This window comes from Filimonas lacunae, assembly GCF_002355595.1.
Taxonomy (GTDB): Bacteria; Bacteroidota; Bacteroidia; order Chitinophagales; family Chitinophagaceae; genus Filimonas; species Filimonas lacunae.
The window spans coordinates 2,768,229-2,883,571 of sequence record NZ_AP017422.1 but is presented as its reverse complement, the minus strand read 5'-3'; the positions used below and the strand labels follow the sequence as shown (position 1 = coordinate 2,883,571).

General features: G+C 44.5%; 102 protein-coding genes (2 of these 102 cut by a window edge). 46 read left to right on the top strand and 56 right to left on the bottom strand.

Annotated features, from left to right (window positions below):
* Positions 1–1,172: the 5' portion of an L-glutamate gamma-semialdehyde dehydrogenase gene (gene pruA / locus FLA_RS11430; protein WP_076380624.1), read on the bottom strand. Its footprint begins 463 nt before the window's first position; only the first 1,172 of its 1,635 coding nucleotides appear in the window; it begins with the start codon at positions 1,170–1,172; its stop codon lies off the left edge, out of view.
* 45 nt (positions 1,173–1,217) lie between these two features.
* Between pruA and FLA_RS11425 the strand changes: the two genes are divergently transcribed.
* Positions 1,218–2,207: a hypothetical protein gene (locus FLA_RS11425; protein WP_076380623.1), complete on the top strand. Its 990-nt coding sequence runs from the start codon at positions 1,218–1,220 to the stop codon at positions 2,205–2,207.
* 8 nt (positions 2,208–2,215) lie between these two features.
* On the opposite strand, the gene prfB is transcribed toward FLA_RS11425, so the two are convergent.
* The 4 genes from prfB to FLA_RS11405 form a co-directional block, all read right to left on the bottom strand.
* A protein-coding gene (gene prfB / locus FLA_RS11420) for a peptide chain release factor 2 (protein WP_197705886.1) occupies positions 2,216–3,308 on the bottom strand; the annotation gives its coding sequence in 2 pieces (ribosomal slippage) (positions 2,216–3,259 and positions 3,261–3,308; 1,092 coding nt in all).
* A 176-nt stretch (positions 3,309–3,484) separates the two neighbouring features.
* On the bottom strand, positions 3,485–5,941 hold the full coding sequence (locus tag FLA_RS11415; RefSeq protein WP_076380622.1) for an outer membrane beta-barrel family protein: 2,457 nt from the start codon (positions 5,939–5,941) through the stop codon (positions 3,485–3,487).
* 263 nt (positions 5,942–6,204) lie between these two features.
* A complete protein-coding gene (locus tag FLA_RS11410) occupies positions 6,205–7,392 on the bottom strand; it encodes a prolipoprotein diacylglyceryl transferase (RefSeq protein WP_076380621.1) in 1,188 nt (395 codons plus the stop codon).
* Between the two features lie 149 nt (positions 7,393–7,541).
* Complete coding sequence (locus FLA_RS11405) at positions 7,542–7,928, bottom strand: BrxA/BrxB family bacilliredoxin (protein WP_317047814.1); 387 nt, start codon at positions 7,926–7,928, stop codon at positions 7,542–7,544.
* A gap of 263 nt (positions 7,929–8,191) precedes the next feature.
* On the opposite strand from FLA_RS11405, the gene FLA_RS11400 reads away from it, so the two are divergent.
* The 6 genes from FLA_RS11400 to FLA_RS11375 all read left to right on the top strand — a co-directional run bounded on the left by FLA_RS11400 (position 8,192) and on the right by FLA_RS11375 (position 12,771).
* A complete protein-coding gene (locus FLA_RS11400) occupies positions 8,192–8,614 on the top strand; it encodes an Hsp20/alpha crystallin family protein (RefSeq protein ID WP_076380618.1) in 423 nt (140 codons plus the stop codon).
* Between the two features lie 163 nt (positions 8,615–8,777).
* Positions 8,778–9,827, top strand: coding sequence for an IS481 family transposase (locus FLA_RS11395; RefSeq protein ID WP_076383033.1), 1,050 nt, complete (start codon positions 8,778–8,780; stop codon positions 9,825–9,827).
* Between the two features lie 128 nt (positions 9,828–9,955).
* Complete coding sequence (locus FLA_RS11390; protein ID WP_076380581.1) at positions 9,956–10,813, top strand: TraB/GumN family protein; 858 nt, start codon at positions 9,956–9,958, stop codon at positions 10,811–10,813.
* 9 nt (positions 10,814–10,822) lie between these two features.
* Positions 10,823–11,320 (top strand): RNA polymerase sigma factor, encoded by a 498-nt coding sequence (locus FLA_RS11385; protein WP_076380580.1) that lies wholly within the window; start codon positions 10,823–10,825, stop codon positions 11,318–11,320.
* 6 nt (positions 11,321–11,326) lie between these two features.
* The gene (locus FLA_RS11380) at positions 11,327–11,977 is read left to right on the top strand and encodes a hypothetical protein (RefSeq protein WP_076380579.1); all 651 of its coding nucleotides are present in this window, start codon (positions 11,327–11,329) and stop codon (positions 11,975–11,977) included.
* A gap of 41 nt (positions 11,978–12,018) precedes the next feature.
* The gene (locus tag FLA_RS11375; protein WP_076380578.1) at positions 12,019–12,771 is read left to right on the top strand and encodes a tetratricopeptide repeat protein; all 753 of its coding nucleotides are present in this window, start codon (positions 12,019–12,021) and stop codon (positions 12,769–12,771) included.
* A gap of 82 nt (positions 12,772–12,853) precedes the next feature.
* Here the strand turns inward: FLA_RS11375 and FLA_RS11370 are convergent, their stop codons facing one another.
* From FLA_RS11370 to thrS, 5 genes are all read right to left on the bottom strand, one after another.
* Positions 12,854–14,281 (bottom strand): type III PLP-dependent enzyme domain-containing protein, encoded by a 1,428-nt coding sequence (locus FLA_RS11370; RefSeq protein WP_076380577.1) that lies wholly within the window; start codon positions 14,279–14,281, stop codon positions 12,854–12,856.
* Between the two features lie 132 nt (positions 14,282–14,413).
* Positions 14,414–14,758 (bottom strand): 50S ribosomal protein L20, encoded by a 345-nt coding sequence (gene rplT, locus FLA_RS11365; protein ID WP_076380576.1) that lies wholly within the window; start codon positions 14,756–14,758, stop codon positions 14,414–14,416.
* 69 nt (positions 14,759–14,827) lie between these two features.
* Positions 14,828–15,025 carry a 50S ribosomal protein L35 gene (gene rpmI / locus FLA_RS11360; RefSeq protein WP_076380575.1) on the bottom strand — a complete coding sequence of 66 codons (198 nt, stop codon included), beginning with the start codon at positions 15,023–15,025 and terminating at the stop codon, positions 14,828–14,830.
* 207 nt (positions 15,026–15,232) lie between these two features.
* A complete protein-coding gene (gene infC, locus FLA_RS11355; RefSeq protein ID WP_076380574.1) occupies positions 15,233–15,826 on the bottom strand; it encodes a translation initiation factor IF-3 in 594 nt (197 codons plus the stop codon).
* 47 nt (positions 15,827–15,873) lie between these two features.
* Positions 15,874–17,805, bottom strand: coding sequence for a threonine--tRNA ligase (gene thrS / locus FLA_RS11350; RefSeq protein WP_076380573.1), 1,932 nt, complete (start codon positions 17,803–17,805; stop codon positions 15,874–15,876).
* An 83-nt stretch (positions 17,806–17,888) separates the two neighbouring features.
* On the opposite strand from thrS, the gene FLA_RS11345 reads away from it, so the two are divergent.
* Positions 17,889–18,935, top strand: a complete 1,047-nt coding sequence (locus FLA_RS11345; RefSeq protein ID WP_144264098.1) for a hypothetical protein — start codon at positions 17,889–17,891, stop codon at positions 18,933–18,935.
* Positions 18,936–19,033: 98 nt separating this feature from the next.
* Here FLA_RS11345 and FLA_RS11340 read toward each other — a convergent pair whose 3' ends face one another.
* The 3 genes from FLA_RS11340 to FLA_RS11330 form a co-directional block, all read right to left on the bottom strand.
* Positions 19,034–19,888, bottom strand: a complete 855-nt coding sequence (locus FLA_RS11340) for a hypothetical protein (protein WP_096510930.1) — start codon at positions 19,886–19,888, stop codon at positions 19,034–19,036.
* An 84-nt stretch (positions 19,889–19,972) separates the two neighbouring features.
* A complete protein-coding gene (locus FLA_RS11335) occupies positions 19,973–20,584 on the bottom strand; it encodes a DUF3347 domain-containing protein (protein WP_076380570.1) in 612 nt (203 codons plus the stop codon).
* A 23-nt stretch (positions 20,585–20,607) separates the two neighbouring features.
* Positions 20,608–21,555, bottom strand: a complete 948-nt coding sequence (locus tag FLA_RS11330; protein ID WP_084206358.1) for a DUF475 domain-containing protein — start codon at positions 21,553–21,555, stop codon at positions 20,608–20,610.
* 94 nt (positions 21,556–21,649) lie between these two features.
* Between FLA_RS11330 and FLA_RS11325 the strand changes: the two genes are divergently transcribed.
* Complete coding sequence (locus FLA_RS11325) at positions 21,650–23,596, top strand: ABC-F family ATP-binding cassette domain-containing protein (RefSeq protein WP_076380569.1); 1,947 nt, start codon at positions 21,650–21,652, stop codon at positions 23,594–23,596.
* 142 nt (positions 23,597–23,738) lie between these two features.
* On the opposite strand, the gene FLA_RS11320 is transcribed toward FLA_RS11325, so the two are convergent.
* From FLA_RS11320 to hutI, 3 genes are read right to left on the bottom strand one after another with little or no spacing between them, the layout of a single operon-like run.
* On the bottom strand, positions 23,739–24,806 hold the full coding sequence (locus tag FLA_RS11320; RefSeq protein WP_076380568.1) for a formimidoylglutamase: 1,068 nt from the start codon (positions 24,804–24,806) through the stop codon (positions 23,739–23,741).
* Positions 24,807–24,826: 20 nt separating this feature from the next.
* Complete coding sequence (locus tag FLA_RS11315; protein WP_076380567.1) at positions 24,827–26,845, bottom strand: site-specific recombinase; 2,019 nt, start codon at positions 26,843–26,845, stop codon at positions 24,827–24,829.
* A complete protein-coding gene (hutI, locus tag FLA_RS11310; RefSeq protein ID WP_076380566.1) occupies positions 26,836–28,074 on the bottom strand; it encodes an imidazolonepropionase in 1,239 nt (412 codons plus the stop codon). Before hutI ends, FLA_RS11315 begins: the two co-directional genes overlap by 10 nt.
* A 74-nt stretch (positions 28,075–28,148) precedes the next feature.
* On the opposite strand from hutI, the gene FLA_RS11305 reads away from it, so the two are divergent.
* Positions 28,149–30,401 carry a patatin-like phospholipase family protein gene (locus FLA_RS11305; RefSeq protein ID WP_076380565.1) on the top strand — a complete coding sequence of 751 codons (2,253 nt, stop codon included), beginning with the start codon at positions 28,149–28,151 and terminating at the stop codon, positions 30,399–30,401.
* 26 nt (positions 30,402–30,427) lie between these two features.
* On the opposite strand, the gene FLA_RS11300 is transcribed toward FLA_RS11305, so the two are convergent.
* The gene (locus FLA_RS11300; RefSeq protein WP_076380564.1) at positions 30,428–33,079 is read right to left on the bottom strand and encodes a S8 family peptidase; all 2,652 of its coding nucleotides are present in this window, start codon (positions 33,077–33,079) and stop codon (positions 30,428–30,430) included.
* A 93-nt stretch (positions 33,080–33,172) separates the two neighbouring features.
* Between FLA_RS11300 and FLA_RS11295 the strand changes: the two genes are divergently transcribed.
* A complete protein-coding gene (locus FLA_RS11295; RefSeq protein ID WP_076380563.1) occupies positions 33,173–33,982 on the top strand; it encodes a M57 family metalloprotease in 810 nt (269 codons plus the stop codon).
* Between the two features lie 127 nt (positions 33,983–34,109).
* Here FLA_RS11295 and FLA_RS11290 read toward each other — a convergent pair whose 3' ends face one another.
* Positions 34,110–35,354: a DEAD/DEAH box helicase gene (locus FLA_RS11290; RefSeq protein WP_076380562.1), complete on the bottom strand. Its 1,245-nt coding sequence runs from the start codon at positions 35,352–35,354 to the stop codon at positions 34,110–34,112.
* Positions 35,355–35,434: 80 nt separating this feature from the next.
* Here FLA_RS11290 and FLA_RS11285 point away from each other — a divergent pair, with 80 nt between their 5' ends.
* Positions 35,435–36,091: a tetratricopeptide repeat protein gene (locus tag FLA_RS11285; protein WP_076380561.1), complete on the top strand. Its 657-nt coding sequence runs from the start codon at positions 35,435–35,437 to the stop codon at positions 36,089–36,091.
* Positions 36,092–36,102: 11 nt separating this feature from the next.
* Here FLA_RS11285 and FLA_RS11280 read toward each other — a convergent pair whose 3' ends face one another.
* Both FLA_RS11280 and FLA_RS11275 read right to left on the bottom strand, forming a co-directional pair.
* Positions 36,103–36,675, bottom strand: a complete 573-nt coding sequence (locus FLA_RS11280; RefSeq protein ID WP_076380560.1) for an NUDIX hydrolase — start codon at positions 36,673–36,675, stop codon at positions 36,103–36,105.
* Positions 36,676–37,167: 492 nt separating this feature from the next.
* Entirely contained in the window at positions 37,168–37,506 is a 339-nt protein-coding gene (locus FLA_RS11275) for a winged helix-turn-helix transcriptional regulator (RefSeq protein ID WP_076380559.1), read from the bottom strand.
* Positions 37,507–37,667: 161 nt separating this feature from the next.
* On the opposite strand from FLA_RS11275, the gene FLA_RS11270 reads away from it, so the two are divergent.
* The 4 genes from FLA_RS11270 to FLA_RS11255 all read left to right on the top strand — a co-directional run bounded on the left by FLA_RS11270 (position 37,668) and on the right by FLA_RS11255 (position 41,086).
* On the top strand, positions 37,668–38,465 hold the full coding sequence (locus tag FLA_RS11270) for an SDR family oxidoreductase (protein ID WP_076380558.1): 798 nt from the start codon (positions 37,668–37,670) through the stop codon (positions 38,463–38,465).
* A gap of 199 nt (positions 38,466–38,664) precedes the next feature.
* A complete protein-coding gene (locus tag FLA_RS11265) occupies positions 38,665–39,090 on the top strand; it encodes a helix-turn-helix domain-containing protein (RefSeq protein WP_231940426.1) in 426 nt (141 codons plus the stop codon).
* Positions 39,091–39,144: 54 nt separating this feature from the next.
* Positions 39,145–39,573 (top strand): VOC family protein, encoded by a 429-nt coding sequence (locus FLA_RS11260; protein WP_076380557.1) that lies wholly within the window; start codon positions 39,145–39,147, stop codon positions 39,571–39,573.
* 67 nt (positions 39,574–39,640) lie between these two features.
* On the top strand, positions 39,641–41,086 hold the full coding sequence (locus FLA_RS11255) for an SDR family oxidoreductase (protein ID WP_076380617.1): 1,446 nt from the start codon (positions 39,641–39,643) through the stop codon (positions 41,084–41,086).
* Between the two features lie 51 nt (positions 41,087–41,137).
* Here the strand turns inward: FLA_RS11255 and FLA_RS11250 are convergent, their stop codons facing one another.
* The 5 genes from FLA_RS11250 to FLA_RS11230 all read right to left on the bottom strand — a co-directional run bounded on the left by FLA_RS11250 (position 41,138) and on the right by FLA_RS11230 (position 45,094).
* A complete protein-coding gene (locus FLA_RS11250; protein WP_076380556.1) occupies positions 41,138–42,160 on the bottom strand; it encodes an ABC transporter permease in 1,023 nt (340 codons plus the stop codon).
* Positions 42,102–43,130, bottom strand: a complete 1,029-nt coding sequence (locus FLA_RS11245) for an ABC transporter ATP-binding protein (RefSeq protein WP_231940425.1) — start codon at positions 43,128–43,130, stop codon at positions 42,102–42,104. The genes FLA_RS11250 and FLA_RS11245 overlap by 59 nt, the downstream gene beginning before the upstream one ends.
* Positions 43,131–43,176: 46 nt before the next feature.
* Positions 43,177–44,034, bottom strand: coding sequence for a COG1470 family protein (locus FLA_RS11240; RefSeq protein ID WP_076380555.1), 858 nt, complete (start codon positions 44,032–44,034; stop codon positions 43,177–43,179).
* Positions 44,035–44,239: 205 nt separating this feature from the next.
* Positions 44,240–44,530, bottom strand: coding sequence for a hypothetical protein (locus tag FLA_RS11235; RefSeq protein WP_076380554.1), 291 nt, complete (start codon positions 44,528–44,530; stop codon positions 44,240–44,242).
* A gap of 93 nt (positions 44,531–44,623) precedes the next feature.
* Positions 44,624–45,094 carry an Hsp20/alpha crystallin family protein gene (locus FLA_RS11230; protein WP_076380553.1) on the bottom strand — a complete coding sequence of 157 codons (471 nt, stop codon included), beginning with the start codon at positions 45,092–45,094 and terminating at the stop codon, positions 44,624–44,626.
* 294 nt (positions 45,095–45,388) lie between these two features.
* Here FLA_RS11230 and FLA_RS11225 point away from each other — a divergent pair, with 294 nt between their 5' ends.
* The 4 genes from FLA_RS11225 (at position 45,389) to FLA_RS11210 (ending at position 49,695) form a co-directional block, all read left to right on the top strand.
* Positions 45,389–46,165 (top strand): SDR family oxidoreductase, encoded by a 777-nt coding sequence (locus FLA_RS11225; protein WP_076380615.1) that lies wholly within the window; start codon positions 45,389–45,391, stop codon positions 46,163–46,165.
* A gap of 103 nt (positions 46,166–46,268) precedes the next feature.
* A complete protein-coding gene (locus FLA_RS11220; protein WP_096510928.1) occupies positions 46,269–46,592 on the top strand; it encodes a hypothetical protein in 324 nt (107 codons plus the stop codon).
* A gap of 4 nt (positions 46,593–46,596) precedes the next feature.
* Positions 46,597–47,394, top strand: a complete 798-nt coding sequence (locus FLA_RS11215; protein WP_076380551.1) for a helix-turn-helix domain-containing protein — start codon at positions 46,597–46,599, stop codon at positions 47,392–47,394.
* Positions 47,395–47,787: 393 nt separating this feature from the next.
* Positions 47,788–49,695, top strand: coding sequence for a PAS domain-containing sensor histidine kinase (locus FLA_RS11210; RefSeq protein WP_076380550.1), 1,908 nt, complete (start codon positions 47,788–47,790; stop codon positions 49,693–49,695).
* A gap of 6 nt (positions 49,696–49,701) precedes the next feature.
* Here FLA_RS11210 and FLA_RS31475 read toward each other — a convergent pair whose 3' ends face one another.
* Positions 49,702–49,908, bottom strand: coding sequence for a hypothetical protein (locus tag FLA_RS31475; protein WP_084206357.1), 207 nt, complete (start codon positions 49,906–49,908; stop codon positions 49,702–49,704).
* Between FLA_RS31475 and FLA_RS11200 the strand changes: the two genes are divergently transcribed.
* Positions 49,907–50,446, top strand: a complete 540-nt coding sequence (locus FLA_RS11200; protein WP_084206356.1) for a Crp/Fnr family transcriptional regulator — start codon at positions 49,907–49,909, stop codon at positions 50,444–50,446. The two genes, FLA_RS31475 and FLA_RS11200, sit on opposite strands and share 2 nt — an antisense overlap.
* Positions 50,447–50,540: 94 nt before the next feature.
* On the opposite strand, the gene FLA_RS11195 is transcribed toward FLA_RS11200, so the two are convergent.
* A complete protein-coding gene (locus tag FLA_RS11195; RefSeq protein ID WP_076380548.1) occupies positions 50,541–51,968 on the bottom strand; it encodes an amidase in 1,428 nt (475 codons plus the stop codon).
* Positions 51,969–52,451: 483 nt separating this feature from the next.
* Here FLA_RS11195 and FLA_RS11185 point away from each other — a divergent pair, with 483 nt between their 5' ends.
* Positions 52,452–53,621, top strand: coding sequence for a cation:proton antiporter (locus FLA_RS11185; protein WP_076380547.1), 1,170 nt, complete (start codon positions 52,452–52,454; stop codon positions 53,619–53,621).
* A gap of 156 nt (positions 53,622–53,777) precedes the next feature.
* Positions 53,778–54,179, top strand: a complete 402-nt coding sequence (locus tag FLA_RS11180) for a (R)-mandelonitrile lyase (protein WP_076380546.1) — start codon at positions 53,778–53,780, stop codon at positions 54,177–54,179.
* Between the two features lie 112 nt (positions 54,180–54,291).
* Here FLA_RS11180 and FLA_RS11175 read toward each other — a convergent pair whose 3' ends face one another.
* Positions 54,292–55,323 carry a zinc-dependent alcohol dehydrogenase family protein gene (locus tag FLA_RS11175; protein WP_197705885.1) on the bottom strand — a complete coding sequence of 344 codons (1,032 nt, stop codon included), beginning with the start codon at positions 55,321–55,323 and terminating at the stop codon, positions 54,292–54,294.
* Between the two features lie 130 nt (positions 55,324–55,453).
* Between FLA_RS11175 and FLA_RS11170 the strand changes: the two genes are divergently transcribed.
* Positions 55,454–56,872 carry an aminotransferase-like domain-containing protein gene (locus tag FLA_RS11170; RefSeq protein ID WP_159445144.1) on the top strand — a complete coding sequence of 473 codons (1,419 nt, stop codon included), beginning with the start codon at positions 55,454–55,456 and terminating at the stop codon, positions 56,870–56,872.
* 128 nt (positions 56,873–57,000) lie between these two features.
* Here FLA_RS11170 and FLA_RS11165 read toward each other — a convergent pair whose 3' ends face one another.
* The 4 genes from FLA_RS11165 to FLA_RS11150 form a co-directional block, all read right to left on the bottom strand.
* The gene (locus FLA_RS11165) at positions 57,001–57,108 is read right to left on the bottom strand and encodes a PQQ-dependent sugar dehydrogenase (protein WP_231940424.1); all 108 of its coding nucleotides are present in this window, start codon (positions 57,106–57,108) and stop codon (positions 57,001–57,003) included.
* A 117-nt stretch (positions 57,109–57,225) separates the two neighbouring features.
* Positions 57,226–58,080: a helix-turn-helix domain-containing protein gene (locus FLA_RS11160; RefSeq protein ID WP_076380543.1), complete on the bottom strand. Its 855-nt coding sequence runs from the start codon at positions 58,078–58,080 to the stop codon at positions 57,226–57,228.
* A 46-nt stretch (positions 58,081–58,126) separates the two neighbouring features.
* On the bottom strand, positions 58,127–58,729 hold the full coding sequence (locus FLA_RS11155) for a DapH/DapD/GlmU-related protein (RefSeq protein WP_084206355.1): 603 nt from the start codon (positions 58,727–58,729) through the stop codon (positions 58,127–58,129).
* A 660-nt stretch (positions 58,730–59,389) separates the two neighbouring features.
* On the bottom strand, positions 59,390–59,896 hold the full coding sequence (locus tag FLA_RS11150; protein WP_076380542.1) for a hypothetical protein: 507 nt from the start codon (positions 59,894–59,896) through the stop codon (positions 59,390–59,392).
* 297 nt (positions 59,897–60,193) lie between these two features.
* On the opposite strand from FLA_RS11150, the gene FLA_RS11145 reads away from it, so the two are divergent.
* From FLA_RS11145 to FLA_RS11125, 5 genes are all read left to right on the top strand, one after another.
* A complete protein-coding gene (locus FLA_RS11145; protein WP_144264096.1) occupies positions 60,194–60,541 on the top strand; it encodes a long-chain fatty acid--CoA ligase in 348 nt (115 codons plus the stop codon).
* A gap of 230 nt (positions 60,542–60,771) precedes the next feature.
* The gene (locus tag FLA_RS11140) at positions 60,772–62,169 is read left to right on the top strand and encodes an ATP-binding protein (RefSeq protein WP_076380540.1); all 1,398 of its coding nucleotides are present in this window, start codon (positions 60,772–60,774) and stop codon (positions 62,167–62,169) included.
* Positions 62,170–62,189: 20 nt separating this feature from the next.
* Positions 62,190–63,854, top strand: coding sequence for an FAD-dependent oxidoreductase (locus tag FLA_RS11135; RefSeq protein ID WP_076380539.1), 1,665 nt, complete (start codon positions 62,190–62,192; stop codon positions 63,852–63,854).
* Positions 63,855–63,861: 7 nt separating this feature from the next.
* Positions 63,862–64,125: a UBP-type zinc finger domain-containing protein gene (locus FLA_RS11130; RefSeq protein ID WP_076380538.1), complete on the top strand. Its 264-nt coding sequence runs from the start codon at positions 63,862–63,864 to the stop codon at positions 64,123–64,125.
* A gap of 56 nt (positions 64,126–64,181) precedes the next feature.
* Complete coding sequence (locus FLA_RS11125; protein WP_076380537.1) at positions 64,182–64,715, top strand: hypothetical protein; 534 nt, start codon at positions 64,182–64,184, stop codon at positions 64,713–64,715.
* Between the two features lie 77 nt (positions 64,716–64,792).
* On the opposite strand, the gene hutU is transcribed toward FLA_RS11125, so the two are convergent.
* From hutU to FLA_RS11070, 11 genes are all read right to left on the bottom strand, one after another.
* Positions 64,793–66,460, bottom strand: a complete 1,668-nt coding sequence (gene hutU / locus FLA_RS11120) for a urocanate hydratase (RefSeq protein WP_076380536.1) — start codon at positions 66,458–66,460, stop codon at positions 64,793–64,795.
* A gap of 20 nt (positions 66,461–66,480) precedes the next feature.
* Positions 66,481–68,040, bottom strand: coding sequence for a histidine ammonia-lyase (gene hutH / locus FLA_RS11115; RefSeq protein WP_076380535.1), 1,560 nt, complete (start codon positions 68,038–68,040; stop codon positions 66,481–66,483).
* A gap of 22 nt (positions 68,041–68,062) precedes the next feature.
* On the bottom strand, positions 68,063–68,542 hold the full coding sequence (locus FLA_RS11110) for a MarR family winged helix-turn-helix transcriptional regulator (protein ID WP_076380534.1): 480 nt from the start codon (positions 68,540–68,542) through the stop codon (positions 68,063–68,065).
* A gap of 107 nt (positions 68,543–68,649) precedes the next feature.
* Positions 68,650–70,056 carry a sensor histidine kinase gene (locus tag FLA_RS11105; protein ID WP_076380533.1) on the bottom strand — a complete coding sequence of 469 codons (1,407 nt, stop codon included), beginning with the start codon at positions 70,054–70,056 and terminating at the stop codon, positions 68,650–68,652.
* A gap of 131 nt (positions 70,057–70,187) precedes the next feature.
* A complete protein-coding gene (locus FLA_RS11100; RefSeq protein WP_084206354.1) occupies positions 70,188–71,312 on the bottom strand; it encodes a cytochrome-c peroxidase in 1,125 nt (374 codons plus the stop codon).
* 24 nt (positions 71,313–71,336) lie between these two features.
* A complete protein-coding gene (locus tag FLA_RS11095; protein WP_076380532.1) occupies positions 71,337–72,881 on the bottom strand; it encodes a DUF6850 family outer membrane beta-barrel protein in 1,545 nt (514 codons plus the stop codon).
* 19 nt (positions 72,882–72,900) lie between these two features.
* Positions 72,901–74,274: a DUF4876 domain-containing protein gene (locus FLA_RS11090; protein ID WP_076380531.1), complete on the bottom strand. Its 1,374-nt coding sequence runs from the start codon at positions 74,272–74,274 to the stop codon at positions 72,901–72,903.
* 3 nt (positions 74,275–74,277) lie between these two features.
* Entirely contained in the window at positions 74,278–77,361 is a 3,084-nt protein-coding gene (locus tag FLA_RS11085) for a TonB-dependent receptor (protein ID WP_076380530.1), read from the bottom strand.
* Positions 77,362–77,403: 42 nt separating this feature from the next.
* Complete coding sequence (locus tag FLA_RS11080; protein WP_076380529.1) at positions 77,404–78,411, bottom strand: FecR family protein; 1,008 nt, start codon at positions 78,409–78,411, stop codon at positions 77,404–77,406.
* Between the two features lie 74 nt (positions 78,412–78,485).
* Positions 78,486–79,076 (bottom strand): RNA polymerase sigma-70 factor, encoded by a 591-nt coding sequence (locus FLA_RS11075; protein ID WP_076380528.1) that lies wholly within the window; start codon positions 79,074–79,076, stop codon positions 78,486–78,488.
* 90 nt (positions 79,077–79,166) lie between these two features.
* Positions 79,167–79,715 (bottom strand): GNAT family N-acetyltransferase, encoded by a 549-nt coding sequence (locus tag FLA_RS11070; protein ID WP_076380527.1) that lies wholly within the window; start codon positions 79,713–79,715, stop codon positions 79,167–79,169.
* Between the two features lie 77 nt (positions 79,716–79,792).
* On the opposite strand from FLA_RS11070, the gene FLA_RS11065 reads away from it, so the two are divergent.
* A complete protein-coding gene (locus FLA_RS11065; RefSeq protein WP_076380526.1) occupies positions 79,793–80,332 on the top strand; it encodes a GNAT family N-acetyltransferase in 540 nt (179 codons plus the stop codon).
* Positions 80,333–80,339: 7 nt separating this feature from the next.
* Positions 80,340–81,575, top strand: a complete 1,236-nt coding sequence (locus tag FLA_RS11060) for a dicarboxylate/amino acid:cation symporter (RefSeq protein ID WP_076380525.1) — start codon at positions 80,340–80,342, stop codon at positions 81,573–81,575.
* On the opposite strand, the gene FLA_RS11055 is transcribed toward FLA_RS11060, so the two are convergent.
* The gene (locus tag FLA_RS11055; RefSeq protein WP_076380524.1) at positions 81,559–83,733 is read right to left on the bottom strand and encodes a T9SS type B sorting domain-containing protein; all 2,175 of its coding nucleotides are present in this window, start codon (positions 83,731–83,733) and stop codon (positions 81,559–81,561) included. The two genes, FLA_RS11060 and FLA_RS11055, sit on opposite strands and share 17 nt — an antisense overlap.
* 125 nt (positions 83,734–83,858) lie before the next feature.
* Between FLA_RS11055 and FLA_RS11050 the strand changes: the two genes are divergently transcribed.
* The 12 genes from FLA_RS11050 (at position 83,859) to FLA_RS10995 (ending at position 96,213) form a co-directional block, all read left to right on the top strand.
* A complete protein-coding gene (locus FLA_RS11050) occupies positions 83,859–84,488 on the top strand; it encodes a class I SAM-dependent methyltransferase (protein WP_076380523.1) in 630 nt (209 codons plus the stop codon).
* A 3-nt stretch (positions 84,489–84,491) separates the two neighbouring features.
* Positions 84,492–85,370 carry an MBL fold metallo-hydrolase gene (locus FLA_RS11045; protein WP_076380522.1) on the top strand — a complete coding sequence of 293 codons (879 nt, stop codon included), beginning with the start codon at positions 84,492–84,494 and terminating at the stop codon, positions 85,368–85,370.
* A gap of 96 nt (positions 85,371–85,466) precedes the next feature.
* On the top strand, positions 85,467–86,738 hold the full coding sequence (locus tag FLA_RS11040; protein WP_076380521.1) for a dihydroorotase: 1,272 nt from the start codon (positions 85,467–85,469) through the stop codon (positions 86,736–86,738).
* Between the two features lies 1 nt (position 86,739).
* The gene (locus FLA_RS11035) at positions 86,740–87,312 is read left to right on the top strand and encodes a DUF4199 domain-containing protein (protein WP_076380520.1); all 573 of its coding nucleotides are present in this window, start codon (positions 86,740–86,742) and stop codon (positions 87,310–87,312) included.
* Positions 87,313–88,257, top strand: coding sequence for a glycosyltransferase family 2 protein (locus FLA_RS11030; RefSeq protein ID WP_076380519.1), 945 nt, complete (start codon positions 87,313–87,315; stop codon positions 88,255–88,257).
* Positions 88,257–89,411 carry a glycosyltransferase gene (locus tag FLA_RS11025; protein ID WP_076380518.1) on the top strand — a complete coding sequence of 385 codons (1,155 nt, stop codon included), beginning with the start codon at positions 88,257–88,259 and terminating at the stop codon, positions 89,409–89,411. Before FLA_RS11030 ends, FLA_RS11025 begins: the two co-directional genes overlap by 1 nt.
* A 22-nt stretch (positions 89,412–89,433) precedes the next feature.
* Positions 89,434–90,012: a D-sedoheptulose-7-phosphate isomerase gene (locus tag FLA_RS11020; RefSeq protein WP_076380517.1), complete on the top strand. Its 579-nt coding sequence runs from the start codon at positions 89,434–89,436 to the stop codon at positions 90,010–90,012.
* Positions 90,012–90,710 (top strand): sugar phosphate nucleotidyltransferase, encoded by a 699-nt coding sequence (locus FLA_RS11015; RefSeq protein WP_076380516.1) that lies wholly within the window; start codon positions 90,012–90,014, stop codon positions 90,708–90,710. The genes FLA_RS11020 and FLA_RS11015 overlap by 1 nt, the downstream gene beginning before the upstream one ends.
* A gap of 21 nt (positions 90,711–90,731) precedes the next feature.
* A complete protein-coding gene (locus FLA_RS11010) occupies positions 90,732–91,286 on the top strand; it encodes a D-glycero-alpha-D-manno-heptose-1,7-bisphosphate 7-phosphatase (RefSeq protein WP_076380515.1) in 555 nt (184 codons plus the stop codon).
* A gap of 62 nt (positions 91,287–91,348) precedes the next feature.
* Positions 91,349–92,425 (top strand): hypothetical protein, encoded by a 1,077-nt coding sequence (locus FLA_RS11005; protein ID WP_144264094.1) that lies wholly within the window; start codon positions 91,349–91,351, stop codon positions 92,423–92,425.
* A 267-nt stretch (positions 92,426–92,692) separates the two neighbouring features.
* Positions 92,693–95,590 (top strand): TonB-dependent receptor, encoded by a 2,898-nt coding sequence (locus FLA_RS11000; protein WP_076380612.1) that lies wholly within the window; start codon positions 92,693–92,695, stop codon positions 95,588–95,590.
* A 44-nt stretch (positions 95,591–95,634) separates the two neighbouring features.
* The gene (locus tag FLA_RS10995) at positions 95,635–96,213 is read left to right on the top strand and encodes a hypothetical protein (RefSeq protein ID WP_076380513.1); all 579 of its coding nucleotides are present in this window, start codon (positions 95,635–95,637) and stop codon (positions 96,211–96,213) included.
* A gap of 145 nt (positions 96,214–96,358) precedes the next feature.
* Here the strand turns inward: FLA_RS10995 and FLA_RS10990 are convergent, their stop codons facing one another.
* From FLA_RS10990 to FLA_RS10940, 12 genes are all read right to left on the bottom strand, one after another.
* Entirely contained in the window at positions 96,359–96,850 is a 492-nt protein-coding gene (locus tag FLA_RS10990; protein ID WP_076380512.1) for a hypothetical protein, read from the bottom strand.
* 20 nt (positions 96,851–96,870) lie between these two features.
* Positions 96,871–97,314, bottom strand: a complete 444-nt coding sequence (locus FLA_RS10985; protein WP_076380511.1) for a hypothetical protein — start codon at positions 97,312–97,314, stop codon at positions 96,871–96,873.
* Between the two features lie 4 nt (positions 97,315–97,318).
* Entirely contained in the window at positions 97,319–101,878 is a 4,560-nt protein-coding gene (locus FLA_RS10980; RefSeq protein WP_076380510.1) for a DUF6531 domain-containing protein, read from the bottom strand.
* A gap of 36 nt (positions 101,879–101,914) precedes the next feature.
* Complete coding sequence (locus tag FLA_RS10975; protein ID WP_076380509.1) at positions 101,915–102,181, bottom strand: immunity 17 family protein; 267 nt, start codon at positions 102,179–102,181, stop codon at positions 101,915–101,917.
* A 20-nt stretch (positions 102,182–102,201) separates the two neighbouring features.
* Complete coding sequence (locus tag FLA_RS10970) at positions 102,202–103,557, bottom strand: hypothetical protein (protein WP_076380508.1); 1,356 nt, start codon at positions 103,555–103,557, stop codon at positions 102,202–102,204.
* 9 nt (positions 103,558–103,566) lie between these two features.
* Positions 103,567–105,720 carry a phage baseplate assembly protein V gene (locus tag FLA_RS10965; protein ID WP_084206352.1) on the bottom strand — a complete coding sequence of 718 codons (2,154 nt, stop codon included), beginning with the start codon at positions 105,718–105,720 and terminating at the stop codon, positions 103,567–103,569.
* Positions 105,721–105,860: 140 nt separating this feature from the next.
* Positions 105,861–106,256 (bottom strand): type VI secretion system tube protein TssD, encoded by a 396-nt coding sequence (gene tssD, locus FLA_RS10960; RefSeq protein ID WP_076380506.1) that lies wholly within the window; start codon positions 106,254–106,256, stop codon positions 105,861–105,863.
* Between the two features lie 212 nt (positions 106,257–106,468).
* Positions 106,469–106,828: a hypothetical protein gene (locus tag FLA_RS10955; RefSeq protein ID WP_144264093.1), complete on the bottom strand. Its 360-nt coding sequence runs from the start codon at positions 106,826–106,828 to the stop codon at positions 106,469–106,471.
* Positions 106,829–107,000: 172 nt separating this feature from the next.
* Positions 107,001–107,147, bottom strand: a complete 147-nt coding sequence (locus FLA_RS31470) for a hypothetical protein (protein WP_159445142.1) — start codon at positions 107,145–107,147, stop codon at positions 107,001–107,003.
* Positions 107,148–107,301: 154 nt separating this feature from the next.
* The gene (gene lepA / locus FLA_RS10950) at positions 107,302–109,086 is read right to left on the bottom strand and encodes a translation elongation factor 4 (protein WP_076380504.1); all 1,785 of its coding nucleotides are present in this window, start codon (positions 109,084–109,086) and stop codon (positions 107,302–107,304) included.
* Between the two features lie 166 nt (positions 109,087–109,252).
* Positions 109,253–110,017 carry a triose-phosphate isomerase gene (gene tpiA / locus FLA_RS10945; RefSeq protein ID WP_076380503.1) on the bottom strand — a complete coding sequence of 255 codons (765 nt, stop codon included), beginning with the start codon at positions 110,015–110,017 and terminating at the stop codon, positions 109,253–109,255.
* Positions 110,018–110,062: 45 nt separating this feature from the next.
* Positions 110,063–111,232 (bottom strand): putative sugar nucleotidyl transferase, encoded by a 1,170-nt coding sequence (locus FLA_RS10940; protein WP_076380502.1) that lies wholly within the window; start codon positions 111,230–111,232, stop codon positions 110,063–110,065.
* A 140-nt stretch (positions 111,233–111,372) separates the two neighbouring features.
* Here FLA_RS10940 and FLA_RS10935 point away from each other — a divergent pair, with 140 nt between their 5' ends.
* The 3 genes from FLA_RS10935 to FLA_RS10925 all read left to right on the top strand — a co-directional run.
* Positions 111,373–112,536, top strand: coding sequence for a serine hydrolase domain-containing protein (locus tag FLA_RS10935; RefSeq protein ID WP_076380501.1), 1,164 nt, complete (start codon positions 111,373–111,375; stop codon positions 112,534–112,536).
* Positions 112,537–112,577: 41 nt separating this feature from the next.
* On the top strand, positions 112,578–114,080 hold the full coding sequence (locus tag FLA_RS10930) for a bifunctional ADP-dependent NAD(P)H-hydrate dehydratase/NAD(P)H-hydrate epimerase (protein ID WP_076380500.1): 1,503 nt from the start codon (positions 112,578–112,580) through the stop codon (positions 114,078–114,080).
* 239 nt (positions 114,081–114,319) lie between these two features.
* On the top strand, positions 114,320–115,343 hold the 5' portion of the coding sequence (locus FLA_RS10925) for a sodium-translocating pyrophosphatase (RefSeq protein WP_076380499.1). It continues 1,163 nt past the right edge of the window; only the first 1,024 of its 2,187 coding nucleotides appear in the window; the start codon lies at positions 114,320–114,322; its stop codon lies beyond the right edge, outside the window.

The following is a 115,343-nucleotide window of genomic DNA, read 5'->3' as shown; positions in this document are numbered from 1 at the left end:
GCCTTTTTATCATCCTTAGCCCTGTCTATATAACCGGTGATTTTATGAAAACTCTTTTCATCGATCACCGCATTAATAAAGTTGCCAAAGTTTTCCACTGTCCCCATTTTCATGGAATTAACAGTAGCAATCAGCTTGCTCTTAACAGCCGCCGCCAGGTTAGAAGGAATATAAGCCCTGGAAGCTGCTGAACATTTTTGTCCCTGAAACTCAAAAGCTCCTCTGGCCAATGCAGTAACCACCACATCTACATCAGCACTTTTATGCACCAGCACAAAATCCTTTCCACCGGTTTCACCTACAATGCGCGGATAGGTTCTGTATTTAGAGATGTTTTTACCAATAGTTTCCCAGATAGTATTAAACACGCCGGTAGAACCAGTAAAATGCACCCCTGCAAAATCCGGGTGCGTAAAACAGGCTTTACCCAAAGCCGGACCATTTACATATACCAGGTTAATAACCCCATCCGGCAACCCAGCTTCTTTTAAAATGCGCATAAACATTTGCGCAGAATACACTTGTGTATCTGCCGGCTTCCATACCACTACGTTACCACACATAGCAGCACTGGTAGGCAGGTTTCCACCTATAGCCGTAAAATTGAACGGGGTAATAGCCAGCACAAAACCCTCCAGCGGGCGCCATTCCATACGGTTGTGGATGCCCGGAGAAGAAGCTGGTTGTTGACGGTATATCTCACTTAAATAGTGAACATTAAAACGGAGAAAATCTATCAGTTCACAGGCGCTGTCAATTTCAGCCTGGTAAGCATTCTTGCTTTGTCCCAGCATGGTAGTACCATTGATATAAGCACGGTACTTGGTAGCCAGCAAATCGGCTGCTTTTAAAAAGATGTGCGCTCTTTCTTCCCAGGGCATGTTGGCCCATGCTTCCTTTGCCTTCAATGCAGCATCAATAGCCTGTTGCACGTTTTTGTCATCGCCCATATGAAAATGCCCCAGTACATGACTGGTTTCGTGCGGGGGACGAATCGCTATTTTTTTGCCGGTTTTCACCGCTCTGCCACCAATGTACATAGGAATGTCCAAAGGCTTTTTCTTCAATTCCACCAATGCTTTTTTTAACGAAGCACGTTCCGGAGAACCTGGTGCATAACTTTGCACCGGCTCATTAGCAGGCAGCGGGTAATTAAAATATCCCAGATTCATAGCTAAAAATTTTGCACAAACCTAAGAAATAAAGTTTCTTGCACTATGCGTTATTTCTGCAGGTTCTGGTTAACGGTATTGCGGTTGGCTGTTTCTATCATCAACAGCCGCAGAAAAGAAACAGCCCGGGCAAACAAATTGTTGGCCCAGGTAGAAGAAAAGCTGGGCGGCACCTTTGCACCCGCCACCCGTAAAAAAATAGCAGTCAGCTATGGCATCTACAATCCCATGATCTGCGATGTGTTTACCCGCTTACACGGACGACTCACCAATAATGCCGAAAAAGAAAAGCTCATTCACTACTTTATATGCAGTTCCCTGTTCGATGATTTTACCGATTACGACACTATCACCCTTGAACAGTTAAACGCTATTTCCTTTCACCCTGGTGAATATCAGCCCACCACTTTCGACGAAAAAGCCTTTCTGCAATCACATCTGTTGCTCCGCAACTACGTAAAGGACAAAACCACTTACCTGGATATTAACAAAGCATTGTATAAAGCACAGCTGGCTTCTAAAAAACAGTACCAGAGCCAGCTACCGCAGGAGGACATTCAACAGATCACCTTTACCAAAGGTGGCTATTCCGTGCTGCTATGCCGTCACTACCTGGATATAAACGCTACCAAAGTGGAAGAAGAATGCTGGTATCGCATAGGAACTATTATTCAACTCACCAACGACCTGTTCGACATTTATAAAGACCTGCAGGACCAGATTACCACCCTGCCCAACAGCATGACCAACGCATATGCCTTTGAACAGTTTTTTATGCAACAGGTAACACAAATGAAGGCATATATCCAACAACTCCCCTATTCAAAAGGCCTCAAACAACAATTTGCATTATCCATGGCTGGCATCTACGCCTTTGGTTTTATTGCCATTCAGCAGCTAAAAAACATACAAGGAAACCTGTTACAGCTACCCGATTTACAAACAATTCCCCGCAAAGCACTGATTGTAGATATGGAGAAAAAGAAAAACCTGAACCAATGGTTCAGGTTTACCTACAAATATGGAAGATTATAAAAATCTGTTTACGCTTCCTCTTCTTTGGCCGACATCAGGTAAGCTTTAATAAAACCATCCAACTCACCATCCATTACAGGCTGCACGTTACCTACCTCATAATCTGTACGGTGATCTTTGATCATTTTATATGGATGGAAAACATAACTGCGTATCTGACTGCCCCATTCAATCTTCTTTTTACTGGCATTGGTAACATTTTTCGCTTCTTCCCTTCTGCGCAGCTCTTCCTCGTACAACCGGCTCTTCAGCATTTTCAGCGCCAGTTCACGGTTTTCACCCTGTGTACGTGCCTGCTGACATTCCACTATAATCCCGCTGGGCAAGTGTTTTAAGCGCACCGCAGTTTCTACCTTGTTTACGTTCTGACCACCTTTACCACCACTTCGGTAAAATTCCCATTCCAGATCGGCTGGGTTCACCTCAATTTCAATACTGTCGTCAATCAACGGGTACACAAACACCGAAGCAAAAGAAGTATGTCTGCGTGCATTGCTGTCAAACGGCGAAATACGCACCAGGCGGTGCACACCACTTTCCGCTTTTAAAAAGCCATAGGCAAACGGACCGTCAAACTGCAAGGTAGCAGCCTTAATACCAGCGCCATCCCCTTCCTGGTAATCCAGTTCGGTAACCTTCCAGCCTTGCTTGTCGCCATACATACGGTACATACGCAACAGCATTTCTGCCCAGTCCTGGCTTTCGGTACCACCCGCCCCCGGGTTAATCTGCAGCACAGCTGGCAGTTCATCCTCAGGCTGGTTAAGCGTACTTTTAAACTCAGTGTCTTCAATGTCCTTTAAAGCCTGCTCGTAAGCAACACGTGTTTCTTCTTCTGTAGCATCACCGCCCTTCCAGAAATCAAACAATACAGCAAAGTCTTCCACGGCAGTTTCTACCTGCCGGAATAGCTTTAACCAATATTCATTAACCTTAATTTCCTTCATAATGGCCGTGGCACGCTGATTATCGTCCCAAAAGCCCGGCGAAAGTGAAAGCTGTCTGTCGTTATCTATTTTACCAATACGATTATCAACGTCAAAGAAACCTCCTCAGGACACTAACACGGTCCCTCATATCCTTAATTTGTTCAATTGTCATAGGGCAGCAATATAGTGAAAAAAAAGAAGCCCCAATAGACATTGGGGCCGTTACTATATAATGCACATGAGAAACACTTATGTCGAATTTTGTTATCTATGTTATTGAGTGCCTAAGTTGCACATCTTGCCTTACATATAAATAGGAAATATGGATGAATGGTAACAAAAAAAATGTTAATTCTCCTCTTTCACCCTGTTTTGCTCATCCCCTGCGCCCCCTCTCTTACGTTGCTGCGCAGTAGCACCCTGCCCCTTACTAAAACGGTAAGTAAAGCTCAGGTTCACAACCCTGTTATCCCACTGATTATAGATAGTGATATCCACATTCTGATATTTACTACTACCCCTGAATGCCTGTACGTTTAAAAAGTCACGAACGTTTAAGCGAAGCGTACCTTTTTTCTTTAAAATCTGTTTGCTGATAGCAAAATTGGCCGCTCCCATCGCACGCATGTCCAGCACTCCTTCTATATGGCGGCTCTCAATCCAGCCACTCAGCTCCATGCTCCAGGTACCACTCAATTGAAACTGGTTACTCATATTCGCCGTCATCGAAGGGCCACCCACTGCTATATATTCGTTATTCAGCAAACCGCTAAACCTTCTGTAATTCCCCTGTACATACAGGTTGGTCTTCCACCATTTGGTTACCGGAAAACCCGCACTCACACTGGCAGTAAACGTATATGAGCTGGCAATGTTACGCTTGGTCTGGTAAGAAGTAGTAATGCTATCTACCTGCTCCAGCACATCCAGTATAATATCATTTGTTCTGCTATAACCTACGCTGCTGGTTAAAAAACCATTCCAGGTATGGTTCAGTTCAATGTTATGGCTAAACTGCGGACGCAGATTGGGGTTACCTACCTGGTAAGTATATTTATCCAGGAAGTAATAGAAAGGGTTCATGTTCTCATAATCCGGCCTTTCAATCCTCCTGCCATAGCTTAATCCCAGCTGATTTTTAGCATTCGGATTAAAGCCCACAAACACCGTAGGAAACAGTTGCGTATAGTGCCTGTCAAAGGTTTCGCCTGTAGTAACCTGGTTACCGTTGGCATTCGTATTCTCAGCCCGTACGCCCAACTGGCTGCTCCATTTGTCGCTCCACTTCTTCGACAGATTTACATAAGCCGCATTAATATTCTCTTTGTACAGAAAGTGATTGCTTCTGCCCATATCAGCATCCCACTTACCTGTACCATTGTTTAAAATATCATACAATGCATTATTATCTGTTTTCACATAGCTGCTCTTAGCGCCCGCTTCCAGTTTAGCGTTGCCAGGCAAAGGATGCGTATAATCCACCTTCACACTATATATTTTTATATCAGAAGGAAGCCTGCCCTTCATATATTCATCCGCCCTTGTCTTACCCCAACTGTTATTGTAAAATGTATTACGAAAGGTTTGCTTGTCTTCCGATTGATATTGAATATAATCAATGTCAGCAGTCAGCTCCCTTCCGGTAGAATCAAATACATGTCTCAGATTCAAATTACCACCAAGGCTGTTAAAATTATTCTTATAAGTATTATCCGCTACCGTAATGCTGTCGATAGTACCATCAGGTCTGGATATTTGTGTAGTATTATGGTTCGTATTCACCCGGGGATTAAACATGCCATTCACCACTACACCAATCGTAGTTTTATTCGTAACCGCATAATCCGCACCTACCTTAAAGTTATGGTTCTGCCCGTTTTTAATCATCTTCGTTTGCTGGTCAAAGTTTGATACCAGCTCTTTCGTATCCTGATCACGAAACTTGCGGGTAAGACGCAGGTCCTGCATATTCTTGTTCCAATAATGACTATAGTTAGCAAACACATTCACCTTGCCTGTGCGATAGTTCACGCTCGCACTATTACTTGTTTTAGGATATAAACCCATGCCACCACCAATAGTAACCGAACCATTCAAACCTACTATTCGAGACTTCTTAGTTCGTATATTAATCACACCCGAGTTGCCCGCAGCATCATACTTCGCCGGAGGGTTAGGCATAATTTCAATTTGTTCCAGGTTAGTAGAAGGCATGTTCTTTAAAATATTAGCTAGTTCCGCAGCACTTAAATAAGTAGGTTTACCATCCACCAGAATCAACACCCCACCCTTCCCTTTCAAACTCACATTGCCATCTTTATCCACAGAAATGCCCGGCGATTTTTCCAGCACATCCAAAGCACTTAAACCTGCATTCGAAGCAGACGCCTCTACATTGATAATGGTTTTATCCAGGTGCTGTTCTACAAATGGTTTTTTACTGGTTACGGTAACCCCATTAAGCGCCGCCCCGGCAGCAACTAACTCAATTACCGGCATATGAAAAGCAGCCCCTTTCATTTCAAAAGCAGCGGAATATTGCTTCTGAAACCCCAGCGCTTCTATTGCCAGCAAATAATGGCCATTAACAAGCACAGGTAAAGTGAAGGCCCCGTTTTTAGCCGATACAGCCGCTTTTACAATGCTCGAATCTTTGGCTTTTAATAAGTATACCGAAGCAGCTTCTACCGGCGCCTGGTTGCTGATAACGCTTCCTGAAACAATTGTGGGTGATTGCGCGTAGGCACCTGCTAAAAAAGTATTTACTGTTAGTGCAATCAGGAATATTTGGATTTTGGTTTTCATTTTCTCACGTTTAGTACTTGCTCATGATTATTACATTTCAAAAGTAGGTACTATGCAAAACACAGTACAATACTTTACTTCGAACGGCCATATTTACTGATAAATGGCGAATCGTATTTCCGTAGTAGTACGTTTCAGTCTAAAATCCGTTACACTACGTCTTGCTTTTAGGGATAAACGGCAAGCAGAAGGGATGAGTGCAATACATAAAAAAAGGCCGCACCTTCCGGTACAGCCTTCCTGTATATTTAAATAGTAAACCGTTATGCTGCAGCCTGTTTCTTAGGCGGAGCATTGAAAAATTTACTGTTTTGCAATTTAGGAGCCAGTAAAAACAGGGCAATTCCGGCAATCATTAATAAGCTGGAAATAATCTCTGCCTGTGTAGGATTAAAGCCAAGAACATGTTGCTTGGTATTTACCCTTATCTTCTCAATCATAAAACGCTCCAGGCCATTCACAAACAGGTATAAAGCGAATACCCTGCCCGCAACCTTTAGTTTCTTACGGAAATACCATAACAAACCAAACAGCGCCAGACTCATAATAATCTCATATAATGGCGTAGGATATACCGGCTGTGGCAGATGGGTGCAATAATCATCCCAGGTACAATTCAGTAAAGGCACGCCCTCTTTATTCACGTTATGCGCATAATCATAAGCCCATGCCCAATCAGGTATCCAGGAAAAAGGTTTGGGTTTCAGGTTTACAATACCCCAATCGCCATCACCAGACACCTGGCAACCTACGCGACCTAAGCCATAGGATAACATCAAAACAGGACCAAATGCATCTGCAGCATGAATAATGTTCACCTGGTGCTTTCGTAAATACCATACAATAGCAATAGTGGCAAAGATTAAACCTCCGTAAAAGGTAAGTCCGCTGGGTGAAAACAGGTTACCCCACACATCCTGAACAAACCTGTCCCAGTTTTCAAAGTTATCAAACAACTTAGCGCCTATAAAACCTGCCACAAAAGCAATGATAGTAATATCACCCACCCTGTCGCTTGGCCATATGCGTATATTGGTTTCCTGTGGCTGAGGTAGTTTAGCCTTGTTTTTATCGTACCATTTCAGGCCGGCAAAAAACAAACCTAACCCCAAACCTGCCAGTATACTACCCTGGCCGGAGAAAATATAAGCTTGCGGATCTTTTAACCCGTTAGCATCAAACAATACTCCTAATATCTTGTAGCCGAAAACAAAACCCAGCAAAAAGTTAACCAGCAACTCACCGGCAGAAGCAGGCTTGCCCACTATCACTTTAGTGTCTTCATAACTCAATAGCCCTTCCTTCTCCTTACGCTTTAATTCTTTCATTAAAACCCAGGCAGAAATAAAGAATGCGATCGCCACAAAAAAACCAAAGGAGTTGACAATTTTGAGGGCGGGTATACTTATTCCAAAAAGCTCTTTAAACAGGTAATATAGATTAGGATACATCCGTAACTGATTTCAGTGCGTTGCAATGTTAGAAAAAATGTTTTACATATCGCATTGAAAATAAAAATCCCCCTGAGGAATCAGGGGGAAATATTTACTAACCCATCCATGATGAAAGCTAAAAGCTTACATGAAGGCTCTTTCAGCTGCTAACAATAGGTGTTGAAAGCAGCTATTAAATTATGTGCAATTGCCTGTGCTGGTCTTCCTTCAATCTGGTGACGCTCGATAAAGTGTACCAGTTGACCATCTTTAAACAACGCAATAGCGGGTGAAGATGGTGGGTAGGGCAATAAATGTTCTCTGATCTTCTTGATGGCATCAACATCAAATCCTGCAAAACTGGTAGTCAGGTTATCAGGACGCTTTTCTGTATTGTTTACTGCCATCAATACACCTGGTCTTGCACTGCCTGCGCTACAACCGCAAACAGAATTGATCATTACCAATGTGGTACCTGCTCCAGTTAGTGTTTTCTCCACTTCTTCGGGAGTTACTAATTCATTGAAGCCATTATCTGTTAACTCTGCCTTCATTGGCAGTACTATTTCTGCTGGATACATCTCGCTTATTCCTCCTTTTCCTTGTTAGGATAACAAAATTACGTGAAAACATCAATCCGTGAAAACCTTTTTTATGACATTTTGACCCTTAAACACATCTTTAACAGACAATTAGTCATATACACGTGGCAAAAATTGCCATTTTGGTCAAAAAAACACCTGAAAAACGGCATGGAACAACATTTGAACTATACCCTTCAGATCACAAAATTAAAAAAACAAAAAAAGGAATAATTATGACACTGGTAAAACACAACTACAGAAACCTGGGAAATCTATTTGATGAGTTCTTTACTTCTTTCCCTGCTAACAACAACAATGCTTTCAACAACAATGTACCTCCGGTTAACATTCATGAAAGCACAGATGCTTACACTTTACAACTGGTAGCGCCTGGTTTACAGAAGAGCGACTTTAAAGTGAACGTAGAGAAAGGTTTATTAACTATCAGCTATGAAAAGAAAACCGAGCAGGAGCAGAAAGAACAAAAAACACACCGCCGTGAATTTAACGTGTCCAGCTTCAAAAGAAGCTTCACTGTAGATGAATTGATTAATGTAGATGGCATTCAGGCCAGATACGAAAATGGAATACTGGAACTGCAGCTTCCTAAAAAAGAAGTAGTGAAAGTAACTCCAAAAGAAATTGCAATTAACTAATAGAGTTTTTGGTTAGATAAGGATAGTTTCATAAGAGTTGGTTTTGGTTAGAAACCCTGTGTGTTTACACAGGGTTTTTTATGTGTAGAAGTTAAGATTTGATCTGACAAATGGGATTAATTTTAAGTAACCACACTTTTAACCAATCCCAAAATGTCAGACCATGAAATCTGAAACTAAGTTAATCAAAACCAAGTTAGGACTCCTCAATTTAGCGGCTCATTTAGGCAATGTATCTCAAGCTTGCAAGGTAATGGGCTACAGTCGCGACAGCTTCTACAGAATTAAAGAGCTGTACGATACCGGAGGAGAAAATGCCCTTCACGAAATCAGCCGAAAGAAACCTATTATCAAGAATCGCGTTGAGCCAGCCATCGAAGAAGCAGTGGTTACTATGGCCTTCGAGAATCCTGCCTGGGGGCAGCAGCGGACCAGTAATGAACTGCGCAAGAAGGGTATTTTTATTTCAGGCGGTGGTGTTCGTAGTGTTTGGCAACGCCATGATCTGGAAGTATTTGATAAGCGCCTGAAAGCATTAGAAGCCCGTGTGGCTCAGGATGGTCTGATACTTACCGAAGCTCAGATGATAGCAATGGAGCGCAAAAAAGAAAAGCGGGAATCCCAGGGTGAAATAGAAACTATGCATCCAGGTTACCTCGGTTCCCAGGATACTTACTACGTGGGCACAATTAAGGGCGTGGGCAGGATCTATCAGCAAACCTTCATTGATACCTATAGTCGTGTGGCCTTTGCCAAGCTCTATGACGGCAAAACAGCCCTTACAGCAGCAGATACGCTGAATGATCGGGTATTGCCTTTCTTTGAATCACATCAGATCCCACTTCTTCGAATTCTTACAGACCGTGGCACTGAGTACAAAGGCAAACCAGAGCACCACGAATATGAACTATACCTGCAAATCGAGGGTATTGATCACACCAAAACCCAGGTGCGGCATCCACAGACGAACGGTATCTGTGAAAGGCTTCACAGGACTATGCAAGAAGAATTTTACGCGGTCACATTCCGGAAAAAACTGTACGACAGCATCGACGATCTGCAAAATGATCTGGATGCTTGGATGGAGTACTACAACAACGAAAGACCACATAGTGGCAGATATTGCTTTGGTAAAACTCCTATGCAGACATTTATCGAATCACTACCTTTAGCAAAACAAAAGCTGCTGAATGACCTATATTCAGCAGCTTAATATCTTTGTTTTAATCCTCGTTTGTCAGATCAAATACTATCTAATACATTTTATTTTTACCACCAGGTGTAATATTTGCACGCATCCCGGTACTAATAATCCGGGTAATTTATTCTAAGCATCAATTTATGAAATACCTTATTCCAGTATTCGTTTTCTTTTTATCTACCATGTGCCTGGCACAGAAACCCGTAGAAAAAACTTTGCTGTGGGAAATAAAAGGAAACGGACTCACCAGCTCCTCCTGGTTATATGGCACCTATCATATGGCCTGTGCAGATGAACTGAAAGTAGATTCCGCCATAACACATGCCTTTGCCGCAACTCAACAATTGTATTTAGAGCTGGACCTGAGCGATCCCACCCTTCAGTTACAATCACTCAAGTGGATGGGTATGGCTAACAAACAACGCCTGCAGGATCTGCTATCCCCTGCTGACTTTGATTCGGTTTGCGTGCTGTTCAAACAAAAAACAGGGTATGCCTTACGCCCTATGCAAAATACCAAACCTATAATACTGTCTTCCCTGTTATACCCCGCCCTCATGAAATGCACACCCGAAGGCTGGGAGCAGATATTCCTGAAAATGGCTAAAGAACGGAACGTACCCGTAAAAGGTCTGGAAACTGTAGCGTTTCAAATGAGCATCTTCGATTCTATTCCTTATAAAGATCAGGCCATCAGCTTTATGCAATCCCTGTATCATTTCGATAGTGTACAAAAAGCCAGTAGTAAACTGGTAGAGATGTATCAATCGAAAGACCTGGATAAAATGCAATCAGAAATTACAGAAGATCCCGACCTCGGCAAGTACGCATCCCTCTTACTATATCAACGTAACCAAAATTGGGTTCCCATTATAGAGGAACAGGCACGACAACAACCCACCTTTTTTGCAGTAGGCGCAGGACACTTAGGAGGCAACAGCGGTGTTATTGCCCTGTTACGACAAAAGGGCTATACCGTTACTCCTGTTTTTTACTAACTACTACTTATGCAAGCCTCCGCATCGTTTATTGCATTATTAACCGAACATCGCAACATTATATATAAGGTATGTAACCTGTATATGGATGATAAAGAACAGCGGGAAGATTTGTTCCAGGAAATTACCCTGCAAGCCTGGAAAAGCTTTTCCCATTTTCGCGGCGATGCAAAATTTGGCACCTGGTTGTATCGTGTAGCCCTGAACACAGCTATCACTTACTTTAAAAAAGAGCAACGCCGGGCCCCGGTAATGCTGGCAGACAATTTTCCTGATATAGCAGATAGCCACGATCCGGCCGATGAACAATTAATGGCCATGTACAAAGCCATTGCTACACTCTCTAAAATAGACAAAGCACTCATTATGCTTTACCTGGAAGATTATAGCTACCAGGAAATCGGCGAAATGTTGGGCATTACCGCCAACAACGTAGCAGTAAAAATGAACCGCGTCAAAATCCGTTTAAAGGAAGAAAGTAAAAAACATTATGAACCTGCTCAATAAGCTTTTATGGAACTGGATGATTTAAAATATCGTTTAAAAGAGAAGCTGGAGCAGCCGGCAACAGCCGATGTTTCGGCCCAGGACATTGCAGGACTGATGAAACGTCAAACAAAATCCGTACTGGATAAGCTTACCCGTAGCTTGTGGATAGAGATTATTTGCTCCCTGCTTTGTTTAATAGCATTTAGCATTGTCGCCCTCACCAGTAAGCAATTTGTATTACGCGTTTACTTTGGCTCTGTAATCGCCTTTGCCGCTGCACTATGCATGGTTCAATATTATCTGGTAGCCAAAATCAAACGGTATGGCAATACGCCCTTGCCTGTAAAAAACAATCTCAACGTTATTTATACTATTGTCAAAAACTACGAAACACGTTGTTATTGGATTTCTATGGCGTTGCTTCCCCTGTGCCTTTTCTTCTCGCTATGTCTCCATTATATAGCCTATGCACAGTTGCACGAAGGCGCTGCTCCTCCTATTTACCTGACCTGGCGCCCCTGGATAAAAATGCTGTCCTCACTCATTGTATTAAGCATAGCTGCACACTATCTTACCAAATGGTACTTCCGTAAATTGTACGGCAACTATCTCAAAGAATTACTAACATACATCGACGAATTACAATCACCTGAAGAAAAAGCAGCGCTGGCCTGATCACAAATAGTCAAAAATCATTTTATTTACATAAAAAATATATGTTCTTTGGTGAACTGTTTGGTAGTTATTATTACCTCATCCCTATCCTTCAAATCATTTGCATTATTCACGCCCTGCGAACCGACCGTAAAAACTGGATCTTCGCGCTGTTTTTCTTACCTGTAATCGGCTGTATCATTTACCTGGTGCAGGAAATATTACCCGCCTATTCATCCGGCGTATCCAATGGTAATGCACGCAGGTCTCTATTTCCCAACTTTCGCATCAAGGAACTGGAAAAGCGCCTGAAGTTAGCCAATACCGACGCCAACAGATTGGCCCTGGCCGATGAATATACACTGCAACAGCAATACGATAAAGCTATAGCCCTTACACTATCCTGCCTGACAGGCCTGTATGCCAACGACCCCGACCTGTTACTTCGCATGGCAAGGTTGTACACTTTAAATAGTCAGTACACCGAAGGGCTGGCTTACTTTACTAAAGCTTTACCCCTGCAAAACAACCGTTTTAACAGGCCGGAAGATGAAATCATGTACGCCCGCACACTGGATGGCACCGGCGAAAACAGCCGGGCAGAAGAAGAATATAAAAGAGTGATCAGGGTGCATCACTCTATGGAAGCTATGTATTACTATGGTATGCTGCTCAAGAAACAAGGCCGCACAACAGAAGCCCGCACCCAGTTTCAGGCCGTGCAAAAGGAGAAAGATTTACATCCCAAATACGTGCGCCGAATGAACTATAAGTGGATTCGCTTTTCACGAATAGAGCTGCGATCACTCAAGTAATAGCTGTCACAGGTAACAATAAAAAGAGGGAGCATGTATTACCATACTCCCTCTTTCACTTATAAACTTATCCCTGTAACTACTACATGTAGCCCAGGATCTTTAACATGCTTTGAGCACTTTGTTCTTTTGCATACACCCAATCTACCAGCTTACCGTTTTTATCATGACCAACGATAATGTGTTTAGGCGAAGGAATTAAACAGTGCTTGATACCACCATAACCACTGATCTGATCCTGGTAAGCACCCGTATGGAAGAAGCCTACATACAACGGTTCTTTATTGGGCGAGTCCCCTTTATTATTGGCATGCTCCAGCTTAGGCAGGAACACCTCATTAATATGCTCTTCCGAATCATAGTAATCATGGCTATCGCAGGTAATACCTCCTAATACCACCCTTTGGTAGTCGTTATCCCATTTATTCACAGGCAACATCAGAAACTTCTCACCAATACCCCAGGTATCCGGTAAAGTAGTAATGAAAGAAGAGTCGATCATATACCAGATCTCACGATCATTCTGTTGCTTCTGGGCAATTACACTGTAAATATGCGCCATACTCTCCCCTACGGTAAAAGAACCGAATTCGGTGTAGATATTAGGCATAGGCACACCCGCCTTTTTACAGGTCTTCTTAATATTTCCTACAATTTCATTGATCATGAACTGATAGTCATATTCAAAGCCCAGCGAATGCTTAATTGGAAAACCACCTCCAATGTTGATGGAATCCAGTTCCGGACATATTTTCTTTAACTGGCAGTAAAGGTTGATGATCTTGTTCAGCTCACTCCAGTAATATATATCGTCTTTAATACCCTTATTCAAAAAGATATGCAGCATTTTCAGTTGAAACTTATTTTCATAACCTTCAATATTATCTACATAAAATTCCAGGATATCACGTGCACGAATGCCCAAACGGGATGTATAGAAGGGGAAGTTAGGTTCTTCCTCTGCAGCTACACGTATACCCAGTTTAAAGGGGTGCTTTACGCTTCTTTTATAGGCATCCAGCTCTTCTTTATTATCCAGTACGGGAATCACATTTTTGAATCCGGTATTAATCAGCTTAGCAATACGGCTGGTATACTGCTTTTGCTTAAAACCATTGCAGATAATAAAGGTATCCTTGGTTATTTTTCTGCGGGCATATAGCCTGTTAATGATTTCAATATCATACGCAAAGGATGTTTCCAGGTGTATCTCATGTTTTAATGCCTCTTCTACCACAAATGAAAAGTGGGAGCTTTTGGTACAGTAACAGTAAAAATACTTCCCTTCATACTTATGCTTTTTCATCGCATTGGCAAACATGTCTTTGGCCTTGTTAATCTGCATCCCTATTTTAGGCAGATAGGTAAGCTTCATGGGCGTGCCATACTTTTCTATCAGCGCTTTCAGGTTCAGACCATTGAATTCAAGATAGCCATCACTGTTTGCATTAAAACCCTCCTGAGGGAAATGAAAGGTTTGTTTCACCAGGTCGGTGTACGTATTGTTCATCCTGCTGCTTCGTTGTACTTTTTAAGTAAAAGGATTTCCTGTAACGGTGCAAAAATAGTTTTTTGACAATATATCCATACAAAAAAAACCGGAAGCATACACCTCCGGTCTTTTTTTACTGCTATGAAGCAATTATTTTACAGAATCGATCAGCGCTTTGAAGCTGGTTGGCTCATTCATAGCCAGGTCAGCAAGCACTTTACGGTTCAGTTCAATACCTTTTTTGTTCAGCTTGTCAATGAACTTGCTGTAGGTTAAACCTTCTGCTCTTACTGCAGCGTTGATACGGGCGATCCACAGCTGACGGTATTCGCGTTTTTTCAGTTTACGGCCTACATAGCTGTAGGTCATACCCTTTTCTACAATGTTTTTGGCAACGGTGTAAACGTTTTTACGTTTGCCATAGAAGCCTTTAGCTTGCTTAAGAATTCTCTTCCTTCTTGCCCTTGATGCTACCGCATTTACTGAACGTGGCATATATTAAATCAGTTTGAAGTATTAAATGGATAATGTTAAGTCAGGTAAAACAGATAATCTGTTTACTGCTTATTTCAGACGTAATAAACGCATTACGAAATCTTTGTTAGGAGCGCCTACTACGCCTTTAACGCGCATTGCTCTTTTACGTTTAGTAGACTTCTTAGTTAAGATGTGACGTTTGAAGGGCTTTTGGTAAGAGATTTCTCCTGTTGCTGTAACCTTAAAACGCTTTTTAGCGCTTGAATTGGTTTTTACCTTTGGCATAAAATAATAATCTGGTAAGATTACACCCTGCTGGCGTTCCCGAACAGACGGGACTCTTGTAGAGCCATATGGGTAATGTTTCCCTATTTGGGGTTGCAAAGGTAGCAAAAAACACCTGAGATTTCCAAATTTTCAGCAAAGAGAAGTAAATAGAATAGAAAAAGCGCCTGAAAACGGGCGCTTTTTCTATATATAAGATAGCTAAAATTATGCTTTGGCAGGTGTAACCGGCTTCTTTTGGCTCTTAGGCGCAAACATTACCAGCATCCTTTTCCCTTCCATCTTGGGCATACCTTCCAGTACGCCGGCTTCTGTAAGTCTTTCTGCAAATTTCAGCAGTAACAGCTCGCCCCTGTCTTTAAACATAATAGCGCGGCCTTTAAACTGTACATAAGCCTTTACCTTGTTGCCATCCTTCAGGAACTTTTCGGCGTGTTTCGCTTTGAAATCGAAATCGTGATCATCCGTACCAGGCGTAAAGCGAATTTCTTTTACTTCGCTCTGCTTGGCATTCGCCTTCATTTCCTTTTCCTTACGCTTTTTCTCGTACAGGAATTTTTTATAATCGATCACTTTACATACGGGAGGATCGGCATTTGGTGAAATTTCTACCAGGTCAAGCTCCTGCTGTTGCGCAATTTTACGCGCTTCTTCCAGCGGATACACACCTACAGTAACATTGTCACCTACCAGGCGCACCTGAGGTACCCTGATTCTTTCGTTAATGCGATGTTCAGGCTCTGGTTGCCTGTTAAACCGGGGATTCATTCTGCCCCCTCCCCCTCTATTTGGTAAAGCCATTCATTGTTGTTTAGTAAAAAATGATTTTCAACCTAAAAATAATCCTTTTATGCTTTTCTTTCAGCAATTTCCTCTACAATAGTGTTAATAAACTCCTGCACGGTTACGCTGCCGGTATCTCCAACACCCTGTCTGCGAACAGATAAACGTCCTTCTTCCACCTCTTTTTCGCCTATAATCAGCATGTACGGAACACGGCTTAATTCGGTGTCACGGATCTTTTTACCAATCTTTTCGCTACGGTCGTCAATATCTACTCTAACACGCGCTTTGCGTAATTGTTTTTTTACTTCCTCTGCATAAGGCAGAAATTTGTCGCTGATAGGTAGAATTTTTACCTGTTGTGGTGCTAACCAAACCGGGAATTTGCCAGCATAATGTTCCAGCAGGAAGCCGATAAACCTTTCATGGGTACCCAGCGGCGCCCTGTGAATGATCAATGGCGCTTCTGCGGTATTATCCTTAGTGGCATATTCCAGTTTAAAACGGCGACCCTGGGCAAAATCCACCTGGTTGGTAGCCAGGGTAAATTCACGGCCAATTGCACTCCAGATTTGAACATCAATTTTCGGACCATAGAACGCGCCCTCGTCCGGAACTTCCACAAAAGGAGTTCCCATTTCTGTCAGCACCTCACGCACCATCTGCTCTGTTTCTAACCACAGCTCAGGCTCGTTAATGTATTTCTGACCCAGTTTGGATGGCTCGTGCAGCGATAAACGCATTACATATTTATCAATACCAAACAGGGCAAAATATTTCAGGTACATCGCGTTCACGGCCTTAAACTCCTGCGCAAACTGCTCTTTGGTACAGTAAATATGCGCATCGTTCATATGCAGGCAACGTACACGCATCAGGCCAAACAGCTCACCACTCTGCTCATAACGATAGCAGGTGCCGTATTCAGCCAAACGCAACGGAAGGTCTTTATAACTTCTTGGCTCTGCCGCAAATATTTTGTGGTGGTGCGGACAGTTCATGGCCTTCAGGTAGTATTTGGTACCGTCCATTTCCATGGCAGGATACATACTATCTGCATAATAAGGCAGGTGACCGCTGGTTAAGTACATGCTTTCTTTAGCCAGGTGCGGCGTAACCACACGCTTATACTCCGCATCTTCTTCTGTTTCTTTCGCCAGCTTCTCCAGCTCTTCTATAATAATAGTACCATTAGGCATCCATAAAGGCAAACCCGGACCCACATCATCGTCCATGGTATAAATACCCAGTTCTTTACCCAGTTTGCGGTGGTCGCGTTTTTTAGCTTCCTCCAGCATCAGAATGTACTCATCCAACTCTTTCTGTGTAGGGAAGGTTACACCATATATACGGGTAAGTTGCTTATTCTTTTCATCCCCCTTCCAGTAAGCACCGGCTATACTGGTTAACTTAATCGCTTTGATAGTACCGGTAGCAGGAATGTGTGGTCCGCGACATAAATCGGTAAACTGTCCCTGGGTATAGAAACTGATCTTCCCGTCTTCCAGGTTCTTTAACAGGTCCAGCTTGTACTCATCCCCTTTCTCTGTAAAGTAAGCCACCGCTTCTGCTTTAGGCATTTCTTTACGGATGTAGGCGTTGTTTTGCTTCGCCAGCTCTGTCATTTTCTTTTCCAGTACCGCCAGATCGTCTTCGCTCATCTTACGATCGCCCAGGTCTATATCATAGTAGAAGCCTTTATCCAAAGCAGGTCCTACCCAGAATTTAGCGCCAGGGAACAAACTTTCCACCGCTTCGGCCATCAGGTGAGCAGAGGAATGCCAGAACGTAGACTTGCCATCCGTGTCGTCCCACGTCAGAAACTTCACGCTTGCGTCTTCGGTAAGGGGCCTTGTGGCGTCCCATACCTGGCCATTGACATTCGCGGCCAAAACTTTTCTGGCCAGGCCTTCGCTGATGGACCTGGCGATGTCTAATGCACTACTGCCACTTTCATATTGGCGTACTGCTCCGTCCGGGAAAGTAATATTTATCATAAAATGGGACACAAAAATAGAGTTTTTATTGTTTTAACGCTTCTTTGCTGTTGTGTGCTATATTGCATTATTACTTTTGTCTTATGAGGTACATGGTTTTACTGCTATTTGTGCTTGCTTTGCCCGCTTTTGTCACTTCTCAAGACCTCACTGGCATATGGAAGGGAACCTTTGTAGAAGGCATTGGAGCACTTAAACAGCAATATAAATATGAGGTTCAGATAAAACAGCAGCCTAACAAAGCATTATCAGGAGTAACCTATTCCTACCTGAACGTAGTGTTCTATGGCAAAGCCAGCTTACAGGGCATTTACATGGATAAAGCACACAATGTATTGATCAAGGAAAACAAAATGCTGGAGGTAAAGTCAATGGGTGGCATGGCTACGGCTTGCGCTATGACCTGTTACCTCACCTGGCGCAAAGAAGGTAACGAAGAAATAATGGAGGGCACCTACACATCAGAAAACGTGATTGACAAAAAGCCCTGCGGCGCCGGCAAGGTGTATTTAAAAAAAGTAACCGAATCTGATTTTTATAAAGAAGACTTTTTACTGGATGGCAGCAAGAATAAAAAGCCCGGCATGCGCATAAAACCCGGAGCCGAAGCCAACCTGCTACCTTCAGACAATGCACGAACCGGCAAAAAGCCCACCACCGCTCCTAAAATTATACGTGACAGTGCACATGTTATCCTACCTGCCGACAAAGACAAACTGACCTTAATGGATACGGTTTCTGCCCCTGTAGCAGTTCCGGAACAAGTGCCCGTACCAAGCATTTTAAAAGAGCGGGAAAGCAAACTGGAAAGAACTATCAAGGTAAATTTACCTGACATTACTGTTAAACTATATGACAACGGGGATATCGACAATGATACGGTTACCGTATACCATAATAATCGCCCCGTATTATTCAAGCGCCGTTTAGACAAAAACGCGCTGGAAATAAATATACACGCTACCAGGCAGGATAAACTTCACGAGCTGGTAATGGTAGCAGACAATTTAGGTTCTGTACCGCCTAACACCGCGTTAATGGTGATCACCTGCGGCGATAAGCGTTACGAACTCTCCCTCTCCTCCGATTTTAAGAAAAGCGCTAAGATCATTATAGAATACGAACCATAGTCTCTTCCTGGCCGGGAGAGTGACATATAAAAAAACGGTTGCATTGGCAATGCAACCGTTTTTTTATATGTCAATTTTCTAATTAAACTGTAGCTGTTTTATAATTCTGCCTGAGTTCCCCTATCCTCTTCACCTGTTTTATCAGCAACAATTTCATCTGCTGGCTTTTCCTCCATAGTCATTTGCACAAGTTTGTCTTTGCCCTTATATAGCTGCCATAGTATGTAAAGCCCACCGAGAGGAATACCAAACGCCCATTCTGAGTTCAGATAACCTCCATAATTAAAGCCAAATCCTAATAAAATTTGAAAATCTAACAACTCAATATGAACTCCCCCAAACGCAGTATATAATACAGCAGGAACGTTTAAACAAACAATAGCAAGATATTTTAACCACTTTTTCCGGAATCCGCTTCTCTTCACTCTTATAATCATGTAAATATTAAAAAGAGGAACACAAAGTGCAATCAGGCCAAAGAGCCAGAAGGAATTCATAGAAGGAATAGCTGATTTCACATCCAGCTGCCGTACGCTCAGTATTTTTTTAGAGCTATCGTCAAATACTAAATCTATCACTCCAAATTCTTTTTTATTAGCAATTTGCAGCAATACTTTAGTCGTATTTGGCAGGGTGCTTCCCTCCCCGCTTGAAGTCCATCTTTTCTCAGCCGACATAAAAGTAAAGTCCAATTGGCTGCCATATTCACCGGTGATAACAGCACGCATATTTTGTATGCCTTCCTTTAGTTTGCCTGCATCTAAGTTCATCTCCTTCATTGCAGGATGTTCTAAAGCCATCAAACTCACACATTTGTCATAGTCCTGATCCATCAGGCTTTGCATAAACTCTTTGGAAGTTGTGCGATAACTCAACGTTGTAGTGGTAAACGTGCAGCTACTCAATAATACAATAGTCAGCAGAATTAAAACCGGAAGCAGTAATCTTCTCATACGTTGTAGGGTTGTAAGGTAAAGGGATAAGAAAAGCGTCTCTAATATTATCAGAGACGCCGTATATAATGATATTAGAGCGAACTATTTCTGCCGGAAGTCAATAGAATCCTGAACAGCGCCACACTCCACCATAGTACCCTTATACTTGGGATGCTTTTTACCCAGGTAAGGATTTTCCACCTGGTTAGTGCCACTTATCCAGCTGGCTTCTTCACTATCGTTAAAAGCCATCGGGCAGCTCACATGGTAAATAACGGTCTGATCATAATGTACCGTTCTTACCAGGTTATACAGGCTTTCCGATAAAGTATAAAACGCACGTCTTTTTTCTTCAATCCCAGGTGCACCTATTATAGTATTGCTTTCTGCAGCGATACTTTCCGCAAAAGTTTTAGCGGTTTCCTTAATGGTAGTATCCCCTTTCAACTCACTAAAAGGCACTTTTTCTGTACTGGCGGCTAATACAGCTGCCGCTTTCATTACACTGGCAGTATCCCACTCCACAAACGCATTTTTCAGGCTGTAGTAGTTTTCCAGCATGGTGTTAAAACCATGGTTAAATGCATCACTGTTTTTGCTAATGGCCAATGCCTGTTGCTTAGGCGCTTCGGGTGTGCTATCTTTTTTACGCAGCACCAGCCACGCTGCTATAGCTACTACCACCACTACTATTACAATCGATACCTTTTTCATCCGATCATGTTTTAAATAAAAGATTAGTTGCTTTCGTCTTCTGTTACCTTATGCTTTTTGGGAAAGTTAAACAGAATAGATGTTATCATAGGTATAAAAAATATACCAACTGTTAACAGGGAAGTCACCACGTCTGCTTTATGGCTCGCCAAAAACACGCTCAAAGGCGTGCTTTCGTGAAAATGCTCGTACAAAGAAAGCGCCAGCTTTACTCCCAGAATGGCTATAACAATAAATGCAGCAGTTTCCAGGAAATGAAACTTTTCCATCAGTTTCACAAACGACTGGGCCACAAAACGCATGGCTAATATGCCTATAAACACGCCAATGCACACCAATAATATATTAGGCGTAAAGGCCACAGCAGCAAATACATTGTCTATCGAAAAGGCCAGGTCCATAATCTCCACCAGGATAATCGTACTCCAGAATGGACCTATTTTTCCGGAAAAATATTTCAAAAACCTGCCCTCCGCCTTTTTCAACGCCTCATCATGGTTTTCTTTCGGGCGGGAAAAAATAGTATACAACAGGTATATTATATAAATGCCCGATACGGCACAAATAACACCGAATAAGGTAGCATTCAGGGTTTCATCAAAACGGATAGCTACCACCAGGCCGGCCAGGGTAAGCACTTTAAACAGCGCCGAGCCCTTATCTCCTATTTTCCAACTGTCTTTATAATGGTCTACCGCCAGCCACAGCAGGTACAAGCCTCCCAATGGCTTCAACCACCAGATACGTATCAATATGGCGGCAAACAGCATGGCAATACCCCGGAAAATATACGCGCCCCAAATACCATATTTCAGCGCTTTACTCCTGTCTTTTTCGGGTAAATCCATCACCATCGTGGCCAGAACGGCCGCATTATCTACCGAAAGCAGACTTTCTATAATTATCAGATTTCCAATAATTGCCAGGGACGGCAAGGGATGATCTAAAATATCCTGTATCAAATGCTGCATGATTCTCTCTGAATTTGGCCTGTCTTTATAGGTCCGAAAGGTAAATTAAATAAAGAAGAATTAGATTTGCCGGAATTTTTTATTTTAATAAGGTATGTTAATAGGTTTTAATAACGTCACGTTCGAGTTTGGTGCCCGCGTAATAGTATCAGAAGCCACCTGGCACATTCATCCGGGAGAAAGAATTGGTTTAATCGGCTATAACGGAACCGGCAAGTCCACTATGTTGAAACTGATTGTAGGGCAATACCTGCCTTCTGTTGGTACAGTAGAAAAAGGACGCGGTGTTACTATTGGCTACCTGCACCAGGATCTGCTGAGCTTCGACACCAACGATTCTATATTGGAAGTGGCCATGGGCGCATTCGAGCGCGTAAAGCAACTGGAAAAAGAAATTGAAGAACTGGGCATTGAGCTGGAAAGAACCAGCGATGAAAAGTTACTGGAAAAATACACCGATAAACTGCACGAGCTCGAAGTGCTGGGTGGTTACACCATTCACCACCGCACCGAAGAAGTACTGCAAGGCTTAGGCTTCAGCAATGCTGATGTAAACCGCCCGTATAAAGAGTTCAGCGGTGGCTGGCGTATGCGCGTGCTGCTGGCGAAAATGATATTACAGGCACCGGACGTACTGTTGTTGGATGAACCTACCAACCACCTGGACTTACCTTCTATCGAATGGCTGGAAAAATACCTCACCCACTACCAGGGCAGTGTGGTAATTGTGAGCCACGATAAGTTTTTCCTCAACCGCATGGTAAACAAAATTGTAGACCTGTACCAGCAGGAACTGCATATTTACAGCGGCAACTACGAATATTACGAGAAAGAGAAAGAGATACGCGTTGAAATGCAACAGCGGGCTTATGAAAACCAGCAGGATTACATACGCCAGCAAGAGCGCTTTATCGAACGCTTTAAGGCTAAAGCCAGCAAGGCTGCCGCTGCTCAAAGCGCCATGAAACGCCTGGATAAAATTGACCGCATTGAACAGGTAGAGATTGAAAGGCCTAACCTGCGCATTAACTTCCAGATAGACAAACAGCCGGGTAAAGTGCTGGTAGATTTAAAAGGAGTAAGCAAGCAGTTTGGCGAAAATACCATTATCAGCGGCGCAGTTGCAGAAATTGAACGTGGCGATAAAATTGCCCTGATCGGTGCCAACGGTAAAGGTAAATCTACCGTGTTGCGCATTATTGCCGGCACAGAATCTTATTCCGGCGAAAGAGTATGGGGCCACAACGTAGAAGAAAGCTTTTACGCCCAGCACCAGCTGGAAGCGCTGGATTTAAACAATACCATTTTAGAAGAAATGCAAACCGCCCGCAGTGGCAAAACCGACCTGGAACTACGTTCCTTATTGGGTTGTTTCCTGTTTGGCGGCGATGATATAGACAAACGTATTAAAGTACTGAGCGGTGGCGAAAAAGCCCGCGTGGCACTGGCTAAGGTAATTGTAAGTAAAGCCAACTTCCTGATGTTGGATGAACCTACCAACCACCTGGATATGCACAGTGTGGAACTGCTGGCCGATGCCTTAAACAAATACGAGGGCAGCCTGATATTTGTAAGCCACGACCGTTTCTTTATTTCCCGCACTGCCAATAAAATATGGGAAATCATTGATCACGAGATCAAAGAGTTCAAAGGCACCTACACCGAGTACATGGAGTGGAAGGAAAGAATGGCCAAACAGCAGCGCAACAACAAAGACAAAGAAGCGCCCGCCAAAGAAGCTCCTAAACAGGAAGCGCAACCGGCAAAAGCTGCCCCACAACCAAAGGCTGCTTTAGACCAGGACCAGAAAAAAGAACTGCAACGCCTGCAAAAGCAATTCAGCAAAGCCGAGCAAGACCTGGCACGCGTTCAGGAAGAAGCCAAAAAGCTGGAAGCTGAAATGGGTAACCCGGATAATTACTCCGACAAAACCAAATTCACTGCACTGGAACAACAATACAAAGCCGTACAGCAAAAGCTGGCTACCGCAAATAAGGAATATGAAACCTTGTTTGAAAAGGTAATGAGCATGGAAAGCTAGTTTGACAGATACTGCATACAATAAAAACCGGGTATACGCATTACAGTATACCCGGTTTTTTATTGCTTTTTATCGCACCAGCTTATTTACAACAGGCTACAATTTTATTTCCACCACATAAGCCAGCCAGCATAAAAGTATTTTAATCTTTACCGTTCAATACCGCCTGGTGGCTTTTTACAAAGTCGGTAACCAGGTAACTGATCAGCTTGCCGGTGCTATCATCTCTTCTGCCATCGGCCAGTTGGGTAGCACCTTCACAAATGTGCAGGTAGGCCACTTTGGTATCCATAGCTGTATAGTGTACATATTGTCTTGCCTGCAGGGGTTTTATACCTGTGGGAGTAATAGCGCTGCTCAGTACTTGTTCAATGCTGTCCATGTCCAGCTCAATGCCGCAGAAAGTACCTTCTGTAAAGGCGGCGGCATGTGCTATAGCCTGCAAAAAGTTATGCTTTTCGTGCAGGAAAATATCTTCAAACGTAATCACATCCATGAATGGGTTGTTGACCATATCCATCCATGTGTTCTGGGTAAGATAGTTTTCGTGTAAACCAATGATGCAATATTTTTCCAGGAAGTTGTCTTCTTCTGCATAGCGGAAGGCATTGCCGCTGTGGCGTCCTTCGCTAGGGCGGTAATCGGCATGTGCATCCAGGTTAATAGCGTTGATTTGCGCAATAGGTATCATACCGGCTTTATACAAACCTTTGGCAGCGCCTTTGATACATGGATAAGCATTGTTATGGCCACCACCTATTACAATAGGAATTTTACCACATTGCGTAATCAGCTTTACAATATTTTCTACCTCATCATCTATGGTTCTTACCGCATGCCGGTATGCTTCAATCTTTTCATCCGGCGTAAGCGCGTTGGTTTCTATTACTTCGCTCATGTCCGAAAAATCAAAATGCCCCAGCACCAGCACTTCCAGCCCTTGCAAAAAATCGTTGCTTTGTACATTCAAAAATGCTCTTAAAAAAGGTAACCAGGCAGTGTCGGCCCCACCCGCTCCCATATTGGCTTTCACTCCTATGTCTTCCGGAATGCCCACAATAATATAGTCGGCATCGGTTTGCAGTAAAGAAGCTTCTATATTGGAAAAATCGTTTAACACCTGAACGCATTCGCCCAGCTTGGTTTCGAATTTCCGGATTCGTGTAACAGCTAAAATGTCTTCTTTTGTGTATAGCTTCAAGTGTTTCATAACATTATTTTAGGTATGGATCAAGCCTCCGTTATGCCACCGTTTTTCCGGGGCCGGATAAAATCGAATGGATATTTCTTAAAATAGCGCCACAATATCCTGATAAATTCCGGATAATCCCTCAATCGTATTCCGCGCGATTTTACGGCTACAATAAACGCCAGCGCAAAACTTACCAGGAAGTTAAAAAACCCTATCGCCAGCACTCCCGCTATTACCTGGGTAAGCAACTGCCACGGTATATTTTGCAACCCCAGGCCGTAAGCCCCCATCGCCACATTACCTGCTGAAATGGTGATATGCCGGATATCGAAAGGAATACCAAACAACTTCACCACCACACTGCTCATACCCAGAAAAAAGCCCAGTACAATATTCCCCGTTAAACTACCCGCATGATGCTCTATATAATGTGCCAGCCGCCGCAAGCGGTCGCCCGGAATGGTCAGGCGCATTACCGGGTGCATTTGCATACGTTCGGCCACACGGCTGTATTGTATCTTGTTTTGTATAAAACCGGCAATCAACCCGCTCACAAACAAAAACACACCCGTGTTGCAGGCATATAATAAAGAAAGACTTTTCCAGGGATGCTGGTCTATCAGTAGTTTCATGGCCTGTGGTCCTTCCACCAGCTTATGGGCAAAGCAGAGATCATACAACCAGGCTATTAAATAAGTAACCGGAAACACCACTACCAGGTTACCAAAGAAAGAAGCAAACTGGCTGCGGGTTACCCGCGCCACAGTAATAGCTAAACTATACAGGTTGGGTTGTTCGTTCTTGCGCACGTCCAGCGAGCCGGCAACAGCACTGGCAGTAAAAGCAGGCTGCTTCGTGGCCAGCGTAGCTTTGGTTTCTTCAATAGCTACAAAACCCAGGCTATAGTTTACACTATAAGCAGCCCCCAACCATAAAGGCAACATATGCACTTTGCCCAACAGGGTTTTAAACAGCACCATTAAGCACACGATCAATCCACCCCACATAGCACTTACCATCATTTTAGCATATTCCAGCCGGGTGGTAGTAATGTACTTATCCCCTTTGGTGCCCTTATGCTCTGCTATCTGGTACGCGATATGTCCAAAAGTGCGCGAGAACAATTCACGAATACTGTTCTTTCTTTTCTCGTAATGCACTTCCAGCCTGAAAAAATCAACCAGTTTATCAGTAGTAAAGTTTTTATTGTTTTCCAGCACATCTGCCAGAATTTTCATCCGGGCAAGATTGTAACGCATAGAAAGCGTTAGATAGCTTAATGAAAGGCTGGCCCCTTTAATGGCCTGTAATTCCTGTATACGCTGCACCGTATCCATACACTCATCCACCAGGCCATTCAAAGTGTCTATACCCGGAAAAGCATAGGTATCAGGTATGTGAAACTCCTCCTTGGTTTGCAGCTGGTTAATGATATGATTTTGCCGGATAAATACATTATTGGCCTGCATTTCTTCCGGTAAAAATCTTACCACTTCCGGGTCCAGCGAAAAATTAGCCACCCGGTACGAAAGCACCAGTAAAGCCTGCCGTAACTGTTGCGGTAAACTGGTATGTTGTTGATGCAAAGAAATATTCAGCTGATCAAAAAAAGCTTTCCAGGTATTGCGGTCAATCGCTTCTACCCATATGTAATCATTCTTTTTATAAAAGATGCGGTTAAGGATATAGATCAACTCATCTTCCTGCTGCAGAGAGGGCAACAGTTTATGGCTCAGGCGCGAACCCAGCTCCTGCACAAAGCCGCGCGACAACAACATCCCGCTTTCTGTAAGCGCCGGAACAAAGTTGGTATGCCCCAATTGTGCCATCACTGCTACCCGTAAATTTTGCAACAGGTGCGGCTTTTCCTGTAATTGCTTTATCACCAGTTGCAGTCGGGTTTCGGCATTATCCTTACCCTTGCGGGGGCGTACCTTATTAAACAGGTCTATTAAAAAGTCCAATCCCTGCTCGCGGGCAAGTATGTGCAGGTGAAAGTCGTTTTCAACCGACTCTATGTACAAATCCCTTCTTTGCTGTTTTTTGTTTATTCCCATACACTTCCTCTCACTATTACTTTTTCAACCAGGTTATCTCCGAAAGAGTAAGGAAGGTAAGCAATAGAGGGAATAGGTTTGGTAATAATAAGGTTGGCCAGTTTACCGGTAGTGATACTGCCCACCTCCTGCTGCACCTGCATGGCATAAGCACCGTTGATGGTGGCGGCATTAATAGCTTCCTCGGGTAGCATTTTCATTTGAATACAACTCATTGCTACCACCAGGTTCATGTTTCCGCTGGGGCTGGAGCCGGGATTATAATCACTGGCCAGCGCAATGGCGCATCCTGCATTAATCAGCTGCCGCGCCGGTTGAAAGGCCATACGTAGAAAAAAGGCGGCGGTAGGCAATAAAGTACCAATCGTATTACTATTGGCCAGCACCTGTATCGCTTCTTCATCCATTGTTTCCAGGTGGTCTACGCTAACAGCACCCAGTTTCACGCCGGTTTGCACCCCCCCCGACAGGCTTAACTGGTTGGCATGTATTTTAGGTAATAACCCATGTTTCAAACCAGCCTGCCCAATACGCCAGGTTTGCTCCGCCGAAAAAAAGCCGTTTTCACAAAACACATCTACATAATCTGCCAGCTTTTCTTTTTCAATAGCCGGTAACATTTCATCAATCACCAGGTTAATATAGCCTTCGGTATTGTTTTTATATTCCTCCGGAATCGCATGCGCCCCCAGGAAAGTGGCTTTTACCGGAATAGGCGCTTTTTGCTTTAACCGTTGAATTACCCGCAACATTTTTAATTCATCGTTCAACGTTAATCCGTAACCGCTTTTTATTTCAATAGCGGTTGTTCCCTGGTGCACCAGTTTGTGCAACCGTTGCCATGCCATCTCCAACAAATCATCTTCGCTGGTAGTGCGCAGCCTGCGGGCCGAGTTGAGTATCCCACCGCCTTTAGCTGCTATTTCTGCATAGCTCAGTCCTTTTATCTTATCCACAAATTCATCTTCCCGGGTAGCGGCAAACACAATATGTGTGTGGCTATCGCACCAGCCCGGTAAAACACTGCCCCCCTTCGCATCAATAACCGTTTCGTTATCCGCCGCTTCCCATTGCGGCATGCTGCCTGTAGCCACTATCCGCCCGTCCCTGATGCGCAAAAAGGCGTTTTGCCTCACAGGCAACTGCGCCAGCGCCCCCCCTTGTAACAGGGGGTATTCTTCCCGAACATTTATCAGCTTATCAATGTTAATTATCACGGCATTACTCATGCGACAATATTACAAAAGCATTTACTGCCCCGGATCAATTTTTACATTAAAATTCAGTAGCTTAGGATTCCTTTATGCACGACAACCGACTGATACTTTTTATTATCCTATGTGTACCTTTTTTTGCTGTTGCCCAGCCCGCACGTCACACAAGACCTCACATAGGCGTAACCCTTAGCGGCGGAGGCGCCAAAGGGCTTGCTCATATCGGCATTTTGAAAGCCATCGACTCAGCCGGTTTAAAAATCGATTATGTTACAGGCACCAGCATGGGCAGTATTATCGGCGCTTTATATGCCTCTGGTTATACAGCCGACAGCCTGGAAAAAATTGCCCGCACCACCAACTGGGATTTAATGATGTCCAACGCAGCATCCCTGCATTCCATGGGCATGGAAGAAAAAGAAGAGTACGATAAATATGCCATAGAACTACCCTGGGTAAACAGCGGCTTCCGCCTGCCCAGCGGTATGCTGGAATCGGAAGAGCTATGGCTCAAATTCAGTGAGTTCTTTTTCCCCGTGTATAAGATGAAGGACTTTATGAAGTTTCCTAAAAAGTTCCGCTGTATTGCCACTGACGTATCCAGCGGGCAGGCAGTGGTGCTGGACCGCGGCGAAATAGTAAGCGCCGTGCGCAGCAGCATGGCCATCCCTTCAGTGTTCACTGCCGTAGAATACCAGGGCCGTAAACTGGTAGATGGTGGCATTGTACGCAACTTCCCGGTACATGACGCTATTGACATGGGAGCAGATTTTGTTATTGGCAGCAACGTATCCGGTGGCTTATTACCGGCAGAAAAGATCAATAACGTATTCCAGATATTACTACAGATTGCCTTTTTCAGAGAAGATGAAAACACCAACAAAGAAAAACAACTTTGCCAGGTGCTGGTGAATCATCAACTGGAAAACTACACTATGGGCAGCTTTAGCTCCAGCGATGAAATTATCAATGAAGGTATTGAAGCAGGCCGCAAAATGTATCCCACGTTTAAAAAACTGGCCGATTCGCTGGATCGTCTTTATGGCAAAGACACAGTACCGCCTACTCCGCTGCCACAGGTGAATGAAGTAAAGATTACGGACTATGCCATTGAGGGCTTACACCGCACCAATCGTTACTTTTTCTTAAGCCTGATGCAGTTTGCGCGCAATAAATGGTACTCCGCTCAAAGCCTGAACGATCATATCCGGGTCGCTTTTGGCACCCGATATTATAAGAAGATCATTTACCGCCTGGAGCCATTGACCGATTCCACTGCCAAAATCATTTTTACAGCCGAGGAGCACCCCCTCACCTTTGCCAAACTGGGCATTCACTATAATACCTTTAGCGGTATCAGCTTAATAGGCAACCTTACCTCGCGCGACTTCTTTGTTCCTTATTCCCGTTCACGCAGCCTGGTTACGGTGAACATTGGTGAAAACATGCGCCTGCGTGCAGAGCATTTGCAGTATTTAGACCGTCTTGACCGTATATCCATCAACAGCCTGTTGCAACTGGAACAGGTAGGTTTTAATACCTACAATAACACCAGCGAAAGAGATGGTGTATACCAGCAATTGTACTTTAAGGCAGAGGCCAATTTCTCTGCTTCTTTTACCCGTAACATGTCGCTGGGTGTAGGACATCGTTTTGAAGCCTTCCATTACACACCGGGCATATCTACCAATAACCTGGAAGTAAAAGGCAGCAACCAGCAACACAATACCTATGCCTTCTATAAATACAACTCCTTAAGCAACGGTGTATACCCGCATAAAGGCGTAAAAATTAACCTGGAAGTAGGTGGAGTGTATGGTACATCGCCAGAGGTTGACTTTTATCGCACCGGTAAAGCCGTAACAGCAGACTCCCTGGGTTTTAATTATGGCGCGTTTACCCGCGCTACATTTACCTTTGTACATTATGTACCGGTTACCAAACGCGTTACCCTTATTGAGTATCTGCAGGCCGGTGTAAACTTTAACGATAAACAAGGCCCGTTAAATGCTTATTATGTAGGCGGCCTTAGCACCGAATTCCGAAACCAGATATTATTCGCCGGCTTAAATGAAGGCACCACCTACAGCAGCAGTGTGGCCAATTTTCAACTGGCACTACGCTACCAGATGTACACCAATATCTTTATTACCGGCAGGGCCAACCTGCTTTATCGCGATGTTATCACCTCCAACTCCCGCATAGGAAAAGCCAGCTATTTAAGTGGGTATGCCCTTACTTTCGGCTATAACTTCCTGTTAGGGCCACTGGAAATAAGTGCTATGTATTCAGAACAGTCGAAAAAAGTAATACCGTACGTAAACCTTGGGATACCTTTTTAGCGCAGTGGTATCCCCTTCCCCCTTTATTATTGAATAACGATCTTTTTGGTGGTAAGCATTTTGCCCTCGCTGTTGTAAATAACCAGCACATACACGCCCGCAGGCAAATGTGCCACCGGAAGCTGTTCCAGCGTATTGGCAATTGTTTGCTGCCACACTTTTGCGCCATTGATGCTATAGAGACTTGCTACTTTATTAAAAGGGTCCTGCGACAGTAATTGTAATAATTGGCCGGTGCGAACCGGGTTAGGATACACAATGTATTCGTCCTCCTTCCAATAATACAAACTGGCCACCTCACTGGTAATATAGCTACCAGATGTGGTGGTAAGTGTAGCTCGGTAATTATTAGGGCCACTTACCAGGCTACTGTCCGTTATGGTATATATTTTATCATCGCTAACGGTATAACTCTTTAATACCTTCCAGCCGTTTCCCACCTGCTTTTCTATACTAATTGCTTTTACATTATATAAGCTGCCTAATTGTGCAGTGATAAGGCCTGTATTATCGCCCTGGTAATCGGCCAGTAAGCCATAAAAATAACAGGCCACCCCCTGCTGCTGGTAATTAATAGAGTAACTAATGCCCCCTGGTTGCCCGTCCCCATTTACCGGGGCTACCGCGTAATAGGCATAAGCAGCATCGGGAAGATATACTACCAGGCTGGTATCTGTGATATGCCCCTGTAACAGCTCCAGGTATTTATCCTTTAACTGGTAAAGTTGATAACTTACTGCACCAGGCAAAGAAGGCCAGTACAACATAAGTGAATCTGTGCAGTTAAAACCTACGGCCGGATATTGTTGATAGGAAATGGAGAACGTATCGGAAAGATACCGGGTACCTGCAATCGTTAACCGGGCCAGTGCCGTTGTAAAAGTATCCGGAGCATACCATTTATAGTAAGGTGCCTGTAACGGCACCTGTGCTTCCAGCACCTGCCAGTGCACACCTTTATCGTAGCTGATATCCAGTTGCCCGGTGGTTTGTGCGCCATGATATTCCCATTTTAATATATTGGTGCTGGCAGGTATGCAGTTATCTGTATGCCTGGGAGCCAGCCAGGTAAATGTCTCTGCCGTGTCAAATTGGTAAGCGATATAAAAAGGCTGTATACCTTTTACCGTACGGCCTTTTACACGTATTTGCCAGCTACCGGCTGGCGGGTTATCCAGCGTAACCTGTTCCAGCGTATTGATGCTATCCCTGCCCCTCACAGCGGGCAATTGTAATGAATCAATAGAAGCCGCCGTGTTCAACACCCAGGGCTGCCAAACGGTGTTGGTTGCCGGTTGATACAATTCTAAGTCTACATCATTTACCAGTGCAGTTGCCGCATTAGGTGTTGCAGCAACATCATTCCATACCAGGGTAATTTTGGCACTACTGCTATTGCCGGGTATAGTAAGTGGCAGGGTTACGGTTTGCCCCTGCTGTATACTGCCTTGCATCCATTGACCATTCACCAGGGCTTGCATAGCCTTATATACATTGGCCACACCATAACCCGAAGTAAAGTCAGGCCCTTTCTGCAACACATCACTGGCACTGTTTACCAGCATAGCCTTCACCAAAGCACTGGCAGGTAAAGCATTGCTATGCTGCTGCCGGTAAGCATGCTGCAACAACACAGCCGCACCACTTACCAGGGCTGCTGCTTCCGAACTTCCATTCTGGCCATAAGCCACCAGTTCGGGCTTTACACGTCCATCATAAGCCGGCCCGCGCGAACTCAATGCCGAAACATTATACAATGAATCGATAGCCCCCACTGTAATAATGTTCTTAGCCATTTTAAAACTGCCGGTGAGGTTAGAATAGCCGGGTATGCCATCATACCTGCCCCCCACCGCTTTATCCGTTCCTATGTTGCCCGTAGAAAACACATGCACCAGCGCTGTATCTTTTATCATGCTGGCATCATAAGCAGCCGCATCACTGCCATAATAATTTTCAATATCCACACCATAAGAATGATTTTGTACGCTGATACCATATAAGCTATATGCATTGGTATCGGGCAGCAGCACATCAAAACTGGAGGAAGATAAGGTTACCGCTTTAGCAACACCCCTTCCGGTATAGTAGGTATTACCTGCACCACCTATTAAAGTAGCCATAGTGCTGGCATGTGTGGCGGTAGTGTTACTAGCTATTGCAGTAGGCTTTATACGATGGCGGATATCAATATCAGTAGTATCAAACAAGTTCTCTTTAACAGACACGGTGATCCCTTCTCCGGTAACGGATGGAAACATGGCATGCGTGGTATTGATCGTATTATAGGTATGATTAAAATCACTTATAGCCAGTTCTGTATGTGGCCGCGTGGTGCGTGCATCTGCAAATACCAGGTAAGGTAAAGGCATAATATGTTTGTAAAAAATGCGTGTGCTGGTAGCTATTAAATACAGGCTCGTTTCTTTCCAGTACCCTTTCACCTGTATGGTGTTCCTGTTTTCGTGTAAAAAAAGTTCAAATGCAGCGGTATCAGATACCGTGATAGTATAAATACGACGCTCTGCCACAGCACTATCTTTCAGCGATTTTGTAATAGCAGGCGAAAGCCTGTGATGCAGTGCAGGTGTTATAGGTTCTTTCAGCTGGTTATTTTCCTGGGTGAACGCAACGGTTGAAAGAAAAAATATATGTATAAGCAGCAAATATTTTTTCATTTATAAAATTTGTTATTAAAAGTAAATAAATAATTAACATATTAATTGCATTTATGACATCCACATTTTATTTTAGATGAAATTTACATACATATGAGAAAACACTTCCTCCTCGCGCTGGCTATTGGCGCATTTGCTACTTCCTGTCAAAAACACGACGCTAACATCAACACCGAACCAGCACCTATCAGTGCAGAAACACTGGTAAAAATCAAGAACCTGGGTTTTGGAACGGACGGCGTTCGTAAAGTGAATGATGGTTACCTGGTAGAAGGAGACATTGTACTTACTGAAGAACTGCTGAATGGCAACAACTCTGCAAAGTTGCTACGTATAGCAGGCACAGAACAGTACAGAACTACCAACGTGGTGTCTGCCCCCCGGAACATTACTGTTAAAGTAAGCAACCTGGGAAGCGCTTTTATTGCAGGTACCGACACAGCTATTGCCCGGTATAACCGCCTTGGCCTTAGCATTACCTTCTCCCGCATTACCTCTGGCACAGCCGCTATTACCATTACCGGCTTTAACCAGGGTCCAAGCGGTGGGTACATTACACTTGGTTCGTCTGGTTTTCCAACCAGCTCAGGTGCGCCTTACAGCAGCATCCTGATGAACACCAATTCAGCCGCTTATGGCAGCAACCCCAACGTATTATATGTGGGTTCTGTAATACAGCACGAAATTGGTCACTGTATCGGTTTCCGTCACACCGATTACTATAACAGGGCTTACAGCTGCGGCGGCAGTGCAGTAAACGAAGGCGCATCCAATGTAGGCGCTATTCTTATTCCAGGCACCCCTTCAACAGCCAACGCCAATTCCTGGATGCTGGCCTGTTCAAACGGTGGCAACCGCACCTTCAACAGCTATGATATCATAGCATTGAACTACCTGTATTAATCAGTAATAAGTAAAAATGGAATTGTAACCGTCCGGAGTTCTTGACCGGCACGGTGCGGAAGACATATGTTTTATTGTCAACTGCTTACCCCCGGTATAAGCCGGGGGTATTCTAATATATATATAATTATTTCTTTTTCTTTTTACGTTTGGCTTTGGCAGCCGCTTCGTTGTCTTTTTCTATCAGCAGTTTCCAGTTATCATTAGGCACTTCATCAGAGAAGCTGATCGTTTCCTTATACGCTGCATTATCAATCTGCATTTCATGTATAGGCTTGCCCAGGTACTTTTGTATATCGTTCAGTAACGGCTTTTCTTCCGTGCTGCAAAAAGAAATAGCCTGCCCCTTCTGTACACCACGACCGGTACGCCCAACACGGTGCACATAGTTTTCCGGCTCATCCGGTAAATCATAGTTCACCACCCAGTCTACATTAGGAATGTCAATGCCCCTTGCATTCACATCTGTAGTGATCAGCATTTTCACATCCCCTTTCTTAAACTCATTCATTACCTGCAAACGGTCGCCCTGCTCTTTACCTCCGTGCATGGTTAAAGTGGCAATCTCAACCCTTTCCATAGCAGCTGCCACACGCTCTGCTCGTACTTTGGTGCGCACAAATACCAGCATTTTTTTATCGGGAAATTCTTTCACCAGGCGTTCCAGGAAAAAACGTTTGTCATCCATTTCAATATAGGTCACAGCATGACTTACATTTCTGGAAACCGGGTCTTGCGGCGATATCTGAATACGGATAGGATTACGAACCAGGGAGTAAGCAATCTCTTTAATATCCGCATCAATGGTGGCCGAAAAGAATAAAGTCTGGTGCGGATGCGTGATATGTCGCAGTACATCGCGAATATCCCGGATAAAGCCAAGGTCCAGCATATGATCGGCTTCGTCCAGCACCAATGTTTTTAAACGGCTCAAGTCAATCTTTTCCTGGTGAATCAAATCAAACATACGACCCGGAGTAGCAATTAATACATCCACGCCCTTCTCCAGCAATTTAATCTGCTGCTCCTGCTCTACCCCGCCAAATACGCCCACAATGTTTAAACGCAGGTTTTTACCAATATCCCGGAACACAGAGGCTATCTGCACCGCCAGTTCACGTGTTGGCACCATCACCAGGCATTTCACCTGGTATTTACGCATGTGTTCAATATTGTTCTGGTACAGTAAATGCAACAAAGGAATTGCAAAAGCCGCCGTTTTACCGGTACCCGTTTGGGCAATAGCCAGCACATCATCTCCTTTTAAAATGGGGGGAATGGCTTTAAACTGTATGTCCGTAGGACGCTTAAAGCCTAATTCAGCCAAACGCTCTTTAATTTCATCAGAAATGTGGTATTGCTCAAACTTCATGCGGCAAAGGTAATTTTTTGCCGGTGCATTTCCTTTTTTACCGGGGAAAGGAAATAGCTTTACCCAAAACAACCCTAATTATGAGCAATTCCGGCTTTACTGAAGGCGATATCTTTTACACAGTCATCGACAACAATTACCATATTTTTAAACTGCTGGTGCAGGAATATGCCACCTGGCATGTGATGCATTTTGCGCCTGTTACACAATTACCCAACGCAGAGCAGGTAGACGATCTGGAAATTTACGGTTACCACGCCCCCATCAGCGCCACAGGTTTCAATAACCCGGTTTTACTGGCCCACCAGCCTGTAATAGCCGCCGATTTAATCGGTTATCATACTTACCTGCAGGAAACCCTTCGCCCCGAAGACTATATCCCCATTGCTCAACGGTATTACAGCACTGCCTACGAATTCACCAACCAGCAGCTGCACCACGAGGCCATTGACGCCTATTCCAAAGCCATAGACCTGCTACCCTACTTTTACGAGGCTATTGACAATCGTGCTTTCTGTAAAATGGATCTGGGTTTATGGGACGAAGCCATTGAAGATTTTACGCTTTCCCTCACACAAAACCCCGAAAGTATGCTTGCGGAGTTTTCTATAGGAGAATGTTACTATAAAAAAGGCGAATATGTGAAAGCACTGCCCTATTTTGAAAGGGCGCACCAGCTTAATCCACAGCATCCGGCACCCGACACATATATCCAGGCACTAAAGGCACTGTTATAACATCGCCTTTGCTAGTTCATAGGATAAAAGCTTTCCAGCTGTTTAAATCGGATTTTAGAAGTATCTACGGGATTGGTGTATCCATATTCCTCAAAGCTGGCCGCCCAAACTTTCTGTGGCTGCGTTAACACCTGACGCACAATCAAAGCCGATGCGGGATAAGGAATCAGGCGAATAGCCTGCTCACGTGGAAACCATTTACAGGTGGTATCTGCCACTCCTTTGCCGTTGACATACCCTGTAACCTCTACCACAAAGTAAGGACGCACAAAAGTTCTGTATTTATCCGGAAAAATATAACTGAACATCCCTCCCAGCCTGAACCGCTGAAAAGTAACACCTATCTCTGCTGCCGTTTTATCCAGGTATTGTTTAATAGAAACCGGCCCCTGTAAGGTACCTATACTGGGTACCTCATAAGCCTTTCTATTAGCATCGTAAGCCAGTAATACTTCGTTTTTCTTATTTACAATTACCGCTTTCGGAAAAATAAGGCTAATGCTATCCGCTTTAGTTTGGGCAGTTAGCAAAATGGGCTGTGCTACAAAAAAGAAGAGGACAACGTATATTAAAATGGTGCGCATTCCCTGGTTTATTTGAGGATAAACTTACGCCTATGGCAGGTCAATTCCACAGCAAAAATGGACGAACGGACGTAAAATATGGGCTAACGTGCTTTAAAATTTACCTTACGGAAAAAATATTCGTACGGATATGTTTTTCGTCCGTACAAACGGAACCTCTGCATGGCCGTACCGAAGTCCTGTTTGCACAAACGGAAAAACTATCCGTCCATACAAGGTTAGCGTCTGTGCATACAGGGGTTCCGTTTGGCCATACACAACTTGCGTTCGTACAAACCAGTATTGCGTATGACCAAACAGAAATTCCGTCCGTGCAAACAGAACCACTGTCCGTGCCTACGGAAAATATATTTGAACAAACCAGTTGTTTGCATGACCATGCAACACTTAGGTTCTACACAACCCAACTTCCGTCCGTACAAACCCAGCTTCCGTCCGTACGAATATTTTTTCCGTAACACTTCCCCAAAAGGTTAGCAGCACTCACTCCGGTTATTTATGTTTGGCTATAGCATTGTGCATTTGCGCTCCCCATTCTGTCATAGCCATCAGGATGGGAATAACCGATTTACCCATATCGCTTAGTTCATATTCAACACGCGGTGGTTTTTCGTTATAACTATGCCGGATAATCAATCCGTCATCCTCTAATTCTTTCAATTGTTCGGTCAATATCTTACGCGATATATCCGGTATTTGAACCACCAGCTTTCCAAATCTTACCGCTCCATTTACCAGTCGGCCCAGGATAATAGGTTTCCACTTCCCGCCAATATAAGTCATCGTATACACGATTGGACAGGTGGAAGTATGTTCTTTAAATTTCTTCATTGGTTACATGAATGTTACCACTTTTTGGTTTTTAGTTACCTGAACGTTACCACCAATTCGTGTTGTGAGAATACAGGAAAACAACTGTTTCAGTTACTTTACGAAACTAATGTAAATCCATTTTTTGGCAAATAACAAAGCATCAGTAAAAAGTAAGTAACATGGAAAGTAAACAAACAATTGAAGCGGTATTACAAGGTAAAATTGCCCTGGTAACAGGCGGAACAAAAGGAATTGGTAAAGCTATTGTCAAAAGACTGGAACAGGCAGGTGCTACTGTTATTGTTACAGCCCGAAACCAACCGAACGAACCGGATGCAACCTACTCGTTTATTGCAGCAGATCTATCCCGGGCCGAAGAAGTAAATAAAGTAGCTAATGCCATTCATGAGCAATTCGGACGAATAGATATACTGATTAATAACATGGGGGCCAACACTTTCCCAGGTGGCGGATTCAACACACTTACAGATGAACACTGGAACCAGGCACTGCAAGTGAACCTGCTGTCTTCTGTGCGTTTAGACAAGGCTTTACTGCCTAAAATGCTGGAGCAAAAAAGTGGTGTGATCATTCATATATCTTCTACCAGCGGCCAGTTCCCTATCTGGGAGTCTACGATGGCTTATAGTGTTGCAAAATCAGCGTTAAACACCTATAGTAAAGCATTGGCTACAGAGGTCGCCAGTAAAGGAGTAAGAGTAGTAACTGTATCACCAGGTTTAAATAAAACAGAAGCTATGACAACCTTTTTGGAAGATTATGCCCAACAAGCCCATATCACTGTGGAGGAAATGACCAGCAAACTTTTTGAAAGGGTTGGTGGTGTACCAATAGGAAGAATGGCAGAACCAGAAGAAACAGCAGAACTCGTTTACTTTCTTGTTTCGCCCGCCGCCTCTTATATCACCGGCGCGAACCTCATTATTGATGGAGGCAATTTTCCGGTAGTGAAATAAACCCTTCGTTAACACAAACTGTAACGAAAAAGCTGCCTCCCGTGTTTGTATAAACAAGGGGGCAGCTTATAATAAAGTCTTCCTCCAATTCCTTCTTCTTTCTTATGAGAAAATACCAGAAAGCTACTAAAAAACTGTACCGTTGCCTTGATTATTTATATCAGTTATTGAAGGAAATGTTTTTTTTGTAAATTACCACATGGCAAGAAAGGAAATAATACCGCCGGTTTACCTCTACAGAAGAATTGTACAGGCAAAGCTATTTATAGATAATAATTTCCAGGAAATGCTGAACCTTGACAATATCGCCGGTGAAGCAAGGTTTTCCAAGTTTCACTTTATCCGGCTTTTCAAAACCATTTATGGCAAAACACCGCATCAGTACCTTATCAGTGTTAGAATTGATGCAGCACGGCTATTGCTGGAACAAGCCCAGCCCATCAAAGAAGTTTGTTTTGCAGTAGGCTTTGACAGCGTCAGTTCGTTTTCTATACTTTTCAAACGCCAGACCAGCTTTGCCCCTTCCCATTACCAGCAGCGCTGTATAGAAAGAAAGAAAAGGATGCTGCAACAACCACTCTCCTTTATCCCGAATTGCTTTTTAGAGCAACACCTGGCAAAATAGCAATTTTCAATACATCCCATCTGATGGCATAGCTGACATTTGAAAAAAAAAGCGATGATCACCAAATTAAATCATGTCAGCATCTTTGTGCTGGATCAGGATAGTGCCTATGAGTTTTATGTAAATAAACTCGGCTTTAAAGTACATACAGATGCCCCTATGGGGCCCGGCATGCGCTGGCTTACGGTATGCCCGCCAGAGCAGCCCGATCTGGAAATTTCATTAATGGCCATTCAGGAGGGTATGATGTTCAGTAAAGAATCTGCCTTACAAATGCAAAACCTGGTACGCAATGGCACGTTCGGCTTCGGTGTATTTGAATGCAATAACCTACTGGCCACTTATGAAGAACTGAAGGCTAAAGGTGTGGAGTTTAAAAAAGAACCAACAAAGGAATTTTATGGGTATGAAGCCCTATTCAAAGACGACTCAGGCAACTGGTTTTCTTTAGGAGAGAAAAGCACCAATAACAAACCGGATTAACATATATATAAAGTTGCTGTTCACCTTCCTGCATGAACAAAACCGGTTGCCTTTTGTAATAGAAACAATGAACATTCTGTTAACAGGCGCTACCGGTTATATCGGCCGCAGACTATTGCCCGTGCTTTTAGAGCAGGGGCATTCCGTATATTGTATTACCCGCGACAAATCCAGGCTTAACAGTGATATTTATAATAGTACCCGGCTGTACGCTATAGAAGCAGACCTGCTGCAACCTATTCCGCCTCACCTGGTTCCTGTAAACATTGATGCGGCTTATTACCTGGTGCATTCTATGAGCACACAGGGCAACTTTTCGGAAGAGGAAAAACGCTCCGCTACTCATTTTACAGAAGCGCTGCAAAGTACTGCTGTACAACAAATCATTTACCTCGGTGGCATTGCCAATGCAGCACAGCTATCCAAACACCTGCAATCCCGAAAACAGGTAGAAACGATACTGCAAAACGGCCGCGCCCCCGTTACCGTATTAAGGGCAGGAATTGTAGTAGGTTCAGGCAGTGCTTCCTTTGAAATTATTCGCGATCTGGCAGAAAAATTACCTGTCATGATTGCTCCCAGGTGGCTTAACACGCACACCCAACCCATTGCCATCAGAAACGTAGTGGAATTTCTCACCGGTGTTCTGCTGAAAGAAGCCACTTTTGGTAATACGTACGACTTATATGGCCCTGACAGGCTTACCTATAAAGACCTGCTGGAAATATATGCAGAAGAGCGCGGGCTGAAAAGATATATATTTACCGTACCGGTTTTAACACCGCGCCTTTCATCCTACTGGCTTTATTTTGTAACATCTACTTCTTATCTGCTGGCGCGTAACCTGGTAGATAGCATGAAAGTAGAAACACTGGCCAGACCCAATAACCTGGCAGAACAACTCCATATCCGCCCCATTGATTACCGGAATGCTATACGGATGGCATTTGACAAAATTGAGCAGAACATGGTGTTATCTACCTGGAAAGATGCACTGGTATCCACACCGCGCTTTCATTACCACGCCTATCCTATGCAGGCGCCTGCATACGGTTGTTTTAAAGACCGGAGAGAAATGCAGGCAACCAATACAGACAATGCACTTAATAAAATATTTGCCATAGGTGGCACTTCCGGATGGTATTACGCCGATTGGCTTTGGGAATTCAGAGGATTTTTAGACAAAGTTTTCGGCGGCGTAGGCCTGAAACGAGGCCGAAAAAACAGCACACAATTATACATTGGCGATAGTCTTGATTTCTGGCGGGTATTGTATGCCAGCCGCGCTGAAAAAAGACTATTGCTATACGCCGAAATGAGATTGCCCGGCGAAGCCTGGCTGGAATTCAGCATATCAGATACCGGTATGGTGCTGCAGGAAGCCACTTTCAGGCCTGTTGGTTTATTGGGCCGACTGTATTGGCTGATGATGCTGCCATTTCATTTCTTTATTTTCAGAGGCATGCTTAAAAAGATTGCAACAGCAGATACAGACACCATGCAAGCCAGCTAAAATAAGCGGGGCTACTTCCCCCGCTCCTAACGTTTTATACCATCTAGTTTTCTAACTTCTTATTTCACGACGCATAAACAGGTAATAAGAAACAGCAAAGCATACCACTGTTGCAGCCAGCAGGCCACTTACCTGCGGCCACACTATTAACAGGCTTTCTTTAAAAGGCAGCGGCGAAGGAATAGCTCCTGCCATTTGCTCCATGGTGAGTGGTCCCAGGCTTCTTACAGAAGGCATTAACAGCGTAGTGGTGGCATCGGCATATAACTGCCCAGGCGCCACTCGCAGTATATTCAATATCATTTCATTGTAACCTGCAATTTCATCACGGGACAGGAACGATGGATCTGGTAAAAACGATCTTACTGCCAGATTTACCACAATGGGATAAAAAACAGTAAAAAACAACCAGATGCCAATAGCCGTAAGCGCTGATGTAGCTGCCTGTTTAAAAGCTACGGATAGAAGGATAGAGAGCCCTAACCAAAAAGATACATACACTATTGTAAACAGGATAAAGGCTCCTATCCTAAGCAGTTCCTGCGGTTCTATCCGTACACCGGTTATCAGCAGTCCCCCTCCCACCATTAACAATGAAAGGGAAACAAACAGCGTAGTAATTACAATAAGCGAGCTTACAAATTTTGCCAGCAGCAGGTTATCCCTATATACAGGCTGTGCCATTAACCGGATAAGCGTACCGTTGTTTTTTTCCGCGTTTATAGCATCAAACCCTACACTTATACCTAGCAAAGGCCCCAGAAAACTAAGAAATACATGAAACGGCGGAATAGCATTATCCGTTGTAGTAAGCAGCTTCAGATACAGGAACAAATGATCCGGATCGGCAGCACGGCTTACCGCAGGTTTGATATTGCGCAGAGATACGTACATAGATGTGATGAACGTAAGAACAATTAACGCAATCAAAACAACAAAACGCCAGCTTCGGATATGGTCGGCCACCTCTTTATGCACCATTACCCGAAATGGCGATGCCTGCTGCCTGTTACTGCTATTGCTTTTTATGCCTTTTAAAGAAAGATTTTTGAAAGAAACTGCGAGACTTCTCATCGGTTGTATCTCCCGTTAAATTGTTTTCAAAATATTTTTGATAAATATCGTCCAGGCCGTACTCCTTCTTGTGCACACCGGTGATACCATATCCTTTTTCTACCATCCGCCGCACAAGAGCTGGTGTAATATCCCTGCTGCAGGTAAAAGAAAGCTGCTTGTCTGTTATCAGCACCTGCTTTACAGCGTCCAGGTGCTTTAACTCAGCATCCAGTACTGTAGCATCTGCTACCACTTCTTCCAAAGTGATGGTAGTGGTATAACCTTCCCGGTTAAACAGGTTGCCCGACAGGGTGTCAATATTGCCTTCCGCCAGCATTTTTCCGTTTACAAAAATGCCTACCCTGTCACAAACCTGCTGCACATGGTGCAGGTGGTGAGACGACAATAACACCGTAAGCCCCTGTTGCAGGCTCAGTTGTTTAATCAGTTGCAAAAAGTCTCTGATACCGGTAGGGTCTATACCCAGCGTAGGCTCGTCCAGGATAATTACATCGGGTTGTTTAATCAGCACATCCGCCAATCCCAGCCGCTGCTTCATACCGCGCGAGTAAGCTGCTGTTTTTTTATACATATCGTTGCCTAAACCTACCTGCTCCATCACTTCCCTGGCGCGACTTTCCACCTCATTTTCCGGCACACCGTTCAGCCTGCCTATATACACCAGGTTTTCCAAAGCACTCATGCCGTCATAAAACCCAACACTATCGGGCATATAACCCACTTTCTTTTTAACGGCAATAGGCTGGGTAGTGGCATTATAGCCACACACCCGCACGTGGCCTGCAGTAGGTTCGGTAAGTCCCAGCATCATTAATATGGTGGTTGTTTTTCCCGCACCATTAGGGCCCAGCAAACCAAATATCTCACCTTTATGAATGCGCAGGCTCAGGTTATCTACTGCCTTCAGCGAACCGTAGCATTTAGTAACACTATCCAGTTCTATGATAACATCGTTCATCTGTTCCATCTTCTTGTTTGAATCTGTTGAAACAAAAATGTGTACCATAGCCCGGTTAGCGCCTGCCGTATTTGCGCACCAGGTAATAAACCAATCCGGCAGCTATCAATATTACCAGCACACCTATCCAGCCCGACAGCAGTGAAGTATTCACTACCATACGAAATACCGCCTGAGCGTTGCTATTGGTATTTCTTGTGGTAAAAGTGGCGGCATAATCGCCCGCAATGGTTTTATCAGGCACCTGTACTTTAGCAATAATATCGGCTGTTTTACCGGCATCCAGTTGCTGCACTTTAGCAGGTTCAAAAGTGCATTCCCAGTTAGTGGGAAGCTGAGAAGAGAACTCAATATCCTTTAAAGGAAGTGAACCGGAATTCTTTACCACCAAATGAATTTCTTTACGGCTACCCGAAGTAACTTCATCTGTCAGTCGCCCGGTAGGCGTTGTCAGCTCCAGGCTGTAAGTGCCTTTCACAACAGCTTCCAGGGTAAGTAACAGGCTTTCGTTTGCAGATACAGCTTTTACAGGAATTTTATACTTATCTGGTTTGGTTCCCGCAGGTGCATTTATTTCAATGGAAATATCCTGCGATTTACCAGCCTCCATATTTACGGAGGTTACCTGGCTCCCCTCTACACGATAAGTGATCAGCCATCCGGCAGGCAACGCTGTCTGTAAATCATAAATGCCCGCTTTGCCCGATCCGTTGCGAAGTGTAGTGGTATACCGGAACACCTCACTGGTAGCGGCTTCAATGTTGATAAGCCTTGCAGTAAAAGACGATGGCCCGGAAGTCGGGGCTGTTTGTGCAAACAATAAGCGGTACTGAAAAAGGGATAAAGCAGTAAGCGCAAAAACAATAACATAACGCGGGTTGCGTAAACGGGTAATGAGTGATTTAGTAAACATAATCCTTACAACTAAAATTTATATATGATAATTGCTTCAAACGATGTCTAATGTGAATATGGCAGCCATACATTTTCTTGAAATGGCGCGCTAATTTATTACAAAACAGAAAAATGAAAAATGAATTTATCCTCTTATTTAGATTTTTTTAACAAACAGTATTCAACCTGTTGCGGCAAAAAAATGAAGAACCCTACTTCACCTATCAGGTTTCAGTAAATGTGTAATACTTAAAAACTTCCTTAGTAATAGTAGCGCAGTTCTCGGCAAGTTCGCGCAGGTTACAATGGATTATTTTTAAATTTTTAGGTAAACTATCTTGCAGCTCCACCAGGTCCATATGAAGCAAACCAGCATCATCTGCACTATACTCACCTTTCAATTTACTGAATAACGAATACGCAAACACAGCATCGCAACCTATGTTAAACGTACCCAGCTTTTGTATCCCATCGGGCGTTGTTAAATTACTAATGATATAAAAAGCACGTTCCATAGGTCTATGGCATTGTAGTTTGTAACTGTATACACCATCTTGGTAAAAAAACAGGTGGAATACAGTATTCCACCTGTTTGTACAGCAACAGGATTATTGAATTTCAATAGTCTTGCTCACTTCTTTTGCCTTTTCATTTTTAGGTAAATGAATGTGCAAAATACCATCCTTATAACCGGCCTGTATGCCGTTAACATCTACAGAGTCATCCAGCGTAAAGGTTCTGGTAAAAGAATGGCGTTGGTATTCGGTACGTCTCCATTCGTTTTTTTCCTGTTGTTCGGTTCGTTCTTCCTGTTGTTCATAACCAATGGTAAGCAGGTTGCCGTTTACATTCACTTTAAATGCGTCTTTCCGGCAGCCGGGTGCTATTACTTCAATATCATATCCTTGATTATTTTCCCGTACATTAACCGGCACCACCTCGTTATGCAAGGGTTTACCCACAGTAAAAAAGTGGTCATCAAAAAAGCGGTGTAAACTGTTTTGGAAGATGTTATCAACAACATTTCCAAAAGTGGCTGGTACATTACCATTCTGTCTTTTTGCAATTGTAGTTGTCATAAAAAACCTCCTGTTTTTTTAAAAAAACTATATCAGACAAAATGCCAATTGAAACAAATAAGAAAAAATGACATTTTTCCCGGTCAATTTTTCAGCCCATATATTCCTCCCTGAAAATACGTCATTTTACCGGGCCGTATTGAACTTATGAATCCCTTTCATTGAACTTTTCAGATAACCAATCCTGAACCTTTCAGGTAAACAGCATGCCACATTGTTACAGATTTTTGCACTATAACAGGGAGGTTGTCTGTTGGATCTGCTATTCAGATGCCCCCGAAAAACTATCAGATTATGCAATTAAAAAACAGCACCGTCCTCATTACAGGAGGCTCTAACGGAATAGGTTTAGAATTTGCCAAACAATTAATGCAACAAGGCGCAACAGTGATCATAACTGGCCGTGATATGGCAAAATTGCAGAAGACCAGGCAGCAGTTTCCCTACCTCCATGTCATTCAAAGCAATGTGAATAATCCGAAAGATATAGAAGAGATGTATGAAATAGTTACCAGGCAGTTTCCTCATCTGAAAATTATCATCAACAACGCCGGTATTATGCGTACAGTAAAATTGATGGATGACAGTGTAACCATTGAAAATGTAACCGATGAAATTGAAACAAATTTCTCCGGTACGGTTCGGATGATTCACCAGTTTTTGCCACATTTAATGCAACAACAATCCGCTGCCATTATAAACATCACTTCGGGTTTAGCCTTTATCCCCTTCACCATTTCGCCTTTATACTGTGGCACCAAGGCTGCCGTTCATGTGTATTCGCAAGCATTACGATTACAACTAAAAAATTCCAGTGTAAAAGTATTTGAAGTGGCGCCGCCGAAAACCGACAATCCTTTGCAAACAGCCTTTGTGGAACAGGAGAATGACGGCAGAACGATGAAAGTGAGCGACCTGGTAGCTGCTTCTATCAAAGGGATATTAAAAGATCAGTATGAAATAAGGCCGGGCTTAGCCAATGTGATGAAATGGATGAGCCGCATAGCACCGGGCTTCTTTACAAAAATGATTAACAGAAACCTTGAAAAGCGACTGAATAAACAGCATTAACCAACTATCCCTTGAAGGTTCAACATCCTATTTTATGGCTAAGTTCAAATCCTTTTTCATTATTTCCTGTATCATAATTCTATTGATCCTTACCTCCTGTAACATGCCAAAACGAATATATCTGAATAATAAAACCGGCAAAGCAATTACCTTAGTTGTTGACAGTGATTTCAGCGCCAATGAAGGAACGAGGCTGGCTGCGTTTATCCATGCGCTTCATAATAAACGCATGGAACCCGGACATATAACCATCCCTTTCGGATCAGGAAAATGGTCAAAGGACGACGAGACAGACCTCAATACCTTACTTCTACACATGAACATTGTTAAAGCTGGAACCGCCGGTAGTTTTCGCTTACCAGCAAACCGGAAAGTGGGCCGGGGTATTTTTATACAGGAATTGATTGTTACTGTAAAAGAGCCATAAAACTATGTCTGAAAAAAGCAACTCCTCTCATATGCACTTTGTGGGCAAAGAAATTTCGCCCGAACATTTTATTTCCGAACACACTTTCGTGTACATTATCAAAGGCGTTATGAACGCCTACGACGGCAGCAAACACCATATACTGAAAGGCGGCGATTGTTGCATTGCCCGAAAGAACCGCCTGGCCCGTTATAACAAGGAGAAAGTGAATGATGAACTCGAAAAAGTGTTTGTGTTTTTCGATGAAGCTTTTCTCAAACGTTTCCAGGAAAGATACCAGCCAAAGATCGTGGCATTCCATTCCAAAGAAACCATTATTCACATTCATACCCATAAATTGCTGCCAGTTTATATTCAATCGCTGCTGCCACATTATCATCGCCTCATAATCGCCGAGCCTTTTACTGATATTAAGCGGGAAGAATTGCTGTTGATACTTCTGCAGACTCAGCCCCAACTGGCGGGGCTATTGTTTAATTACGGCGTTCCGCAGAAGATAAATATGGAAGAATTCATGAACCGTAATTTCACATTTAATGTAAGTATGGAACGATTTGCATATTTAACCGGCCGAAGTTTATCCGCCTTTAAACGGGATTTTAAAGCAACTTTCGGCGACACGCCCAGCCGCTGGCTGGTACAAAAAAGGCTGCACGAGGCCTATTTTCTCATTACTAAAAAGAAGCAAAAGCCCAGCGACATTTATCTTGATCTGGGCTTTGAAACGCTGCAACATTTTTCATTTGCTTTTAAAAAACAGTTTGCTATTACTCCTACGGAACTTGGGAAAATAAGCGGGTAGATTAAATATTTCAGCTTTAAAGTCTCTTCACAGGCCAATTTCTATTTTATGGGGAATAATTACCCCTATACCATGCCTGCTGGGTGTTCCCTCCCAGCTCCTTTTGTTACAGATAATATAACTTTGCCTGAAACGGCTTCCTGCATACTTATGATTTGCTACACCCCTTGCAACTTTGCTTTGCCCTATTTTGATAAGTTATCAGGCTGCTGCTTAGTGAAATGTTGGCACTCCGATTGTTATCACTGTTTCACATCTTTATCAGCTTTAACACCCCAATCAATCATGAACAATTTTCAATGCCGTTTTTTCATACAATTGCAGCTATAAAACGTCCGGCTGTTCTATGCTTTTACTCTTTTTAGAATCATTAAGCTATTAAAAAACGACAAAGTGGAAACAAATTACCTCGATGCTATCAGTAAGCTGTCTGTTTTTTCAATTTTGGATTTAACTCCTGAGTGTATAAAAATTGTTTCCGGGTCGGGTCATGTTCAATATATTAATCCTGCCGGATTACACTACCTGGAAGTAGAAAGCAAAGAATTGGTTATTGGATCATTGGTGTATGACTTTATAGCTACCGATGATGTAGAAAGCTGGCAGCAACACCATACCGCAGTTTGTGCCGGAGAAACAAGAACCTGGAACTATAAAGTTACCGGTGCTAAAGGCACTCTCAGGCATCTGCAAACATACGCCTCGCCGCTAGTGCTGCCCGATGGCATATCTATGCAAATTGCCATTACCAAAGATATCACCGATCAGAAAGGCGCCGAAGCCAGTGCCAGAGAAAGTGAATTAAAATTTAGTACACTGGCTAACAGCATACAAAACCTTGCGTGGATGGCCGATGCCAATGGCTGGGTATACTGGTATAACCAAAAGTGGACAGAATATACCGGGCTTTCTACTCAAGACATGGAAGGCTGGGGCTGGCAAAAAGTACACCATCCTGATTACCTGGAATATGCCACGCGCTTTTCAGAACAAGCATGGAAAACGAATCAGCCCTTTGAAATTATCCATCCCCTTCGCGCCAAAGACGGCAGTTACCGTTGGTTTATATCGCGCGGAACCCCTATCTGCAATGAAAAAGGAGAAATAGAGCAGTGGATGGGAACGCTTACTGATATTGATGATCAAAAGCGTGGAGAAGAGAGATTCAGAGCGCTGGCAGATAATGCACCATTATGGATATGGCTGACTGATAAGTCGGCACGTGTAGACTACTCTAATACGGCCATGCTGGACTGGTTCGGTTTTAATCATTTTTCAGAAATTGACCGGCGCATCTGGCAAAACAGCGTTCATCCGGACGATCAGTATCTGCTGGCACAAGTAGTACAAAAAGCCTACGAAAACCAGGAAGGCTACCATATAGAATGCAGGCTACTGAACCCCCAAACCAGCAGTTATGAATGGTTCCTGTTTACGGCTGCGCCGCGTTTTATTAACGGCTTTTTTGATGGCTTTGTAGGAACCGCTAATAACATTGACGTACAGAAACGATCGTTTGAAGCTTTGGAAACCCGCGTTCAGCAAAGAACGAGAGAATTGAATAATGCAAACGATGCACTTCAACGTTCTAACCAGGAACTGATACAGTTTGCCCACACTATAAGCCACGACCTGAAGGAACCTATTCGCAAAGTGGGCATTTATGCAGATATGCTGCAAGCAGACATCCGTAAATCTGATACCAGCCGTATAGATAGCCATCTGCAAAAGATAGACCGTGCATTAAAGCGAATGAACAGCTTTATTGATGGGGTTTTAAGCTATTCTTCCCTGTCAGCAGAAGCACATGAACGCGAAGCGGTAGACCTGAATAGTACCCTGTCTGAAATAAAAGAAGACCTGGAAGTAGCCCTGATAGCCAAACAGGCCAGCCTTCAGGCAAAAGATACCTTACCTGTTATTCATGGAGCACCCGTATTAATCTATCAGCTTTTTTACAACATTATCGGAAACGCCATAAAGTTTTCACGCCCCGGTGTGCCGCCGCACATTGCCATTACCTGCAGCCAGCTTAGTAAGCAGGAAATAAGTGAGCGAAACCTGCAACCGGATAAAGCGTATTGGACCATCTGCATAAAAGACAATGGCATTGGTTTTAGCATTGCCGATGCACAAAAAATATTCGGATTGCATACACGGCTTCAATCCAGAGAAGAATACGAAGGTACAGGACTTGGGCTAGCCCTTTGCGCACGTATAGCAGCACGACATGACGGAAGCATTGAAGCAGAAGGCGTACCTGGTGAAGGTGCCTTGTTTAAGGTAATTTTACCGGAATAAACAGCTTTATAGTTTACCAGGCTTCACGGCGTCTTTTACATTCACGCGATAAGGATATGGCCATACCCCTGCTATGTATTTGCCGTACACCTTTACTTTGGCAGTAGCCGTTAGTTTGCCCAGATCGATGTGGAATTGTATATTTAAGTTTTGTATGTCTGAAATTTTCGAAAAATATTTACGCGCATCTGTTGAAATATCCAATGAAGACATGGATGCTATTTTGAATGCCAGTACAACAAAAAACATTCGAAAATGGCAATCCCTGCTGCACGACGGAGAAGTATGGAAATCGATGTGCTTTATATCAAGCGGATGTTTCCGGCTGTATCGTTTTGATAAAAACGGGGTTGACCACACGGTTCGTTTTGGTATTGATAGTTGGTGGATATCAGACCAGGAAAGTTATAACAATAAGACGCCTTCGCAGTATAATATTGAAGCGCTGGCATCAAGCACGGTTCTTATCTGGACAAAAAGCGACTGGGAAAATTTACTTGAAACAATACCACCTCTTAAACTATTCTACGACAAACTTACTGCGCGAGCGTATGAAAAAAGCCTGCAACGCATTTACTCACTCATCAGCAGTTCGGCCGAAGAACGTTACCTGGAATTTCAACAAACCTATCCCCAAACCTTTAATAAAGTGCCTTTACATATGGTAGCATCTTACCTGGGCATTTCGCGGGAAACCCTTAGCCGCGTTAGAAAAGATTTTACCAAACGGCGAAATCACTCTTCTGAGTAACTGGCACTGTATCCTTCACAATTGCCCACTTTGCTAATAAGGCAGCAAGTAAGTACAGTCACCGTGCACTATGCATACTTACTGCTGCTATTCATTACAAAGCCGGATGCAGGCCACTCACCGTACTAACACTTTCCAGCAACGTGGCAATATGCAGAATAGTAGATTCGGCAAACCAGTTGCCCACAATCTGTACATTTATCGGCAACCCTTCTCTGCTGGTACCAAACCGCATAGAAATACCTGGTAAACCAGTTACGTTCAGTGGAACGGTGGCTCCCTGCAAATAGGTCGCATCTACTTTTTGCCCGTTAATAACAAACTCCTCCACACCATGTTTTTGCGCCGGAACAGGCAGTACATGTGTTATTAAAGCATCATATTTTTCAAAATACGCTGCATAACCGTCCCTGATACGTTCTGCGGCTTGCTCTGCTTCTATATAATCCTTCACAGACGTGTCGGGCAAAGAAAGCATCGTTTTGGCCATTGTATACATCTCATCCACAGAGCGTCCTTCCGTAGCTGCACGAAACGCTGGTTTCATTTCCATCACGTGCAGCCGGTTAAAAACGTCCAGCGCAAAATCACGTTCCAGCGCAGGAATACTTACCTGCTCAACTAAAAGTCCGATACCCTTAAGCGCGTCTGCCGCAGCCTTAACAGTGGCCACTACTTCCCCAGCCACCGGGCCAAAACCCGGGCCTGTCATCCAGCCAATGCGCAACGAACGCTCAGGCAATGCTCCTATACTATTTTGCCGGGCTGCCGCACTCGTTGAAAAGCTGTCGAACCCATCCAAACCGGCTAATTGCGAAAAGGCAAGAGCAAGATCACGAATGCTGCGCGCCATTGGCCCTATGTGCCAGAAACGGCGGGGAGCTCTCGGCCAGATACCGGTCATTGGAATACGTCCGTGTGTTGCTTTTAACGATACAATACCTGTTTGCGCAGCAGGACCACGTACAGAAATGGCTAAATCTGTTCCTAACCCAATAGGCGACATACCCGCCGCAATAGCAGCAGATTCGCCACCGCTTGATCCACCCGAAGTGCGGGTTACATCCCATGGATTGCTGGTTTTTCCTGTAAGCAGATTATCGCTTTCAATCCAATAGGAAAATTCGGGAAGATTGGTTTTAGCAAGCAGAATACCACCAGCTGCCTTCATACGCGCCACGCCGGTAGCATCATGGTCGGGAATGCGCCCTTTAAAAATAGGCGAACCGCGCTGGGTTAAAACATGGGCAGTGTCGATAGAATCCTTTACGGTAAACGGCACGCCGTGCAGTACGCCTAATGTGTCCCCTCGCATTACAGCGTGCTCCGCTTCTTTCGCTGCTGCCAGTGCACTGTTGTTAATAGTAACAATAGCATTAATGGCGGGATTCACCTCCTCCATGCGGTTAAGATGCGCTTTCATCACTTCTACAGGAGATATTTCTTTAGTGCGGATTAATGCGGCTAAAGCGCTGGCATCCCTGTAATAGATAGGCTCTTCGTTGCTTGTTTGCAATGTCATCTGTTTTATTTTACTGTTGCATTTTCCATAAATGCATGATGCAAAGCTCAACCACAAAGCAACATTGAAACGAAGCAATATGACACAATCAAAGCGTGACATTTGTCACAGCTTATAGTAAAAATCGTCAGGGAAGATGACAGCGCACGATAGGCATCAGTTTCCTTTTTCAGCTTGTCGGCAGCGAATTAGCAGAATCAATGATTTCTTATTTTTGCTTTAGCAAGTCGGCATATATCTTTTGCACTTGCTCCAGTCCACCAGATACGTTGTTATTATAAATGCCCGCATTGGTAATGTGTAGATGGTGGTAACACAAAAGATTTCCATGACGATTTTTCCGTCCTGTAAAAGTGCTGGTGAAAAAATGACAACCAGCTACGTCATTTTTTCGCCCTTTTTGCATTTGGCATTTTCTCTGATGTGCCCTCCTGCAAAACAGTTTCACTCATTTTTTGAAAGACGAAATAAGTGTGTTGCGTTATGAACAATATACTATTCTCCGTAAGCATTTTATGCCTGGCTATTTTATTACTTATTTTTTTACTTAAAAAGTTACACCAGCCTTACCTGGTGGCCTATATCCTTGCCGGAATTGTACTGGGTCCTTATGTGTCTGGTATATTTCATTCTGCAGAAAACATCTCTACATTAGGCGAAATGGGCATTATTTTCCTGATGTTTTTCCTGGGCCTTGAAATAGAAGTGCCCGACAATAAAAGCATTTTATGGAAGGCCTGCATTGCGCAGCTTATAAAAACAGCCCTGAGCCTGTTATGTGCTTTCTTTATCACTAAATGGTTTGGGTGGCATACCGGCAACTTTATACTCCTTGCTGTTATCCTCACCTTTAACAGCACAGCCGTAGTAAGTGAGTTTTTAAGAAGAAATGGCGAGCTTTCATCTGATATAGGCAAAACAGTATTAAATATATTATTGCTGCAGGATATTATGCTGGCACCGGTGTTCACCTGCTTTCAATGGATGGAAAAGGGAAACACTTCATTTGCCCATCTTCTGCCTGCCATAGCAGGTTGTGTGCTGATTTTCTTTTTACTGCGTGCGGTAAGAAACAGAAACCTGTTTCAGCTCACCTTTCTTAAAGAAATAAAAAAAGACCATGAACTACAGGTTTTTGCCGGTGGTTTTGTTTGCCTGGGTTTTGCACTACTAGCGGCCTCCATGGGTTTAACAGGCGCCATAGGCAGCTTTATTGCCGGTATATATCTGAGCAGAACCGATGTTTTCAACTGGCTGGAAAGCGCGCTCAGGCCATTTAAAATATTCTTTGTAGCCCTGTTCTTTGTTTCTATCGGCTTAATGCTCGATATCCACTATATAAAAGCCCACTATTCATTCATTATTGCTGTTACGGTATTGGTAATGATCATTAACAGCCTCCTGTCTGCCATCGTTTTTAAATGGCTTCGTTTTACCTGGAAAGATAGTTTTCAGGCAGGGGCGCTGCTGGCACAAACCGGCGAATTTGGCCTGCTTGCCTGCACCGTAGCATTTCAGTTAAACATCATTGACATTGATTTTTTTAAAACAGCACTATCAGTAATGGGGCTGTCTTTATTGTTATCCAGTATCTGGATAACACTTTTAAGAAAAGTGACGGGCATCATACCTTCCACTATAGCAGGCAATTGATTTGAATTTCTTAAGCATTGATTTGAATTTTGTAAATGACCTTCTTGTATTTGTACTGAACTTTGTGCTTTGTGTACTGTTTCCGCTATAGGTAGTATTCCCAAACGATGGAAATGGTACATTGCAATAGAGTAAGCAGCTATTTAAAGATATCATATGGAAATTACAAGAGTAGGCTCACAGCCATCCGGCAAAGGCCCCGCAGACTGGTTTACAGGAGCAGTAAGGGTGGATATGTTGTTTAATCCCAACGAAGCCAGGCGTGCAGCAGCTGCCAGCGTAACATTTGAACCCGGCGCAAGAACGGCATGGCATACACATCCGCTGGGACAAACATTAATTGTTACCGCAGGCTGCGGCTGGGTGCAGCGCGAAGGCGGCCCGGTGGAAGTAATTCATCCGGGAGATGTGGTTTGGTTTGAAGCCAACGAAAAGCACTGGCATGGAGCTACAGCTACTACCGGCATGACGCATATTGCTATCCAGGAAAACCTGAACGGTAAAGTAGTAGACTGGATGGAGCAGGTATCAGACGAACAATATAACTCCGGTAAATAAAATTTCAAGGTAAGAATATCCCTGGCCCTTCATAGGCCAGGGATATCCATTTTAGGAATACGCGCATTAATAAACAGAGGCGATATTCAACTTAATAGTGCTATGTGCAACATTAAGACACCTTAATCACAATCTTCCCAAATGCTCCTTTAGACAAGTGCTGATAAGCTTCAATGGCCTGTTCAAACGAATAAACAGTATCAATTACAGGCTTGATATTATATTTATCAAAAGCCTCGTTCATTTCTTCAAAGGCTTTCAGGTGCCCCACCGCTATGCCTTGTATAAGCGTTTGTTTAAAGATGACGCGCATAAGATTAAGGTTAGTAGTTTGTCCTGCAAGAAAACCAATAACCGATATTCTACCTGCTACCCTGGTTGCTTCTATTGAATCATTTAGTCCTTCCCCACCTACCACTTCTAAAAGCTGATCAGCTCCAACGCCATTGGTAAGTCTTAATACCTCGTCTGCCCAATTCGGTGTTTTTACGTAATTGATAATGGCATCTGCCCCTAATTCCAATGCCTTTTTCCCTTTATCATCGCTACTTGTTGTAACAATTACTTTCGCACCTAATGCATGTGCTATCTGTAAACCAAAAATGGATACGCCGCCTGTGCCCTGTAACACAACAGTATCGCCTGCTTTCAGTCCTCCATAGGTAACCAGTGAAAACCAGGCAGTCAATGCAGCAATTGGTAAGGTGGCCGCCTCTTCGTCTGTAATAGTAGAGGGAGCCAACACTGCTGATTCCGCTTCCAGTATCATATATTCCGCCAGGCCACCCTGGAAAGGGGTTCCCAGGCAAAAATCGGGTTCATTAGAACTTGGCGCCCCATCTAACCAATGCGAATACAGATGTGATAATACGCGATCACCTGCTGTAAACTTTTTTACATCGCTACCTGCTTTAACTATGGTACCTACTGCATCTGACACAGGGATTAATGGATTAGGCACTCTTTCAGGCTCATAAAAACCATCTGCAATGGCCTTATCTCTAAAATTTAATGAAACTGCGCCCACCTTAATCAGTATTTCGTTGGACTTGGGTTCGGGTATGGAAACATTTTCAAGAACTAAATTTTCTAAACCGAATGCATGTAAACGCCATGCTTTCATGCTGCCTGCGATTTGTGACATTGCTATGTATTTAATACCGCAAATCTCTGACAGATAATAACAGTAAAACAGATTCAGATTTTATAAAAAAAATGAGATCAGATGAGTAACAACTTTTTTTTCGGTTCTTTGTATGCTAATAACTGCAGCTATGGAAGGAAAGTTATTTCGTTACGAGCAGGTGGCGGCAAAGGTAGAGGAAAGCATTTCACTGCAAAAGCTTCAACCGGGAGATAAGCTCCCTTCTGTAAGACAAGTGAGCCAGGAGCTGAATGTGAGCCTGAATACAGTATTTCAGGCATATTCTATTTTAGAAGCCAAAGGATTAATATTTTCCAAACCTAAATCTGGTTATATAGTAAATCTGCCGAAGAGTACACCGCAACAGGCGAAAGCAAAGCAGGAGATATTTCTGCCGGTGTCAGTGGAAGTAACCGGCATGGCTACGGCAATGATGAAAAACGCAAAAGAAAATGGAATCATTAACTTTTCCATACTGGCGCCTGTGAACGAGATGCTACCTATTAGCAAGCTTAATAAGTACGTTTCGGCAGCATTAAACGAAACCCGCAATGAAAACTATCAATACCCTCTTGTAGATGGCCATCCCGGCTTATTAAAACAAATTTCACGAAGAACATTTGATTGGCAGAAAAGCATAGACCAGGCGAATATTTTAATTACCAACGGATGTATGGAAGCTATTAATATCTGTTTAGATGCCATCACAAAATCAGGAGATGTAATAGCAGTGGAATCGCCCACGTATCACGGCATTTTACAAAGCCTTGAGCAAAGAGGACTTAAAGCACTGGAAATAGAAATTGACCCGCAAACAGGCCTTAACCTGGACGATTTACAAATGGCATTGGATAAAAACACTGTAGCGGCTTGTATTTTCATGCCTTCCTGCAACAACCCATCAGGAGCCTGCATGCCGGAAGCAAACAAAATGAGATTAGTAGAATTGCTTGGAAAAAGAAATATACCACTGATAGAAGATGACGCTTTGGGTGAGCTATGTTACCAGCCCGGTAATTATCCCGCTAAAGCTTATGATAAATATAACAACGTGTTGTATTGCTCTTCCTTTTCCAAAACACTGGCACCAGGTTTTCGTATTGGATGGCTTTCTGCCGGTAAATATCATAAAGAGGTGGAAAAAATAAAGTTTGGTTCCAATATATCTACGAACGGAGTACTGCAGGCTGCCATTGCCAAATATTTAGAAAGCGGGCAGTACGAAAAACATTTAAGGAAAATGCGTTTGGCATTGCAGGTTCAAATGCTCAAATACATACAAGCTATCACTAAGCATTTTCCCAATGGTGTAAAGATATCAGTTCCGCAAGGAGGAATTAGTATTTGGGTGGAACTATTACACACAACAGACGCATTTGCTTTACAAAAAGAAGTATTAAATAAAGGCATAGGGTTATGTCCCGGACATATCTTTTCTACTACCACCTATTTCCATCATTTTATCAGGATAAACTTTTGTCCCGCATGGAATTTTAAAATTGAAAATGCTTTAAAAGCAGTGGCTAAGGTGTTGAAGCAAAAAAATTAAACATTACGGCAGTTGTAAAGTATACTTCGATACCAGCTCACAATTTAACTTTAATATATTTCATCAGAATACCTGAATCCATATCTGTTCCAGGTATTCTGATAAAATGTATATCAACCACTACAGGTTTATTCACGATCAATTTTATATAATCTTCCCTGGTCGGTGATCGTATATAAAGCACTATCCACACCTTGTATAATATCCCGGAAACGCTTTCCTTCGCTGCTCAGCAATCTTTCTTCGCCGGTTACCCGGTCTTGGCCTATATAAACCCCGGCTTACAGGCCGGGGTACGCTTTGCCTATGCTGGCGGCTCACCAACAAATCTTTCTTTACAGGAATATAGCTAATTAATCCCTGTAAGCAGTAGGAGTTCTATCCGTATAGCGCTTAAAATAATTATTGAAATAAGTAGGATATTCAAAACCGAGACTATAAGCAATTTCAGCAATGCCCCAGTTCGTATGCTTTAATAACGACTTGGCTTCTGTAATAATTCTGTCTGTAATATGCGCAGAAGTGGGCTTACCCGTAACCTCTTTTACAGAACGGTTTAAATGATTCACATGTATAGAAAGACTGGAAGCAAAATCGTGCGCATTTCTCAGCTTCAATGGGTTTGCCTGCGATTCAATAGGAAATTGCCTTTCCAGTAATTCAAGAAAAAGAGATGTTACCCTGGAAGAACCATTGCTCACTTTTACATAATTCTCTGATGGCTGCATCTGCAAAGCCTCATGAATAAGCAGGTTGATATAATTCCGGATTAGTTCGTGAATATAAATATAATCTGTACTGTTTGCCCGCAGCATTTTTTCAAATATGTCTACAATAACCTCTGCTTGTTTATCATTCAAAGGAAATATAGGAGTACCGCCTATTTTGAACAAAGGTGACTGCTGCAGACTTTCTGAGTGATTGTTCGTTTTCAGAAATTCTTCTGTAAACAAAACAGAAATACCTCTTACTTTATGAATATCGTTCCAGGCATAAGGTATATGGGGCGTACCAAAAAACAGGTTTTTGCCGGTTAGCCGGAAACCTCTGTCGGCATAATCTATCTGGCATTCTCCGTGGTAAAAGCATACTTTATAAAAATCTTTCCGGCTATAGGCTGTGAATACATTACCGGTCTTTTCCGAGCAATTTAAACTAAAGCCATGCTTTTTACTGATATATTCTTCGTGGACTACGGATGGCTTCACAGTTCTTTATTTTGTTCATTTTCGAAGTTAAGGAAATACCCTTCTATTATAGACTTTTCATCACTTTTGCCGGCACACCGCCTACTATGGTATTGTCCGGTACATCCCTTGTAACTACCGCTCCGGCTGCCACTACTGCATTCTCTCCAATTGTTACGCCGGGCAACAGGGTGGCCCCTGCTCCAATCCAGGCCTTTCGCTTTACTTTTACCGGCTTACAAATCAATGCGCTTCTGTTTGCAGGGTTCATAGGATGGTTTTCGGTTACAATATTTACCCTCGGCCCTATCAGCACTTCATCTTCAATAACAATCCCTCCCAGGTCCAGGAAAGAACATGCATGGTTTATGAATACTTTCTTTCCCAATTGAATAAACCTGCCAAAATTGGTGTAAAACGGAGGAAATACAATTGTACTTTCATCAATAGCATTGCCTGTAATATCTACTAAATAACTTCTTACAACATTAATATCTCCTGCTGCATTCATCGGCACCATTAACTGGTGCGCTCTCGCTACAGCTTCCCCTACCGCCTTGAATTTTGGCTCCGTTAAACTGATCAATGCATCCGTCTTTAATCCAAACACTTTGCCATCCACCTGGTTAAAATCTTCCGGGTTTCCCGCCGCTATTAAATTAATTCCCATATTTCCACTAAACGCTTTTACTGGCAAAACTACCTCGTTCACCTGGCTGGGTAATAAAGAGAATCAAACAAAAAAGAACAGAATTCAAATAATGGTTGCCTATTGCAATATTCCACCTGCACCGGCATTTTAATTTAAAAGTTTTACTCATGCCACAACATACAGTACACTTACCATAAAACGGGCAACCTCTAATCTTTGGCTGCACATTCAATTTGCAGATATACCCGGTTCTCAAAAACAACAAAAAATGGATAAATAACTTTTGTCAATTTGCTAAAATACTTAACTTTATTGTACGCCTGCAGCTATGCACGATAGATGTTTTTGAATTCTTATTTTCTGCATTTCCCCTTTCAGACACACCAATTTCAGCGAAATTCTATCATTTTTTATAGCGACGTTACAGCGTCCTTATAGCGTGGTTATAGCAACCTTATAGCGACACGCCTATAGGCTTCCACCATAGTTCATATATACTTAAGACATGCAACAAGCCAGGTAAAGCCTATTATACTCATAGCAAGGAGAAAGCGTTGTTACGCTAAATAATTTGGCAAACAAAAGCCACCTCAAGAACAAATGAGATGGCGCCTTTTAAAAAGGAAGTCAGATAATGTACTGTTTAAATGGCCTGCAACAGCGTTTGCAAGTACGCGATTAGAGCTGGTTGCCGTTTAATTCTTTGTGTTTTAATATAGTAGTAAGGGAAGAATCAAAGTAATACACTACCTGGTGTGGGGTGTTGCTGCTGTTGTATACATGCTGCATCTGGTAGCCCGAAAAAAGCGGTGTAGCATCCTGTAATAATTCATTGTGGCGGGCAATGCACTGTTTAGCACTGTCTTTCAACAGTGGCAACAGCTTCTCATAATAATCCGCCTGCTCCCTGCTTATTTTATTCTGTAAAAACTCACGCAAATGGGCAGTACACTCCTCCACTTTTTCCGTATAATATTTCAGGTCTTTATTATTGGTTTCCAGCGCATCTTTATTGGGCATTATAAAACTGCTATCCAGTTTACCAAAGGCTCCGGGTTCGTACCCCTCGCTTTGAAGGGTGGCCTTTAAATCCTGCTTTATCAGGCTTTGTGCTTTGTTTTCGGGTGTTTTTTCGCAGGCAGTAAGCATGGCCAATGCCAGCAGCACTATTGATTTCTTATTCATACATCTAACAAGTTCAGGTAATTGTTAACCGGCTGCTACACAACCGGCTTTGCATTTCAGGTTGTGAAAATAAGGAATCTGCAGTTGCTACCCTCCCCCGGCACTAAATAACGGAAAACAGGGATTATTTGCATTAGGTGCTTCAATTATCTTCGTCACTCTAGTAGCAACACATTGAGTATACATACAAACACCTCAGACATTTTTAACCTTATTCTACTGGCTGTAGCCAGTACGGGTATCTTAGCTGCATTTCGTCAATTATATATTTCCAATAAGCAAAAACGGGTCGACCTGATGTTACAACTGTGTAACAAGTTTTACCAGGATGCCGATATGCAGGAAATCTATTATAAAATTGAATATGGCAAATTCCGCTACTCGTTAAAATCGTTTCATTGTTCGGAAGATGAACAGAAACTGGATAAGTTATTGGGCCTGCTTTCCTATATCAGCCAGCTTTACCAAATGGGTATTATCCGCAAAAAAGAACTGGAAATGCTGCGCTATGAATTCCAAACAGTATACGAATACGAGGATATCAAAGCATACTTTAACACCCTGGACAAATGGTTTCAGTCGCGCATGATAACGCATATGAAATTTCAATCCTTTCGCGAAGTAGGTAAAATGCTTACTGTTTAAATATATACATTAATATTAAATTGGCGCGCCCCTGTTTTGCCTGCTGTTTAAACCGTTTTCCTTTCTCGACCCTATCAAAGTAGAAGCAGCTATACCATTACTACAGCACGGTTATTTACGATAACTGTACCAATACTGCCATTTGTTATACATATAGTAACCTGCAGGGATAAGGCTAGCATATTTTGCTTATAATTATCGCTTACCTTTAATATCTAACACCTTATCACATGTCCACTGTAACTGTCCAATGGCTGCAATCGATAGAGGCTTTGCAGGATGTACCTGCCGTGCAGTTGCAATGGCTTATTGACAACAGCGATATACTGGAGCTGGCTGCCGGCGATTTCCTGGTGAAACAGGGCGTTGCGCATAAGGGCACAAATATTATACTGGAAGGCCGCGTAAGGTTATATAACCAACAGGTGAACCAGGTAACAGAGCTGGCCATTTTAGAAGCCAACACCATCAGCGGCTATCTGCCTTACTCACGTGGTAAAATTGCCAACCTGAACGGACTAGCCATTACCCCTGTACGGTACCTGTGCTTTCCTGTTGGCAACATACAGGAATTAAGCCGCCATTTTGAACTGACAGAAGCGCTGGTGCATGTAATGACTTCACGTGTGCGGGACTTTACTTCCTTTCTGCGGCAGAATGAAAAAATGGTGGCTTTAGGAAAGCTTAGCGCCGGGCTGGCCCATGAATTAAACAACCCCGCTGCCGCGGTAGTAAGGGGTGCTTCTTCGCTAAAAAAACACCTGCAACTGTTGCCATCCGGCTTTGAAGAAATCGCCTCTATGTGCATGCAGCCTGCCGAGGTAGCGCTGGTAAAAGAAAAACTGCTGGCCATCTTACAACAGACACCATCCGCCCCTTTATCACTATTGCAAAAAAGCAGCCGGGAAGATGAATTAACCGACTGGCTGGACGCACACAACATTCACAACAGCATGGCCCTGGCAGAATGTTTTGCCGATTTCGACTTTACCGTACAAAGCCTGGATGCGCTTGCTTCTGATATCCCGGAACATTACCGTTCGGCCATTTTTAACTGGTTGCATAAAAACCTGGTAACCGAAAAGCTGGTGGCCGATATTGAAGAAGCTTCCCGCCGCATTGCCCAGCTGGTAGGCTCGGTGAAAACCTTTACGCATATGGATCAGGGTACTGCGCGGCAGTTCACCAATCTGCACGAAGGCATTGACAATACCCTGGTGATATTGGGTTATAAACTACGGCAGGGTAATGTGCAGCTGATAAAAAACTTTGATGCCCAACTGCCCCTGATTCCGGTGGTGGTAAGTGAAGTAAACCAGGTATGGACCAACCTGATTGACAATGCCCTGGACGCTATGGAAGCCAACGGTAAAGGTGTGCTGGAAATAACTACAGGTTTGGAAGAGGGTTATGCCAAAGTAACCATTACCGATAATGGGCCCGGCATACCTGCGGATGTTATGGACCGGTTATTTGAACCGTTTTTCACCACCAAAGACATTGGCAAAGGCACCGGCCTGGGACTGGATATTGTAAACAACATTGTGAAACAGCATAAAGGCCTTGTAAAAGTAACATCTGTGCCACAACACACTACTTTTACCGTGCTACTGCCTGTTATCATATAAACTTATAAAGAGGGCTACAGATGAATTTACCCATTATCCTATGTGTTGATGACGATCCGCAGGTGCTGCGGGCTATTGTGCGTGATTTAAAAACCAGGTACCGCGAACAGTACCGTATCATTGGCACCACCCTGGTAAAGGAAGCATTGGACAGCTTGCTGGAGTTAAAGAACAAAAGCGAAACTGTTGCCATGTTTATATCCGACCAACGGATGCCCGAGCTGGATGGTATTGCTTTCCTGGAAAAGGCCATGCAGTTTTATCCGGACGCCAAACGCGTGCTGCTGACCGCTTACTCTGACACAGATGCCGCTATTAAAGCCATTAATACCATACAGCTGGATTATTACCTGGTAAAGCCCTGGGACCCACCTGAGGAAAAGCTTTACCCCGTGCTGGACGATCTGCTGGGCGACTGGCAGCAGAACTACAAAGTAGAGTTTAAAGGGATAAAGGTGATAGGTTACCAGTTTTCGCAGCGCTCACACGCTATTAAGGAATTCCTGGCCGGCAACTTGATCCCCTACCAGTGGATGGATGTGCGCAACACAGAACCGGCCTGTCATTTATTAACGCTCAACAATATCGATAATAATCACCTTCCCGTAGTATTCCTGGAAGACGGCACCTTTTTGACCAACCCTTCCATCCTGGAACTGGCCGGTAAAGTAGGCTTAAACCCACGCGTGCAGCATGATATGTATGATGTGGTGATCATTGGCGCAGGTCCGGCTGGTTTGGCGGCAGGCGTGTATGGCTCATCAGAAGGATTAAAAACATTGCTGATAGAACGGAAAGCACCTGGCGGACAAGCCGGCACCAGTTCACGTATAGAAAACTACCTGGGCTTTCCTTCGGGATTAAGCGGTGCAGAACTTACCCGCCGGGCCATTGCACAGGCTACCCGCCTGGGCACGGAGTTTATTACCCCGCAAAGTGTACAATCCATTCAACGGCAAAATGGCTATAACCAGATATTGCTGGAAGATGGAACCTCGGTGAATACCCGTAGCGTGATCATTACCACCGGGGTTGATTACCGCACACTGGACACCAAAGGTTGTGCTGATTTTACCGGTGCAGGTGTGTATTATGGTGCTGCTATGACAGAAGCTACCGCCTGTACCGACAAACATGTATACGTGGTAGGCGGCGGCAATTCCGCCGGCCAGGCAGCGATGTACCTGTCGCGCTTTGCCAAAGAAGTGAACATATTAATACGCCGGGAAGATCTTACATCCACCATGTCGGCCTACCTGATTGAACAGATACAGGGCACTCCCAACATCACCGTCAGACCCTTCACTGAAGTAACAGAAGCCAAAGGCAGCGACCGCCTGGAGCAACTGGTTATTCATAATATAAAAACCGGCGCTTCCACCACCGAACAAGCCGCCGCATTATATATTTTCATCGGGGCCAAGCCTTTTACCGACTGGCTGGAACTGAATATAATCAAAGATGAAAAGGGCTTTATTGAAACCGGCCGTGAGCTAAAAAACTATGCGCAGTTTACCAGCATCTGGAAGGAAGAAAGAGATCCCTATTTACTGGAAACCAGCTGTCCCGGCATCTTTGCCGCGGGAGATGTGCGCGCCACCGCTATGAACCGCGTGGCTGCAGCTGTGGGCGAAGGCTCCATGGCTATCAGTTTTGTACATAAATATTTGGCAGAAGTAAAATAAACCTGTTATGAGCCTTTGTGAACATTTAATAGATATAGACAATGTTACGCTTTCCCATACACATGTGTGCGAAGAATGCGCCAAAACCAACAGCCGCTGGGTACACCTTCGTGTATGCCAGACCTGCGGCGTTACCCTGTGCTGCGACGATTCGCCCAACAAACACATGACCCAGCATTTTCACGCCACAGGTCACCCGGTAATTGCTTCAGGCGAGCCGGGCGAAAGGTGGTTGTGGTGTTATAAGGATGAGGTATTTACCGAATACTGATCATACACAGTAAGCCCGTATATTTATGTCTCAAACAACCCTGTCCGGGCTTACTGATGAAACAAATTTTACTGTTCACTTGCTGCATATTATTATTGGCAGAGGTAAAGAGCCAAACCCGTACTATGCCTTCCTGGTTTCCGGAAGTATTTAAAAGTAAAGGGCTGGATAAAAAGTATGGCCCAGCCAGTTTCCTGGTACCGGCTTATATAGTAAGCGATTTCAATGGTGATAGTATACCAGATGTTGCCGTGCTGGTAATAGAAAGAAGCAGCCAGAAAAAAGGCATTCTGCTGATACATGGCAACACGTTCGACACTTTTGTTTTTGGAGCAGGCTCAGCATTTGGTGAGGGCGATGATGATTTTAAATGGGCCAGCCGCTGGAAACTATACACTAAAAAGAAGGCTACAGAATCTCTGCTTGAAAAAGAAAGCGGTGACAAAATAGGTAGCCGTGAAGTGAAATTGTACCGGCCCGGCATATTGGTGGAAAGAGTCGAAGATGACGCTGTAGCAGCAGGCGGCATTATTTATTGGAATGACCAGGGATACATCTGGATACAACAGGGCGAACAATCGGAGAACTAGGCTATAAACACATTAAAAAAGGTCGTGTTCTATACAATTCAGAACACGACCTTTTTTAATGCTTTATTGTATAGGTTCTACAAAGTAAGGTTATGCTTTTTAGCTGTGTCAATAGCAACATCATACCCCGCATCCGCATGACGTATTACCCCCATCCCGGGATCGTTACGTAATACTCTTGACAAACGTGCTGCCGCTTCCTCCGTACCATCAGCCACTATTACCATGCCTGCATGTATACTATAGCCCATGCCTACGCCACCACCGTGGTGTAAACTTACCCAGCTGGCACCACCGGCTGTGTTTACCAGGGCGTTGAGTATAGGCCAGTCGGCTACCGCATCACTGCCATCCTGCATGGCTTCTGTTTCGCGGTTGGGTGAAGCTACAGAGCCGGTATCAAGATGGTCGCGTCCTATTACAATCGGGGCTTTTACCTTGCCGGTGCGTACCAGTTCGTTAAAAGCCAGCCCGGCTTTTTCACGTTCACCCTGTCCCAGCCAGCAAATGCGGGCAGGTAATCCCTGGAAGGCAATACGCTCTTTGGCCAGTTTTAACCAGCGTTGCAGGCTCTCATTTTCGGGAAACAGGTTGGCAATCAGCTCATCCGTTACGGCAATATCAGCCGGGTCGCCACTGAGCGCTGCCCAGCGGAAAGGCCCTTTTCCTTCGCAGAACAACGGGCGTATATAGGCCGGAACAAAGCCCGGAAAATCGAAGGCGTTCTGCAAACCATGCTCTTTAGCACGGGCACGCAGGTTGTTGCCGTAATCAAACGTGACAGCACCTTTGGCCTGCAACGCCAGCATCAGCTCTACATGCAGCTTCATGCTATCATAAGCCAGCGCCAGGTATTGTTCTTTATCCTTTGTGCGCAGTTCATTGGCCTGCTGGTTGGTAAGTGTATGCGGTATATAACCTATCAGCGGATCGTGCGCGCTGGTTTGATCGGTAAGGGTATCTATGGCAATATTGCGCTCTATCAGGCGCTGCAACAGGTGCACAGCATTACACAACACTCCTATGCTTAACGCTTTGCCAGCGGCCTTCGCCGCTACTGCTGCATCTATGGCTTCATCTATATTGGTGTATTTGACATCCAGGTATTTGGTTTCCAAACGCTTATCAATCCGCCACTCTTCTACTTCCGCCACCAGGCATACCCCTTCATTCATCGTAACCGACAAAGGTTGAGCACCGCCCATACCACCTAAACCGGCGGTTACACTCAGGGTGCCTTTGAGGGTACCGTTAAAATGTTTACGGGCTACTGCGGCAAAGGTTTCGTAAGTGCCTTGCACAATGCCTTGCGAGCCGATGTAAATCCACGAGCCCGCGGTCATTTGTCCGTACATCATCAGCCCCTTGCGCTCCAGTTCGTCAAAATGTTGCCAGTTAGCCCAGTTAGGAACCAGTTGCGAGTTGCTGAGCAACACACGTGGCGCATCCGTATGGGTTTGTAATATGCCCACGGGCTTACCACTTTGGATAAGCAGGGTTTGATTACTTTCCAGTTTTTTAAGACTGGCAATAATGTTATCCAGCGCTTCAAAATTGCGGGCTGCTTTACCACGGCCGCCGTATACGATCAAATCGTCCGGACGTTCAGCCACTTCAGGGTTCAGGTTATTCAGCAGCATACGCAAAGCCGCTTCCTGTACCCAGCCTTTACAGGTAAGATGGCTGCCGGTAGGCGTTTTATATTTTTCTACATCGTAGTTTTTGTAGGTGACAGTATTGCTCATAATTGTTTGGTTGTGGTCATTTATAATTGAAATTCGGGATAGTTGCCATTCAGTGCAATGCCTTGCTGTTTTGCCCAGCCATCCACATGTTGCACTAAGGAGAAATCGCTGATCATACCGCGGATTTTATTGATGTCCACAGCGAATATGCGGTCTTCCTCGGCAAACGATACAAAGCTGCGCACATAGCTGTGGGCCGCTTCCAGTATGGCACTGCTTTTTAACGGACGGCGGAATTCAATGGCCTGGCAGGCGCTCATTAATTCAATAGCCAGTATATATTCCAGGTTATCCAGTACGGTGTTCAACTTACGGCCACTGATGCTGCCCATACTCACATGGTCTTCCTGCCCCAGCGAGGTTGGTATGCTATCGGCGCTGGCGGGGAAACATAAAGTTTTGTTTTCTGTTACCAGGGCGGCGGTAGTATACTGCGGAATCATAAAGCCACTGTTCAGCCCCACGTTGTTCATCAGCAATACAGGCAGGCCCCATTTGCCTTCCAGCAACAGGTAACTGCGACGGTCGCTGATATTACCCGCTTCGGCTGCGGCAAAACAGCAATAGTCTAAAGGCAACGCCAGCGGCTGACCGTGGAAGTTGCCCCCGCTGATAGTATCGTTGGCCGAGAAGATAATAGGGTTATCTGTTACCGCATTCAGCTCTACCTGGGTAAGCTGTTTCAGATGCAGCCATGCGGTGCGGCTGGCGCCATGCACCTGCGGCATGCAACGTAAGGAATAAGGATCCTGCACACGGCCACAATCTATATGGCTTTGCATAATGTCGCTATCATCCAGTATAGTACGCAGCCTTTGTGCTACCAGCTGGTTACCGGTAAAGGGGCGCAGCTGATGCAGCCTTTCATCAAAAGGCGATTTGGTACCCGTTAAAGCCTCCAGGCTCATAGCACCTATAATATCCGCAGCTTCCAGGCAATAGTGCATACGCTGCACTGCTTTTACCGCAAACGATAATATAAACTGGGTGCCGTTAATCAGCGCCAGCCCTTCTTTAGGCCCCAGCTGTATAGGTTGCAGCTGAAACTGTTGCAATACATCCCGTGTAGCATAGGTTTTCCCCTGCCAGATCACTTCGCCCAATCCAATAAGGGGCAGGCATAAATGAGCCAGCGGCGCCAGATCGCCCGATGCACCTACGCTTCCTTTTTCCGGCACTACCGGTATTACATCATTATCAATATGCCATATCAGGCGTTCCAGGGTGGTAAGCTGTGCTCCCGAAAAGCCCTGGGCTAACGCCTGCACCTTGGTAATCAGCATTATTTTAGCCACCTCGGCGGGTATAGGATTGCCTACGCCTACGCTATGGCTTTGCAGTATTTTGTACTGTAACGTAAGCGTATCTTCTGCACTGATGCTGGTGTTGGCCAATATGCCAAAGCCGGTGTTAATACCATATACAGTAATGTTTTCGTCTACAATCTGCTGCACATGCGCTTCGCTGGTTTTTATTTTACTGCGGCTGGCATCACTGAGCACACCCTGTAAAGTTCCGGCTGCAATGGCCAGCACTTTGCTTACTGTAAGGGATTCTGCTCCGTATTCAAATGTGTTCATGTTATAAGGGGGTATTAAAGAATTATAAATTGTTTTCGATGCGGGATAGTAAAGGCTCGCGGGCCAAACCCGCTTCCATTTCACTGATGGCCTGTAACATATGGGCACTGTTAGGCCCCTCTGCCACCAGCTGTTCCATAGCTGTTTGCAAAGCAGTCCACACCGGCAGCACCTGGTCCAGTATTTTTTTGCCTTTGGGCGTAAAGCTCACTACTTTTTTGCGGGCGTCTTCGGCGTTGGTACCGGCTTTTACCAGTCCTTTTTCCTGTAAGTTGCTAACGAGCTGGCTGGCAGCACTGTGGGTTACTTCCAGCTGTGTGGCAATAGAGCTGATGGTAACAGCATCTTCCTGCGAAAGAATGTAAAACACCGGAAACCAGGCGGCGTCAAAAGCAATATCATGGGCTTTGTAAATACGGTTGACATCGCTGAGGAACGTGTCGCTCAGGCGTTTCAGGCGGCTGCCAAAAACCAGGAACCCTAATGATTGATATAAATTCATTGAATTATATAAGCGCTTATACAATTCAAATGTAGGGGAAAATCTGAAATAGCGGCATTAATATCGGCAGCTAACAGGGGGGCAAACAACAGACTATGCCAACCGGCTTATTCCGGAGCCCGCTGGTTCATGGGAATGCTTATTTTAAACATGCTACCCTCTCCTTCCACACTACTTACTTCCACCTGGCCGTTTAACAATTGGGTAAGCTTTTTTACAATACCCAATCCCAGCCCAACACCACCGGCATAATCGTTGGTTTCGTAATCGTTAAAGATCGATTCCAGGTTTTTCGCGGCTATCCCCACCCCTTCGTCGCGTATTTTAATCATAAACCATCCTTCTTCCTGCCAGCAATGGATGTATATGTTTTTATGACGTGGGGTAAACTTCATGGCATTGCCCACCAGGTTAAACAAAATTTGTGTTAACCGGGTTTTATCCGTGGTAATAAGGTCGGGTAAAGAATCGTCAATGCGGCGGTGTATTTTCACCTTGCGCTCCCGGGCCATTACCTCGTATACAAATACAGATTGCTCCAGCCACTCTTTACAGGGAAAGGTTTCGTAGCTCAGCCGTATGTCTTTGCCGGCTTCCAAACGGGAATAGTCCAGCACATTGCTTACAATATTGCGCAGGTGCTGGCTGCTGCTGTAAATACATTCCAGCAATTCCAGTTCTTCCTGTTCGCTGATGAAAGGCTTGCGTTTATGCCGGATTAAACGGTCGGTAAAACCCAATATACTGTTGACGGGATTTCTTACTTCGTGGTTATTTTCCTGCAGGAAGGCCGTTTTAAGACGGTTGGCTCCCTGTAGTTGTTGTACCAGGCGGTTCAGCTCTTCGGTACGTAACAGCACCTGGTGTTCTAACTGCTCGGCCTGCAAACGTAACTGCTGATTGGTAATGTTCAATTGAAAATACAGCTCGCGCGATTTACGCAGCAGCCCCACCAGCTTGGTCTGGTGCAGACTTAACAGCAAAAAGTTCAGCAGGATTACTACAAACAAAATCAGCCAGCGAAACACCTGGTCCTGGCGATACGTAAATACAACACTCGGAAACCAACCCAGGTTATAGTTCAGTTCCAGCATGCCCAGGCAAATAACCGGCAGCAGGGCACTGGCATAAATAAAACGCTTATCATCGGGCCTGAACAACAGGGCCGATATGCTGATCATAAAAATACTCAGGTATTGCACCTGTGCCGTATTACCCAGCACAATGCCGTAGTAGATCATCACACTGCAAAACACCAGTTGCAGCAAAAAGCCGGTAAGCCTGTAGTTTTCCCGCGCAGTAAGGCGCATCACTCCCAGGAACATAACGCAAAATATAAAGGCAGGCACCAGTATCAGCAGCTCACGGCTTACCATAAAAAACAGCAATCCGTATAATACCACCAATACACTGGTGAAGCCGCATATCAGGCGCACAATGTGCCAACGCTGCTTACCTTCTTCTTCTAATGGACTTGTAATGGGCTTCCCTATAATGGACTCAACATCCGTCATTTCAATCTGTTTTTAAGATTATCCGGGGGAGCAGACAACAATGAAAACATGTTATTACGAAAATAGGGGTATTACCCCTATTTGAAAGCGTTGTGACATTAAAATCTGGTTAGAGAAGCAAAATCTCCCTGTTATTCAGGCAGTTTGGGTTCTCTGATAACGTTGGGCGCCGCTGTAATAGCTTCCATAAAGGCTGCTATATCCTTCATTTCGGTTTTGGAAAGCTGTAATTTATGCAAATGCGCATCCGGCACCGGTACCGGCAGGTTGCGCACACTGTCTTTACGCACGCCCTGCGGGTTGGCGTTGTTGTAAAAGGCAATCAGGCCTTCCATATCATCAAACAAGCCATGGTGCATCCAGGGACGGGTGCGCATCACATTACGCAACGATGGAGTTTTGAATTTCCCCAGATCCGCCGTGTTTTGGGTGATGTTATACCGGCCCAGATCTTCAAACGGGCGGTTCATATAACTCAACCCGATATTGTGAAAATCGTTATCTGTAAACAAAGGCCCGTAATGACAGTTCATACAATTGGCCTTGGTACGGTACAAATGCAAGCCGCGCAACTCCTGGTCGCTCAGGGCCTCACTGCTGCCTGCCAGAAACCGGTCAAACCGGCTGCGAGTGCTGGTTACCGTACGTTGAAACACCGCCAGCGCATGTACAATACGCTCACTGGTAATAGCCGTATCGCCATACGCCGTTTTAAACAAGGACACATATCCTTTTACGGTCTGTAGCTTTCCGGGCAGTAACGTCATATCCTGGTTCATTTCGGTATGGCTGGTGATGGGCCCGGTAATCTGTTCTTCCAGCGTGTGGGCACGCCCATCCCAAAACAACTGGTTTTGTGCCCATACGTTTTCAATAGTGGGTGTGTTGCGTTTATTAAGGGTGCGGTTATGCCCCACTGCCTGGGCCCGTCCATCTGTCCAGTTCAATTCAGGCACATGGCAGCTGGCACAGGCTATCTGGTTGCTGACACTTAACCTGCCGTCAAAAAACAACAATTTCCCAAGCTCTGCTATGGGACGTAAAGTATCGTTGTATTGTGCCGGCGGAACCGGCAACTGCCCCAGCTCGCGCCAGGGCACTCCGGCATCTACATTGGGTATTGGCCATTGAGCAGCCGGCCTGCTGTATAGCAGGCGTAAACTGTCTTCAAAGGAAAAATATGTTTTAGTGGGTTTAAAGGAAAAAATGCTAAAACCAATAATAACTATCAGTAAAAAAGAAATAACACGTATCATCAACTATCAATTTTAAATAAAGGGTTATAGGAAAAAACGTAGCCCCGCTGTCCAGGCCACACGGTCTTTACCGGGTGTAAAGCCACTGGTGGTATAGAACAGATCCTGCTGGTAACTGCGCTGGTATTGCATCCCCCCTTCTATAGCCCATCTTAGCGTAGCAGTAGCGTTTTGAATATAAGCCAGCTTCAACCCTCCCTGCCAGTTGCTGGTGCTGGCATATTGCGCATCGGGATATACTACGGCTTTTACAAACAGGTTTTCTTTGCTGGCGGTGGATAACTGTAAACTGCTATTATTGTTCACACTCAAACCTCCATTGGCCGTTACCTGTACTATGTTTTTCTTACCATATATATTCCAGCGGTATTGTAATGCATACAGGTTTCTTTTATAATCGGCTTTGGCGGTGTGGTTACCATCTTTTTGCTGCTGCTGCCTGCTTTGCCAGCTAAGCCCCCACTCATGCACCGGCCTGTTGTTACTATTCAGGCTTAACATGGCGGTGGCGGTGTGCTGTATGTTATACAACGTAAAATTGCTGCCATCCAGGTAGGTATTGAAATCAGAAGCTTTTATCACCTGTGTGCTCCACGATGCACTGGTAGTAACCCTGCGGAAAGTTTTGTACCAGCCAGCTGCCACTTGGTTCTGGTAATAATGCATGGTACTGTATAGAGCCATTACCAATGGATTGTAGTTACGATAAAACGTTTTTTCATTGGTTTGCAGGTATTGATAACGTGCCCACCAGTAGCCGGCGGCAATGGTATTCAGGTAATACCCGGCATTGATACCATGAAAATAGCGCCATTGCTGCATTTCACTTTTTGTTTCAGAACTGCTGGACACTTCCACCAGTCCTTCGGCACGGTATACCTGGTAAGCGGCAGTGCTGGCGGAATCGGTATTTTTATTGAAATAGGATACCATTTCCCTGCTATAACCAAAACGCGGCTCTATAGAGATAAACTGTTTAGGGGTAATATAATAACTCACACTTGCTTTGCCATCCAAGTTAAAATACCTGCCAACCGGTCGTGGATCAATAGTGCGGCTGTTGGTGCTGGCATCATAACTTACCCCTCCTCCCACTACCCATTTATGGTGTAATACAGGAGCCGCCACCTGGCCATCCAGGTGATATATCTCGTAATTCATATTGCCTGTGCGGGGCGCAAAATAGTAGTAGGGCGACAGATCATTAATATCCCGGCGCATGTTATAACGAATACGATCTTCCCATCTACGCTGGTAACTAAAAGTGCCTTGTACCCAAATATTCTTCACCTTTTGCAGGCCTTCTGCTGCAAAAGAAGCAGAACGTACTTTTTCAGCCTGTTGAACCCTGCGGTACTCCCCTGTTTCCTGCTGCCAGCTCAGGCCTACCGTGGTATAGTGCTGTATAGGATTGACCAATAATGCTGCAGACTGTTGCTTATACCATTGGTATAACTGCTGTTGTTGCAAAGACAAAACAGAATGCTGTTCCAGGCTGTCGTGCTGCGCCCTGGCAGTAGTGGCCATGGTAAAAGAAAATATATAAAACAGTAAACCAAACTTTTGCATAATAAATCAGATAAAATGATTAAAAACCACGGGGCACCGCGCGTGTACGTCTTTCAAAATCGTTGGATGAATTATTGGTATCCACCAGTATGCGCCTGCCATCCACTGTAGTGCTATCTGTTTTGCGCATTAATACCTGTGAGTTATTGGAGCCAATACAATAACCGTAGCCTGCATCCAGTTCACTGCTTAGTTTAGCAGGTACCAGGTCGCTGGAAGTGATGGTTGTGTTGGTAGTATATTGGGTTTCTACTGCATCAATAATGTACTTTTTAGGTACTCTTTTAAAAAGTGCAGTGCTGGCAGTTACATTACTTACGTTGGGCGACGGGTAAGAAGGCCATGCAGCAACATCTTCTGTGGTTTTGAAAATAAAGAAACCGTTACGCTGTAAGCTTAGGGTTAACTCTGTTCCTGTTACTTTAATCATCACCAGGTTAGGCGCAGGATTGTCTACATCTGTAGGAGAAGGTGTAGTAATAACACCCCGGAGATATACTTCAAAATCGGCTCCGCTTAAATCTACCGTTAAATCGGGATTTACTACAGTTACCCCACTGCCATTGGCGGCCGTATAAGGCGCTTTATGATTTAAGGCAGAAGCAGCTATTATAATACTATTACCAGGCGCGATAGGATAAGTAGTGCCATTACCCGGTATACGAAACAGGTTGCCTGCATACAGGTACGAAGTATTGGCGTCTGACGGATGAGCCGGCATTCCGGCTGGCACCAGCGATTTAGACCAGTTGTACTGCCTGGTATCGGATGTGATGTAGGTGGTGGTGGCAGGATTTAAATCATCGTAGGTACTGTTAATACCCTGCACTGTGCCAAAGTATAAACTATCTGCATAAATAGTATCAGCAGAGTTATTATAGATCTCTACAAACTGATCTCTTTGCAACGCCCCCTGCGAGCCACTGCCGGCGTAATACAACTGCTTAAACACCAATGATCCAAAGTCGCCTGCTATCAGTGATAATTCCACCGAAGCCCCTCCTTCCCCTACAGCCACGCTGCTGGCGCTACCGTTAAAGGCGCTTATTTTGGCAATGCCGGTATAAGCCAGCATTTCTTCATCGCTGAATTTGCGGTAAGTGGTTACAATGTACTTCCCTCTTTCCACCGGGGTAAAATGTACTAAGCCATTTACATCTGTGTATAAGGTGTCACTTACAGAAGAACGTTCACTGGTAATGATCACCGGAAAGTTATTTTTAGGTAAACTGCTGTTGTAACTGGTATCAGCATAACTGATGGTAACCGTTAACCCCTCCTGCACGATATCCGGGTTCCAGTTGTTCATATCCTTTTTACAGGATACACCTGCTGCCACCGCCAGGCAAACAGCACTAAACAGAATATATGACTTTATAGTTATTGCCGGCATTGCTTAAAATTTAAAAGTGAGTTCAGCACCATACGAAGGCGCTTCGTTTAATTGAGTTACGGTTGGGCTGTTGGTAACAGAATTATCTGTCCATTCCGGCCGGATATTGAACACATTGTAGGCATTAAATGAAATGCGCAATGCACCTATTTCCTTACTTAAACGCATATGAAAGTTGGTATAGAAAGGGGACTTCTTTTCGTTAGTGGCCGACCTTACTTTAATCAGGTGTGAATAGGCATCACCTGCTACTTCTTTAGGGTCAATAGTGTGGTATTCCAGGTTTTTATCGTAATAACCCACCGGGTTCATATTATCACCGGAATTAGTCCAACTTTTCTTCAACCAGAAAAATTCGGAAGTGAAATTGAGGATAAAACCCAGCGCCGGAAAGTGATGCGTGGTTTGTAAAGTACTTTTCAACACTTCGCCCGTAGCTATATCATTATTGTACACACCATACAAGGCTGTTTTGGTTACGTTATTATTGGCGGGCATAATCACATCCATGGTAGCATCGTTATAAGTGCCCCTGTAGTACGATGTAGCAAAAAAGAAAGAGGTTTGTATAGCTTTGATTTTACGGGTATTGATCATTACTTCTATGCCTTTGGTAGTAGAAGCAAGCCCATTTACCGGCTTGGCATAAAAGCCCTGATACACAGTATCTCTTCCGGTATCGTAATAGCTCCATTTATCAGACATGTTAGCCCGTGGCAGGGTATCATATACGGGCACTACTGTAGGACGTGGTGTGGTTTGACTGGTAAAGCCGTTGTGCTGTTTTTTCACAAACATAGACACAGATACATCTACCATTTTGGTTTTATAGGTAGCTCCCACTTCATAATTATTGGTACTGGCTGGCTTCAGCTGCATGTTACGCTGGTATACCACATCGGTATAAGCCAGGTATAAGCTGTTATCGCCATTGATACTATTAAACGCTTTAATAAGTGGGTAATCAAAGTAAGTAGGCCCGGGATTGATAAAAGATAATGCAGGCGCTTTTGTGGCAATACCATAAGCTGCATTTAAAGTAAAGCGACGACTCAGCGTATAGTTGGCGCTTATACGCGGGCTTAACAGGTTAAAAGAGTTTTGCCTGTCGTAACGCAAACCTGCACGCAAATCCAGGGGAATTTTTAAACGGCTGGTATTAATACGGTCTTCCACAAAAGCACTCCAGTTAAAGCTGGCAGGTACCGTTTCGCGGTAAGTGTAAGGACGATCGGTTTTAAACCCGCCTAACCCCGCTGCAGAAGATATGGGAGGTTTACGATAATCGTATTGCCAGCCATCCCCTTTATTAGCATCGTAAAAAGCGGAAACACCCACCATCAACTGATGTAAAACCTTACCGGTACGGGCAGTAAGATTATTTTCTACCGTACCAAAAAAGCTGACAGGCTTACCCAGTATTTCCTGTTTATAAATGTAGTTATAGGCAGGCACCACCTCCCCTTCATGCACACCCGAAGTAGTGGCATTGTTCACATACAGCACGGAGGCCGTGTTTACAAACTGCTCTCTTAAGCTGGTTTGATTGGCCTGGCTATAGCGGAAACTATAGGTAAGGTTTTTACTGTATTTACTGTTGAACCGTATATCGCCACGGCCACCGATAGCTATACTGCTATAGTTAAAACGGGAACGACTATAATTCTTATCATCCGGATCTACTTTGGTTTTATCCAGGCTTTTGGTGTAATTAAACGAAAGCGTTTGTTTCCACCTGCGATGTTTATCTACATAACTGGTCCATATCAGCCCGGTATTAATCCTGTTATAACTTTTGGTATTATCGCGCGGATCGTTGTTGGAATAGTTATAATCAGCGCTCACGTTCAGCGACCCCATTCGTTTACTCAGGTTAAAACCTTTTTGCAGCTGAAACTGGCTCATGCCTTCCCGGAAAGAACTGCTAACACTAAAAGGAGTGGCACCTGCCTGCCTGTTAACAATAACAGCCCCGTCAGTAAGGTCGCCATAACGCGCAGAAGCCACTCCACTTACCACTTCAATACTTTCAATATTGCCTGCCGGTATCTGACGCAGGTCAAGCCCTGTGCCTGCATAATCAGCCACATAGGTATCATTGGTAGTACCTGTTTTAATGGTGCCGTTCAGCAACGCTCCCGTAATATTATACTTACCCAGGTTCAGCATTTGCATATTGGCGTTATTGGATATGGGCGATCCATCCATAATAATAGAGGTACCTAATGCTGCATTATTAATAAAGCTTTGGCTGCCCGAAAGCCTGTTTTCTATAAAGTTGCTGCGCAGGTTAATGCTCCGGGCATTTTGCATGTCAGGGGCCATAATAGTTTGCCCTGGCAAATACTGCAGCACATCGGCTATAGAAGTAGGCTGCGTCTGCTCAATAGCCTGCCTGCCAAATACCACAGAAGAGTTAGATGCAGCAGAAGCTTCCCGCATACCTGTTACCTGTACTTCTTTCAGGCTTAAATTCAAATCCTGCATCACCACATTGGCAAACGCAGGGGACGCCTGTAACTTCACTTCCTGTTTTTCTTCCTGCTTATCTACATAACTTACTACAATAGTAGCCGTGTTGGTAGCAGATGGTAATAACAGCTCCAGCCGGAAACCGCCCAGGCTGTTGGTAGAAACGCCTGTTTGTGTTTCGGGGTTGACTACGTTGGCAAAGGCAATAGGCTTGCCACGACCATCTTTTACCACACCGGTAATCACCCGCATCACCCAGGCATCGCGTTCTGCTAGAGGTGTAGCATTCACCGGCGCTTTAGGCGTGGCAGGGGTAATTACAATGGTATTCTTTACCATTTCCCATTGCAACTGTGTAGCCGCCTTAATGGCGTCTAATGTTTCGGCCAGGCTGCGTGTGGCTTTGGGCAGGGTAATATGCTGATAAGCCGCCACAGTTTCTTTGCGATAGGCAAAACGAAAACCACACTGCTGTTCTATCCGTTTAAAAGCTGTTTCCAGCGATTCATTTTTCAGTTCCAACACAATAGCGGGCCCGGCGTGTTGCGCCATCGTTATCACATACAGGCATACGAATGCCCATAGAAGCACCAGCTTTTTAATAGCAGTTGTCATACTATTTCTCTTTGGGGGTTATAGTTTACGTCCGGCGTAATTTCAGTAGGTAAGTGTATAAGTGTTAGCCCCAGTGGGAGTAACCTTTACATTATAGAGTTTTTGTAAAACCAGTAATATATCGTCCAGCGTAACCGGGTTGGTAAAGCTGGCTGTAAACAAAGTGTGTTGCAGTTGTGTGCCCTGCAGGGTGATGGTTACCTGGTAATGCTGGTTTAACCAGGCTATTACCTCTTCCAATGTGCTGTTGTTCCATCGCCATTCAATTTCCTGTGGCGGCGCAATTACAGCAGCCGTATCAATATTACGCTCTATCGTTACCGGTGCATGGTGGCTGTTCACCACCAGTGCTTCGGCAGCATTTAATATACCCACTACGGTACGGTTATTCATTACCTGCACTTTACCATTGGTAACTTTTACCGTTACTTCTTTATCGGGCAGGGCCGAAACAAGAAAAGCGGTACCCAATGCCTGTATGGTCACGGCTCCTGTTTTCACTATAAAAGGCGCATCTGCCATAGGTTTTACATCAAACCAGGCTTCCCCGTTAAGGGTTACTATCCGGGCGTTAGTTGTATAACGCGTGGATAAGGTGGTGGCGCTGTTTTTAATAATCACCCGGGTGCCATCGGGTAAATACGTGGTATCCTGCGGCAACGGTTTGCTGATAACAGCAGGTGCATGCCCCAGCGGTGCCTGAACACGTTTAGTACTTTGCTGCCATGCCCACCAGCCGGTAAAAGCCATCAACGTTACCGCCGCTGCTGCTGCACTGTAACGCCATAGCACACGCTTTACCGGTGCAGGTTGCGTGGCGCTGCTAATGGTGGCATATACATGATCCCATTGCGGCTGTGGCCTGTCAGGTACATCCGGCTGCTGCCAGGTTTGCCATAAAGCTTCTTCTGCCACCGTCTCCTCTTCCGGAAAGGCCGGGTGGTTTTGTATGTAAGCAAACAATACATCCATCTCTTCCTGTGTACAGGAATTCTGCAGATATTTCTGCCATAATTCAGCTGCCTGTGGATGAGAAATGTGCGTTTGCATACCTGTTTTGTGTAATGGTTATATAAATGACGGATGAAAGAAAAGGAAGGGTGAAGCCTTTATAAAATATTTTTTCAGGCGGCCAGGGTAATGGCTATGAGAATGGGACAGGTATAGTTATGACGACCCAGGTAGGCTTTAATTTCACGCACCGCCAGTAGTAAATGCGTTTTTACCGTGTTGATAGAGGTGTTGGTTTTATCTGCTATTTCCTTGTAGGTAAGATCGTGATTGCGGCTGAGCAGGAATATTTCTTTGCGCTTGGGCGGCAGGGTATCTATTACTTCGTTAATCAACTGCTGTAATTCGGCAGCAGGCGGCTCGGGAAACACCATTTCCTTTTCGCTTATTTCCAGCCACATAGCCTGTTTCATACGGGCATCGGCCGTTTGTTTGCGTAACTGATCTATGGCTTTGTTACGGGTGATACGGAAAAGATAGGCAGTAACAGATTGAATCCCGCCCAGCTCCTGCCTGTGGTGCCACAGGCTGATAAACACCTCCTGCACTACTTCTTCTGCCGGCTGGGCCAGCTTTACCATTTGCAGCGCTACCTGGTAAACACGCTGTTTATAGAGATGAAACAGCTGCTCAAACGCACGGGCATCGCTTTGCGCTACCTGTTGCAGCAACTTTTCTTCACTATATGGGTAATCCGTGTTCAAGCAGGGTAGATTATTTTGGCTGCGAAAATATCATTACCTGCTTTGTAATGGTTTACGAATTAGGTAATTACGCTATCAAATTACGGAATTTTACGCCCAATCCCAAACTACTACATTCCAGTCATCTACCCCATCGTTATAGGTGTGAATGGTGCGAAAGCCCACTTTTTCATGTGCTGCCTGCGAGCGGGTGTTACTGGTGGAAATTTCAGTAACCAGGGGAAAATAACGCGGGCTGTAAACGGTTTTATGATGTAGGTACAGGCCGTTGACCAGTCCCTGCCCACGATAATCGGCATGTACACAAATGCCCCCCATAATATAATAGTCGTATGCTTTCAAAGGTTTGCCATTATACACCATATCATCCGTATGGGAAATCATCAGTTGCAAATCGGCATGAAAAGCAGCGGCTTCCCGCGGAGTAACCAGGGCATACCCTGCCACCACATCCCCATCTTTGGCAATTACAGAGGGCGCCAGCTGATGTAATTGCTGCAATAACTCCAGGGAGTACAGCCAGGTTAAAAAACCATTCTGCTGCATCTGGTCGGCAGTAAAGTTCTGTTTTACATTGGCTTTGTTCAGCGCATGAATCTGTTCCAGTTCCTGGTGGGTTGTTACGGTAGTATAAATCATATCCAAAGCTAATACTTTACCCTTTTTTATGTATTATATTTGAATGGGTAGTATTTGTTATATAACAGGCAGGTCTTATGCAAATTTTTATTGAAACACCAAGGTTGTTGTTACGGGAAATTATACCGGAAGATGCGGAGGGCATGTTTTTACTGGACTCGGATGCCGAGGTACACCGTTACCTGGGTAATAAACCCGTAACCAGTGTGCAGCAGTGCCGGGAGGTAATTGATTTTATTCGCGCGCAATATGTAAGCAATGGCATTGGACGCTGGGCTATGGTGGAAAAAGCCAGCGGACAGTTTATTGGCTGGTGCGGTTTAAAGCTGGTAAAAGACACCATTAACCGCCATAGCGATTTTTACGACCTGGGTTACCGGCTCATACGCAGTTACTGGGGCAATGGTTATGCCAGCGAGGCAGCCACCGCCTGTGTGCATTATGCTTTTCACCAGATGCAGCTACCTATGTTATATGGAATGACAGCTATTGACAATAGCGCTTCGCGCAGTGTGCTACTAAAGGCCGGGTTAAAATATGTAGAGTCGTTCATGTATGAAAATGAAGCACATTACTGGTTTGAAATAAGCCGGCTACGCTTTTTAAGTCAACAATAACCCTGCTATGACAGAAACTTCCGGATCGTTCTACAAAAATTACAGCAGCATTATCTGGCTGCTGGCCGGTATTATTACCGGCAGTGTGCTGGGGTTGACCTTAGGCACAAAGGTGGTTGCGGTATTAAAACCACTGGGCGACATCTTCATTAACCTGTTGTTTATGGCAGTGATTCCCCTGGTGTTTTTTGCCATAGGGTCGGCAGTAGCCGGGGTAGATACCAGCCAGAAGCTGGGGAAACTGTTTGTAATAATGATGCTGGTATTTATGGGCACCGCGCTGGTGGCAGCCGTGTTTACCCTGCTGGGCGTGTATATATATCCCGTACACCAGGAAATGGGACAGGCAGCCAATAACCTACCCGACCTGAACACACATCCCGATATCGGCACACAGCTTACACAACTGGTAACCGTAAGTGATTTTTACGAATTGCTTTCCCGCAAAAGCATGTTGCCTTTGATTATCTTTTCACTGCTCACCGGTTTTGCCGCCCTGCGGGCTGGTGATAGCGGCAAGGCTTTCCGCCAGTTTCTGGTATCAGGTAACGAAGTAATGAAGCAGTTGTTGCTGTTTGTAATGAAACTGGCTCCTATCGGGCTGGGCGCTTATTTTGCTTACCAGATAAGCACGGTAGGGCCTGAACTGTTTACCACCTATGCCCGGTCGCTGGGTTTGTTTTACGTGCTGGTGGTATTGTATTATCTCCTCTTCTTCACCTTATATGCCTATATAGCCGGTGGTAAAAACAGCGTACGCCTGTATTGGAAAAACAACCTGTTGCCTTCTGTTACCGCGGTAGGCACCTGCAGCAGTGTAGCTACCATTCCCGCCAACCTCGATGCCGCCGCCGGGATGCAAATACCCGCCCCGGTGCGCAACATTGTGGTGCCTTTAGGCGCTACCCTGCATAAAGAAGGCAGCGCCATTTCCAGTATGATAAAAATTGCCGTGGTATTTGCTATGTTTAATAAGCCACTTACCGGTATAGACACTATTACACTGGCGCTGGGTATATCTGTAGTAGTAAGCATGGTTGAAGGTGGCATTCCCAACGGCGGCTATATTGGCGAGTTGCTGGTAATGTCGGTGTACCATTTCCCGCCCGAAGCATTACCCGCAGTAATGATTATAGGCACCCTGGTAGATCCTGGCGCCACCCTGCTCAATGTAACGGGCGATACAGTAAGCGCAATGCTGGTAGCTAAGTTTATGAAAACAAAAACTAGCGAAGCAGCGTAACCGTACCTTTTTCTACCTGTAGCGGACCGCCATCTAACTGGTATTGGCACACCCATACATATACATTCATATCACTGTAGCTGCCTTTGAAAGTGCCATCCCAACCCTGGTTTAATTGCGTGGAAGTAAATACCTGCTGTCCATACCTGTTGTATACAGAAAACCGGTATTGACTTACCTTACCGGAAAACACCGGGCGAAACACATCATTCTTTCCATCATGATCAGGTGTAAACGCAGTAGGCATGTACATTCCATGATCCAGGCATTTTTCACCATACACCCATATGGTGTCCTTTACAGTACAATTATGCATGTCTTTACCGGTAAGCCAGTAAACACCAGCCGATACATCTATACTGGCAGCTGTGCTGTTGGTTTGCCATACACGGGAGTTCAGTGGAATGATAGAAGTAAGTGTAATACGGTCATAACTACAGATTGTAGTATCGTCGGGTAACACCTGTGAAGCCACAGCATATAAGCTTACGCGTACTGTATCGGAGAAAGCGCGGTTGCAAATGTCTTTTACAGTGAGATAATATTTACCGGAATCCGTTACTGTTTGCTGCGGTAAGCCAGATCCGTTCTGCCATTCGTAAAAAGGATAGCTGGTAGCAGCTGACAAGGTAGTTGTTGTACCGGGACAAATGGATATATCAGGGCCTAGTTCCAGGTTTACCACAGGATAAGCAGTTACTGCAATAACATTACTGTTAACAGTAGCTGCCGCCACACAAACTTCGTTGGAAGTAAGCGTACAAAATACCTTATCACCTGGCAGCGCATTGTTATCGGCATAAACAGCAGTAGTGGCAGATAACACCATCCCGTTCTTGCTCCACTGGTATACCGGCGAACTCCCCCCGTTGATGGCCTGCGCCTGGTAGCTGACAAATCCCCCCGACGCACACACAACCGTTGTATCAGCCGCAACAGATACCGCTACAGTTCCGGGTGCTTTTATTTCCAGCGTGTCGGTGGTAAGTGAACCTGTATTATAAGCAGCAACGGCTACATACTTACCTGGTGTAGAAGGGGTAAAAGTATTGTTGATAGTGGAGGTAAATTTCTGAACCCTGTTATTCCCAACTTCCGATACATAAATGGCCCCCGTAGTGTCTACAAATACACCTATTGGGCCATTTAACTGGTTACTGGCACTGCCTCTGCCATTTCCGCCTGCTACTGTAACGCCACTTGTAGCCCCTTTAGCCCATTTTTGAATACGGTTATTGTTATAGTCTGCTATAAACATATTTCCTCCGCAATCTACAAACACATCCAGCGGGTTATACAGGCGGGTAGCATCTGAACCAGAGCCGCTATTGCTTCCTGCCACAACCACTCCTGTAACTGCGCCTGGCGCCCATTTCATTACCCGGCTGTTGTCGGTATCGCATACATATACATTCCCATCTGCATCCACATAAATACCAGTAGGTCTGCCAAACTGGTTATTAGCACTTCCCGACCCGTTGTTACCTGCCACAACCACATAAGCAAAAGCAGAATAACCGCTGGACTTAGAAAATTTGAACACGGCATTCTTATCCTGATCCGATACATATAAATCACCATTATCATCCACATACAAATCGGTAGGACTCCACAGCGCATACGAAGCCGACAGTGTTTCTACATCTGTATCAGGGTTACCACCTGCCGGCAAACGCAACACAGCTCCTACAATCTGGTTAATGGCAAAGAGGTTACCTTGTTTATCCAACATAACACAGTTAGCCCCTCCATTTAAATTTGCATAATATCCCGACATCACCACGCTTCCGGTTACGGCTCCCTGCAACCATTTTACAATTCTGTAATTATCTTTATCCGGCACATATAAAGTACCTGCTGCGTCCACCCATATCCTGCATGGATAGTTCAACTGGTTTAAAGCCGATCCCGCACCATTGCCCCCGGCAACTGTGGCAGAAGTAGTGGTAGCTGCAACAGTATTTACCAGGCTGCTGCCGTTATACCATTGCAGACTGTTGGGTGTAGTGCTGCCGGTAAAAGTAATAGGGATGCCTGTACAGGGACCGCCTGTAATACTGGCGGATGGTGACGTAGTGCCATTACTGCACTGTGCACGGGCTGTTATAAATGAGTACTTACAAAATACAATCAGAAGGATAAACAGCCGGTATTTCATCGCTAAACGGGAAGGGTTAAATATTTTATATACAATACGTGTGCAAAATAATTATTTGCCTGATAATCCCCTTGTAAATTATAAATAATGTAATAATATTGGTTTCCCCTAAAACATAAAGCAGTATGAGCATTCAACAAGCTTACAACCAATGGGCCGTACAATACGATACCAACGAAAATAAAACACGTGACCTGGAAGCCAAAGCCATGCGGTCTGTTCTTTCCGGCATACGCTTTAGCAGTTGCCTGGAAGTAGGCTGCGGTACCGGTAAAAACACGGTATGGTTTGCGGAGAAAGCGGAATGCGTTACGGCGGTGGATTTTTCAGAAGCCATGCTGGCGAAAGCCCGGGAAAAAGTAAGGGATTTCAGGGTAAGTTTTCAACAGGCAGATATTACCGGGCCCTGGACTTTCCGGGAAAGGATGTATGAACTGGTTACCTTTAGCCTGGTGCTGGAACATATTGAACACCTGGAACCAGTGTTGCAAAAAGCCGCTGCCAGCCTGCACCCCGGCGGGTATGTGTTTATAGGCGAATTGCATCCTTTTAAACAATACTCCGGCAGCAAAGCCCGCTTTGACACTGCCGAAGGGTTACAGGTAGTGGATTGTTACACACACCATGTAAGTGATTTTACCAGGGCCGCGCAAGCCAACGGGCTGCATATTGTGGCTATAGATGAATATTTTGACGACAACAACAGGGCAGATATCCCGCGTATTCTGACGCTGTTGTTGCAGAAAGGAGAATAATTAATGCAACTGACTATTTCGGGCTATTCAACCGCCCTTTTTGCTACCTGGTATTTTGTGGAAGAACTGGGTTTATTGTTTGATGCCGGTGACGGCGTATCGGCTGCTTTACTGCAAAAAAGCCGGAAAATCAACCACGTATTTGTTTCTCATGCCGACAGGGACCATTTAACCGGCCTGGTACAGCTAAACCAGCTGAATGCACGGCCGGGATATCCGGTGGTATATTATCCCAAAAACTGCGCTTCTTTTCCGGCGCTGGATAGTTTTGCTCAAAAGTTTGATCCGCATGTTGCGGGAACAGTGTGGCAGCCACTAACTGTGCCGGCAGAGATACCTATTAAAGACGACATTGTGGTAGTACCGGTAATTAATGGCCATGTGCCTGCAACACCGGGTACTATTAAAAGCCTGAGTTACCAGGTGTTTCAATTGAAACAGAAACTAAAGCCGGAGTACATCCATTTACCCGGGCAGGAAATAAAAAAGCTGATGGAAACCCTGGGTAAAGAAACCCTGACCACAGAAATAAGAACGCCCCTGGTACATTACTCGGGCGACACACCTGTGGAAGACTGGGACCGCTGGAACAATGCTGCCATTCTGATACATGAAGCTACTTTTATTGACGGCGATGAGCCGCACAAGGTAAACACCCATAAGCATAAACACAGTACACTGAATGAGGTGCTGGAAATGGTAGCCAATATCCGGGTAGAAAAGCTGGTGCTGGGGCATTTTTCGTCGCGCTATTCCGCTGAACATATCGACGATGCCATCCGGCGTTTGTGCAGGCATTACCAGGTGCGCATTCCTGTTTACCGGCTATTGCCTGGTCAAACGCATTTCAATATTCTAAATGGTTCTCCGTTAAATAGTTAAATTTACCTGTGCCCATAGCTATTTACCTGCCGGTGGCAAGGTTATGGGCAGGGATTGAATTAATCGGCATATATTGCAAAAAATTTTCAAAATCTCATGAAGATTTTACTCAGGCAGGCATTTGTAGCAGATCCAGGCTCTTCCTTTAACGGAACAACACAGGATATTCTGATTGAAAATGGTGTGGTAGTTACCATTGATAAGTCCATTACTTCCGGCATTGACAATAGCGTTACTATTATTGAAAAACCAGGACTGGTGGTATCGCCGGGATGGGTGGATGCGTTCTCGCATTTTTGCGATCCGGGGCTGGAACATCGCGAAACCCTGGAATCGGGTGCCGCAACAGCAGCAGCCGGTGGTTACACGCAGGTGTTTACCCTGCCCAATACGCAGCCGGTAGTAAGCAATAAAACACAGGTACAATATATTACCCAGGGTACCACTACCCTGCCGGTTACCATACGCCCGCTGGGCACTATCACCAAAAATGCAGAAGGAAAAGAACTGGGCGAAATGTACGACATGTACAATAGCGGTGCCGTAGCTTTTACCGATGGGTTGCACCCGGTGCAAAGCCCCGGCCTGCTGCTGAAAGCCTTATTATATGTAAAAGCGTTTGACGGGGTATTGATTCAGGTGCCGGTGGATGACAGCATCAGCAAATACGGCTTAATGCACGAAGGCATTGTAAGCACCCGCATGGGCCTGCCCGGTATACCTGCCATTGGTGAGGAACTGGTGATTATGCGCGATATTGAACTGGTAAAATACACCGGCAGCAAATTGCATATTACCGGTGTTAGCACCGCCAAAGGCATTGCGCTGATAAAAGAAGCGAAGGCTGCCGGCTTACAGGTAACCTGTAGCGTTACCCCTTATCACCTGGTGTTTTGTGATGAAGACCTGAGCACTTACGATACCAATTTAAAGGTAACACCTCCCCTGCGTTTACGCAGCGATATGATGGCTTTGCGCCAGGCAGTGCTGGAAGGTGTGGTAGACTGTCTAGCATCGCACCACCTGCCGCAGAACTGGGACAATAAAACCTGTGAGTTTGAATATGCCAAAGCCGGGATGATTTCTCTGCAAACGGCTTATGCCGCAGTGCAAACCGCCCTGCCGGAATTAACGCCTGCACAGGTAGCTGTCTTATTTGGCACCAACGCAGCCGCCATTTTTGCAACACCTACCGGTAGTGTAACACCTGGCGCCACGGCTTCTTTCACCTTGTTTGAGCCGGAAGCCACTACAGTGCTTACCACCAAAAACAATCAAAGCAAATCGGCCAACAGTCCTTTCCTGGATAAAACCCTGAAAGGAAAAGTAACCGGTATTATTCATAAAGGAAAAGCACATCTTAACTAACATGCAACCTGATATTCTTACGCAGCCTGACGTGGTGAAACAACCCGTCCTCATTCAGAAAGAGGGAATCAAATTTGGCATTATCACCGGCCTTTTAGCTATCATTATCTTATACGGTACCTGGGCAGCCGGCATAGACATCTTTGTGCAATTCTTATTTGTAGGTACCTGGGTGCCTTACATTTTTGCCATACTGTTGTTTGCGGGCTTTGCACTGCGTAAGAGACTGGGAGGTTATATTACCTTCCAGGAAGGTTTAAAGTTTGCATTTATCAGTTATGTGATATCCGGCCTGCTGATTGCCCTGGCCACTTATGTTTTATACAACTTTGTAGACAAAGACCTTACAGAGAAAAGCTTTCAGAAGGGACTGGACAAAGTTCGTCACTTTATGGAGCAGTATAAAGCCAGTGAAGAGGATATTGACAAAGCAATGGAAAACGCGGAAAAAAGCAAAACAGAAACAGGTTTGAAAACCGTATTCCTGGGATATGGCCTGGGGCTGATATGGGCTTTTGCCGAATCTGCTGTAATAGCTGTGATCATCAAAAAAGAAAACAAGCAACCTTTCTAAATGGATTTATCGATTATCATACCACTGTTTAACGAGGAAGAATCCCTTCCCGAGCTTTCTGAATGGATTGCACGTGTTATCAACAACAATGGATGGAGCTTTGAAATTATAATGATAGACGATGGTAGCACCGATACCAGCTGGGAGGTGATTGAAAAACTGAGTGCCGAAAACAGTTACGTAAAAGGTATTCGCTTCCAGCGCAACTATGGCAAGGCGGCGGCCTTAAACGAAGGTTTTAAAGCATCGCAGGGCGACGTGGTAATTACCATGGATGCCGACTTACAGGATTCGCCTGACGAAATTCCTGAACTGCGTCGCATGATTATAGAAGATAAGTACGACCTGGTAAGCGGTTGGAAAAAGAAACGTTACGACAATACTTTTACCAAAAACCTGCCTTCCAAACTGTTTAATGCCGCAGCACGTAAGAGTTCGGGCATTCAACTGAACGATTTCAACTGTGGCTTGAAAGCTTACCGTAAAAAGGTAATTAAATGTATAGAGGTATATGGTGAAATGCACCGTTATATTCCTGTGCTGGCCAAATGGGCTGGTTTCCGGAAGATTGGGGAAAAAGTGGTAGAACACCGCCCCCGTAAATACGGCACTACTAAGTTTGGCTGGGAAAGATTTATCAATGGCTTTTTAGATCTGGCCACCATTACTTTCATCAGCAAGTTTGGCAAAAGACCGATGCACTTTTTTGGATTGTATGGTACGTTGTTCTTTTTAATAGGTTTAATCAGCTGTGGATACCTGTGTGTGGCTAAGCTGCATTATGCCGATAATTTTTCGTTAACCAACCGTCCGGCCTTTTACCTGGCTATGACTACAATGATAATGGGATTGCAGCTGTTTCTGGCAGGCTTTATAGCCGAGCTGGTAAGCCGCAACTCTTCTGAAAGAAATACTTACCTGATAGAGAAAAAGATAGGCGTTTAATGCAAAAAGCAGTGATTATAGGCCCTGCCCATCCCTTACGCGGCGGTTTGGCTAGTTTTAATGAAAGACTGGCCCGCCAGTTTATGGCAGATGGGTACGATACCACTATCTATACTTTTAGTTTACAGTACCCGGAATTTATGTATCCGGGCACCACGCAGTATTCATCAGAACCTGCTCCCACCGATGTGAACATTAAGGTTTGCATTAATTCAGTTAACCCTTTAAACTGGTTAAAAGTAGGGCGTGAACTGCGTAAGCTTCAACCGGATATTATTGTGGTGCGTTACTGGCTGCCTTTAATGGGACCATGTTTGGGTACTATTTTACGCCAGGTAAAAAAGAACAAACACACAAAAGTGGTATGTATTGCAGATAATATAATACCCCATGAAAAAAGACCGGGCGACACACCTTTTACCCGCTATTTTGTGAAGCCGATAGATGCTTTTGTTACCATGAGTGAAAAGGTAATGAAAGACCTGCGCCAGTTTTCGCAAAAGCCAGCCCAACAGGTGGTGCATCCATTGTATGATAACTTTGGAACTGCACTGGATAAAACCGCAGCACGCAAACGCCTGGGTTTGGATACACAAATGCCGCTGATTTTATTCTTTGGTTTTATACGCCGTTATAAAGGCCTGGACCTGTTGCTACAGGCGATGGCGATTATTAAGGATAAGTACCAGCCGCTTACCACAAAAAGTGGCGAACGTTTTGTGCCCTCAGAGATGAAACTAATGGTAGCTGGTGAGTTTTTTGAAGATGCCGCCCCTTATCAGCAGCTGATTGCAGAAGCCAACTTAGGCGCTATGCTGGAATTACGCACCGATTTCATTCCCGATAGTGAGGTGAAGTACTATCTCAGCGCGGCTGATTTTGTAATACAGCCCTACCGAAATGCCACACAAAGTGGCGTTACCCCCCTGGCCTATCACTTTGAAAAACCCATGCTGGTAACTAACGTAGGGGGATTGCCCGAACTGGTGCCTAATGGAGAAGTGGGCCTGGTAGCAGAACCAACGCCAGAGTCTATAGCCGAACATATTATTCAGTTATACCTCATTGGCGAACAGCATTTTCTACCTTATTTACGGGAGGAAAAGAAGAAGTATAGCTGGAAAGTATTAACCGATACTATCCGCAATTTGTAATCTGGTTTGCTACATTTGCAGCATGACAAATAACCAGATCTCCGGTCTTATACAGGCTTCTATTGCTGTAAAACAACAACTACTTACCGATGAAACCGTTCATCAAACCATCATTACCTGCGTAGAGGCTATCACCAAATGCTTTCAGCTGGGTGGTAAAGTGCTTTTTTGCGGTAACGGTGGCAGCGCAGCCGATGCGCAACACCTGGCGGCTGAATTCTCAGGCCGTTTTTATAAAAACAGGAAAGCTTTGCCTGCCGAAGCTTTGCATTGCAACACTTCTTATTTAACCGCTGTAGCCAACGATTACAGCTATGATGTAATATATGCCCGCCTGGTAGAAGGCACCGCCAACAATGGCGACGTACTGGTAGGCTTTAGCACTTCGGGCAACAGCACCAACATTATTAAAGCCATGGAAGCTGCCCGTAATCAGGGAGTGATTACCGTAGGCTTTACCGGCGCAACTGGTGGCGCTATGAAAGAGCTGAGCGATTACTTATTCAATGTACCCTCTACCGATACGCCACGTATACAGGAAAGTCATATCCTGATAGGTCATATTATTTGTCAGCTGGTAGAAGCCAACCTTTTCCCATAATGATTACAGAAGCAATAGTGTTAGCAGGTGGCTTAGGCACACGCCTGCGCAGCGCCGTTCCGGAACTGCCCAAATGTATGGCCCCTGTTAACGGTAAGCCGTTTTTACAATACGTAATTACCAGCCTGCAACAACAGGGTATTGAGCACTTTGTGTTTGCCCTGGGCTATAAGCACGATTACTTTCTCAGCTTTTTACAACAGGCCTTGCCACAAGGCAATTACAGCATCAGCACCGAAGACGAGCCGTTAGGCACCGGTGGTGCTATTAAGCATGCGTGCCGGCTGGTAAAAAGCAATACGGTGCTGGTGACCAATGGCGACACGTTGTTTAAAGGTAACGTGGCACAGCTAAGTCAGTTTCACCAGCAGCAACAGGCAGCCTGTACCCTGCTGTTAAAGCCTATGCAACAGTTCGATCGCTTTGGTGTGGTAGAAACTGATGTGCAGGGCCGTATCACCAGCTTTAAAGAAAAGCAGTATTACGAACAGGGTTTTATTAATGCCGGCATGTTTGCACTGAACATACCTGCCTTTGTGCAGGAAGCTCTTCCACAAAAATTTTCGTTTGAAAAAGATTACCTCGAAGCCTTATACCAACAGCGCGTTATGTGCGGCCTGGTGCAGGATGCTTACTTTATAGACATTGGCATTCCGGAAGATTATGAGCGCGTGCAAACAGAACTGGCAGGTGTTTAATTTGTTTACAACCACAATACCATGATGGATAAAAGCTGGACTTTATTTTTAGACAGGGATGGCGTGATTAACCTGGAGAAGAAAGCGGATTATATTTTACACGTAGGCGAATTTGGCTTTTATGAAGGCGTGCTGGAAGCCATGCCTGTGTTTAACCAGCTGTTTGGCACTATTGTAATGGTTACCAACCAGAAAGGTATTGGCAAAGGCCTGATGACGGTAGACCATCTTACCGAAATTCACGACCATATGCTGGGCGAAATGAAAAAGCTAGGTGGCCGTATTGATAAAATATACTTTGCCCCCGACCTGGACCAGGATGCCTACAACCGCAAACCTAACCCCGGTATGGCTTTTCAGGCCAAAGCCGATTTCCCGGATATTGATTTTACCAAAAGCATAATGGTAGGTAATAAATTAAGCGATATGGAGTTTGCGCATAATGCCGGTATAGCTCATAGCGTGTTTTTAGCTACTACCAACCCCGAAACACCTTTTCCTCACCCGTTAATAGAACAACGCTTTAACAGCCTGGCCGAATATGCGGCCCATTTACAGGCCTTAACAAAAGCCTAAAAAAAGGGCTGACACACCAGCCCGGCAGCTGTTTTCGTTTAACTATGTAATTCAGGTACGATATGAAGCAATTTTTCTCCTTGTTACTGGCAATAGTATTACTATCCGGACCGATGCAAAGCGAGGCCCAGGTAATTACGCCTGCCCATACCCAACAACTTAAAATAGCCGAAGATTCTTTACAAAAACTGGGTAAGCTGATGGTGTTTGCCAAATACGCCACCCATCGTTTTCAGGCCGATAGCCTGTTTATCCGCAACCTGGTGCAGGCATTAAAAGTACCCAACTCGTTCTACTACCCTTTTGATTCGGTGGATAACATCTCCCGCATTTATGCGCCAGACAGTACTTTTCGCATTTTTACCTGGCAGTTTGAACGTGACGATGCTTTTCACCGTCAGCGCGGGTGTATCCAAATGAACACGCCAGACGGATCGTTAAAGCTGTTTCCACTGATTGACATGAGCGATTACGCCGAAGAGCCCTGGGATAGTGTACGCAGTAACTTCAACTGGATTGGTGCTATCTATTATAAAATGGTGATGAAAACGTTCAACAACCATAAATATTATACTTTAATAGGGCTGGACGACAACAACGCCACCACTACTAAAAAATGGATTGATGTGCTTACGTTTGGCGAAGATGGCAAGCCCCGTTTTGGTGGTCCTTTCTTTGCTTATAAGAACGATGACATCAAGCCCCCGCAGCCTGCTTACCGTTTTTTCCTGGAGTTTAAGAAAGACTCCCGTGCCCGTATGAACTACGACGCCGAAATGGACATGATCGTTTTTGAGCACCTGGTAAGCACAACCGGCCACCCGGACAGACGAAGCTCGCTGGTACCGGATGGTGATTATGAAGGTTTTAAATGGAATAACGGCAGATGGGAATACGTAGAAAAGCTGTTCAACTTTAAACTGCAGGACGGTCAGGCCCCTATGCCCAGCCCACTGAAAGATGATGTGAGTGGCAAAAGCGACGAAAAAATGCTCGACGACCAATCTATTAAAAACATGGAGCGCAACAAGCAGGAAGCGGCTGAAAAAGCCAAACCAGCTCCTAAAAAGCCAGCTGCTCCCAATAAAAAATTAGAGCAAAAGCAGCGGGCCAATCCACAGCAGGGCCAGGAGTATTAGTGCCGTTTTAGCATCAATAATACTTTAGAATAAAGTAAAAGCCGCTTTCTACCTGTAGGAAGCGGCTTTTTTGTATCCATGATACAAGCTAACCTCCCCCACCTCATTTTTACGGAATAAACAGTTTTTGCCAGAAGTGCACACCTGTGTTTTACTACATACTGCAACAGGTTGGGGTCTATTGTGGTTTGATAATGAACATATTGATAGTATGTCTGTTACTGCTACAGGCATTGCCATTGGAATGAAAGTATGCAAACTACTATTATGAAGAAGACACACTTACTCCTTCGCGGGTTGCTGACACCCGTTTTCCTCTTATTACTATTGCCGCTTCTGGCGCAAAACAGTGGTTACCTGAAAGGACATGTAGTGGGCAGTGAAGGCCCGCTGGCCGGAGCCACAGTGTCTAACGGGAAGATAACCATACAAACAGATATCAATGGCGATTTTGCACTGCTACTGCCAGCTGGTGCGCATAGCATCACCGTTAGCTATGTAGGCCACCAGACAGCCACCGTGTTTATTACCATTATAGACGGCGGCACGTTAACACAAACTCTCTTTTTGCCACAAAAAGAAACTATGCAGGAAGTGGTGGTGGTAGGTTCACGCAACCCGCGACGCAGTGCTACCGAAAGTCCCGTACCTGTAGATGTGATTCCTTTAAAGCAAATAGCCAACCAGGTAGGTCAGCTGGATGTTACCCAGTTGCTGAACCTGCTGGCGCCTTCTTTTAACTCGGTAAGACAGGCCCTGGGTGATGGCACGGATCATATTGACCCGGCCCAGTTGCGTGGCCTGGGCCCCGACCAGGTGCTGGTGCTGGTGAATGGCAAACGTTATCATCAATCGTCACTGGTAAATGTAAACGGCACGGTAAACAAAGGCACTACCGGCACCGATTTAAACTCCATCCCCGCCAGTGCTATTGACCGCATAGAAGTGCTGCGCGACGGCGCATCGGCGCAATATGGCTCAGATGCTATAGCTGGTGTTATTAATATCGTGCTGAAAAAAAACAAAGGACTTACCCTCACCAGTTCGGTAGGTGAGCAAGTGACCAGCTATGATAAAAACTATGCCTGGAACAAGCTGCACCCCGCCAGTCCGCTGGATAACAGCAAACAGGTATCGGACGGCCGCAACTTCCAGGTAAGCGCCAACTATGGTGTACCCATGCAAAAAGGTTATTTATCACTCAATGCCGAATACCTGTATCGCGGCCCCACCAGCCGCAACGGTTTATATACCGGCCAGTTATGGCCTGCGGTGGGTGGCGTAGATAAATCGGACAGCATTAACGCCAGCAAAGGATTAACACGGGATGCTTTTGACATACGGGTAGGTAATACCGAAATTAAAGGTGGTAGCCTGGTGCTGAACTTCGGCTACCCGATTGGTAAAAACCTGGAGTTATACGTTACCGGTATTGCCAATAGGAAAAACGGTTACACCTTCGGGCTGTACCGCTACCCTTTTAACTTTGTGGCAGGCTCCGGCAGCTTTCCTGCCGGCAATAGTGGATCTGCAAATGCAGCAGCCATAGTAGCTTCCAAATACCCGATCGGCTTTTTACCGGGCGAAAACTCCAAAGTGCGCGACTATCACGCCACCGCCGGCGTAAAAGGCAAGCTGGGTGGCTGGCAGGTGGATGCCAGCGAAACCTTTGGAGCCAATACCTATCAATACCTGGTGAGTAATTCCGCGAATTATACGCAGGCTTATCTGAGCGGCATGACGGCCGATCAACTGCAAACCAGCTTTAACAGTGGAAAAACCAAAACCTACCAGAGTGTAACTAATATAGACATCTCTAAAAACCATGATGTAATGAAAGGGCTGAACACCGCCTTTGGTGCAGAATTCAGGGTGGATGGGTATGGTATTGACGCCGGGGAAATAAACTCCTATGCCGACCTTACTAACCCCACTAATTCCAGCAGCAACAACTCCCTCGCGGGCATTGCAGGTGCACAGGTGTTTGCCGGTTTTCTGCCCTCCAACAGCGGAACATGGAACCGTACCAGCGTAGCTGTATATACCGATAATGAATTACAGGTAAACAGTAAATGGTTAGTGTCCGGCGCTTTACGGTATGAGCATTTTTCCGATTTCGGCTCTACCCTCAACTATAAAATAGCTACCCGCTATAAGCTTACGCACTGGTTATCGCTGCGTGGCGCCACCTCTTCCGGTTTCCGTGCCCCTTCTTTACAACAAGAACATTACTCCAAAGTAACCACCTCGTTTGTAACCATTGGCGGCACGCTTACGCCTGTACAGGCAGGTACGTTTACCAACGATTCTAAAATTGCAGAGATACTGGGCATCCCCAAATTGAAGCAGGAAACCTCTACCTCCTATTCCGTAGGTGCTACCGCCAAAATTGCCCGCGGATTTGATATCACCGTAGACGCTTACCAAATTGATATAAACGACCGCATTGTATTATCCAACACCTTCCGGGGCAATACCAACTCCGCCGCAGGCATTGCCTTAGGGAATGCATTAAATGCCGCCGGCGCTGCCACCGCTTCGGTATTTGCCAACGCCATCAACACCCGCAGCCGGGGCATTGAAGGCGTTATTAGTTACACCAAAAACTGGGGTAGCAAACAAAGCCTTACCCTCAACCTGGCCCATAGCAGCATTCAGAACAGGGTAAAAAGAAATGCGGACAACACCCTTACAATACACGGCTCAGAAGTGCTGATCAACACCGGCCAGCTGTCATCGTATTTTAACCGGGCCGACCAGTCGCGCATAGAAACCTATAGTCCGCAAACCAAAGATGTGTTCACCCTACAATACCGGTACGCCAAATACAGCCTGCTGGTGCGCCTGAGCTATTTTGGAAAAGTGAGTTCACTGGCCGACACCACCGGCGGGGCCAGCATGGCCGCCAATGCCTTTAATAGCAACACCATAGAAACCATTGACCAAACCTACGGCGGCAAGCTGTTAACCGATATTACCCTGGGCTATACGGTGAACAAAAATCTGCAGGTAAACGTAGGCGCCAATAACCTGTTTGACATATATCCGGATAAACAACAGCATTACAACAACACCTCCACCGGCCGGTTCACCTATTCCCGGGCGGTATCCCAATTCGGATTTAACGGACGGTATTTGTTTGCGCGCATCACCTTAACCTTGTAAAAGCTTGTTAATAATGAACCGGTATCCCTATTTTTGACAGATCAATGAAAAAGGTACTTTTATTAACTGTTAATCCAGACGAAACCGCTTTTTCCACGTTACTTGCCGGGGCATACCAGAAAGGCGTAGAAAAAGAGTTTTGCGTGGCACAACAGGTTAATATCAGCCGCCTGCAATTTACCAACACCATTGACAACTCCGGCATTACCCTCCGCAACCTGGAGCCCGATTTAATGAAGGTGCGCAACCTGATACTGGACAGCGACCACGTAGTGTTTTTTGTAGAGGTGAACACCGGCAAGTTTGACTTTAAACTGTACACTTTTTTAAACCGCCTGTTTGCCATAGAAGCCGGCTCGCCCATAAAAGCCCTGTGGCAACCTTCGGATTTTGCCACCAAAACCGCCCGTATTATTTCTGTACTGGACAACGAAAGCTGGAAAGACTACCAGCAAAACGGCCGCCAGATAACCAACCACCCGGTAAAAAAACAAAACTTTCAGCTATTCGGCTTCGCCGCCGTGCGCACCACTGCATTGGGTACGGTGAAGAAGGGCGTGTATAATGATTATTACTGGAAATGGTACAATAAGATGGTGTTGTTGGGGGAAAAGCAGTATTAGTTTTCAGGGTGCATAAAAGCCCTTTATCGGACTTTTATGCAATGAATAATTTATAACATTCGTATCTCATTAATATAATCATCCACCACAGAAGCTCTTCCATCATCATCCAACCAATTAATGATTTATCCTATCCCCGGCCTTATCAAGGACTAACCTCATCCTGCCTGTTATTTTTATACCAGCCTGTTCGTTTTTGAACTTCCTTTTCAAAAAGCGCCTTCCCTTTTAAAGCCAGCAATAAATGATTGTAAATACTCCTGAACAAAGTATTGTCTTCAATAGACACTGAAAAAGTTAATACATAAAAGTAAGCTTCGGCAAACACCATTTCTGAATAAGGAATAAGACCATCGTCTGGAGTATCTACTTTTCCGCCTCTATAAATCCCCTCCAATTTACTTTTTCCGGAATATACCTCAAAACATTCCTCACCGGTAAAACCATTTCTCTGAAAATCGCTGTATGCTTTCTCTGTTTTATAATACACAAAAGCCAGATACTCCTCAATATTCTGATTGGATTTGGACATTTTGCATTTATAATCAAGAGAAATCAGGTATTCATTCAATGCCTGCAATACCTGTTCATTTCTTCTGCCAGAAAAAAAAGAATAGGAAACGCCGTCAGCATACATACTTCTTTGATTTACTTATTTTACGATGATACCCCTGCTTCCTTTTGTATTATCTGGTATAACCCATCAAATATTTTCTTTGAAAACGGGTCTTCCTCAATAATATCAGGAACCGATAACAAGTAAGAGTATGATTTTCCAAATACAAACTTAACGCTTTGAGAAAAGCCGGTTTCTATATCTAATGTATCGGCAACAATAAACTCTTCGTTTAATGTTTCAGCTTCAGATGACAAAGAAAAACAACCTTCTCCATTAAGATCTGTATTATAACCATTCTCCTCGTGATAACTAAGCATCTCCTCATTTTTATAATAAAAACGAAACAGAGACTCTTCCTCACTTTTATCTGCATTACTTAACTCAATTTGATACCCCATATCTTTAACAAACTGATTAAATCTTTCAGCTATTACGGTATTACTTATGTTGGAGTAAAACTTATAATCTACACTATTAGCCATTCACTTAGGATTTATATTTAGAATAAGGGTTATGCTGAATTGTTCCATTTGCCTCTTTCAACTTAACATCCTCCTTTATTAGCAGTTTCCTTCCCTGTTTGTCTTGTTGTACAATTTTAGAGGAATCTATCTCAAATTTGACATAAAACTCAGTTTTTTTATTTATCAATCCAAAGCTATGCAAGTCTTCTTTAGCCAACAGTTCAGGCGGCATTTTTGTTATATAAATACCCGGAGTGTTTTTATATGCCCCTTTACCTCTCTTAGAAGGATCTTTTACCATCATAACTCCTGTTCCTCTTATCCCATTATAGCCATCTTTATCTGTATAATGATAAACTGTTACTAATTCTAAACCGAAAATATCTACCCATCCATTAGTATCAAAAACATATCCATACAGCTTCAAACCACCTTCTAAACCTATAGGATCTTTAGCACTGACATACATTCCCTCTTCAGGAGCATACCACCGGAAACGATTATATGCCCAGCCAATATCGCTATCAAAACTTTGCCCCTGAAATAAATAATTACAAAATCCGCTATCTCCTTTGATGGTTTTCACACTTCCATAACTATCTAACTGTCGTTCCCATACCAGGTTGCCAGCATCGTTATATCCTTGGATAGGCGTTCCCAAATGGTCGCTGATCAACGAATACTTTTTATCCCCCTCTACTTTAGCTACAGGCGAAAAACTATCCTCTTCAAATATCCACGTAATTAAAGCGTCTGGGTTAAATTCTCTCGCATCAAACTCTTTCCATTCGTGCAAAGGCTTATTTATATCCCAAACCCATTTGGTAATGACGTTACCAACTTTTTTTAAACATTTTCTTCCCAAAGCGTCATATTGATAGCGAACAGACTTTCCATCTGGCCGCACAACTCTTTTTAGCATGCCGCTAGCATTCCATTCATACTTCCATTCCTCTCCACTTTTACATTTTTTGCTAGTCAAAAAGCCCTCCCCATCATAGGAATAAAAGGCCTTATCACTTTCTCCTAACTGCCCCCCTTTATTGTACTTTCTATCGGTTCTTTCCTTTGTCGTAAACAAGTTTCCTGCTACATCTGGATTCCTGTATTGTATAGTACCATCGTTAAAAATTGTTTTACATAGATTCCCCCATTTATCATGATCGTACAAAGTAATACCACTTTGCTGATCAGTAACCTGTCTTAATCGATTATCGTATCCCCAATCGTACTGCCTGGAAAGGGTAGGACGCAACATTGATGATGTACCGTTTCCACTCACCCACTGACTCACAATATTTCCTGTTTTACTCCTTGCCTTCCTGCTTACAACATTCCCCAGTAGTTTCGTTTCTATATCGAATCCATTCATGTCACGTTTAATTTCACTATACCACCCCATTCCTTTATGAACAACAACATTTCCCCACGCATCATAATCAATGTCAACCGCAGCGCCCAAACTGCTTGTCAACCTAACTCTTTTCCCATTTTTATCGTACTGGCTTTTTACTTCAAATCCATTACATAATTCCTTTACAACATTGCCTGCTACATCATATTCAAAAGCTACAACAGCGTTTTCATTAGTAGCTGTTTTCAAAAGCCCTTTATCATATGCAAAGCGCTCATAACTGTTATCATAATGATCAATATGTGTAACCCGGCCAGCCGCATCATAACCATATTCTGAAAATCGCATAGCTGGTTTATTCACACGCGTAACCCATCCTGCAATATTTCTCTCAAACGACTTTAATGCTCCATCAAAATCCCTCTCTTCGGTTACATCCCCCACACCGTCCAGGGAAAAAGTAAAAGACAGACCTTGCTCATTAACTACTTTCCATAATTGACCTTCCGTGTCATAATTAAACCAAATAGTTTTACCATTTTCTGTACGAGAAAGAAGTTTATATAATCCACCATAAGTACAGGACACCTCTTTTACATTGTCTTTATATGATAATATATTCCCCACAGCATCATACTGAACAGTTATTAAATTATCATCAAAATCCAGCATACTTGTTAAGCGCCCTAATAGGTCATAACTACTAACCTGACGCACTTTTTCTGCATTTATAATTTGCGTACAACGGCCCAGTTTATCATATTCGTAAAAGGTAGCTGCCGCATTTGCCTTCATGGCTTTTTTAACCAACCCCCAACTATTATAATCAAGCTCTAGTTGCACACCATTCTCATTATATATACTTTCCAGCAAGCCATCTTTATAACTGTATCTTACCTCTGCATTTAAAGCAGTAATATATTTTACAACATTGCCAGCGTCATCATAAAACCACTGCGACTTTCCACCATGAGAATTCGTATAACCACTAATATGATGAGGGTATCCGGATGTATAATACTCCATCTGTGTAAATTGCCCATCGGACTCTGTCACACTTATGATATTGCCCCATATATCATGGACATATCCTATTTGATTTCCCAAAGGATCTGTACTCCATTCCAACTCATCAAACTCATTATAATGACGGTGCCACTCTGCTCCTTTGGCATCCACCATTTTATGCACCAGGCCGCCCTGATGATAGTAACGGGTACCATAGCCCAGACTGTTTATAGCAATAGTATGATTACTGTCTATATAATTTACCTTATAATGGAGCAGCCCTTCTGTACCCCAGGTTTCAATACATTTTGCTCCTGTTGCAATACCATCATATTTAAAGAACCACTGCAATCCATTTCGCCACAATTCTTTAACAAGGAGATGATTACTATATTCATATTTCATGTTTTGCAACAAAGCGTCTCCATGACTAATCAAGTCCCCTTCTTCGCTATAGGAGTAACTGGAAATTATAAATACTTCATTCTCTTTTACCGGGTCAGGAGCCTTTATTATAATAACACGTCCTTTCACATCATACTCTAATGTTAATAAACGTCCCGAACTATCTGTAATTGCCTGTAGCCATCCCTTGCTGTCATATGCTAAACGTATTGCAAATCCATTGTTATTAGCTACAGAAGTTAGAATGTGACTACTATTACGTTCTTCATATACTCTTGCACTAAAATTGTAAAACAAACCTTCTGATGTTCTAAGAAAATAGAACCCATCTTCATGCAATTGTAAAAACATCTTCTCGCCACGATGATACCGCGGCTTATCTGTTGGTTCCAATGGAATATTATCAAACGTAATAGTCCGCCCATCCTCCAGCCTTACAATAGCCATGCGTTCCTCTTTATGCACAGCCAAAGCTATATCGTAGCTATGATGCCAGCCATGCCCCAGCGGCCCTTCGTAAGTACTGTGACTATACCACGATCTTTTCCACTCCAATGGTATCGGGCCTGGCAAATTAAAGTCACTATTATCCGTATATAAAAATCCCCCAGCCACATCAATCGGGTGTCCCACATGCGTACCAATCGCATCCTTAATCTTATTCATGATCCCCGGAAACTTCCCAAACAATCGCTCATTCGCCCTATGCAACGCCTTCGATAAACGACTACACGGCTTATTCTTATTTCCCCCTTTCGCTCCCTTCCTCGCCTTCAACTTACCCAATCCAAACTTAAACAGTCTTTCCCCTATCGTTAAAGGATTAATAGGCGTGGGTACCGGGTTTACCAGGATAGGCCGCGTCCAGGGAATAGGCATAATAAAACCGCTGGGCACATAGTTGTACATAGGGGGCATGCGCTCCAGCTCAGTAATGCGAAACAATGCCGGTGCGCCTATATCCCAGCAATCATTATTTACAAAAGGTCCGGAGGCCAGTGGCTCGCCATCACCTGTTACAAACAAACTACCCAGGAATACATAGCCGTGGTTCTTCTGGGCAAACATAAAGGCCGGGTGAAACCCCGCCCCCATGGGGATATGTGGAAAGTTTTTAGTGATAGTGCCCGCAACTGCACGTGGAATAACGGGCCCTATTTTCACGGTGCTGTTACCGATAGAGCTGATGGCCATTTTAACCACCGAGAAGGCCAGTGATTTAGCCCCCTGAACGGCAGCACCGTGTGGGTCTTCTGCTGCATCCGGCGCTTCATCAGGCACAGGAAGCACAGATAACAACATCATAGCCACCCAATCTTTAGGATTAAAGATCATCCCTATATAAGGATGTGGCATAGGTATAGGCGCCGGTGCGGGTGGTATAGTTACAAAATGCACATCAATGCCCATTACCGGGTCCATTTGTTTGGCTATGGGCAAGGATGCGATACCTTTTAACGGGCCAGCCATGGCCTGCATAATGGGCATCAGCGCGCTTTCGGTGATTTTATTGACCAGGTTGTTGACAAACTGTTTGGCGGCCATAGCCTGCATAGCCAGGTTGCCGGCAACGTTTACCACCGCCAGTGCCTTATCTCCTGTAGAAGCTTTGTCGTTGGTAAGAATATCCTGGCCGGAAGAGAGGGTGCTGTGTACGCCACTGAATGTATCTGCAACGCCTGTATACTTGGCTACTGAATTTTCCTGTAGCGCCTGGTCGGCTTTTTGAGCAACGGTTTGTTCTTCGCCAGGATTACCTGCACCTTCCTGGGCGTTCTTTATTTTATCGTGTTCTGATAGTTTAGGATGGCTCATGTTTTTCGGTTGAAAGGATGAATAATGTGGTGGGCGTTAAAACCTGTCTGAGCAAAACATCACAATGGATGCGCCCACCAGCGAAATACCAATAACAACACCTGCTATGCGGGCTGCACTACGCCCCAGGTAAGCACTGATGCCACCAAGGCCGCGCATGCCGCCATCGGGGGCATATAGCCAGTCCCAGTTTTTCCAGGCGCCCCACATAATCATGATGCCTGCGGTGCAAAATATCAGTCCCAGTACCTGGGGATGCTCTTTCATGTAAGCGCGTACATCATCCCAGAAATCGTTAGCCATAAAAGGTGTTTTTTACGATGTTAACTATCGGCAGGTTCCAGTATGTTAGCGGGTATCTCTTTCCAGTTGCGCACTTTGTCTACCCAATCGTCACCATATATAGGTTGAGCGATGTCTTCCATTTCCTGGAAAGAAATATGCTTTTCAAACTGTCTGCTTAAGATCATTTCAAATAAAGCGGCATAGGTGGTGCCGTGGATATGTGTAGCTGGTATGTACTGGCCAAAGCGGATACCTGTTGCCAGGAAAGCAGTAGCTTCCTCCCCTTTGCTATCCTTTAACGCCACATAGGCACACATACGGTACGCTTCTGTACCCAGGATATATTCATTGCCATCGTGATACAGTTGGGCTGCCAGGCTGTAATCGGCCAATGCTTCTTCCCAGCGCTTCCATACCACATACACAGCGGCGCGCTGCATAACAGTTTGCGCCAGGTATTTACCGCCTAACAAATCGTCGTGGAGCAAAGGAGACAGCAAACGGGCGGCTTCTACGCCCTGGTCGGCATATTCAATCGCTTTCTTAAATTCTCTTCTGCCCAGCTCATAATTACTCCAGGCACAGAAAATCACGATCTTTTGTGTAAGCCAGTAACTGTCTTTCTCAATGTTTTCGTTGGCAATGGCTAAGCATTTGTTCCCTTCTTCATATACCAGCTTGTCGTTTTTATCCGTCATCGCCTGCATCAATTTAATAAACGACACACGGTAAGGAGTAGAAGGTTCATTGGCATCACCCATAGCTGCCACCTGCTGCATGGCATTAGGCATGTCCAGGTCGGCCACCAGCGTGGCCATCACCTGGGGATTATGAGCCATGTGGTCGAACATAGGCTTAGCGGCATTATCCGCCACCAGTATTTTTACCTGCTTGTGCGGGCGTGCATCTATTGCATTCTGCACCCACTCTGTAAAACGGGAAGTATTACCTATGGCCATAGGCGTTAAAGTCAACACCACCGCATATTCCGGCTCTACTTCCAGCTTTTGCACCAGGTCGTTAAAATTGGCAATGAACAACCAGGCCGGGTTCAGCTTATTGGTTTTGTTATAATCCGGTTGCCAGTCTATCGGCTCAAACGGTACATTGCTTTCTTTTTCGCTTTCATTCCAGATGCGAATATTTTCCGTAAGAGATTGCAGCAAAAGTTTGCTGTACTCTTCCCGGTTGGTAAACACATCATCAAACTGGAACGAGATATCTTCAACAGAAGAATCCAAAGAATGCATATAGGTGAAGAAGGTATCTATCATATCTTCTTCATCCGTGGTATGCACTATTCTTATAGCTGGTGCTTTGGTTTGGCCCACCAGGTTAGTCCATTTCTCAGAAAGCCACTCTATGCGTTGTTGTATAGGATTCGATTGCTGCACGTATACCGTTTAATTCAATTTTACAATAGCTCCTTCAATACAGGTTTGTCCTACAGCTGTTACCACTGTTTTAGCGTTACCGCTAAGGGTAGCATTGGCGCTGGCGCTTATCGTTACCTCTTTACCATTAACATCCACTTTATCCTTACCGGAAATAGCGGCTTCTTTGGTGCTTAAGGTAATGGAGGTATCGCCGGTGCCTGTTATTTTATCACCGGTGAGCACAATGTTCTTGGCATCAATGGTGATGGTTTCATCATCTATCTTAATAGAGGACTTGCCATTGGTAAGCTCAATAGTTTTGGCGGCAGTAACTGTAATGGTGTTGTCTCCGTTGATTTCAATATGATTGGCATTAGACTTATCCCGGATAATAATACTGCCTGCATCGTTCAGCTGTACGGTATGACCGCTTTTGCTGGTAAGGCTTTTCATATTGTTGCCATCTCCACCGCCGGTACCCACTTTACCATGAAACATGCTGCCCATCACAAAAGGACGATCGGGATTGCTATGGATAAAGCCTACCATTACCTGGTCGCCCACTTCAGGAATGGTTACCAGGCCGCGGTTAGCACCTACTTTATCGCTGTTACCCGCATCTGGCGTCATTACACGTATCAGGTCGGTAGGATCTTTCTGCCAGTGAAACTGTACAGTTACGCGCCCCTGCCCGTCTTTATCCTTATTGCTGATAACAGTGGCCAGTTGTGGCTCTGCAGTGGGCGCAATAACAGCAGGATGTGGCAGGTTTTCCGATGAAGAAGGTATGGCAATAAACTCACACTGGTATTCACCGTTAGGTAACAAGGTTTGCTTCAGATCAGTAATAATAAGATCAGCAAAATGTTCATTGCTTTGCTTTTTAGCATCACGCACTTCCAGCGATACCGGGCATCCCGGAAACAAATATGGGTTGGTGCTGATGCCTTTTACCGTAAACAATCCGGCAGCATAGGCAGTAGTCAGACTTTTTTGCGTAGCCTTTACATCTGTGCTGTTGCTGGCGCGCACAGGCGACACCTGCATAGCAGGAGTTTTATACAAGGTCTGGCTGGCTTTGAATGCCACCTCCCCTATATCATCCAATCCTTTTACGTCATAAGCTTCTGAGGTTAAAGCTTCGTGACTGGTGCTGCTGTAACCATAATGAGAAGGCTGTACGTGTGCCGTATTAATCACGGTTTCCATCTGCTGCACGTCCCGGCCAAACACCAGTTTTACAGCAGGTGGCAACTCCGGTTTACCAAAATACAGTTTCTCGCCAGAGTAATAAAACCACTCGCCCCAGCTAACCGCCAACCTGTTCAGATAATTATAGTGAGTTTCGTTATACTGACAGCTGTATATCAGGTTGCTGGTATATTTAGGCTTAGCCACCAGAAAACCTTTAATACCCGATTGGGTAGCGATGTCTTCTGCTATCTTCACCAGGTTATTGCCTGTAAAACTTTGTATGTGCGGCGCACCATCCATCAGAATGGTAGGACTATACCCGGCAATTACAATAAATCCTGCATCTTCGCTCGATCTGCGGAAACTAACGTTGGTAATAACACCAGAGAAGTAACGCTTCTTATTATCGCCTTCTTTGGCCTTATAATAGAAGCCTGCAAAAATGGCTTTACCAGGCAGCTTGCGCGATATTTTCATCCAATGATCATCTACAGGCTGCTCTTTGCTGTCAAATGCATCGTACGCCACTACCAGCTCAAAGCGATGGTGCTGGCTGGTGCTTTGGTGCAGTGTAAATGATTCGTAGTTTTTTAAAGTATGTCCCTCTATAGTCAGTTCCAGTCCAACAGTAGATACAATCAGCAGCTCGTCCGATTTCTGGGTGCTGCTATCGCTGGTGCCGGCAGTCGTATTACCTGCACCCGCATCTGTATCAGCCGGAGCCGCTGTTTGTTGTGGCGCATTCGTACCTGCCGGAACGCTGGATGTTCCGGTGGGGCTGGTTGCCGGCTTCTTCAGCTGGCTGGCCACTGTTTGCGCTATGCCAGCAGCCTGCTGTACTTTTTGTGCAGCATCTACCGCTTTTTGCGCTTTCTCTCCTGCTTTCTTTTCTATTTCGTTTATAGCCAGTTGTTCTCCTTGTTGTATGGCAGCTTGTTTCAACGCATCGGTGTTATCGTTGGAGGGCTGAGGTTGCGGCGTCATCATATCTGTGGTAATTAATAAAATTAAGAAGATTTACTACTTCAGGTTGTGGGCATAAGCATGCCTTAAACTCCTTCCCCCAACAATAGTAAACTGTTGCAGGAAGGAGCAGGTGCTAATTCATCTACTAACGAATCAGTTGATTAAGCAGGCCACTTACCGAAGTACAGAGAAGTTCCGTACTGGATAGATTCTGCGCTTACCACGAAGCTAACATGCATGCTTTTTGAATTCACAGAATCAAACTTCACTTCATGCCAGATTACATAGCCATTTTCCCAGCCCAGTTCAATCAGCTTACCTTCTTCATTAGATTTGTTGAAAGTAATGTCGCCTTTGGTAGGTTTAAACTTAGCATTGAGCATACTTTCGAGAATATCGCTTTTCTCGGTAGCTTCAACAGTTACTTTGATGGTAGCGTTGGAAGGATCAGATGCTACACGTCCGGAAGGATCATTGGTGCGACCTACGCTGTAAGTTACGTCCAGCACTTTAAAGTCAGAACCACCATTAAATTTCAGAGTTGCGTTGTACGCCATAAAATATAATTTGTAACAATATTAATTATTATATTCTATGGTACAAAACCCTTATATAAAGTGTAGTACATATACGATCGTATAAATACTACAATCCAAAGTAGCAAAAACAGGTAAGTATTTAACAATCAACTACTCCTATTTTCACTCGTATATAAACTGTGTAAAAGAATGTACCGCATCACACGCATACTGCCCCATCACAACTCCTTTCATTGATTATAATCTTGTTGCCGGTCTATTTCATCATTATGCATGGCTAACATATTCATTAACATCTCCCCGGTAATAATACAATCCTGGTAACGGGTTAAATTGGTAGCATCATCACTTTCTTCCAGCTCATACATAGCCAGTTGAGTACCTATAGCAGGCAGTTTTTTTACAATATCAGCTAAGCCCGTAGCCACCTCATTATGGTTATTATAAAACAAGATGGCTTCCCACACCGGCAACTGCACCTCAATACAGTGTTTAATTTCAGCAATACCCTTACCGGTAACTTTCTTAATGACCGAAATGGTTCCGGGTAAATCAACGTATCCTATAATCTCTATCGCAATTTTTGACATATAGCTACTGCCTGAGATATCAATATTAATCATATTACCTTAGTACACAAGGCCCTCAAACAAGTGTAGTATTTATACAAATCCCCCTTTCATCAACTATTGCAAATACAAAAGATATATTTTATATTTAGTCATCTGCACTAATACCTATGGCTAAACCTAAGGCAAACCTTTACAGCGCTTCAATAATACCATGGAAACCAGATACCAGCTCAACAACACAAACACCAGTTCGCATTACCTGGTAAACTGGTTCGCAGTCAAATGCATCATAGGTTCCACCATCGCGGAAGTACTGTACTAATGCTACTAGTTTCATCAATATTAAATTTTACTTACAGAATATATCCAGACAAACCGGGTAGTTTGCCACTTATTTGCGTGCCGATAAAAGTAAATATAAAAGGGGCTATAAACAACAACGCCCATCTTTTTATAGACGGGCGTTGTGCAAACAAGTATATATAAATCTGTTAATCCAGCTTCAATACAGCCAGGAAAGCTTCCTGTGGTATTTCTACGTTACCAATCTGGCGCATACGTTTTTTACCTTCTTTCTGCTTTTCCAACAGTTTACGCTTACGGCTGATATCACCACCATAACACTTGGCAGTTACATCTTTACGCATAGCACTGATGGTTTCGCGCGCCAGCACCTTCGCTCCTACAGCTGCCTGAATGGCAATCATAAACTGCTGACGTGGCAACAGCTCTTTCAGTTTTTCGCACAGCTTACGACCAAAGTCCTGCGCGCGGCTGCGGTGGATAAGGGCACTTAAAGCATCCACTTTATCACCATTCAGCAGAATATCCATTTTGGCAATATCCGCTTCGCGGTAACCAATAGGTGTATAATCGAAAGAAGCATAACCGCGGGTATTGCTTTTCAGCTTATCGTAGAAATCAAATACGATTTCGGTTAACGGCATTTCAAAAATCAGCTCCACACGTGTGGGAGTAAGGTAGCTCTGGTTTAATAAAATACCACGCTTGCCTAAGCACAGTGTCATAATGTTGCCGATATACTCAGGCAGGGTGATAATTTGCGCACGGATGAAAGGCTCTTCTACCCTGTCAATTTTTACAGGGTCGGGCATTTCGGCCGGGTTGTTTACGATAATTTTTTCATCGCGGGTAGTATAAGCGATGAAACTTACGTTCGGTACAGTTGTAATAACCGTTTGGTTAAACTCACGCTCTAAACGTTCCTGTATAATTTCCATGTGCAGCAAACCAAGGAATCCGCATCGGAAACCAAAGCCTAATGCCTGTGATGTTTCAATTTCGTAGGTAAGAGAAGCATCGTTCAGCTGCAGTTTTTCCATGCAGTCACGTAATTCTTCGAAATCTTCCGTTACTACGGGGAATATACCGGCAAATACCATCGGCTTTACTTCTTCAAAGCCCTGGATAGCGTTACCCGGATTAGAAGCAATAGTAATGGTATCACCTACTTTTACGTCTTTGGCAGTTTTAATACCGGTAATGATATAACCTACATCACCTGCTTTCACTTCTTTACGAGGTTCCAGCCCCAGTTTTAACACACCAATTTCAGCCGCTTCATACTCGGCGCCGGTGGCCAGAAAGCGTACTTTATCACCTTTGCGAATGGTTCCATTATATATACGGAAATATGCAATAATGCCGCGGAAGCTATTAAATACGCTATCAAAAAGCAATGCTTCCAATGGCGCTTCCGCATTTCCTTCCGGAGCAGGGATACGTGCTACTACCGCTTGCAGTATTTCTTCAATACCAATACCGCTTTTACCGCTGGCCAGCAGAATATCTTCGTCTTTACAGCCGATAAGTTCAATAATCTGGTCTTTTACCTCGGGAATCATAGCCCCGTCCATATCAATTTTATTGATAACAGGGATAATTTCCAGGTCGTTGCCAATGGCCAGGTACAGGTTACTGATGGTTTGCGCCTGAATACCTTGCGAAGCATCTACCAGCAGCAAGGCACCTTCACAGGCAGCCAGTGCACGGCTCACTTCATAGCTGAAGTCAACGTGGCCGGGAGTATCAATCAGGTTTAATGTGTATTGTTGCCCATTGATCACATAGTCCATCTGGATGGCTTTACTCTTGATAGTAATGCCTTTTTCACGTTCCAGGTCCATATCATCCAATACCTGGTTCATCATGTCACGTGAACCAATGGTTTTCGTATGTTCCAGCAAGCGGTCTGCCAGGGTACTTTTACCATGGTCAATGTGCGCAATAATGCAAAAATTCCTGATATGCTTCATAAGGCGGCAAAGATAAATTAAAACTGCATTGGGTTGAGGGGGCAGTTGGAAGTTGGGAGTGAAAAGTGGAAAATAAATACAAAAAAAGGGTCAAAATCGGATGAAAACAGAAAAAAAGTCCATAGTTACTGATAACTATGGACTTACAACTATATATACGAACAACTTACTTCTTCAGTCCGTTGATAATGCTTACAAATTCGTCTGCAATTAAAGAGGCACCACCTACCAGGCCGCCGTCTACGTCAGGCTGACCAAAAATTTCTACTGCATTAGCTGCTTTTACGCTACCACCGTACAGGATAGAGATGTTGCTGGCTACTTCTGCGCCGTATTTAGCCGCTAATTCAGCACGGATAAAAGCGTGCATTTCCTGTGCCTGTGCGCTGCTGGCCGTTTTGCCGGTACCGATAGCCCAGATGGGTTCGTAGGCAATAACCACTTTCTGAATTTGCTCAGCACTCAGGTGGAATAAAGAAGCTTTTAACTGGTTGCCTACAAATTCGTTCTGAGTATTCGCCTCACGAATTTGTAATGCTTCACCGCAGCAGAAAAGGGGCGTTAAACCATTTTCCAGTACGATATTCACTTTTTCCGCTAAAAATTGGTCGCTTTCGCCAAAATATTCTCTTCTTTCAGAGTGTCCCAACACTACCCACTGAATACCCAATGATTGTAACATTTCTACAGAAACCTCGCCTGTAAATGCACCTGACTTTTTGTTATAACAGTTTTGTGCTGCAATAAATACCTGCTCTTTACCAGCAATTTTTTGTTGCGCCTGGCTCAAATAAGGGAAGGGTACTGCAAAAACCACCTGTTGGTCTTTTCCCAGTGAACTCACTTTGCCCAAAATGCCATCCAATAACGCTTCTCCCTGTTGCAGGGTCAGATTCATTTTCCAGTTCGCTGCAGCTATCTGCTTTCTCATATTACTATGTTTAAAATTCAAAGGAGGGCCAAAAGTAGAGAATAATTACTTGATGTGTTCAAATACATGCTTTAACACCTCCGTTTCCTGCACCGTTAATTCACTATGTTTCATTTTTTTCCAGTTGTTTACATCCTGAAGCGCTTTTTCAAATTCGTAACGGGTAATGCCCTTACTGCCCCAGGTAAAAGGCGCCAGCACTTTAGGGGTTAGTCCATCTCCAAATACGTTACAGCAGGTGCCTATAATAGTGCCGGTATTAATAGCAGTGTTAATAGCCGTGCGGGTATAGTCGCCCATAATCATACCACACTTAAACCCGGCCAGCACAAATTTTCCGGTACTGTGGTGCCATATTTTCACCTCGCCGCCGGTGTTTTTTACATTGCTGTTACTGGTACCCGCTCCCAGGTTACACCACTCACCTATTACCGCATCGCCCAGGTAGCCATCGTGCGCCTTGTTACTGTTACCCATTATAATAGCGTTCTTTATTTCGCCGCCTACCGTACAACGCGGACCTATGGTTGTAGCCCCATATATCTTAGCGCCCATTTTCACCACAGTGCCCTCTCCTATATATAATGGTCCGCGTAAAAACGAACCTTCCATGATCACCGCATTACGGGCAATATAAATAGGTCCGGTAGCCGCATTCAAAGTAGCAAATTCTACCTCCGCGCCTTCTTCTACGTATACCAGGTCGGGCCTTATTACCTGGTTGGTATGGGACAGGCTGGGCGGAATACTTCCCGCAGTTAACAATCCAAAATCTTTACGCGCCCATTCATCATTGCATTTAAACAAGTCCCAGGCATACATTAACCGGTTTACCGGGTGCTGCCAGGTATGTATATAAGTAAGCCGGGGCGAAACCTCCGCCAGCGAAAAAGGCCCTTCATCGCTCTCTATACAACAGGCCACTATCCCCTGTGCATCCTGTACAGCCTGCCCATGTTGCAACTGCAATATCTGTTGCAACAAAGCTTCGTCGGGTAACACAGTGGCATCTATCCAAATATGCGTACCTTGTTCAATAACAGGATATAACGATTGCAGATAGTGGGCCGTTAATATAAAAACGGGTTGATTACTCCACAGTTGCCAGCGTTGTTGTATGGTAAGCATGCCCATACGAAAAGCCGCCACTGCCCTGGTTTGTGTTAATGGAAAAAAACTTTCCCTGTCTGCCGGATCAAATAAAACTATTGCCATTACTCGGTGTTAATTATTTGAAAGTAATTATATGCCACCAATTCACCTATTTTTGCAACCCCTTTTATGAGGGATATAAGATAGCTGATGGCCTGTAAGGCACGAATTTCGTATAACCATTGATTAAGTGAAACAAATACATGAGGCAGGCATATAACTTACTTTACTTATTTCTCTTTCTCTTTTTTGGCGCGTTTACCGCCTGCTCACAGGCCGGCAGCAATGAAAAAAACGAAGCGGATGCAACAGGTGTAACAGGTGCTGATTTTCATTTTTCCGGTTTAACTCCCGAATCAAAATCTTATTATAAAGCCCGTATAGAAGCGGCCTATCATACTATATTGGGTCCCAATTTCAATGGCAGTATCCTGGTGGCCAAAAACGGGGAAATCATTTTTGAAGATTATAAAGGCTATGCCGATTTCAGGGATAAAACACCCATAACCGCCAATACCCCATTTCACCTGGCTTCTATTTCTAAAACCTTTACGGGCACCACTGTGCTGAAACTGTGGCAGCAGGGCCGTTTATCGCTGGACGATACCCTGCAAAAGTTTTTTCCTACGCTTCCTTACCCCGGCATTTCGGTGCGCATGTTGTTAAGCCACCGCAGCGGTTTACCCAACTACCTCTATTTTTTCGATTCGTGCTGGAATAAAAAAGTGAAAGCCTCCAATGAGGATGTACTCAATTTTATGGTGCAGCACAAACCGCGTTTAGATAACCAGCCCAACAGAAACTTCCATTACTGCAATACCAATTATGTACTGCTGGCCATGATTGTGGAAAAGATCACCGGTATGAATTACCCGCAGTATATGAAGGACAGTGTATTCACCCCCCTGGGCATGTCACATACTTTTGTATTCTCAGCTAAAGACACCAGCCAGTACGTGCCTACTTATATAGGCAACCGTCCTTACCCGATGGATCACCTGGATTGCACCTACGGCGATAAAAATATTTACAGCACTGTACAGGATATGTTTTTATGGGATAAAGCCCTGTATCAGCACACCTTTGTTTCGGCCGCTACCCTCGACAGCGCTTTTACACCACAAAGCCTGGAAAAACGCAGCATGCACAATTATGGGCTGGGCTGGCGTTTGTTCACCAATGCCGGCGACACCATCATTTACCACAATGGCAAATGGCATGGCAGCAACACTTCCTTTACACGCATGGTGCAGGATACTGCCACCATTATTGTGCTGGGTAATAAGTACAACCGTATGATATACCAGTCGAAACGTATGGCAGATATATTTACCGGCGGTCACGATATTAATAAACTGGAAGAATAAGTTTTGGTGTATTTTACTTACTGATTGTAAGGAATACACGCATGAAACTATTATCGGCACAGCAAATACAGCAATGGGATGCCTATACCATTGCATCTCTTTCCATATCATCCACCGACCTGATGGAAACGGCCGCCAAAGCCTGCTGTAACTGGCTTATACAGCAAGCACCAGAACAGCAAACTATCCGTATATTCTGTGGCAAAGGCAATAATGGCGGCGATGGACTGGCCATAGCCCGCTTACTGCTGGAAAAAGGTATACACAGCGAGGTGTACATACTGGAACAAGGTTCTGCCGGCACACCCGATTTTCAAACCAACCTGCAACGGTTACATAAGCTGAGTACTGCTATTCATTATATACAAGACAGTAGCTTTTTTCCTGTTATCCATTCCACCGACATACTTATTGATGCGCTTTACGGTTCGGGACTTAACCGCCCCCTGCAAGGGTTACCGCAACAACTGGTAACCCATATGAACAACTCCCCTGCCACCATATGTGCTATAGATGTGCCCAGTGGCATGTACATACAAGGCTCTTCCAAAGGCAACACCATCATACAAGCCAGCCATACACTTACTTTTCAGTCACTGAAACTGTGCTTTATGCTGGCAGAAAACGCCGCCTTTTGTGGCAACGTGCAGGTGTTACATATAGGGCTGAACAGCCAGTTTCCCGAAACAGTAACCACCAGCTGGGAGGTAACTACCACCGCAGCCATAGCACAACTCTACCAACCCCGCAACGCCTTTAGCCACAAAGGCAGTTTTGGTCATGCCTTGCTGGTAGCCGGCAGCCACGGCAAAACCGGTGCCGCCGTGCTGGCTGCACGCGCCTGTTTGCGCAGTGGCATTGGCCTGTTAACCGTGCATGTGCCCGATAGCGGCTACACGATTATACAAAGCTCAGTTCCCGAAGCGATGTGTATTACTACCCTGCAACAAAGCGATGCCGGTAAATATGCATGCATAGGTGCAGGCCCCGGTATGGGCACCGAACAAACAGCGGTGCAACTGCTGGATAGTTTATTACAATGGAACGCTGATAAGCCCCTGGTGCTGGATGCAGATGCCTTAAACATTATCAGCACACATCCCGAATGGCTTAGCCGCCTGCCCGCAGGATCGGTGCTAACACCCCATCCTAAAGAGTTTGACCGTTTGTTTGGGCCACATAATAATAATGAATATGAACGGTTGGAAAAGGCCCTGGCCATTACCATGCAATGGCCGCTGGTAATAGTATTAAAAGGACATCATACCCTGGTTGCGAGTGAAGGCAAAGGCTACTTTAACACTACCGGCAATGCCGGAATGGCCACAGGCGGCAGTGGCGATGTGCTTACCGGTATCATTACCAGTTTATTGTCGCAATATAAAAATGGATTAACGGCTGCCCGGCTGGGTGTGTATTTACATGGTTTAGCCGCCGATTTGTCGCTGGATTTGCAAAGTGAAGAGAGTTTATTGCCCTCGGATATTATCCGAAACATGGGTAAAGCCTTCCATTGGGTACATCGCTCAAAAAAAGAGGCTTAGGAATAAGCCTCTTTTGTAACCCTTCATAAACAATCCATACCCCTATGGATAGTTATTTTATCGTTTCCGATGGAACGAAATTAAAAAAAAATTAAAAAATTAAAAACTCCTTAAAGCCTTTTTCACATTTCTTTCTGCTTTTAATCGGTGAATGCTATCATTTCCAGTGGTTTTCCCTCTTTTTTTTATTAACTTTCTTTTTTAACACCTATTAATTCACTTTCTGACATTTCTTGCTCATGGAAAAAAACTTATTTATGCTGGTGCCTTTAATGGGCATCATTGGACTCTTGTACACTCTCATCAAATTTAAATGGGTATCTAAACAGGAAGCTGGCAGCAGTCATATGGTGCAGATAAGCCAGTATATAGCAGAAGGCGCTATGGCTTTTCTAAAAGCAGAATGGAAGGTGCTGTCTTATTTCGTTGTTATTGTAGCATTACTGCTGGGGGTGATGGCCCAAAGCAATCCCAATAGCAGCTGGTTAATAGCGGTAGCCTTTGTTATTGGTGCTGTAAGCAGTGCCGTGGCAGGGTATATTGGAATGAAAATAGCCACCAAAGCCAATGTACGCACCACCCACGCAGCGCGTACCAGTTTATCCAAGGCCCTGCAGGTATCGTTTACCGGCGGTTCGGTAATGGGCCTGGGCGTAGCTGGTTTGGCCGTGTTGGGTTTGGGTGGTTTATACCTGGTGTTTAAAGAAATATTTGCTCCCGGCGCTGCCGCCAATTCTATTGAAATGGTGCGCACTATTGAAGTATTGACCGGCTTTTCACTCGGAGCAGAATCTATAGCCCTGTTTGCCCGTGTGGGTGGCGGCATTTACACCAAAGCCGCTGATGTGGGGGCCGATCTGGTAGGCAAAGTAGAAGCAGGTATTCCCGAAGATGACCCGCGCAACCCCGCTACCATTGCCGACAACGTAGGCGATAATGTGGGTGACGTGGCTGGTATGGGTGCTGATTTATTTGGTTCGTATGTAGCCACGGTACTGGCCACTATGGTACTGGGCCAGGAAACCATTTCGCAGGACAATTTTGGCGGTTTTGCCCCTATCCTGTTGCCTATGCTCATTGCAGGCTCAGGCATTATCTTTTCTATACTGGGCACCTTCTTTGTTCGCATCAGCGACAGTGCGGGTGTAAGCACGCAAAGCGTGCAAAAAGCTCTGAACATGGGCAACTGGGGTTCCATTGTATTAACCGCCTTGGCCTGTATAGGACTGGTAGGTTATATATTACCGGAAACCATGACGCTCA

Excerpts from the sequence above, each read along its gene's own strand:
- FLA_RS11345 (WP_144264098.1), top strand. The coding sequence starts at position 17,889 with ATGAGGTACATGGTTTTACTGCTATTTGTGCTTGCTTTGCCCGCTTTT.
- FLA_RS11315 (WP_076380567.1), bottom strand. The coding sequence starts at position 26,845 with ATGGGAATAAACAAAAAACAGCAAAGAAGGGATTTGTACATAGAGTCG.
- FLA_RS10955 (WP_144264093.1), bottom strand. The coding sequence starts at position 106,828 with ATGTCAAAAATTGCGATAGAGATTATAGGATACGTTGATTTACCCGGA.
- rpmI (WP_076380575.1), bottom strand. The coding sequence starts at position 15,025 with ATGCCAAAGGTAAAAACCAATTCAAGCGCTAAAAAGCGTTTTAAGGTT.
- FLA_RS10980 (WP_076380510.1), bottom strand. The coding sequence starts at position 101,878 with ATGAGCCATCCTAAACTATCAGAACACGATAAAATAAAGAACGCCCAG.
- FLA_RS11265 (WP_231940426.1), top strand. The coding sequence starts at position 38,665 with ATGGCAAGAAAGGAAATAATACCGCCGGTTTACCTCTACAGAAGAATT.
- FLA_RS11340 (WP_096510930.1), bottom strand. The coding sequence starts at position 19,888 with ATGAGAAGATTACTGCTTCCGGTTTTAATTCTGCTGACTATTGTATTA.
- FLA_RS11300 (WP_076380564.1), bottom strand. The coding sequence starts at position 33,079 with ATGAAAAAATATTTGCTGCTTATACATATATTTTTTCTTTCAACCGTT.
- FLA_RS11200 (WP_084206356.1), top strand. The coding sequence starts at position 49,907 with ATGGATGCTATTTTGAATGCCAGTACAACAAAAAACATTCGAAAATGG.
- FLA_RS11405 (WP_317047814.1), bottom strand. The coding sequence starts at position 7,928 with ATGAAGGCAGAGTTAACAGATAATGGCTTCAATGAATTAGTAACTCCC.
- FLA_RS11105 (WP_076380533.1), bottom strand. The coding sequence starts at position 70,056 with ATGACGGATGTTGAGTCCATTATAGGGAAGCCCATTACAAGTCCATTA.
- FLA_RS11000 (WP_076380612.1), top strand. The coding sequence starts at position 92,693 with ATGAAGAAGACACACTTACTCCTTCGCGGGTTGCTGACACCCGTTTTC.
- FLA_RS11370 (WP_076380577.1), bottom strand. The coding sequence starts at position 14,281 with ATGAACAATACGTACACCGACCTGGTGAAACAAACCTTTCATTTCCCT.
- FLA_RS11415 (WP_076380622.1), bottom strand. The coding sequence starts at position 5,941 with ATGAAAACCAAAATCCAAATATTCCTGATTGCACTAACAGTAAATACT.
- FLA_RS31470 (WP_159445142.1), bottom strand. The coding sequence starts at position 107,147 with ATGAAACTAGTAGCATTAGTACAGTACTTCCGCGATGGTGGAACCTAT.
- FLA_RS11240 (WP_076380555.1), bottom strand. The coding sequence starts at position 44,034 with ATGTTTACTAAATCACTCATTACCCGTTTACGCAACCCGCGTTATGTT.
- FLA_RS11280 (WP_076380560.1), bottom strand. The coding sequence starts at position 36,675 with ATGCGCACCATTTTAATATACGTTGTCCTCTTCTTTTTTGTAGCACAG.
- FLA_RS11195 (WP_076380548.1), bottom strand. The coding sequence starts at position 51,968 with ATGACATTGCAAACAAGCAACGAAGAGCCTATCTATTACAGGGATGCC.
- FLA_RS11125 (WP_076380537.1), top strand. The coding sequence starts at position 64,182 with ATGAAACAAATTTTACTGTTCACTTGCTGCATATTATTATTGGCAGAG.
- FLA_RS11025 (WP_076380518.1), top strand. The coding sequence starts at position 88,257 with ATGCAAAAAGCAGTGATTATAGGCCCTGCCCATCCCTTACGCGGCGGT.
- thrS (WP_076380573.1), bottom strand. The coding sequence starts at position 17,805 with ATGATAAATATTACTTTCCCGGACGGAGCAGTACGCCAATATGAAAGT.
- FLA_RS11305 (WP_076380565.1), top strand. The coding sequence starts at position 28,149 with ATGCACGACAACCGACTGATACTTTTTATTATCCTATGTGTACCTTTT.
- FLA_RS11045 (WP_076380522.1), top strand. The coding sequence starts at position 84,492 with ATGCAACTGACTATTTCGGGCTATTCAACCGCCCTTTTTGCTACCTGG.
- hutI (WP_076380566.1), bottom strand. The coding sequence starts at position 28,074 with ATGAGTAATGCCGTGATAATTAACATTGATAAGCTGATAAATGTTCGG.
- FLA_RS11395 (WP_076383033.1), top strand. The coding sequence starts at position 8,778 with ATGAAATCTGAAACTAAGTTAATCAAAACCAAGTTAGGACTCCTCAAT.
- FLA_RS11225 (WP_076380615.1), top strand. The coding sequence starts at position 45,389 with ATGCAATTAAAAAACAGCACCGTCCTCATTACAGGAGGCTCTAACGGA.
- FLA_RS11250 (WP_076380556.1), bottom strand. The coding sequence starts at position 42,160 with ATGAGAAGTCTCGCAGTTTCTTTCAAAAATCTTTCTTTAAAAGGCATA.
- FLA_RS11235 (WP_076380554.1), bottom strand. The coding sequence starts at position 44,530 with ATGGAACGTGCTTTTTATATCATTAGTAATTTAACAACGCCCGATGGG.
- FLA_RS11150 (WP_076380542.1), bottom strand. The coding sequence starts at position 59,896 with ATGAATAAGAAATCAATAGTGCTGCTGGCATTGGCCATGCTTACTGCC.
- FLA_RS11400 (WP_076380618.1), top strand. The coding sequence starts at position 8,192 with ATGACACTGGTAAAACACAACTACAGAAACCTGGGAAATCTATTTGAT.
- FLA_RS11065 (WP_076380526.1), top strand. The coding sequence starts at position 79,793 with ATGCAAATTTTTATTGAAACACCAAGGTTGTTGTTACGGGAAATTATA.
- FLA_RS11380 (WP_076380579.1), top strand. The coding sequence starts at position 11,327 with ATGGAACTGGATGATTTAAAATATCGTTTAAAAGAGAAGCTGGAGCAG.
- FLA_RS11170 (WP_159445144.1), top strand. The coding sequence starts at position 55,454 with ATGGAAGGAAAGTTATTTCGTTACGAGCAGGTGGCGGCAAAGGTAGAG.
- FLA_RS11180 (WP_076380546.1), top strand. The coding sequence starts at position 53,778 with ATGGAAATTACAAGAGTAGGCTCACAGCCATCCGGCAAAGGCCCCGCA.
- FLA_RS11230 (WP_076380553.1), bottom strand. The coding sequence starts at position 45,094 with ATGACAACTACAATTGCAAAAAGACAGAATGGTAATGTACCAGCCACT.
- FLA_RS11215 (WP_076380551.1), top strand. The coding sequence starts at position 46,597 with ATGTCTGAAAAAAGCAACTCCTCTCATATGCACTTTGTGGGCAAAGAA.
- FLA_RS10975 (WP_076380509.1), bottom strand. The coding sequence starts at position 102,181 with ATGGCTAACGATTTCTGGGATGATGTACGCGCTTACATGAAAGAGCAT.
- FLA_RS11290 (WP_076380562.1), bottom strand. The coding sequence starts at position 35,354 with ATGAAGTTTGAGCAATACCACATTTCTGATGAAATTAAAGAGCGTTTG.
- FLA_RS11005 (WP_144264094.1), top strand. The coding sequence starts at position 91,349 with ATGAAGCAATTTTTCTCCTTGTTACTGGCAATAGTATTACTATCCGGA.
- FLA_RS11035 (WP_076380520.1), top strand. The coding sequence starts at position 86,740 with ATGCAACCTGATATTCTTACGCAGCCTGACGTGGTGAAACAACCCGTC.
- FLA_RS10965 (WP_084206352.1), bottom strand. The coding sequence starts at position 105,720 with ATGATGACGCCGCAACCTCAGCCCTCCAACGATAACACCGATGCGTTG.
- FLA_RS11140 (WP_076380540.1), top strand. The coding sequence starts at position 60,772 with ATGTCCACTGTAACTGTCCAATGGCTGCAATCGATAGAGGCTTTGCAG.
- FLA_RS11080 (WP_076380529.1), bottom strand. The coding sequence starts at position 78,411 with ATGCAAACGCACATTTCTCATCCACAGGCAGCTGAATTATGGCAGAAA.
- FLA_RS11175 (WP_197705885.1), bottom strand. The coding sequence starts at position 55,323 with ATGTCACAAATCGCAGGCAGCATGAAAGCATGGCGTTTACATGCATTC.
- FLA_RS11040 (WP_076380521.1), top strand. The coding sequence starts at position 85,467 with ATGAAGATTTTACTCAGGCAGGCATTTGTAGCAGATCCAGGCTCTTCC.
- FLA_RS11245 (WP_231940425.1), bottom strand. The coding sequence starts at position 43,130 with ATGGAACAGATGAACGATGTTATCATAGAACTGGATAGTGTTACTAAA.
- FLA_RS11320 (WP_076380568.1), bottom strand. The coding sequence starts at position 24,806 with ATGAAACACTTGAAGCTATACACAAAAGAAGACATTTTAGCTGTTACA.
- infC (WP_076380574.1), bottom strand. The coding sequence starts at position 15,826 with ATGGCTTTACCAAATAGAGGGGGAGGGGGCAGAATGAATCCCCGGTTT.
- FLA_RS11095 (WP_076380532.1), bottom strand. The coding sequence starts at position 72,881 with ATGCAAAAGTTTGGTTTACTGTTTTATATATTTTCTTTTACCATGGCC.
- FLA_RS11145 (WP_144264096.1), top strand. The coding sequence starts at position 60,194 with ATGTTACAACTGTGTAACAAGTTTTACCAGGATGCCGATATGCAGGAA.
- FLA_RS11260 (WP_076380557.1), top strand. The coding sequence starts at position 39,145 with ATGATCACCAAATTAAATCATGTCAGCATCTTTGTGCTGGATCAGGAT.
- hutU (WP_076380536.1), bottom strand. The coding sequence starts at position 66,460 with ATGAGCAATACTGTCACCTACAAAAACTACGATGTAGAAAAATATAAA.
- FLA_RS11410 (WP_076380621.1), bottom strand. The coding sequence starts at position 7,392 with ATGTATCCTAATCTATATTACCTGTTTAAAGAGCTTTTTGGAATAAGT.
- lepA (WP_076380504.1), bottom strand. The coding sequence starts at position 109,086 with ATGAAGCATATCAGGAATTTTTGCATTATTGCGCACATTGACCATGGT.
- FLA_RS31475 (WP_084206357.1), bottom strand. The coding sequence starts at position 49,908 with ATGTCTTCATTGGATATTTCAACAGATGCGCGTAAATATTTTTCGAAA.
- FLA_RS11100 (WP_084206354.1), bottom strand. The coding sequence starts at position 71,312 with ATGATACGTGTTATTTCTTTTTTACTGATAGTTATTATTGGTTTTAGC.
- FLA_RS10985 (WP_076380511.1), bottom strand. The coding sequence starts at position 97,314 with ATGGCTAATAGTGTAGATTATAAGTTTTACTCCAACATAAGTAATACC.
- tssD (WP_076380506.1), bottom strand. The coding sequence starts at position 106,256 with ATGGCGTACAACGCAACTCTGAAATTTAATGGTGGTTCTGACTTTAAA.
- FLA_RS11275 (WP_076380559.1), bottom strand. The coding sequence starts at position 37,506 with ATGAAGAAATTTAAAGAACATACTTCCACCTGTCCAATCGTGTATACG.
- FLA_RS10930 (WP_076380500.1), top strand. The coding sequence starts at position 112,578 with ATGAAACTATTATCGGCACAGCAAATACAGCAATGGGATGCCTATACC.
- FLA_RS11050 (WP_076380523.1), top strand. The coding sequence starts at position 83,859 with ATGAGCATTCAACAAGCTTACAACCAATGGGCCGTACAATACGATACC.
- FLA_RS11325 (WP_076380569.1), top strand. The coding sequence starts at position 21,650 with ATGTTAATAGGTTTTAATAACGTCACGTTCGAGTTTGGTGCCCGCGTA.
- FLA_RS11060 (WP_076380525.1), top strand. The coding sequence starts at position 80,340 with ATGACAGAAACTTCCGGATCGTTCTACAAAAATTACAGCAGCATTATC.
- FLA_RS11425 (WP_076380623.1), top strand. The coding sequence starts at position 1,218 with ATGCGTTATTTCTGCAGGTTCTGGTTAACGGTATTGCGGTTGGCTGTT.
- FLA_RS11110 (WP_076380534.1), bottom strand. The coding sequence starts at position 68,542 with ATGAATTTATATCAATCATTAGGGTTCCTGGTTTTTGGCAGCCGCCTG.
- FLA_RS11385 (WP_076380580.1), top strand. The coding sequence starts at position 10,823 with ATGCAAGCCTCCGCATCGTTTATTGCATTATTAACCGAACATCGCAAC.
- FLA_RS11185 (WP_076380547.1), top strand. The coding sequence starts at position 52,452 with ATGAACAATATACTATTCTCCGTAAGCATTTTATGCCTGGCTATTTTA.
- FLA_RS11330 (WP_084206358.1), bottom strand. The coding sequence starts at position 21,555 with ATGCAGCATTTGATACAGGATATTTTAGATCATCCCTTGCCGTCCCTG.
- FLA_RS10990 (WP_076380512.1), bottom strand. The coding sequence starts at position 96,850 with ATGTATGCTGACGGCGTTTCCTATTCTTTTTTTTCTGGCAGAAGAAAT.
- FLA_RS11055 (WP_076380524.1), bottom strand. The coding sequence starts at position 83,733 with ATGAAATACCGGCTGTTTATCCTTCTGATTGTATTTTGTAAGTACTCA.
- tpiA (WP_076380503.1), bottom strand. The coding sequence starts at position 110,017 with ATGAGAAAGCAGATAGCTGCAGCGAACTGGAAAATGAATCTGACCCTG.
- FLA_RS10995 (WP_076380513.1), top strand. The coding sequence starts at position 95,635 with ATGAAAAAGGTACTTTTATTAACTGTTAATCCAGACGAAACCGCTTTT.
- FLA_RS11020 (WP_076380517.1), top strand. The coding sequence starts at position 89,434 with ATGACAAATAACCAGATCTCCGGTCTTATACAGGCTTCTATTGCTGTA.
- FLA_RS11285 (WP_076380561.1), top strand. The coding sequence starts at position 35,435 with ATGAGCAATTCCGGCTTTACTGAAGGCGATATCTTTTACACAGTCATC.
- FLA_RS11085 (WP_076380530.1), bottom strand. The coding sequence starts at position 77,361 with ATGACAACTGCTATTAAAAAGCTGGTGCTTCTATGGGCATTCGTATGC.
- FLA_RS10940 (WP_076380502.1), bottom strand. The coding sequence starts at position 111,232 with ATGGCAATAGTTTTATTTGATCCGGCAGACAGGGAAAGTTTTTTTCCA.
- FLA_RS11155 (WP_084206355.1), bottom strand. The coding sequence starts at position 58,729 with ATGGGAATTAATTTAATAGCGGCGGGAAACCCGGAAGATTTTAACCAG.
- FLA_RS11270 (WP_076380558.1), top strand. The coding sequence starts at position 37,668 with ATGGAAAGTAAACAAACAATTGAAGCGGTATTACAAGGTAAAATTGCC.
- FLA_RS11255 (WP_076380617.1), top strand. The coding sequence starts at position 39,641 with ATGAACATTCTGTTAACAGGCGCTACCGGTTATATCGGCCGCAGACTA.
- FLA_RS11220 (WP_096510928.1), top strand. The coding sequence starts at position 46,269 with ATGCCAAAACGAATATATCTGAATAATAAAACCGGCAAAGCAATTACC.
- FLA_RS11390 (WP_076380581.1), top strand. The coding sequence starts at position 9,956 with ATGAAATACCTTATTCCAGTATTCGTTTTCTTTTTATCTACCATGTGC.
- FLA_RS11375 (WP_076380578.1), top strand. The coding sequence starts at position 12,019 with ATGTTCTTTGGTGAACTGTTTGGTAGTTATTATTACCTCATCCCTATC.
- hutH (WP_076380535.1), bottom strand. The coding sequence starts at position 68,040 with ATGAACACATTTGAATACGGAGCAGAATCCCTTACAGTAAGCAAAGTG.
- rplT (WP_076380576.1), bottom strand. The coding sequence starts at position 14,758 with ATGCCACGTTCAGTAAATGCGGTAGCATCAAGGGCAAGAAGGAAGAGA.
- FLA_RS11295 (WP_076380563.1), top strand. The coding sequence starts at position 33,173 with ATGAGAAAACACTTCCTCCTCGCGCTGGCTATTGGCGCATTTGCTACT.
- FLA_RS11090 (WP_076380531.1), bottom strand. The coding sequence starts at position 74,274 with ATGCCGGCAATAACTATAAAGTCATATATTCTGTTTAGTGCTGTTTGC.
- FLA_RS11335 (WP_076380570.1), bottom strand. The coding sequence starts at position 20,584 with ATGAAAAAGGTATCGATTGTAATAGTAGTGGTGGTAGTAGCTATAGCA.
- FLA_RS11130 (WP_076380538.1), top strand. The coding sequence starts at position 63,862 with ATGAGCCTTTGTGAACATTTAATAGATATAGACAATGTTACGCTTTCC.
- FLA_RS11135 (WP_076380539.1), top strand. The coding sequence starts at position 62,190 with ATGAATTTACCCATTATCCTATGTGTTGATGACGATCCGCAGGTGCTG.
- FLA_RS11070 (WP_076380527.1), bottom strand. The coding sequence starts at position 79,715 with ATGATTTATACTACCGTAACAACCCACCAGGAACTGGAACAGATTCAT.
- FLA_RS11010 (WP_076380515.1), top strand. The coding sequence starts at position 90,732 with ATGATGGATAAAAGCTGGACTTTATTTTTAGACAGGGATGGCGTGATT.
- FLA_RS11015 (WP_076380516.1), top strand. The coding sequence starts at position 90,012 with ATGATTACAGAAGCAATAGTGTTAGCAGGTGGCTTAGGCACACGCCTG.
- FLA_RS11030 (WP_076380519.1), top strand. The coding sequence starts at position 87,313 with ATGGATTTATCGATTATCATACCACTGTTTAACGAGGAAGAATCCCTT.
- FLA_RS10935 (WP_076380501.1), top strand. The coding sequence starts at position 111,373 with ATGAGGCAGGCATATAACTTACTTTACTTATTTCTCTTTCTCTTTTTT.